Genomic DNA, 112,542 nt, shown 5'->3' with positions numbered 1-112,542 from the left:
AGGCCCCTGCCAACCATAGGCATCCAGCGTAACCTCGACCCGGTTTGGAGCGACCGTATCGCGCACCTCTTTGGTCAGGCCCAGAGCATCCAGCGCACCGGGGCGGTAGCCATGGACAAAGACATCCGCTTGCGCGAGCAGCTCTTGCAGCTTTTCCAGGCCAGCGGGTGGCTTGAGGTCCAGATATGCGCAGCGCTTGCCGAGCGAGATATCGGGGATCACGCCCGGCTCATCCCAACCCGGTGGGTCGATGCGCAGCACTTCGGCTCCGAACCCGGCCAGCGTGCGGGTGGAAACCGGGCCGGCCAGCACGCGCGTCATGTCGAGAACCCGAAGCCCGGCCAAAGGCCGATCCGCGCGCGCCTGAGGCCTGTCGCGCAGCGTGATCCGGCGTGGGCCGCGCCAGCCGATCAACGGATCCCGCGTCACGGCGCGGCCTTGAGGGTGGTCAAGCCACTCGGCCCGGCTGCGCATGGCGGCGGCAACACCACCCTGCGCCACGATATCCGTTTCAAGGTTCGAGACCGACCAGCTCTTGATGGCCTGCGTCACCGCCGCACGATCCCCCTCGGTCGCCATAACCTTGAGGGCCGCTTCCCTATGGTGGGGGAGGTTGGTGTGCAACCTGATCCAGCCATCGGCCCCCCGATAGTCGCCCGCGATCGGATCCCAGAGGCTTGGCATATCCCAGCCTTCGGGCTTGAACGAGTATCCGAACCACAGCGACGCAAGGCGGTGATCGACCATTGCCTTGGGTGGGAGCGAGACAAGATTGGTGGCCTGCATGAACCGTCCAAGCTCGTGGCCCACGGCAGCAAAGCTGGCTGTTGCCAGCTCGGATACGGCAAAGGCGCTGGGAAGCGCACCGGAACCGGCGACCCGATAGGCCTCGGACGGTGGAAGCGAAGCCAGCAGGCTCATTGCTGATAGGGGTCCAGACTGTCGCGCAGCCCGTCACCCAGGAAATTGAAGGCTAGCACCACCACGATGATCGGTAGCATCGGGATGGCCGTCCACGGATAGATCTCGATCGAGGCGAGGTTTTGCGCGTCGTTCAGCATCACGCCCCAGCTGACCGCCGGTGCCCGCAGGCCGAGGCCAAGGAAGCTGAGTGCCGTTTCCCCCAGAATCATGGCGGGGATCGACAGCGTGGCCGAGGCAATCAGGTGTGACATGAAGTTCGGCAACAGGTGCTTGCGGATCACCCGGCCGGAACTGGCACCCATCATCTCGGCGGCGCGCACATATTCTTCTTCGCGCAGCGACAGGAATTTGGCGCGCACGGATCGGGCCAGCCCTGGCCAGTCGAGGATGCCGAGGATGATCGAGATGATGAAGAACACCGCAACCGGCGACCAGTTCGACGGAACTGCGGCCGATAGTGCCAGCCACAGGGGGAGTTCGGGCAAAGACCGCAGGATTTCGATCACGCGGTTGATGACCCAGTCGATCCGCCCGCCGAAATAGCCGGCCAGCGACCCGAACAGGATGCCAAGGAAGAACGAGACCGAAATGCCGATCAGGCCCACGGTCAGCGACAGCTGCGCGCCATAGAGGATGCGGCTGAAGATATCGCGGCCCAGCCGGTCCGAACCCCAGAGGAACAGTGTCGTGCCTTCCGGGGCGCAGAACAGATGCGTGTTTGACCGGATGAGCCCGGCCAGCTTGTACTCGGATGCCTCGCAGAAGAACCGCACGGGTCGCGGATCCTCGGTGTCAGGGACGAATTTCCATTGGAACGTCTCGAGGTCGGCCTCGGCCACGATCGGGTAGACGAACGGCCCAATGAACTCGCCCTGGTGGAACCAGTTCACCGATTGGGGCGGTGCGTAGAGATGTTCGCCATTTCGTTCGTTCGGGCCATAAGGCGCGATGAACCCTGCAAACGGGAGCATCAGATAGCACAGCAGCAGAAAAATGCCCGATATCAGACCCAGCCGGTGTGTCTTGAACTTGCGCCAGACCAGAACCCAATTCGGGGCGTCCAGATCCCTGCGCTCCAATTGCTGCAAAGATGCTTCGGGATCAAACGGGGCGTCGTCGACAAAGCGACCGTCGGGAAGTTTGCTCATGCTTCGCGCCCCTCGTACCGGATACGCGGGTCAAGCATGACCAGCAGAATGTCGGAGATCATGGTGCCGATCAGCGTCAGCAGCGCCACGAACATCAGAATGAAGGCTGACAGGAACTGGTCCTGTGTCTTAAGCGCCGTCAGCAACGTGGGGCCGATGGTCTGCAAACCCAGCACCACCGAAACCAGAACCGATCCCGACACCATCGAGGGCAGCAGGTTGCCGATGTCGGCCACGAAGGGGTTGAAGGCGACGCGCAGCGGGTACTTGGTCAGCATCCGCGACGGCGACATGCCCTTGGCTATAGCGGTTTCAACATATGGCTTGCCCAATTCGTCCAGCATGTTGGCGCGCAGGCGCTGCATCATGGCCGAGGCGCCCGAGGTGCCGATCACGAATGTGGGCACGATCAGATGAACCAGGATGGACTTCATCTTGTCCCAGCTCATGGGTTGCCCCTCATACACAGGGTCCATCAGTCCGCCGATGGGCAAATCGAGGTAACGGTGCCCGTAGTAGAACAGGATGAGCGCCAGCAGAAAGTTGGGCGTCGCCAATCCCAGATAGCCCACGAAGGCGGTCGTATAGTCGACCCAAGTCCGCGACTTGGCCGCCGCCATAACGCCCAGAGGCAAGGCCACGGCATAGACGAACAGGATCGCGGCAAGGTTCACGACCACGGTCAGCCACAGCGTGTCCCCGACGATGTCGGCAACCGGACGATCGAATTCAAAGGACCAGCCGTAGTTGCCCTGCAGCAATCCCTCAAACCCATGAGGGCCGGGAAAGAAGCCGACCCAGATCAGGTATTGTTCCCACATCGGGCGGTCCAGAGCGTATTCCTTTCGCAGGAATTCCGCCTTGGCCACACCGGCCGACTGCCCCGAAGCCTGCAGCTCGGCAATCTGATTGCTGAGATAATCTCCTGGCGGCAGGTTGATGATCACGAAGATCAGCATCGATACCACCAACAGGGTCAGCAGCATCGTGAAAAAGCGATACACCGCGTAGCGGAGCATGATCATCTATCCGCTCCTGTCAGTCGGCGAAGAAGAATTCGTCTGGGCGGTGCACTCCGAAATGCGCGCCGGGTTCCCACGCCCACATGGCCTGTTCGGGAACATTGCGCAGACGGTTTGAAACCACGATCGGCTGGGGCGCGCCGTTCAGAATTCCGATGCCATAGATCTGGTCGGCGTGTATCTTCAACATTTCCTCCCAGACCGCCCGGCGTTCATCCTCGGTTTTTGCAAGTTCCCAGATGTGGTTCAACTCCAGCAAGCGCTGGGCTTCGGGCAGGTCGGGCGGCTCGCCGGCTTCGCCGCCGGTTTGATAGTGCTGCCCCCATTTTGGCCAGGCCAGAAACACCTGGTCGGTCGGGGCCAGGTAAACCGGTGACGTATGCAGCTGCGGGATGCCATCATCCCAGCCATACCAGACCGAAGCCATCGTATTGCCGGCAAAAACACGGTTGCGCAGGATGTCGCGGTCAAGCGGACGCATGACCAGTTTCACCCCGATTTCCCGCCACGTATCAGTCACGATCTGCAGCGCGTTCTCGACCTCTTGGCGTTCCCCGGCCGTCTCGATCACCAGCTCCATGGGGCGGCCGTCCGGCAACAGGCGTATGCCGTTCTTGTCGCGCTGCGTCAGCCCGACCTCGTCCAGCAGGGCGTTGGCCTGTGCGACGTCGTATTGCGCCCAAGCCTGCGCATTCTCTTCACTGTAGAAGGGCGAGGCAGGCAAAACGGACATGGCGGCCGGATGCGCCAGTTTGAAATACAGCGCCTGGTTGATGGTCTGACGGTCGATGGCCAGCGAAAGAGCGCGACGGACACGGACATCGCGCAGCACATTGCGCCAGACCTCGTCTTCGAAATTCAGGTTGGGGTAGATCGCGATCTGTGACGCAACACCGGTTTTCCAGAGTAGCGTCTTGTAATTTCCGTTGGCTTCGCCCTTTTTCAGGATCGAGGCATCCCGAAAATCAAGCCCACGACCCTGCAGGTCGGTCTCACCGGCATTGGCCTTGGCCGCCACTAGGCCGGGAGCCACGATCTCCATCTCGACCACGTCGATGTATGGCAGTTGCAAACCCTTCGAGTCGATGCGGTGGTAATAGGGGTTGCGGACGAAATTGTGCCGGATCTTCTTGCCCGAGCTCGCGTTCAGCCACGGCTGCAGAGTGGGCAGTTCGTGATTGTCGTACTTGTAGAGGTTGTCCAGCTTGTTGTGCAGGGCGGCCCAGCTCTTGACACGTGCGTCACTGACCTCGAAGTCCAGCTTTTCCTTGTCGGCATATTTCTCATGATAACGCTTCAGGAACGCAGCAGGGCGGTAGATGAATGGTGGTCGCGCCTGCGCCAGTGAGGCCAGAAAGTTCGGGTTCGGGTCGTCCCATTCGTAGATCACCGTCGTTTCGTCCGGGAACGTGACAGTGGGGAGTTTGCCCTCAACCCGCAGGAAATCTGGGGGGCCGGACGGGCTGAGGAGCTCGTTGTTGGCCACGTCTTCCCACCAGTATCGGAAGTCTTCCGAGGTGAAAGGTGTGCCGTCCGACCATTTGTGCCCCTTGCGCAGGTGCAGAGTGTACTTGCGGTTTTCTTCGTTGTCGTAAGACGCCAGCAGATCGGGGATCAGATTGTACTGGGCATCGAAGCCCACCAGTCGGGCGTAGCCATAGACCACCATCTGCCGGATATCCTTGGACCGGGTGACCATCGTGCGCAGGGTTCCGCCCTGTTTGCCGAATTCGCGCCCTTTCGAAGACAGGTCGACGATCAGCGGTTCCTGCGGGATGCGATCTTGCACCGGGGGCAGGTTTCCGATGTCCACCTCGGCTTTCCAGAACGTGCTTTCCTGCAGGTCGGGAAGGGTGTCGGCCCAGGCGGGCAGCGCCGCGCCCAGCGTCAGCGCGGCGGCCAGAAACTTGAATCGAGTGGTCTTAAACATGGCAACGTACCTTATGGCCGGGCTCCATTTCCACGAGTGAAGGTATCATGGTGTCAGAGAATCTAAAGGCGTCATCCCAACTGTCCGGAGACCCGGCGCCAAGGGCGACCAGCTTCAGATCGATGGGACGATTGATATCGGGTTCGGGTTGTGCGGCAATCAGAGCCTTGGTGTAGGGGTGGCGCGGGTTGTAGAACAACGTCTCGGGTGGAGCCTGTTCGACGACCAGCCCCTGGCGCATGACCGCGACCTCGTCCGCGATACGGGCGACCACGGCCAGATCGTGAGAAATGAAAAGATAGGACAGGTTCAGACTGTCCTGCAGTCTTTCCAGAAGGGTCAGGATTTGCTCTTGGACCGAAACGTCCAAAGCCGATGTCGGCTCGTCGCAGACGATCAGGGACGGATCCAGCATCATCGCACGGGCGATTGACAGGCGTTGGCGTTGACCGCCGGAGAAAGCGTGGGGGTAGCGCTTGAGCATCCCGGCGTTCAATCCCACGCGTTCGAGCATCTCAGCGGCCTTGTCGCGGCGCTCGGCCGTCGTACCGATATTGTGGATCTCCAGCGGTTCGGTCATCGCATCCTGAATGCGCATGCGCGGGCTCAGAGAACTGTAGGGATCCTGAAACACCATCTGAGCCTTGCGCTGAAACGCCGTGCGCTCCTCGCGGGTCATCTGGTGGACGCGTATCGGGTCCTCGCCCGGCGCGGCGCGAAAAAGCACTTCGCCGCCCGGGTCTGGCAACTCGGCCCCCAGCGCGATCCGGGCCGCGGTGGTCTTGCCCGATCCGCTTTCGCCGACTACGGCCAACGTCTTGCCGCGGGCCAGTTTCAGGTCGACGCCCCGGCAGGCATAAATCAGCTTGCCCGCTTTCCAACCGCGCGACGACCGCATCGTGTAGGTCTTGCACACATCCTTCATATCGAGGATCAGATCCTCGTCCGGCATCGGAATTCCCACGGCTTCCTTGTCCGGGATCTCGGGGGCCGCATCAAACAGCTGGCGGGTATAGGGATGGGCCGGAGCATTCAGGATCAGCTCGGCTGAACCCGCCTCCATCACCCGGCCTTTGTGCATGACGACGACCTGTTCGGCCATATTGGCGACCACGCCCAGGTCATGCGTCACCAAAACCAGCGCCATACCAGTTTCTTTCTGCAGATCCTTGATCAGTCCCAGCACCTGAGCCTGGGTCGTCACATCCAGCGCAGTTGTCGGTTCGTCGGCAATCAGCAATTCCGGTTTGGACACCATCGCCATCGCAATCATCGCGCGTTGACGCATCCCGCCCGAAAGTTCGAAGGGATACGAGTCATAGGCACGCGCCGGATCGGGAAAACCCACGCGTTCGAACTGCGACAGCACTTCCTTGCGGGCCTCAGACTCGGAGGCGCCCCGATGCAGCCACAGAACTTCGCTGACCTGGTTGCCGATCTTGTGCAACGGAGACAGCGACCGCATAGGTTCTTGGAAGATCATCGAAATTCGATTGCCGCGGATGCCACGCATCTCACGTTCGGAAATTTCGGACAGCGCGACGCTGCCCTTGGAGGTGTTCAGCTGCATCACGCCGCTGCGGATCTGGGCCGTTCTGGGCAGAATGCGCAGCACCGCCCGGCAAGAGATCGTCTTGCCCGACCCGGATTCCCCGACCAATGCCAGCGTTTGCCCGGCCTCGACATCGAAATTCACATCTCTGACGACGGGCTCCCCGGCGCCGAAACCGATGCTCAGGTCTCGGACAGACAGCAAGGCCGTCATGCGGGCTTTCCACCCGTGTGGCCACCACGTGACATTGGTTTTGAACTCCCTGGTTTTTTTGTCGCAGTTTCGCGCGCTTGGGGGCGACTAGTCAAATACCTTCTTGGGCTGAAATGTCGCGGAAACGTGACGAACAGTGCATTGTGCCTACACAAAGTCTTGAGTTTTTGTCATCAAAGCCGCGATTGGCCGCGATTGGTGGTCGTTAAGGTATCAGGGAGATATTTCGCAATGTCCGACGCGCAAAGCCGACTGGATCTGTTCATTGATCGCATGGTCTCGCAGCGGGCATGTCTGGATTTCGCGATTGCCGACACGGCCGATTTGGCCGGTCCGGTGTTCGAACTGGGTCTGGGAAACGGGCGCACTTATCATCACATGATGAACCGGGTCCGCAACCGACCCGTCTATGTGTTCGAACGTGCTGTGGCCTCGCACCCCGATTCCACCCCGCCCGAAGATCGTCTGATCCTGGGCGACGTGCGCGAGACGCTGCCCGCCGCGCTGGATCGGTTCGGCGCGACCGCCAGCCTGATCCATGCCGATCTGGGCGGCCACAACCGCGAAAAGAACGATGCCTTCGCCCGCTTTGTGTCACCCCTGATCGAACCGCTTCTGGCCGAGGGCGGGCTGATGGTCTCGAGCGACCGGATGTATTTCGAGACGCTTACGGAGCAGACCCTTCCCGCAGAAGCGGTTCCGGGTCGCTGCTTTATCTACCGGCGCTGAGCGGCGTTCCGCAGGGTCACTTTGCGCGGGGACTCGATCCCGGCACGGCGGGCGGTCTAACCTACGCGTGACGTTCACGCAAAGGACCGCCCATGCTGTTTTACGATTGCTCGACCGCCCCGAACCCGCGCCGTGCCCGGATGTTCATCGCCGAAAAGGGGCTGCAGATCGAAACCCGCGACATCTCGATCGCCAAGGGCGAGCAAATGAGCGAGGCGTTCCGAAAGGTGAACCCCCGCGCCACCATTCCGGTTCTGGTTACCGACGAGGGGACCGTTCTGACCGAGAACCTCGGCATCGCTGCCTATCTCGAGGCGCGCTTCCCTGAGCCTCCGTTGATGGGGCGGACACCGGACGAGAAAGGGCTGGTGCTGATGTGGAACGCGATCGTCGAGCAACAGGGCGGGGCGCCCATCGCAGACGCGCTGCGCAACACGCATCCGGCCTTCAAGGACCGCGCCATCCCCGGACCGCAGAACCACGCGCAGATCCCGGAACTGGCCGAACGCGGCCTCGCGCGCGTCGGAGCGTTCTTCGACCTGCTCGAAGAACGTCTGCAAGACAGCGCCTTCATCGCGGGCGAGGCGTTCTCGCTGGCCGATATCTCGACCTTCGTGTTCGTGGATTTCGCCCGTGTCATCAAGATGCGCATCCCCGAGGGCAACACGGCAACCCGGGCCTGGTTCGACAGCGTGCAGGCGCGACCCAGCGCCAGCGCCTGACAGCACTGTACAGAAATGTCTAGACAGAAGTGAACAGTACCCCTAGCGTCCTTTGGGAATCGTCCAGGGGAGGTCGGGATGAAATCGCAGTATCGCGTTGTAGTCATCGGGGGTGGCGTCGTCGGCGCCTCGGTTCTGTATCATCTGGCCAAGTTCGGCTGGCCGGATGTGGTTATGCTGGAACGCCGGCGGCTGGCTTCGGGGTCGTCATGGCACGCGGCGGGGGGCATCCACGCGCTGAACGCCGATCCGAACATGGCGGCGCTGCAGGCCTACACGATCGACTTGCTGAGCGAGATCGAGAAGGAATCGGGCCAGAATATCGGCCTGCACATGACCGGCGGCCTGACGCTGGCCGGAACCCCCGAACGGTGGGAGTGGTTGCAGGCGAACTACCGCATCTTTCAGTCCATTGGCATCGACGACTGCGAATTGCTGAGCCCGGAAGAGGCGCAGAAACGCTGCCCGATCATGTCCACCGACGGCATTCTGGGCGCGATGTGGGCCGACCGGGAGGGCTACATCGACACCACCGGCACCGTGCAGGCCTATGCCACCGCAGCCAAAAAACGCGGGGCGGAATACTACGAGGAAACCAAGGTTGAGGAACTGATCCAGACCGCCGATGGCTGGCAGGTGGTGACCGACAGGGGAACGATCACCTGCGAGCATGTGGTCAACGCCGCCGGCCTGTGGGCCAAGCAGGTGGGGCGCATGGCAGGGGTCGAACTGCCGGTGTCGCCACTGAAGCACCATTACCTGATCACCGACACGGTGCCCGAGGTCGCAGCGGCCGATTTCGAGATGCCGATGACCGTGGATCTCGAGGGCTTCACCTACATGCGGCAGGACCAGAAGGGTGTTCTGGTCGGCATCTACGAGGTCGATCACGAACACTGGGCTATGGACGGCGCGCCGTGGAATTATGGCGAGGAGCTGTTTCAGGAGCAGCTGGACCGCATCGAGAACGAACTGACGCTGGGCTTCGAACGCTATCCGGCGATCCAGAACGTGGGCATCAAGACATGGGTGAACGGTGCTTTCACCTTCTCGCCCGACGGCAACCCTCTGGTCGGTCCGGTGCCGGGCAAGCGGGGCTATTGGACCGCTTGCGCGGTGATGGCCGGGTTCCTTCAAGGCGGCGGCGTCGGCAAGACGCTGGCCGAATGGATGATCCATGGCGAGCCCGAGGCCGACGCCTGGCCGATGGACGTGGCGCGCTATGGCGACTTTGCCCAGAACAAGCGCTACATCCGCGAGACGACGGGCCAGTTCTATTCACGCCGTTTCGTGATGACCTATCCGAACGAGCAATTGCCCGCCGGACGCCTGTTGAAAATGTCGCCGGCCCATGACGCGATGACCGAAGCGGGTTGCAAATGGGGGGTCAGCTGGGATCTCGAGGTGCCGCTCTATTTCGCGCCCGAGGGGTTCGAGGAAACGCCAACCCTGAAACGCTCGAACGCCTTCGACATCGTGGCCGAGGAATGCCGCACCATCCGCGAAGGCGTGGGCCTGATGGACATCACCGGGTTCTCACGGTTCGAGGTTTCGGGGCCCAATGCGGAAATCTGGCTCAACAAGGTGATGGCCTCGAAACTGCCGGGACCGGGCCGCGCGAAACTGGCGCCGATGCTGGGCGAGAACGGGCGGCTCAAGGGCGACCTGACGGTGCTGAACTGGGGCGACGGCACCTGGTGGATCACGGGCAGCTATTACCTGCGGGCCTGGCACATGCGCTGGTTCGACGATCACAGGATCGACGGGGTCACCGTACGCGACCTGGGCGAGGAGGTCTGCGGCTTTGCCGTGGTCGGCCCGAAATCGCAGGCGGTGGTCGAGAAGCTGGCCGAGCAGGACATTTCAACCCTGAAATTCATGGGTTGCGGTGACTATGACATCGGCCTCGTGCGCGCCCGCGTGGCCCGCATATCGGTCACCGGCGAGAAAGGTTATGAGATCAACTGTCGCTATGGCGACCACATCGCCCTGCGCCGCGCACTGCTCGAGGCCGGGGCCAGCGAAGGTATCCGCGAATGCGGCTTCAACGCGATGCTGTCCACGCGGCTTGAGAAGAGCTTTGGCATCTGGTCGGCCGAGTTCACCCAGGCCTACACCCCCGGCATGACCGGCATGGACCGCTGGATCGACTGGGACAAGGATTTCGTCGGTAAGTACGCAGCTCTGGCCGAGCGTGAGGGCAACGGCCCGGCGCAGGTTCAGGTGACGCTCGAGGTGGACGCGCTGGATGCGGATGCCAGCGGGTACGAGCCGGTCTGGGCGGGCGACCAGCGCGTAGGCTTCGTGACCTCGGGCGGGTATGGCCATTATATCGGCAAGTCGCTGGCGATGGCGCTGGTGGACCGGGACAACGCGCAGCCGGGAACCGAACTGTCGGTGCACGTGGTCGGGGTGGAGCGGTCCGCGCGGGTGATCGCGCCGTCGCCCTATGATCCCGAGGGCAAGGCGATGCGGGGCTGATCGTGGCGGCGCGGGGTAGGGATCGCCGTCGGCGGGGCCGGGGCGCAGAGGCCGCACCCGCGACCCATCGGGATGTTAACTATCGCCAGTTGCGCAACCCGTTTCCGGTGATGGAGGTCTTTCCCGCCGACCAGATCGCCGACATGCACGAAACCGCTCTGCGCACGCTGGAGGAACTGGGCGTCAAGGTTCTGCTGCCCGAGGCGCGGCGCCTGTTTGCCGCTGCAGGCGCGCGGGTGGATGAAGACAGCGAAATGGTATTCATCGGCCGCGATCTGGTCGAGGCCGCGGTATCCTCGGCCCCGAAATCCATCGACTGCCGGGCCGGGGCGCGGCATCGTGACTTTACGCTGGAACTGGGCAGCCTGGTGTTTCAACCCGGCGCAGGCGCGCCCAATGCCACCGATCTGGAACGCGGCCGCCGCCCGGCCAGTGGACAGGATTACCTCGAATTCTTGAAACTCACCCATCATTTCGACGTGTTCCAGATGATCTCGCCGCAAGTCGAGCCGCAGGACGTGCCGACCCACCTGCGTCACTATTTCACCACGCAGGCGCAGATGGAGCTGACCGACAAGTTCCCGTTCTTCTTCTCGCGCGGGACGCCGCAGGTGATGGATTGTTTCCAGATGCTGGCCGTCGCGCGCGGTCTGTCCGATGACGAGTTCCGCGCCCACCCGCATTGCTACACGATCATCAACACCAACAGCCCGCGCACCCTGGACATTCCGATGGCGCAGGGGCTGATCGACTTTGCCCGCCACGGGCAGATGTCGATTATCACGCCGTTCACCTTGATGGGAGCGATGGCGCCGATCACGGTCGCGGGCGCGATCACCCTGTCCCATGCCGAGGCGCTGGCGGCGCTGACCCTGACCCAACTGGCAAATCCCGGCGCGCCGGTCTGCTATGGCACCTTCACCAGCAACGTGGACATGAAATCCGGCGCCCCGGCCTTTGGCACGCCCTCGCATTTTCAGGCCTCGCTGGCGGCGGGGCAGTTGGCGCGGCATCTGGGGCTGCCGTGGCGGTCGGCGGCCGGCTCGGCCTCGAACGCCAATGACGTGCAGGCCGCCAATGAAAACCAGTTTGGGCTGTGGGGTTGCCTGATGGCGGGGGCCACCGTGATCATCCATTCGGCCGGGTGGCTGGAAGGGGGGCTGACCGTGTCCTTCGAAAAGCTGGTCTGCGATGCCGAGGTGCTGAACATGGTAGCCGAGCTGTGCGCAGGGGCTCAGGCCGGTCAGGCTGAGATTGGCTTTGACACCGCCTTGCGAGAGGTCGAGCCCGGCAGCCATTTCTTCGCCGCCAGCCAGACGATGGAGCGCTACACTACCGAGTTCTACGAACCGCACCTGCATGACTATGCCAATTTCGGTACCTGGACCGAACGCGGATCGGTCGATGCGAACTACCGGGCAACTACGGTTTGGCGTGACATCCTGAACAATTTCGAACCACCCGCGCAGGACCAGCCGGGGCTGGACGCAATGCGTGATTTCATTGCCCGTCGAACCACCGAGGGCGGCGCGCCGCCGGAGAGTTGATATGAACAGCAAACCCATCCTGCATCGTGACGACCCCAAGGCCGAGCCTCTGGTCGGCAACGTCAAGGTCACGCGCGACGACTGGCTGAACGTGGCGATGGACGTGCTGATCTCGGACGGGGTCGAGCAGGTCAAGGTGCTGAACCTGGCCGAGCGCATGGCGGTGTCGCGGTCCTCGTTCTACTGGTACTTCAAATCCCGGCAGCACCTGCTGGACGCGCTGCTGGATCGCTGGCAGGCCACCAACACCGCCGCCCTGATCGCGCAGGCCGAAGCGCCGGCCGAGACCATCACCGCTGCCGTCTGCAACGTGCATCGCTGCGTGGTCAACACCGCCCTGTTCGACACGGCGCTGGACTTTGCCGTGCGCGACTGGGCGCGGCGGTCGGGCAAGGTGCGGCGGATGCTGGACCAGTCCGATGCCCGCCGCCTGGCCGCGCTGCGGGCCATGTTCGCCCGACATGGCTATGAGGCGGTCGAGGCCGAAACCCGTGCGCGCGTGCTGTACTACATGCAGATCGGCTATGATCTGGCGCAGTTGAACGAGCCGTTGGCCATGCGCCTGTCTCTGGTGCCGCACTACCTGTATGTCTTTACCGGGGTCGAACCGCGGCCCCAGGAAATCGAGGAATTCAGCGCCTATGCCAAGCGCTGTTGGGAGGGAGGATCAAGCCATGAGCCAGCCTGACGCAATCATCATCGGAACCGGCGTGATCGGCGCGGCCATCGCGTTCGAGATGGCCAAGGGCGGCTGGAAGACCCTGTCGCTGGACCGCAACGCGCAGGTGGGGCACGGCTCGACCGCCGGGTCCTGCGCGATCATCCGGATGCATTACTCCACCTTCGACGGCACAGCCTTTGCGTGGGAGGGCTACCATTACTGGCGCGACTGGGCCGACTATCTTGGCCTGCCCGATGGGGCCGATCTGGCGCAGTTCCGCGAGACGGGCTGCCTTGTCATGAAAACAGAGGCCAACGGCCACCTGTCAAGGCACATGAAATACAGTGCCGAGTTGGATTGCCCGTTTGAGGAATGGTCGGCCGAACAGATACTCGACCGCCTGCCGATCTATTCTCTGGACAGTTTTGCCCCGGCCAAACGGATGGACGATCCAGCCTTTGGTCAGCCCAATGGCAGCAGGATGCAGGGGGCGGTGTTCTGGCCCAAGGCCGGTTATGTCACAGACCCGGCCCTGTCCGCGCAGAACCTGATGCAAGCGGCCACGCAGCGCGGCGCGCAGGTGCGGACCGGGGCCGAGGTCGTCGAAATTCTGCAGGAAGGTGGCAGAGTCAAAGGCGTCCGGCTGGCCTCGGGCGAAGAGATTCACGCGCCGGTGGTGATCAACGTGGCAGGGCCGGGATCGTCGATCATCAACCGCATGGCCGGGGTGCTGGACGACATGACCATCGAAACCCGCCCGCTGCGGCAGGAGGTGGTGCATGTTCCGGCGCCCGAAGGATTTGATTTCGAGCGTCAGGGAACCATCGTGTCGGACAGCGATATCGCCTGCTACTGCCGGCCCGAACATGGCAACCACATCCTGATAGGATCCGAGGATCCGGAATGCGACCCGCATCAGTGGTGCGAGAACGATGTCCATTACAACCACGATTTCACCGACCAGTGGACGACGCAGGCCATGCGCTATGCGCAGCGCGTTCCCAGCTTGGGCATTCCGTCCAGAACGCGGGGAGTGGTCGATCTGTACGACGCCTCGACCGACTGGATCCCGATCTATGACAAATCCAGCTTGTCGGGCTTCTACATGGCCTGCGGCACCAGCGGGAACCAGTACAAGAACGCGCCGATCGCGGGCAAGATGATGGCGGCGCTGGTCGAGTATTGCGAGGGCGGTGGCGATCACGATACCCAGCCGCTGCAATTCCAATTGCCCTATATCCAACGCAGCATCGACGTCAGCTTCTACTCTCGCAGGCGCCCGATCAACGCCGAGAGCAGTTTTTCCGTCCTTGGCTAGCCATGCCGGACAAATGCGCTAGCTCTCGGGAAACACTGAGAAAGGGCGGGCGCGATGGCGAAGAATGACACCAGAGTTCTGATCTTGGGAAGTGCGCCTGCGGCGTTGGCGGCACGGGAATGGGCGCGTGGGTCGTTCACTCATATCGTGGCCATCAACAACGCCTGGCGCATCCGCGAAGATTGGGATTTCCTGATCCATCCCGAGGATTTTCCGGCCGAGAACCGCCCCGACTGTCCGACAGCGACGCAGCGCATCGTGACGGCGCAGGATTATGTTCCGATCCAGAACGCCTATGGCGGCTTCGTCTATGCCGGTGGCACCATGGCCTTTACCGCCGGGTACTGGGCGCTGGGTGCTCTCAAACCATCGGTGATGGCCTTCTTTGGCTGCGACATGGTCTATCCGCGCTCGGGCAACACACATTTCTACGGCCAGGGAACGGCCGATCCCTTGCGCGCCGACGTCACCCTGCGCTCGCTCGAGGCGAAATCGGCACGGCTGGCGCTGCTGGCGGCGCGTCAGGATTGCAATATGGTGCGGTTGTCCTCTGGCCCCAGCCGGCTGGTCTATCCGTCCGTCTCGCATACCGGAATGACCTCCGAGGCCCTGCCGAGCACCGAACACGTCGATGCCCTGCTTCAAGCCGAGTGTGAGGTAGGTTACGTGGTGCCATCCGGCCGGTATTGGGAGGTCGAAGAGCGGTTCGATCCAGCCGTTGTCGACCGGCTGGATGCGGCTTGGCTTGCGGCCTACAAGGCCTCGGCGCTGGATCAGGCGGCCTGAGCGCGCGGCACGCGCAACAAGTGATCGACCTTTCGTCTGGCGGTCTCGGCCGCTTGTATCCGAACCGGGCCGTAACCGCGGATCTCGTCAGCGCAGGCAAGGATGCTTTGCCACGTTTCGGCATCCCGATCGCCGTACTCGGCCGCAACAAGGTCCAATAGCCCTTGGTACCAATTTAGCAGATCGCGGTGCAGGCGCGCTTCGGCGTGATAGCCAAACGGATTGAGAGCTGTTCCGCGCAGCGCCCGCATCTTTGACAGGCCCCGCAGAACCGGCTGCATCCAAGGTCCGAACGCCTTTTTCAGCGGTCTGCCCCGGGCGTCTGTTTTGCGGCTCAGCAGGGGCGGGGCCATATGGAAGCGGACCGCAAAATCGCCCTCGAACTGGTTGGCCAGGTCCTGCGCGAAATGGTCCGAAGTCATCAGCCGCGCGACTTCGAACTCATCCTTGTAGGCCATGAAGCGGAACAGGTTGCGAGCGACGCTGCGCAGCAGGGTCTCGTCAGCCTGCGGCAGAGCCGAGCGGAAGGTGGCGATACGATCGGCATAGGCCTGCGCGTATTTCGCGCTTTGATACTCGGTCAGGTAGGCGGTACGGCGCGCAATCATCTGATCCAGTGTTTCTTCTGAACCAACGTCGTCGGAAGGCAGCGCCAGAACGTCCGGACGAACTGCCATGTTGCGCCCGATTGCAAAAGCCAGACGGTTCTTCTCGACAGCGACGCCGTTCAGCAGAATCGCCTGACCCAGCGCGACATTCGATACCGGCACAAGACCGTGCTGCCACGCAAAACCCAGCATGACCACATTGGCAAACACGGCATCACCCAGCAGGGTTTCCGCCACCGCATTGGCGTCGAAACCGAACAGGTTTTCCGTTCCGACCACGTTCTGAATGGCTTGTTCACGGGCTTTTACCTGCAACTGAGCGTCGCGGCGCAGAACAATATCGCCGGTCGGCATTTCCGCCCGGTTCAGGACCACGCGCGTACCCTTGCGGTAATGCGCCGAGGCTTTGGGGCCCGAACTGACGACGACGTCGCAACCAATCACCGCATCGGCCGCGCCCTGATCAATGCGGACCTGGTTCAGCGCGTTTGGAGTGTCTCCCAAACGGATATAGCTGAGAACGGTTCCGAATTTCTGAGCAAAGCCTGTGAAATCCAGGACCGAGGCGCCTTTGCCTTCGAGATGGGCCGCCATCGTGATCAGCGCCCCCACCGTTACCACACCCGTGCCGCCCACGCCGGTAACCAGCAACTCGAACGGTTTGTCCAGGCGGGGCAGGGTAGTGTCGGGGAGCCCGTCCTCGAGTGTTGCCAGATCCAGCTTTGTAATGCGTTTGCGGCGTTCGCCGCCTTCGATGGTCACGAAGCTGGGGCAGAATCCGTTGAGGCACGAGAAATCCTTGTTGCACGAGCTCAAATTGATCTTGCGCTTGCGGCCCAGCGGGGTTTCGCGCGGCTCGACGCTCAGGCAGTTCGACTCGACCGAGCAGTCGCCACAGCCCTCGCAGACCAGATCGTTGATCCAGACGAACCGCTTGGGGTCCTCCATCGTGCCGCGCTTGCGGCGGCGGCGCTTTTCGGTGGCGCAGGTCTGTTCATAGATCAGAACGGTCACGCCCGGGATCTCGCGCAGCTCGCGTTGCAAGGTGTCCAGTTCGGCCCGGTCGTGGAAGGTTGTCTGCGCCGGAAAATCCGCGTGGTGGAATTTCGAGATATCGTCAGACACGATGGCAATACGTTCCACGCCCTCGGCGCGGCAGGTCTGGGCGATGCCGGCCACGCTGACCGGGCCGTCCACCGGCTGGCCGCCGGTCATGGCCACGGCGTCGTTGTAGAGGATCTTGTAGGTGATGTTGGTCCCGGCCGCGACCGCCTGACGGATCGCCAGCGAGCCCGAGTGATACCAGGTGCCCTCGCCAAGATTCTGGAAGATGTGCTTGCCCCCGTTGAACTTGGACGCCACCACATGCGGCACGCCTTCGCCGCCCATCTGGGCATAGCCGACGGTGTGGCGATCCATCCACGAAGCCATGACGTGGCAGCCGATGCCGCTGGCGGCGATCGAGCCGTCGGGCACCTTGGTCGAGGTGTTGTGCGGACAGCCCGAGCAGAAATAGGGCGTGCGGGTCGCGCCCGGCACATTGATCAGTTTCGGCGGCTGGTCCGTCAGCGCCTTGGCTTTGGCGGGCAGGTCTTCCTCGGGGAAGAACCGGTGCAGGCGGTCGGCCACGATGGGTACCAGCATCAGCGGGCTGAGTTCACCCGTCCAGGGGATCAGCGGCTCGCCGTGGCTGTCGTATTTGCCCACCATCTTGTGCGGCTTGTCGCCGGGCCAGTCATAGAAATACTCCTTGAACTGGCTTTCGATGATGCCGCGCTTTTCTTCGACGACCAGCACCTCGGCCTTGCCCTTCACGAAGCGCAGCGCGTTGCGCCGCGCCAGTGGCCAGACCATGCCGACCTTGTAGATGTCGATGCCCAGACGGCGGCAGGCGGCCTCGTCCAGTCCCAGCAGGCGCAACGCCTCCATCAGGTCAAGATGGGCCTTTCCGGTGGTGACAAAGCCGAACTTGGCGTTGTCGATGTCATAGATGCGCCGGTCGATCGGATTGGCCTCGGCAAAGGCGCGGACCGCGCGCAGCTTGTGCTGGATGCGGGTCTCGATCTCGGGCGAGGGCAGGTCGGCGGCGCGCACGTGCAACCCGCCGGGGGGCAGGTCGATCTCGGGCAGGATGAACTGACGGTCGGGGTGCAGCTCGACCGAGCGGGCGCTTTCGACGGTTTCCGAGATCGCCTTGAACCCGACCCAGGTGCCGGAAAACCGCGACAGCGCAAAGCCGTATTCGCCGAATTCCAGATACTCCTCGACCGAAGCGGGGTTCAGCGTGGGCATGAACCATGCCATGAAGGCCACGTCGGACTGGTGCGGCATGGATGAACTGACGCAGCCGTGGTCGTCACCGGCCACGACCAGCACGCCGCCCTTGGGCGCCGAGCCATAGGCATTGCCGTGCTTCAGCGCATCGCCCGAGCGATCGACGCCCGGCCCCTTGCCGTACCACATCGAAAAGATGCCTTCGAACTCGCACTGCGGGTCCAGCGTCGCCTGCTGCGCGCCCAGAACGGCGGTTGCGCCCAGATCTTCGTTCACGGCCGGCATAAATCTGATGCGGTCGGATTTCAGCCGTTCGCGCGCGCGCCACAGCTCCAGGTCCAACCCGCCCAAGGGCGAGCCGCGATAGCCCGAGACGAACCCGCCCGTGTTCAGCCCTGCATCGCGGTCGCGCCGCGCCTGATCCATCAGGATGCGCGCCAGCGCCTGCGTGCCGGTCAGGAACACGCGACCCTCGGTCTGTTCGTACCGGTCTGTGAGTTGATGAGTGCGAAGAGTGCTGTCGTGGCGGCTCATGGCTTGGACCTGGATTGGCTTTGAGATTGAACAACTGTAGTTCGGTATTTGCGAAATGTTGTGCCAATGGGTCCGCAAGCTTGATATCATTTCGAAAAAATTTACCGATAAACGCTAAGAAGACGAAAAGGTTTACCAAATGATGCAGCTGGACGACAGAGATCGCCGGATTCTGACCCTGCTACAAAGGGACAGCCGCGTGTCGAATGCGGACCTAGCCGACGCGGTCGGTATGTCGACCTCGGCCCTTTGGAGACGGGTGCGCGCATTGGAAGAGGCCGGGATCATTGAACGCTACGGCGCAGTTGTGAACCCGGTCGCGCTGGGGTTGGGGTTCGAGGCGATCGTACATGTGCATCTGACGCGGCATGATCCCGACAAGATCGTGGAGTTCATCCGGGCAATCGAAACCTGCAAAGAAGTTCAGGAATGTTTCGCAACGACCGGTCAGGCAGACTATCACCTGCGAGTGCAGTGTCCCGATCTTGCCGCCTACAACGTCTTTTTGGAGAGGTTTCTGTTTCGTTTGCCGGCCGTCGCAAGTGCACAGACGAATGTGGTTCTGCGCGCGGTCAAACGCAATCGTTCGGTCGAGTTCTGACTACCGCGCGACGAATTCAACCCAGGCCCAGGCCATCGCGATGTAAGTGAGGTTGTGCAGGCATTGATCCAAACCGGCGGCCCGCCAAAAGGCGGCCTGATCAGGTTGCAATTGTTTCTTGTCGGAATAGCTGGCTTTGGCGAAATCGATATTGAAATGCACGATCCACTCGAGCGCACCGATGATCAGGATGAACGAAAGCGGCGCGCCGAATATCAGGAAAACCACGACTGAGCCCACAACATGCACCGCGGCATGCTGTGCGCGCCCGACATGCAGGTACTCCCCCCGCCCAGACAGCATCTTGGGCGTTTGGAGGTAGAAATCGGCAAACATGTGTTTGATCTGCAGTGCACACAGCAGAAGCAACACAGTGCCAAGTGTAGCAGGCAAAAACTACCCTCCCGATATCGTCCTGACCTTCAGACTAAGGGCTATGAGACAGGATCGCAAATGAACTAGTTCACACAAGTCGAAATAGTTTTCGCCTTGGAAACCATTTGCCTATCCAAGCGCGATTGCAGTACCGTCGTGCTGCTTTGATCGCGGCAGGATCGCTGCAAAACAGTTTCGGGTCACCAGTAGGGGCAGGGGCCATAGAACGTTCAATTTTTGGATTTATTTGGAAGTATTCCAAGCGTGATCAGCTTGTTCTGCTGGCCGTGACGGCAACTTTGTTCCCGCTGCTGTACCTGACGCTTGAATTGCCCAAACGCATCATCAACGACGCAATCGGCGCCTCCAGCGAGATCGTGGATGTCTGGGGATACAGTCTGTCGCAGACGACGTTTCTGGTAATTTTGTGCTTCGCCTTTTTGGCGGCGGTGTTGGCGCATGGTTTGATGAAGATGCGCATCAACACGATGAAAGGCGTTCTCAGCGAACGAATGCTGCGCCGGTTCAGATACCAGTTGATCAATCGCGCACTGTTGTTTCCTCAACCCTATTTCGAGCGCGTCAGTCAGGGCGAACTGGTCTCGATGATCACCGCCGAAAGCGAGCCGATGGGCGGGCTGATGGGCGATGCGATCAGCCAGCCTGTCCTTCAGGCGGGGCAGATGCTGACAATCCTGTCCTTTCTATTCCTGCAAAGCGTCTGGTTCGGATTGGCTGCTGTCGCGCTGATCCCATTGCAGGCCTGGCTGATCCCGCGATTGCAGCGCCAGATCAACCTGTTGAACAAGCGCCGGATCCAAGAGGTGCGCGTACTGGCGGCTCAGATCGGCGAGAATGCAGCAGGCGCGGCAACCCTGCGGCAGAACGGCGGCTGGCGCCACCGCCGAGCGCTGATTTCAGATCAACTGTCCCGGCTGTTCAGCATCCGGTTCGAGATCTACCAGAAAAAATTCTTCATGAAGTTCATCAACAACTTCATCTCTCAATTGACTCCGTTCCTATTCTACCTGGTCGGTGGTTTGCTGGTTCTGCAGGGGTCAGTTTCGCTCGGTGCTCTCGTGGCCGCGCTCGCTGCCTACAAGGACCTCAGCTCGCCCTGGAAGGAACTGCTGACCTATTACAACCAGACACAGGACATGTCTCTGCGCTGGGAGGTGGTCATCGAACGGTTCGCCCCGAGCGGCATGCTGGATGAAAGCCTGTTCGAAGGCGAGCCCGACAGCCGACCGCACCTGAATGGCCCGATCGAGTTGGAGCAGGTCTCGGTGCGTGATCTGGATGGCAATCAGGTTCTGGATGATCTGAACCTGACTTTCCCCGCCGGTAAGACCATAGGGGTCGCCGCCCCCAGCGAAGAGGACCGCCGGGCCTTGGCGGATCTATTGACCCGGGAGATCCTGCCAAGTTCGGGCCGGGTCGAAATCGGGGGTGTTAACCTGTCCTCGCTGCACCAGGCCGTCGTGGCGGCCCGGATCGGTCATGCCACATCGCGACCGGTGATGTTCCAGGGAACCGTTGGCGGCAACGTGATGATGCCGATGCAGCTCAGGCCTCTGACCGCTCCACCGGAGGACGCGGACCACCTTGAAACGCTGCGTGCGGGCAACAGCCCCGATCCCTTCCGGGCCACTTGGCTGGACCCTTCCCTGGCCGGGTTCGAAACGGCCGAGCAGCTGCGCGATTGGTGGCTGAAGCTGATCGACGGACTGGGCTCCGGGCCCACCTTGTTCCAACGCGGGGCCGAGTTGGGTTTCGATCCTGAAAAACACCCCGACCTTGCTGCCAAGCTGATCGAGCTGCGGCCCTTGGTGCAGGACGCCGTCAAAAAGGCCGGTCTGGAGTCGCAAGCCCTGATTTTCGACCGCATGACGTACAACGCTGCGCTGCCCGTTGCCGAAAACCTGCTGTTTGCTGTGCCACGCGTGCAGGTGACGCAAGAGTTGCTGGCCCGGCAGACCGTTTTCCTGGGGCAGTTGCGCGAGTTGGGTCTGGATGAAACACTGGTCGGCCTGACACGTGACGTGATCGAAATGCTGCGTCAGATCTTTGGTCTGGACGGGACGGATCACCCGTTGTTCCGCAAGCTGGGTCTCGAGGCCGCCACCTACGAAGCCGCTGTCGACCTGGTAGAGAGGACCCGGGAAACCGGCGCATCGGGGTTGGACGATGACCAGTTGGCCAGCCTGCTGGCCGTGCCTTTCGTGATCTCGGCCGAACAGATTGGGCCGGCCTTTTCCGAAGAGCTCAAGAACCGCATCCTCGAACTGCGGCACAGCCATTCCGACAAGTTGATGGAGCGCCTGAACGACGTGTTCGAGCCGCTGGACCCGGCCACCTTTGCGCCCGGATTGACGGTTATGGAGAATGCGCTGTTCGGCAAGGTCAGCCAGATCGGGGGCGCGCGGTCGGACGAGGTTCGGAAAGTGATCGCAGACGTGCTGACCGAAAACGGAGCCCGTCCGCTGGTGGTTGAGCTGATCTACGATGTACCGGTCGCGCTGGGCGGGCAGAACCTGCCGGCCGCGCTGGCCGAGCCTTTGGCCTTTACCCGCGCGACAATCAAGAAGCCGGATATCCTTATACTGGAAAACGCGCTGGCGAGTTATGGCATGGACACGCAGGTGGCTGTGTTCAGAAACCTGCGAGAGCTGCTTCCGGACGCCACGATCATCTACCTAAACGAACAGTTCAAGAACCCCGGCGCTTTCGACATGTTCGTCGAGATCCGACAGGGGCGCGTAGTGTCCGATCAGGTTCCGTCGGATGTCGAAGGTGACAGTGCAGCCTCGGCGGACCTCACGCGAAAGCTGCGTGCCTTGGAACAGACGCCGCTGTTTTCGGGGCTGGATCGTCGTCAGCTGCGGCTGCTGGCCTTTGGTGCGCGCTGGTACGAGGCAAAGGCCGGCGAAGTCGTGTTCCTCAAGGATGACCAGCCGACCGATGGTGCCTACATGATCATCGACGGCGAAGCGGGTCTGTACCTGCCGCAGCCGCCGGAGGAGGATCGGCTGGTGACCCGCGTCGGCAGCGGCACCCTGGTGGGCGAACTGGGCCTGATCCGCAAAGAGCCCCGTGCACTCAGCATGGTGGCCGAAACCGATCTGACCTGCCTGCGTATCGGCGAGGAAGAGTTCCTGGCCGTGGTGGAAAACGATGCTGCGACCGCGTTCAAGCTGTTGCAGGTGATCGCAGGCTATGTATCACGCTGACAGGTTCAGGCCTGCGGGCTACAGAACAGGGAATGCATCAACTCGATCACCTGCTTGGCTTTGCCGTCGCGCAGCGAATAGTAGATCGTCTTGCCCTCTCGGCGGGTTGAAACCAGGCCTTCGGTTCGCAGACGCGCCAGCATTTGGCTGACAGCGGCCTGGCGCAACTTGAGCAAGGCTTCAAGCTCGCCCACCGAGCGTTCTCCAGCCGCGAGATGGCACAGGATCATCAAGCGGCCCTGATGCGCCAGCGTCTTGAGGAAAGCTGCAGCTTGCGCGGCGCTTTCCTCCATTTCCGAGGGCAATTCGGATTGTGGGGTCGTCAATTCGGCGTCAGTGAAAGTCACGTGGTACCTTGGGGATGGAAATAAGGGGTGGACGCAGTATGCACCAACTTGTCTGAAATTGTCATCCCTCGGTTGCCGGGGCCCCGCCCTGAAAGGCATTGCCGTTGACATAGTCGCAGGGGTCTTCCTGCATCTGCAGGTGCAGACCGTCGCCGGAATAGGGGTGGGCGCGGGCCAGTTCCTCGTCGACCTCGATGCCCAGGCCGGGGGCCGAAGGCGGCTCGACAAAGCCGTTATCGACCCGGATCGAGCCCTTGATCAGCTGGTCATGAAACGGCGTTTCGATGGTCTCGAGCAGCAAAAGGTTCGGGATCGAGGCCGCGAGATGGATGTTCGCGGCCCATTCCACCGGCCCGGCATAGAGATGCGGCGCAATCTGCGCATTGAAGACCTCGGCCATGGCGGCGACCTTCTTCATCTCCCAGATCCCACCGGCCCGGCCCAAGGCGGGCTGCAGGATCTCGGCCGCGCCGGCGCGCAGAACCGCGCCGAATTCGGCCTTTGTCGTCATCCGCTCGCCCGTGGCTACGGGAATGCGGACATTGCGGGCGACGCGGGCCATGTCCTCGATCATGTCCGGGGGGGTGGGCTCTTCGAACCACAGCGGCGAATACGGCTCGATCGCCTGCCCAAGACGGATGGCGCCGGCAGTGTTGAACTGGCCATGGGTGCCGAACAGCAGGTCGGCCTTGTCGCCCACGGCCTGGCGGATCGCCTTGCAGAAGGCCACCGACATCGAGATGTCGGACATGGCTGGCATATGCCCGCCGCGCATTGTGTAGGGGCCGGCGGGGTCGAACTTGACCGCGGTGAAGCCGCGCCGGACCGCTTCGGTGGCGCTTTCCGCGGCCTGTTCGGGAGAGGTCCAGAAATCGGTCAGATTGTGCTGCGGCAGCGGGTACAGATAGGTGTAGGCCCGGATGCGGTCGTTCATCCGGCCGCCGATCAGAGCGTATACCGGGCGGCCCCGGTCCTTGCCCAGAATGTCCCAACACGCAATTTCCAGCCCCGAGAACGCGCCCATCACGGTCAGGTCGGGGCGCTGGGTGAAGCCGCTGGAATAGGCGCGACGGAACATCAGCTCGATATTCTCGGGGTTTTCGCCGGCCATGTGGCGGTCGAAGACGTCGTAAATGACGTGTTTCATCGCCTCGGGACCGACCGAGGAGGCATAACACTCGCCCCAGCCCGTGATGCCGGTATCGGTGGTGACCTTCACCAAAATCCAATAGCGCCCGCCCCAGCCCGGCGCGGGCGGAGCGGTCACGATGACGTCGAGTTCCTGCAGTTTCATCCTGTCTCCTCCCGCCGGTTGGCCGGGGCCGTCAGCCCCGGTCGAATACGATGACGTTGCGCTTGGCCGACCCGGTCTTGGTGTCTTCGATGGCTTCGTTGATCTGTTCCAGCGTCCAGCGACCCGAGATCAGCTCGTCCAGCTTCAGCCGCCCCTGTTCATACAGATCGATCATCCACGGAATGTCGCGCTGGATCACCACGTCGCCCATCTTCGACCCGACCATGCCCTGACCTAGGGCCGCCAGAATGACCGGCTCATAGCTGGATTGCGCGCCGGAATGCGGCATGCCGATCATCACCGCCTTGCCACCGCGACCCAGATAGCGGGGCGCCTGATCATAGGCGGGGATCGCGCCGACGGTGATCAGAACCGCATCAGCCCCGCGACCGCCCAGCGCCTTGTAGGCCGCCTTCCACGGTTCTTTCAGCGTGGCCAGAACCCCGTGCGTGGCGCCGAATTCCTTGGCGATTTCCAGCTTTTCCTCGGTCATGTCCACGGCCACGATCCGCCGGGCGCCGGCCAGCCGCGCGCCCTGGATGGCGTTCAGACCCACACCGCCAGCACCGATGACCACGACATCCTGACCCGGGCGCAACTGCGCGGCGTTGACCGCCGCCCCCACACCGGTGATCACCCCGCAGGACAGCAGGCTGGCCACGTCCTTGGGCATCGCGTCGGGTATCTTGACGATCTGGCGGTGGCTGACCACGACCTTTTCGGCAAAGGCGCCGCAGGCCATGGCCTGCTCCAGCGGCCCACCGTCAGCTGTGCGCAGCGGGCCCTTGACGGTGTCATAGGGTGTTTCGCAGATCACCGGCTTGCCGCTGGCGCAGGACGGGCAGGACCCGCAGGCGCGGATCAGGGTCACCACGACCGCATCGCCAACCTTGAACCCGCCGCTGGCTTCTCCGACGGCCGCGATCACACCGGCGGCCTCGTGCCCGTAGACGGCGGGCAGAAACCCGCCCCAAGCGCCGCTGGCATAGGTGATGTCGGAGTGGCAGATCGCCACTGCATCCAGCGTGACTTCGACCTCGCCCATGCCGGGCGGCGCGATCTGGATGTCTTCGATGACAAGCGGTTCGTTGAAGGCGCGGCATACGGCGGCTTTGATGGTCTGCATGGATCCCTCGTTTGGTTTGGGCCACGGTGACGCGGGAACCTGCGGTCCGCAAGGCTGAAACCGTCATTCCCGTGTCGTTGTTACGTTTCGCTGGGATGTGCGCGCAGAAACAGGACGAATCCGGCCAGCATCAGCAGCAATGCCAACAGGAACGGGGCCCCTGGAAGGTAGAATGCTGCATCAACGCGCGCGAATTGGGCGAAAACGGTGGTCATCACCAACGGGGAGATCACCATCGACAGCGCGTGGAGCGCGGCCAGAACCCCCTGAAGCTCTCCCTGCTGCGAATCCGGGGTTGCACGTGACATCTGTGCCTGAAGGGCCGGCGTCACGACGGCGCCCAGTGCGGTGATCGGAATCAGCATCAACGCAATTGTGCCGTTTGTGAGAAAACCCAGGGCCAGAAAGCTGACGATCTCGAAGATCATGCCCCAAACGATCGTGGTCCGCTCTCCCAAGTGGCGGGTAGCGGGGCGGATCAAGCCGCCCTGAACTGCCGCCATGCCCAATCCGTAGACCGCGAGTGACAACCCGATCATCTGCGGTGACCAACCGAAACGCTCGGTCGTGAAGTATGACCAGATGGCGGGATAGACGTAGATCGATACCGAGTACAAAAAGTATACCCATAGCAACGGTCGGATGCCGGGCAGGGCGGCGATGGCACGTAATGCGCTGTCAGGACGCGCGCGGTGCCAGCGGAATCCGCGGCGGTTCTTGTCGGTCACCGTCTCAGGCATGACCGCGAGGCCCAGCAGGAAATTCGCAAATGACAATCCGGCAGCCGCCCAGAACGGGGCGCGGGTTCCGTATTCGCTCAGCAATCCGCCCATCAAAGGGCCGAGGACGAAACCCACACCAAAAGCTGCTCCGATGAGACCGAAATTGGCGGCCTTTTCATGAGGTTTCGAAACGTCCGCCATAAAGGCCGCTGCGGTAGAGTGGGTGGCCGCGGTGATGCCACCCACGATGCGGCCGATCAGCAGCAGCCAGATACTGCCGGCCATGGCCATGACCACGTAGTCCAAGCTCATGACCAACAGGGAAACCAGCAAGACCGCGCGGCGTCCGTAAGCATCCGACAGGTTGCCCAGCACCGGACCGAACAGGAATTGCATCGCGGCAAAGGCCGTGCTGAGGATCCCGCCCCAGATGGCTGCCGATGCCAGAGAGCCGCCCTGAACCTCAACGATCAGCTGAGGCATGATCGGCATGACCAGTCCGATGCCCATGGCATCGATCATGACTGTGCCGAGAACGAACAGAAAAGGAAGACGCATGAAACCGCACGAATGACTTATTTTGCAAGACCTTAGTCGTCAGCCTGTCGCGTTGTAACCCGGTCTTTTGTGATCGAGGCGAAAATCTCGACTGACGGTACGTCAGCTTTGACCCGGCCGGATCTCAGACGCGGGTAGCGATTGCGTCCAATTGGCGGGCCAGATCCGCCGGATGCGAGAAGAATGGAGAATGGGAGCTGTCGATCGTCAGGCGCAATTCGGGCGGCGCGCAATGGCTCATCTCTTCCTGGTATTCAGTTGGAATCGTCCGGTCATCCATGGTGAGGATATAGGCCTTGGGAATTCCGTCAAAACGCTCGCTCAGAACCAACGGCGTGTCCTGCGGGCGGATCGCCTGCGGGCACAGGCGGGCCAGGGCATAGGTAACAACGTCGGCCGGACAGTCGTGGTAGAAGAGGGATTGCACCCGGTCCGGCAACACGCTGTAGGACAGTCCGTCTGCCGATTTCTCGACCGCATCGCCAATCAGCTGCCTTGGTGCACGCCGGCGCATTTCTATCATCGACAGCCCGGGGACCGGCACGTAGGCGCAGACATAGATCAGGGCCCGCATCCGGTCTGGGGCGAATTCGGCGGCCGCACTGATCGGGTAGCCGCCCCAGGAGTGGCCGACAAGGATCGTTTGCGGGGTCGTGGCATTCAAAACCGCATCTCGACATGTCTCGAGCGTGACCTCGGATACTGGGGTCGGGTCCGATCCATGGCTGGGCAGGTCGATCGCACGGACCGAATGCCCCAGATTCTCAAGTTCCGGTATCAGATCGCGCCAGCACCATGCGCCGTGGCAAGACCCGTGAACAAGAAGAAATTCCGCCACCGTGACCTCCTTCAGATATGTCCGGTTTCTCGCAGAAAAGCGTTCAGCAGCTCGGCGTAGACCTCGGGCCGCTCGACGCAGGGCAGGTGCCCGGCCTTGCGGATCAGCTCGAACCGGGAGCCGGGGATCAGGTCGACGGTTTCGCGCACCAGATCGGGAGGGGTCGAGCCATCTTCCGAGCCCGCAATTCCCAGCGTCGGCAGTCTGAGCCCGCTGGTTGGCGTATAGAAATCCGTGCCCGAGATGGCGGAGCAGCAGCCCAGATACCCCTGCACCGGTTGGCGTACCATCATATTGCGCCATAGCTCGACATCGGGGGTTTCCCGAAATGCTTTCGAAAACCAGCGCTCCATGGTTGCGTCGGCCAGCGCCTCGATCCCACCTGCACGAACGGCGGCCATCCGATCGGCCCACATGGCGGGCGTCCCGATTTTGGCGGCCGTGTTGGACAGGACCATCGCCCGGATCTGATCCATCCGCTTGACGGCCAGCCCCTGCGCGATCATTCCGCCGATCGACAGGCCGACGAAGACGCAATCCCGCACCTCGAGAAAGTCCAGGAGCCGCTCGGCATCGCGCACCAGACTTCCCATCGAATAGGGACCATCCGGTTGCGAGGACAGGCCGTGTCCCCGCTTGTCATAGCGGATGATGCGCAGACCTTTGGGGAGCAGAGGCAGCACGGGGTCCCACAAGCGCATGTCGGTGCCCAACGAATTGGCAAAGACCAGAGGTGGACCATCCGGGTCACCGTCCAAGCGATAGTGAATCTGAACATCTCCGAAATCAGCGATGTGCATCTGGTCAGCCTTTTTTGCTGCGATCATTCCGACAGTTTACGCCGCGATTTATTGCATCTGTCCTAACCCGTTGTCAGGTAAGGAATTCCAACGCGCGGGCAAAGACCTGTGGATCGACATTCCCGCCCGATGCCACGACGATAACGGCGTCGCCCTGGATCTCGTCCTTGCGGAACAACGCCGACGCCAACGAGACTGCCCCACCCGGTTCCAGAACGACCTTGAGGCGCAGGAACGCCAAGGCCATGGCGCGGAGAGCCTCGTCTTCGGATACCGCCAATCCCGGTCCGCAGAGGCGACGAAGGATCGGGAAGGTAATATCACCGGGCCGCGGTGTCAGGATCGCGTCGCAGATATTGCCTGCGGCTGCGTTGTTGGTCTGAACGGACCCCGAGGCCAGGGATCTTTTGACATCGTCGAATCCTTCGGGTTCGCAGGGGCGCGCCCTGAGACCCGGCGCATGTTTTTCCAGGGCAAGTGCCACGCCTGAGGTCAGTCCACCGCCACCACAGCATACCAGAACATCGGCGTCGGTCACACCGAGATCGCGCGCCTGCCGCGCCACCTCGAGGCCGACGGTGCCCTGACCGGCGATCACCTGCGGTTCGTCATACGGGCGGATCAACGTAAGACCGCGCTCCCGGGACAACGCCTCGCCGATCTCTTCGCGGCTTTCATTGGCGCGATCATATAGGATGACCTCGGCGCCCAACGCGCGAGTGTTTTTGATTTTCAGAGCCGGTGCGTCGGATGGCATGATGATGACGGACTGAACACCATGAAGCGTAGCGGCATGCGCCACGCCCTGCGCATGGTTGCCTGATGAATACGCGATCACCCCGCGTTTGCGAGCCTCGGAATCCAGGGCGGAAATCGCAGACCACGCGCCGCGAAACTTGAAGCTTCCGGTGTGTTGAAGACACTCGGGCTTGACCAGAACGCGCCGCCCGGCAAGGTCGTCCAGAAACGGCGATGTGAGGATCGGGGTTTCGCGCGCGTGCCCTTGCAGGAGCACGGCAGCGGCTTCGATCAGGTCAATTGTGCTCATATCAAATCCAGTACTTTGCGAATGACGGTAATGGACTGCGGTTCGTCCAGAAATGGAACATGGCCCCGGTCGGGCACTTCAGCCGAAATCAGCCCCGCGTGACGCCGGTGCATCTCTGTAAGGGTCTCGGCGCTCAGCAAGTCCGAGTTCGCTCCACGGATTACTCCGGTGGGAAGCGGGTTCAGGGCTTCGAACAATGGCCACAAATCAGCGGGCGGGCCCGCTGCAATCTGTTCTTTCAACGCGGTTCTCAATGCGGGGTCATAGCGCAACCGAAGGCCGGTGCCGGTTTCTTCGTATTGGAATGCGGCCTGCTTTCTCCAGGTTTCAATCGATACGCCCGGAAACTGCGGGTCCATTGCCTGTTTCAGCGCAAAAGCGGCCTGTTCCAGCGTTGTTGCGGCAGGAGCCTTGCCGACATAATCCATAATGCGCCCGATGGCCGACGGTTCGATTTCGGGGCCCACATCATTCAGAATGACGGCACTCAGACGTTCGGGGCGAATTGCGGCGAGGGTCATGGCAATCAACCCGCCACGCGAGGTGCCAAGGATGCTGACCCGATCTAGCTTGAGGTGATCCAGCAACTCGATCACGTCCTGTGCCTCGCGCGGAACGGAATAGTTGCAATAATCCGGATCAAAATCCGAGTCGCCGCGCCCCCGATAGTCCATCGTAATGACACGCAGTCCGTTGGCGTGCGGCGCGAAGAAGGAAAAATCCCGGCTGTTTCTGGTCAGGCCGGCAAGGCACAGCAGCGGCTTGCCGCTGCCTGTTTCTTCGTAGGTCAGGCGCAGACCGTCAGACGTCGTGAATTGCGGCATCAAACGCCCGCCAGTTCCGGGATCGAGGCCAGGTCGGACAGGACATGCGCCGGGGTCCACGGCAATCGGTCCATTGGTTCGCCGGCGCGGTTGACCCAGGCCGTAACGAACCCGTACCCGCTGGCTCCGGCGGCGTCCCAACCATTCGAGCTGACGAACAGAACATTCGATCGTTCGCACCCGAAACGGTCGCACACAAGATCATAGACCCGTGCATGCGGTTTGAAGACGCCGACGCTTTCGACTGACAGTATGTCGTCCAATACGCCGCCGATACCCGCAGATCTGACCGCGCCTTCCAGCATGGGCGGCGATCCGTTTGACAGGATCGCGGTCTGCATCCCGCCATCCTTGAGCGCCTTCAGTATGGCGGGAACCTCGGGATAGGCCTGCAGTTCCCAATACAGGTCCAGCAGTCTCTGCCGCAGCGCTGGGTTCCTCTGCAAGCCTGTCGCCTCGAGCGCCCAGTCCAGGCCATCCTGCGTTACGTCCCAGAAATCGGCATGTGCGTCCGCCACAGCACGCAGCCACGTGTATTGCAGCTGCTTCAACCGCCAGTGGTTGGCCAGTTCAGGCCACTTGTCACGCAGCGCATCCTGGCCCGGTTCGGCGGCCGCCTGACGTGCGGCTGCGGCCACGTCGAAAAGGGTTCCGTACGCATCGAAAACGCAGGTTGTGATCGCCATCTGCCTCTCCCCATCTTCCGGGGCAGGTTGGCACAGGCCATGCGCGGGTTAAAGCGTAAAAGGGTTTACATTGCCGGGTCAGTCTCTAGGTTGGACCGCTCATTCCAAACTCAGGTCGGAGACAGTCATGACCGCAATCAAACAAGGCGACACAGTTCGCATTCACTACACTGGAACTTTGCGGGACGGCAACGTTTTCGACAGCTCGGAAGGACGCGATCCGCTTGAGTTCGCCGTGGGGTCCGGCCAGATCATTCCCGGTCTGGACGCCGCTCTGCCGGGTATGGAAATCGGCGAGAAGAAGCGGGTCGAAGTGGATTGCCAGGACGCCTATGGGCCGATCAATCCCGCTATGCGCCAGGACGTCCCGCGCGAAGGCATCCCGGACGACATCCCGCTGGACCCCGGCACCCAGCTGCAGATGCAGACCCCCGATGGTCAGGCGCTGCCTGTGACGGTGGTGGACGCCAACGAAGAAACCGTGACCCTAGACGCAAACCACCCGCTGGCGGGCCAGGATCTGATCTTCGACATCGAGGTCGTTTCGATCAACTGATCAGCGCGCGTTCAGCCGCCCAACAATGACCCAACCGCCTCACGAAGCTGCGGTTGGGTATAGAAGATCCACAATACCAACAATGTCGTCAGGGTCAGCAGCAGCGTACGCGCGCGGCTGCTGAGCACTCCGGTCTTGCGACGAGAGTGAGATGCACGCGAATTGGTCGCGATTATCCGGTCTAGTTTGCTCATGTGATATCCCTGCCGCGGAAGTTTGGTAAAATCTTGGCAACGACAGGGAAAGATCGCGTCACATGAAGTCGGGCTGAGGCATTCCCAAGATGTGGAATCCGCCGTCTACGCGAATGATTTCACCGGTGGTGCAGGCCCCTGCGTCCGACGCAAGGTAAACGGCCGTGCCGCCAACCGCTTCGAGCGTAGCATTTGATCGCAGCGGGGCGTTTTGGTCGCAAAACTTGTAGGTCTTGCGAGCCCCCCCGATGGCCGCGCCGGCCAGGGTTTTCATAGGTCCGGGCGAGATGGCGTTGACCCGGATCCCGTCGGGGCCCAGATCGTTTGCAAGATAGCGCGTCGCCGATTCCAGTGCAGCCTTTGCGACACCCATGACATTGTAGTTCGGCACGACCTTGTTCGAACCCTGATAGGTCAGGGTGAGCAGCGTCCCGCCGTTTTCTTTCATCATCGGATAGGCGCGACGGGCCACTTCGATGAATGAATAGGCCGAGACATCCAGCGAGTGCTTGAAATTCGCCCGCGTGGTGTTGAGGAACCGCCCGGTCAGCTCGGTCTTATCCGAATAGGCGATGGCGTGGACGAGGAAATCAATCGTTGGCCAACGGGCTGCCAGTTCGTCGAAGGCCCGGTCCAGCGAAGCGTCATCGGTCACGTCCGCATCGACCATGAAGTCGCTGCCCAAGCTCTGTGCAAGCGGTTCCAGCCGTTTTCCGAAAGCCTCGCCCTGGTAGGTGAATGCCAGTTCGGCGCCTGCCTCGTGCATGGCCTTGGCAATGCCCCAGGCGATCGACCGATCATTGGCGACGCCCATGATCAGCCCGCGCTTACCCTTCATAGAATCCGACATCATAATCACCCGTTATACTTGGACAGAATCATGGAACCGTTGGTGCCACCAAAGCCGAAGCTGTTGGTCATGACACTGTCCAAACCTGCGTTTTCAACAACCTCAGTAGCAATTTCGCCGGGCTGGATGCCTTCGGCCAGCGTGTCGACATTGATCGACGGCGCAATGAAATCATGCTGCAGCATCAAGAGGCAGAAAATCGCCTCGAGCGCGCCGGCAGCACCCTGAGCGTGGCCGGTCATCGACTTGGTCGAGGAGATCGGCGGCACATTGCCCTCGCCGAAAATCCGGCGGACGGCTTCGACTTCGCCCACATCCCCGACCGGTGTCGAGGTCCCGTGCGCGTTGATGTAGCCGACCTTGCGGCCTTCGGGCAGGGTGGACAAAGCCAGGCGCATCGCGCGCTCTCCACCTTCTCCCGAGGGCGCGACCATGTCGTGCCCGTCGGAGGTTGCGGCATATCCCGTCACCTCGGCATAGATCTTCGCGCCCCGGGCCAGAGCATGTTCCAGCTCTTCCAGAACGACGATGCCGCCGCCGCCCGAGATCACGAATCCGTCGCGGTTCTGATCGAACGCGCGCGAGGCTTTTTCGGGTGTGTCGTTGTATTTCGAGGACATCGCGCCCATCGCATCGAACAGGCAGGACAGGGTCCAGTCCAGTTCTTCGCCGCCACCGGCGAACATCACGTCCTGTTTACCAAGCATGATCTGCTCGGCCGCATTTCCGATGCAATGCAGCGACGTCGAACAGGCAGAGGTGATCGAGTAGTTGATGCCCTTGATCTTGAACGCGGTCGCCAGGTTGGCCGAGATCGTCGAGCACATGCATTTCGGTACGGCAAACGGTCCGATGCGCTTGGTTGCGCCGGTTTTCAGAACGGTCTGGTGTGCGGTCAGCATGGCGCTGGTGGACGGTCCACCGGACCCGGCAACAAGACCGGTACGCGGGTTGACAACCTGATCTTCGCTCAGACCCGCGTCAGCGATTGCCTGGCTCATCGCGATATGGGCATACGCGGCGCCTGGTCCCATGAACCGCAAGGTGCGCTTGTCGACCTGTTCCGACACATCGATCTTGAGCGTCCCTGCAACCTGGCTGCGGAAGCCGTGCTCGACCATCTGCTCGCTGGCCTCGATGCCGGACTTACCCGCCTTGAGCGAGGCCAGAACCTCTTCGGCATTGTTCCCGATGGAAGAGACAACCCCCAAACCGGTGACGACGACGCGACGCATTTGCGTTCTCCTGTGTTCCGTTCCCTGTTGACTGTCAGTCAGCTGGGGTCAGCTTTCCGACAATGCAACCTTCATGTCCTTGACCTGATAGATGACTTCGCCATCCGCTTCGACCCGGCCATCCGCCACACCCATGGTCAGGCGGCGGGTCTGGACTGCCTTTGTGAAGTCCACGTAATAGGTCAGCATCTTGCGGTCGGGACGCACCATGCCTGTCAGTTTCACTTCGCCCACACCCAGCGCATAGCCGCGACCCTGCCAGCCACGCCAGCCGAGGTTGAAACCCGTCAGCTGCCACAGTCCGTCAAGACCCAGACAACCCGGCATGATCGGGTTTCCGGGAAAGTGGCAATCGAAGAACCAAAGGTCCGGTGTGATGTCGAATTCGGCCACGACATGCCCCTTGCCGTGCGCGCCGCCGTCGCCTGAAATGTCGGTGATGCGGTCCATCATCAGCATCGGGGGAGCCGGAAGCTGAGCATTTCCGGGGCCGAAGAGTTCGCCGCGGGCGCATTTCAGCAGGTCGTCCTTGTCAAAGCTGCTTGGGAATTGGGCCATTCTGCCGCGTCTCCTGCCAGGGGTCTGTTTATTCAATCTGGCCTCGTCTATCACCCGTTTGCAAGGTCCTGCAAGACCACCCGAACACATCCGGCCCGCCAGAGCCGTTGGTTGCGAATGAATTTCATTTGAAATTGGTGGTGGTCGGCACTTATATATTGAGGCAGGGGAAATTGGGTAATGGTTTCATGACAGCTCAAAGCCGGGACATCGCTACGAACTGGTTGGTTGACGCCGGGCTGCGCCCGACGCGCCAGCGTGTTGCCTTGGCCGAATTGCTGGTGGGCGATGGCCGCCACCGACATGTCACCGCCGAAAGCCTGTTCGAGTCGGCCAAGAACAAGGGCGACGCCGTTTCCCTTGCTACGGTCTACAATACTCTGCGAGCCTTCTGCGATGCCGGCGTTCTGCAGGAAATCACCGTGGACGGCTCAAAAAGCTATTTCGACACCAACACCCATGACCACCCGCATTTCTTCTGGGAGGACGAGGGCCGCCTGAGCGATGCGCCGTCCGACCAACTGGTTATCCAGCGTCTGCCCGAAGCACCGTCCGGGGTCGAGATCGCGTCGGTGGACGTTGTCATCCGACTGCGCAAAAAGCGCTGATTACAGTTTCCCTAGCGACCTAACCAGAGCCTGTTCAGCAGCGGCGACTGTCGTGTCCGCAGGGCCGATGCCGTGACGAGCCAGAATCACGGCCTCGGTTGCATCGGGGTCGCTGATCGGCAGGCTCAGCAGCGGCATCCGATCATAGCTGAGGCCGTTTTGCGGGCTGGCATAGCTGATGCCCACCCCTTCACCATGGGCCGCAAGACTGCGTTGGATCTCGAGCGATTCCGCGCGGTAGGACACGCTGGGGTGCAGCCCATGACGCCGGAACAAGCCCAGGACATGCTGCGCTGACAGACCTTCTTTGGACAGGATGAGCGGGTATTGCTCAAGCACGGCAAGTGAAACGCTGCCTTGCCCGGCCAAAGGGTGCGCGGGACTGACCAGCGCGTTTGGCGTACTGTCCAGCAGCTTGTGGCGTGAGAAACCGGCATCGAGGCCTAGGTCGTAGGTGAGCGCCAGATCGAAACGGCCGTCGGTCAATCCGCTGATCAAGCCTTCGAAAGTGTCAACACCGTGGGTCAGAACGATATCGGGAAGGGTGTCCCTGATCGTCTGCATTGCCCGCGCCAGGAGGAACGGTGCAAGATCTACAAAACAACCCAACTTCAAACGGCTTGTTCCTGCAACTAGGGCTTTCGCCTCTTCGATCCGGGCAGCGCTCGTCAGCAAGGCTTCGGCCCTGTCGATGAACTCGCGCCCCTGAGGCGTCAGCGACATTGCCGCGCCGCGTCGGCGCGAGAAGAGTGGATGGCCCAGGTGTTCTTCGACCCGGGTCAGCGCGTTTGAAAGCGCAGGTTGCGAAACGTTCAGGTGCTGTGCCGCGGCGGACAGGCTTCCGTGTCGCCCAATGGCGCAAACATATTCGTACTGGCGCAAGGTGATATATAACATGGAGTTAATGCTTATTTTGAAAGATATGATTTGAACAGGGGTGCCAGACATGTGCAAATCGGCCTCAGCAAATGACGGAGACCGAAATGCCACACCCTCTTGTTTCCCCGGAGATGATCGAAACCTATCGCAATGACGGGGTTGTTCTGGTCAAGGGCCTGTTCGCCGATCACGTCGATGCCTTGCGAGAAGGGGTGGCTCGCAACATGGCTGATCCCGGGCCATATGCGTCGGAAAACAAGAAAGAAGGCGAAACCGGCCGTTTCTTTGACGACTACTGCAACTGGTCTCGCATCCCCGAGTTTCGGCAGGTCATTCAAGCCTCTCCGGTTGCCGAGGTCGCTGCTGACCTGATGGAGTCCCGTTCGGTCCAGATTTTCCATGACCACGTTCTGGTAAAGGAGCCCGGCACCTCGATGGCCACGCCGTGGCATCAGGATGGGCCCTATTACTTTGTGGAAGGGCGTCAGACGATAAGCTTCTGGTCGCCGCTCGACCCGGTGACGCAGGCGACTCTGCGTTGCGTGGCGGGGTCTCACCTGTGGGAAAAGGAAGTGTTGCCGACGCGCTGGGTTTCGGAGGAGGGTTTCTTTCCTGACGAGGGCCAGTACATCGCGGTACCAGACCCCGTGGCCGAAGGGATGCGGATCGTTGAGTTCGACATGGAACCCGGCGATGCGGTCGCCTTCAACTTTCGAACCCTGCATGGTGCCCGAGGAAACCAGTCGAACAGCCGGCGCCGCGCCTTCTCGCTGCGGCTGGTCGGGGATGACGCCCGGTATGTCGAGCGTCCGGGCCGGACGTCGCCGCCGTTTCCGGGGCATGACATGCGGGCTGGACAACGATTGCGCGAGGACTGGTTCCCGGTTCTGCTCAATCGCTGAGCCGTTCCGGCCCGCTCAGAACCACTGGCCAGGTTCCATCAGGCCAAGGTCCAGCAACTGGTGCGAGTTCCATTGGAAAGGAACCGAGGACGGGCAGCGGAAACTGGGAATATCAAAGGTCGATCCCGCGTTGCTTTTTAGCGCCTTGGCGGCGCGGAAGGAACAGATGGCGGCCGTCAGGTTGTGATGCCAGGGACAGGCATAGGTGTTGTACTCGGGTTCGTTAAAGGTGTGATCGGGTTGGAGGGTCAGACCCTTGCAGCTTTTGAACAGCGCGATCCGGTCGATCCGGCGCCGTTCATACGGGATGTGATCCTCGAACCGCCAACGCAGGCCACCCGACATATCCAATTGACGCTCCAGCGGTTGTCCCGATCGGTCGTGCCGGGGATGAGCATAATATCCAGTGCTGTCCAGCATCGCATGATCCGGGGCCACGCCGTTGGGATAGGCGGACAGGTCGTCGGCGTAGATGTCGATCACGTGGCAGAGCATCGCGTCGCGCCGCTCCTCGGCGTGAAAGGCCAGCATCTCTGCGACCGTGCGCGTTTCGCAGAACGGAAAGAACAGGTATTCCGAGTTGTAGCAGTAGTACAGCCAGATGTTTGGCGCCGCCTGAATGACGCGATTTATGGTGTCGAACACCACGTTTCTGGGCGAGCAGCGCATCGTGACCCGGTGCACCCGGTCCAAGATTTCAGGCAGGATCGAAAACTGGGCCGGTGCAAATACGATCACGGATTTGAACCCCAAGTCCAAGTGATGGCGCAAGGTCCCATCAAGCTCGACATCGTCTTCGGCAAAAACCAATGCGACCGGCCCCTTGGTCAACGCTGCCCGGCCCGATTTCAGAAAGTGGTCGAGGGATTCGTATTTCATTGCCCGCTTGTAGCCTGCCTTGCTGGAAATACCCGTCAAATTCGGGTAATTGCGCCAGCATTGCAAGCGGCGTTCGATGCGTATAGACGACGCCGATCCAGCGAACGCAAAAGGTCCAGCCCATGTCCGAACCGAAAAAGCTGTATATCAAGACCTATGGCTGTCAGATGAACGTCTATGACAGCGAACGCATGTCCGAGGCGTTGGGCGGGCAGGGCTATGTGGAAACGCAGTCGCCCGAAGATGCGGACATGATCCTGCTGAACACCTGCCACATCCGCGAAAAGGCGGCCGAAAAGGTGTATTCCGAACTGGGCCGCTTCAAGGGGTTGAAGGCCGAAAAGCCCGATCTGAAGATCGGCGTGGCGGGCTGTGTGGCACAGGCCGAGGGCGAAGAGATCATGCGCCGGCAGCCGCTGGTCGATCTGGTTGTCGGCCCGCAAAGCTACCATCGCCTGCCCGAGCTTGAGGCAAAGACGCGCGCCGGCGAAAAGGCGCTGGATACCGATTTCCCCGAAGAGGACAAGTTCGAGAAGCTCAAGAACCGCCCCAAGGCCAAGCGCGGCCCGACGGCGTTTCTGACCGTGCAGGAGGGTTGTGACAAGTTCTGCGCCTTCTGCGTCGTGCCCTATACCCGCGGGGCCGAGGTCAGCCGCCCCGCCGACCGCATCCTGCGCGAGGCACAGGACCTGGTCGAGCGCGGCGTGCGCGAGATCACGCTCCTTGGCCAGAACGTCAACGCCTATCACGGTGCCGGACCCGATGGCGACATGACCCTGGCCGGGTTGATCTGGGAATTGAACAAGATCGATGGGCTGGAGCGCATCCGGTTCACAACCTCGCATCCCAACGACATGACCGACGACCTGATCGAGGCGCATGGCACCTGCGAAAAGCTGATGCCCTATCTGCACCTGCCGGTGCAGTCGGGGTCGGACAAGATCCTCAAGCGGATGAACCGCAGCCACACCGCCGAAAGCTATCTGCGTCTGATCGAGCGGATCCGCGAGGCGCGCCCCGACATCCTGATGTCGGGCGATTTCATCGTGGGCTTCCCCGAAGAAACCGAAGAGGATTTCCAGGCCACGTTGGATCTGGTCGAGCAGGTCCGTTATGGCTATGCGTATTCGTTCAAGTATTCGACCCGGCCGGGCACGCCTGCGGCCGAGCGTCCGCAGGTCGACCCGCAGGAAGCTGACGACCGTCTGCAACGCTTGCAGGCTCTGATCACCCGGCACCAGCGCGAGATCCAGGATGCCATGGTTGGTCGGACAGTCCGGGTTCTGTTTGAGAAACCCGGGCGTCTGGCCGGACAGATGGTTGGCAAGTCCGAGTATCTGCATGCCGTCCACGTTTCCGGAGCCGATATTTCGGCGGGAGATCTTCGCAACGTCCGGATCACGGCCTCCGGCGCCAATTCACTGGCCGGCGAGGTGCTGTGACAGGGCTGCGTTTCACCGCTCAGGCAACACTCGTGGCGTTTGTTTCCAAAATTTACCCTTGATTTATCGCTTGGAACTATGGTCGGAGAATAGCCAGAATTCTCGGGGCCGTGTTTCCATTGGCCTTCGGGGTTTTACATCGGTGGGGCTTCGGGTCGCCCGGGCACCGCAATGGAGGGTACGAGTGACACGTCAGGCAGGTATTCGACAAACAGGGGTGGGCCGTGTTCTGGCCGGCCTATTGCTGGCCGCCAGCGTAGGTATTCCCACTCATGCGGGGGATTTGGACGGCGCCGTTTCCGATCCGGTCGTGTTGGGGCCGGAGCGCTATTCCAAAGACGTCAGCGCCTTCTATTTGGGGTTCAGCGCCGGGTATGGATCAGGCGGAACAGACCAGTTCGGGCTCGCTACCAATGCGGGCACCTTTCCCATCGGCAAACTTGACCTGAGCGGTGCCTATGGCGGGATACGGGGCGGTTGGCGCGGTGTTCTACCTGCGCGTGGCGGGCGCGATTACGTCTACGGGTTCGAGATCGGGTACGATTTCGCTTCGCTGGATGACAGTGTCACCACGCAGATAGGCACCACGACCGTTCAGGGTGGTTCCGAGATATCGGATGTGCTGTCGCTGCGGTTCAAGAACGGGCTGACCAACCCCAGCGGTTCGGTTCTGTATTTCGTTACCGTCGGGTTCGTTCAGGGTGAAATCGAAACGACCAACAGCCTGTCCAGCGGCGGCACCACTCATTCTTTCGCAAGCGATGACCGACGCAACGGATTCGTGGCCAGCATCGGGGCCGAGCATCAGTTGAACGACAATTGGTCCGTCACTGGCGAACTCGAATATGTGCAGTTCCAGTCGAAGGTCGTCGACTTTGGCTCGGGCTTCTCGACCAAATCCACGCCCAGCTACCAGGGGATTCGCGTCGGATTGAACTACAAGTTCTGATCCCAAGGGCGGATTCCGGCCCGAGATTTCATCACGCCGGGCCATGAATTCCTTTCCGCCTGACCGATTTGCGATCAGTTGCTCAGATTTTTGAATCTGTGGCTTGCGCCGACCGACTCTTGTTGTCTACGCTTGGGGTGACAACGCCAAGACAGGAGAACGGATTGGCCATCGGTGCCCTTACCCCACCGCAAGATGAAATGCCCGCGAACGAGGCGTTTGTTGAATTCCCTGACAACCGATTGTTGATTGATCTTTGCGGCGAATACGACCGCAATCTGGCCGAGATCGAGCGGAAACTGTCCGTTCAGATCGTGCGCCGCGGCAACCAACTGGTCGTCATGGGCGAAGACGAGCTTCAGAAGCAGGCGATCGAGGTTTTGCAGGCCCTCTACACCCGACTGGAAGGCGGGCGCGACGTCGAAGCTGCCGACGTTGATCGCGAATTGCGGATGGGCAATTCCGAAGCCGGAACCGGCTCGCGTGATGGCGACCAGCTTGAAATGTTCAAGGGTGGAACAGTCGAAATCAAGACCCGCAAAAAGCTGGTCGAACCCCGTACTGACGCGCAAAAGGCTTATGTGCAGTCGCTGTTCAACAACGAACTCGCCTTTGGCATCGGCCCGGCGGGAACGGGCAAGACCTACCTTGCCGTGGCCGTGGGTGTGTCGATGTTCATCGGCGGACATGTGGATCGAATCATCCTCAGCCGCCCAGCCGTCGAAGCCGGCGAAAAGCTGGGTTACCTGCCCGGAGACATGAAAGACAAGGTCGATCCGTATATGCAGCCGCTGTACGACGCGTTGAATGACTTTCTGCCTGGCAAGCAACTGGCCAAGCTGATCGAGGAAAAGCGGATCGAAATCGCCCCGCTGGCGTTCATGCGCGGGCGGACACTGGCCAATGCCTTCGTTGTATTGGACGAGGCCCAGAACGCCACGACGATGCAGATGAAGATGTTCCTGACGCGCTTGGGCGAGGGTAGCCGGATGGTGATCACCGGCGACCGGTCGCAGGTGGATCTGCCGCGCGGCGTGGCTTCGGGGCTTGCGGATGCCGAGCGGCTGCTGAAGACGATCCCGAATATCAGCTTCAACTACTTCACATCCAAGGACGTGGTGCGCCATCCGCTTGTCGCCGCGATCATCGAGGCGTATGAGGCCGACTCGGGCCGGGAAACGGGTTGAACCGTCGGACCTGGGCAAATCGGCCTCGGAGCGTCACGAGATGAACTTGGAAATCACGATCGAAGACCCGCGTTGGCAGGGTATTGAGCCGTTGGCGCGCAAGGCCGTGGCCGCGACGCTGGCGCATTGCGGTGTGGATGCCGATTTGTGCGAAGTCAGCGTTCTGGGCTGCGACGACGCCCGGATTGCCGAGTTGAACGCTGAATTTCGTGAAAAGCCTGCGCCGACGAATGTGCTGAGCTGGCCCGCCGAGGACCTTGCTGCGGATCAGCCCGGCGGCACACCGCTTGTGCCCCAGCCGGATTTCACGGGTGACATCGCGCTTGGTGACATCGCGATCTCGTATGACACTTGCTGGCGCGAGGCTCAGGAGGCCGGGAAATCCATGGATGACCACGTGACCCATTTGCTGGTTCACGGAGTGTTGCATTTGCTGGGTTATGATCACATTCGTGACCTTGACGCCACTTTGATGGAACGTGCCGAGGTCGAGATACTTGGCAAAATGGGTATTGATGACCCATATAATGGGTAATGTGGGCCTTGGTGCCCGATCTATTGGAACAGGAAAATGGGCGATATTGACGGCAGTTCTGGAGCGGCGCAGAGCGCGCACTCGCAGAGCAGCGATGAAACCAAAGAGAAAAGCGGGCTTTTCTCTCGTATTCTTGATGCTTTTTCTTCCGCCGAGGATGACGCCGAAGTCGTCGTGAACGGGAATGAGGCCGTGACCCCTCAGCCACGCGGCATGATCAATCTGCGGCGCATGCGGGTCGAGGATGTGGCAATTCCTTCCGCCGACATCGTGTCAGTGCCTTCGACCATCACCAAGGAGGAACTGGCCCAGGTCTTCCGGGAAAGCGGTCTGTCGCGAATACCTGTCTACGAGGGGACGTTGGACACGCCGCTGGGCTTTGTCCACCTCAAGGATTTTGCGCTTACGCATGGGTTCAACGGTGGGTCGGCGGAATTCGATCTGATCTCGATGCTCCGTCCGCTGCTGTTTGTCCCGCCTTCGATGCCGATCGGTGTTCTGCTGACCAAGATGCAGACCGAGCGTCGCCACATGGCGTTGGTGATCGATGAATATGGTGGCGTCGACGGGCTTGTCACGATCGAAGATCTGATCGAACAGGTCGTCGGAGAAATCGCCGATGAGCATGATGCCGATGAAAATCAGCTGTGGGTGCAAGAAAAGCCCGGGTGCTATATCGTTCAGGCCAAGGCGCCGCTTGAGGATTTCGAGGCCGAAATTGGCCGGTCGCTGACCAGCCACGAGGATGTGGACGAGGAAGAGATCGAGACCCTGGGCGGGCTGGTCTTCATGCTGTCGGGGCGGGTTCCAGCCCGCGGTGAGGTGGTTTTGCACCCCGAAGGCCCCGAGTTCGAGGTTATCGACGCGGATCCGCGGCGCATCAAGCGCCTGCGGGTGATGCTGCCGGATATGGCTGCATGAATCCTGCCTTGCGGTGGCCGCATTGGCTGCGCGTGGTACTGGCCGCCATACTTGGCGCGTTGGCGGCATTTGGCTTGGCGCCGTATGGCTATTGGATAGTGACCTGCATTGCGCTTGCATCCGTCGCGCCGTTGTTTCTGGCCAGTGTCACGCGCGCTCGCGCGGCATGGGTGGGCTGGGCTTTCGCAACCGGTTACTTCGCCAATGCCCTGAGCTGGATCATCGAGCCCTTTCAGATCGACGCTGAGCGTTATGCCTGGATGGCCCCTTTTGCGCTTGTGTTCATGGCTGCTGGCTTGGCCTTGTTCTGGGCGTTTGCTTTTTGGCTCGCGCGCGGAACCCGAGAGGTGGGGCCGCGGAAGGTCATCGTTCTGGCCCTGACCCTGTCGCTGGTTGAAATGGCGCGCGGCTACGTTCTGACCGGGTTTCCTTGGGCGGGAATGGCACAGATTTGGGTGGATGCCCCGGCCGGGCAACTCCTGGCATGGGTTGGTCCATATGGCCTTGGAGCCGCGACCTTTTTGCTTGCCCTGCCGTTGGGCGCTGCCGTCGCCGGTCCTCGCAACGGCAAGGCGTTTCTTTGGCCCGTCGTGGCAGTTGTCATCTTTGCCGGTTTGGCGCTGGTTCAAGCCAGCAACCGCCCAGGGGTTGCAGAGACCGGTCATATTGTTCGTCTGGTCCAGCCCAACGCGCCGCAAGAGCAGAAATGGGATCCGTCTTTTACCCCGCTGTTTTTTGCTCGACAGATTGAATTCACTGCCGCCGAACCGCGTCCGGACCTGATCGTATGGCCCGAGACGTCGGTTCCGGCGTGGCTGGGCAGTGCGGGTCCCTATCTGGAAGCGATTGCCGAGGCCGCTCAGGGAACGCCCGTCATCCTCGGTATCCAACGCGGAGACGGGCCGCGCATCTACAACTCGATGATCTACCTCGACGAGCAGGGGCGTCAGACCGGCCTGTACGACAAGCATCATCTGGTGCCCTTTGGCGAGTATGTCCCCTTTGGCGATCTGATGGACAGGTTCGGAATACACGGTATGGCTGCGACCACCGGAAGTGGCTTCAGTGCCGGTCCCGGAGCGGCGATGCTGAACGCCGGCAAGCTGGGTCTGGCGCTGCCGCTGATCTGCTACGAGGCGATCTTTCCGCAGGATGTCTCGGCGGCACCGCAGCGTCCGGATTTCCTTCTGCAGATAACCAATGATGCCTGGTTCGGGACACGTACAGGACCATTCCAGCATCTGGCGCAGGCAAGGATGCGGGCCATCGAACAAGGTCTGCCGCTGGCGCGGTCGGCAAATACCGGTGTTTCGGCGATGGTCGATCCCTATGGCAACGTAATCGCGTCCCTGCCTTTGGGACAGGCGGGTTTCGTGGATGCTCATCTTCCGTCGCCATTGCCGCCAACACTGTATGCGCGAACAGGCGACGGGCTGACGCTTGGGCTATTGTTGATGCTTCTGCTGCTGTTTGGGCGCAACGTTCGGTTTGGCAGGGCATAATTACCGATTGACCCTCTGTTTCTTCGGGCGTATCCCGTCGAATGCCTGTCACAACGGCTTCCTGGCGTGACGGGGAAATCTTAATGGAGCGCTTTCATGTCCCGACAGAACTACATTTTCACTTCGGAATCCGTTTCCGAAGGGCATCCCGACAAGGTGTGCGACCGAATTTCAGATGCGGTCCTGGATGCCTTTCTGAATGAAGAGCCCGAAGCGCGCGTCGCGTGCGAAACCTTTGCCACCACTGATCGGGTGGTCATCGGAGGCGAGGTCGGTCTGTCGGATCAGGAAAAGCTGCACGACTACATGGGCAAGATCGAAGAGATCGCCCGCGCTTGCATCAAGGACATTGGATACGAGCAGGACAAGTTCCACCACGAAACGGTCGAGGTGACGAACCTGCTGCACGAACAGTCGGCGCACATCGCCCAAGGGGTCGATGCGTCTGCTGACAAGGATGAAGGCGCCGGTGACCAGGGCATCATGTTTGGATATGCCACCACCGAAACCCCGGCCCTGATGCCGGCTCCGATCCAATACGCGCACGCCATCCTGCGCCGTCTGGCGGAAGTGCGCAAGAACGGGTCTGAACCCGCTCTGGGTCCCGATGCCAAATCGCAGCTGTCGGTGATCTACCGTGACGGGCGGCCAGTCGGTGTCAGTTCGGTCGTGCTGTCCACCCAGCATCTGGATGAGGCGCTGACCTCGGACGATATTCGCCAGATCGTCGAGCCCTACATCCGCGAATCTCTGCCCGATGGCTGGCTGAGCGACCAGACGGAATGGCATGTGAACCCTACCGGCAAGTTCGTCATCGGCGGCCCTGACGGGGATGCTGGCCTGACCGGGCGCAAGATCATCGTTGACACATATGGCGGTGCGGCTCCGCATGGCGGCGGGGCGTTCTCGGGCAAGGACCCGACCAAGGTCGACCGGTCGGCGGCCTATGCTGCGCGGTATCTGGCGAAGAACGTCGTGGCCGCCGGCATGGCCGAGCGTTGCACGATCCAGCTGAGCTATGCGATCGGCGTTTCCAAGCCGCTTTCGATCTACGCTGACACCCACGGCACCGGACAGGTTGCCGACGCCGAGATCGAGAAGGCGGTCGGACAGGTGATGGACCTGACCCCGCGCGGCATCCGCGAACACCTGCAACTGAACAGGCCGATCTATCAGCGCACCGCGGCCTATGGGCATTTCGGGCGCGTGCCGGATGCGGACGGCGGCTTCAGCTGGGAGCGGACCGATCTGGTTGAGGCCTTGAAAAAGGCTGTCTGAGCCAGCACCGGGAAACCAAACACGGCAAGGCGCGTCCGATCTGGCGCGCCTTTTCCGTTCCGAAGGACGCACCCCCGGACGCGGCCCGCCCCTTGCAACGCAAACGCCGCCGCAGTAAGGGCACCGGCATGAGCACCCAGTCACCCGAACGCCCCCGCAGAAACTTCTATGGCCGCTTCAAAGGCAAGACCCTGAAGCCCAGCCAAAAGACCTATCTGTCCGAGGACCTGGCCGCCCTGTCGCCCGGCGCGGTGGATTGGGACAGCAACCCCGACCGTACCCCGATTGACCTGAACGCTCTGTTTGACGGCAAGCCGGTATGGCTTGAGGTCGGGTTCGGCGGCGGCGAGCATCTGGTGCATCAGGCGCAGCAGAACCCCGATATCGGCATCATAGGGGCCGAGCCGTTCATCAACGGCGTGGCCATGTTATTGGGCAAGATCCGCCGGGCCGAAGTGACCAACCTGGCAGTGCATCCCGGCGATGTGCGCGACCTGTTCGACGTGCTGCCCGATGCCAGCATTTCGCGCGCATTTCTGCTCTATCCCGATCCGTGGCCCAAAAAGCGGCACCACCGCCGCCGCTTCGTGACCCCCGAGCACTTGGAGCCGCTGGCCCGTGTGCTGAAACCCGGCGCGATTTTCCGCGTGGCGACCGACATCCCGGACTATGTCCGCCAGACACTCGAGGAGGTGCCCCGGGCCGGTTTCGAATGGCTGGCCGAGGGCCCCGAGGATTGGCGCAAGCCGTGGGACGACTGGATTTCCACCCGCTACGAGCAGAAGGCCCTGCGTGAAGGCCGCACGCCGCACTACCTGACCTTCCGCCGCAACGGGTGATTGCGGCTGGACGCTGCGGCGCCAATTCGCTAATCGGCAGGGGCACTGATAGCGCAAAAGGAGCCCTCATGTCCGGACACGGCACGCCCATCCCGATGACCTCGCATCCCTGCGGCCCGCTGACCGGCACGGCCGAAGTGCCGGGTGACAAGTCGATTTCGCACCGCTCTCTGATCCTTGGGGCGATGGCCGTGGGCGAGACCCGGATCTCGGGCCTGCTGGAAGGCGAAGACGTTCTGGACACCGCCAAGGCGATGCGCGCCTTCGGGGCCGAGGTGATCTCGCACGGGAATGGCAAATGGACGGTGCATGGCGTCGGCGTGGGCGGCTTTGCCGAGCCGGATCAGGTGATCGACTGCGGCAACTCGGGCACGGGCGTGCGCCTGATCATGGGCGCGATGGCGACCAGCCCGATCAGCGCGACCTTCACCGGCGACGCCAGCCTGAACAAACGCCCGATGGCGCGGGTGACCGATCCGTTGGCCCTGTTCGGGGCACAGGCCGTGGGCCGTTCGGGCGGGCGTCTGCCCATGACCATCGTCGGCGCGGCCGATCCGGTGCCGGTCTGGTACGAAGTGCCTGTGCCTTCGGCCCAGGTGAAATCTGCCGTTCTGCTGGCCGGCCTGAACGCGCCCGGCAAGACCGTGGTGATCGAGAAGGAAGCCACCCGAGACCATTCCGAACGGATGCTGGCAGGGTTCGGCGCCGAAATCACCGTCGAGGACACCGACGAAGGCCGGGTCATCACCCTGACCGGCCGGCCTGAGTTGAAACCGCAGGTGATCGCCGTGCCGCGCGACCCCTCCAGCGCGGCCTTCCCGGTCTGTGCGGCGCTGATCACGCCGGGCTCGGATGTTTTGGTGCCGGGCATCGGCCTGAACCCCACGCGCGCCGGCCTGTTCACCACGCTGCGTGAGATGGGCGCCGATCTGACCTACGAGAACATGCGCGAAGAAGGCGGCGAGCCGGTCGCCGACTTGCGCGCGCGCTACTCGCCCGACATGAAGGGGATCGACGTTCCGCCCGAGCGCGCGGCTTCGATGATCGACGAATATCCGGTGCTGTCGGTGGTTGCGGCCAACGCCACCGGCAAGACGATGATGGGCGGCGTTAAGGAACTGCGCGTCAAGGAAAGCGACCGCATCGACGCCATGGCGCGGGGCTTGCGGGCCAACGGCGTCACGGTTGAAGAGGGCGATGACTGGTGGTCGGTGGACGGGCTGGGCATCGGCGGGGTTCCCGGCGGCGGCACCTGCGAAAGTTTTCTGGACCATCGCATCGCCATGTCGTTCATGGTGATGGGCATGGGCGCGCAAGAGGCCGTCTCGGTCGATGACGGCAGCCCCATCGCGACCTCGTTCCCGATCTTCGAGCCGCTGATGAAGGGCCTTGGCGCCAAGGTCGAACGCACATGAGCTTTACCGTCGCCATCGACGGCCCGGCCGCTGCGGGCAAGGGCACGATCTCCAAGGCCGTGGCCGCGCATTTCGGGCTGGCGCATCTGGATACGGGGCTGCTTTATCGCGCGGTCGGCCGACGCACGTTGGACGGCACCGACCCGGTCGAGGCGGCGCGGTCCCTGACGGCCGAGGAATTGGAGCAGGGCGACCTGCGGACAGCCGAGATCGCGCAGGCGGCGTCGAAAGTGGCGGTGATCCCCGAAGTGCGCGCAGCTCTGGTCGATTTCCAGCGCAGCTTTGCCCGGCGGGCCGGCGGCGCGGTGCTGGACGGGCGCGATATCGGCACGGTGATCTGCCCCGAGGCCGAGGTGAAGCTGTTCGTCACCGCCAGCCCCGAAGTACGCGCCGAACGGCGCTATCTGGAGCTGGCAGACAAAGCTGCGGAAATAACCCGCGCGCAGGTTCTGGCCGATGTCCGCGAGCGCGACGCGCGAGACGCCGAGCGCAGCACGGCCCCGATGAAACCGGCCGACGATGCCGTAATTCTGGACACTTCGGACCTGAGCATCGAGGCCGCGCTGGAAAAGGCGATCGCGGTTATTAAAGGAAAGCTGCCCGCGGCAAGGTGAGACCGCGGACAGCGCTTGGCGACAGTCCGATTACAGTTCGCCGACCGCAACCGACTTGATATTCGCCCACTGGTCATCCGCGGTCTTGGCGGTGCCGGACACGTCTTCGAGGAACTTGGCGCGAGTTGCCGCGTTCAGAAACAGGTACAGCTTGCCGTCGGCCAGCAGGTACTGATCCGGATCGCCATCGAACTTCTTGCCCACGGAAACACCATACGAGCAGAAGCCGCCGTGCTGCGGCAGGTATGCTTCGGGGTTGGCCTCGAAAGCTTCGCGGTTCTCGGCCGAGGTGAAGTAGTATGACGCGCCGTCATAGGTGGCCGAATGCGTGGCGAACCCTTCGACCGGGTTGCCGTCGGTGACCAGCGCAACCAGATCGACCCCGTGAGCAGCCAGCGGCGCACCGCCGGCCGAGATCCCGTTCGAAACATTGATCTCATCCGCCGCAAAAGCCGGTGCGGCGATCATCGGCAGGACGGCGACAAGGGCGCTGAGTACAACAGATTTCATTGTGTGTTCCTTTCGTGTTCAGTTGTGGCCGGCACTCGCGCCGACCCGTGTTGAACAGATAAATGCGGGCGTGCGGACGCGTAATCGCAGGGCGAACGGAAAACCTTGCAGATCGTTCGCACTTGCCGAGAGTCTGCCAAACCGGCTCACCAAGCTGTGTTTGGCCAGTTGATCAGTCCCCGCTTAGGCTGAACGCGTCTATGGTGGAGAGAACGGATGATCCGATGTGCCTTGATTTGGGTTTTGTTGGCCGGCCATGCGTTGGCACAGGAAGCCGAGCCACCGATGACCTACGAGAGACTGGGCAAGATCATCTTTGCTCTCGACCCCGATGCCGAGCCGCAGGGTCCGGGCTTTACCATGACGATTTCCGATGTGCCGGTGCTGGTTGTTACTGATGTGCATGCAGACCGGATGCGGGCGATGGTTGCGATCAGCGGCACCTCAGAGCTTTCGGCCGAAGACTTGCAGCGCATGATGCAGGCCAATTTCGACAGCACGCTGGACGCGCGCTATGCGATCGCCAACGGTACCTTGTGGGCCGTGTTCATCCACCCGCTGTCACGGCTGAACAAGGATCAACTGATCTCGGGCCTGGCGCAGACCGTCAATATCGCCCTGACCTATGGCACTCTCTATTCCGGGGGTGCGGCCGAGTTCGGCGGTGGGGACAGCCATGATCTGCAACGCGAACTGATCGACGATCTTCTGAAGAAAGGCGAGGACATCTGAGGCTGCCTCGGAAGGCTCAACCGTCATCGCTGTCCGTTCAGTGCAAGGGAAGCAGGTCGTGACCATGCGTTGCTTTGGCAAAGGCGCCCGTTTGGGCCTACTTGATGCCGCCATTGGCCCTAGCTGGATGCCTGAAAGCTGCTATAGTTTCCCTCAGCGATAAGGGGAGGTCGCCACCGAGGCCCGGAAAAACGGGCAGGCGGCCGCATAATCCTCACAGCCAACAGGGACAGAACAACATGAATAATCGTTTGCAAAAAATCACCATCGTGGGTGGCGGTACGGCCGGCTGGATGACGGCGTTGCTACTCGAGATGGTGTTTTCGCGCACGTCTGCACCCAAGGACCGTCCGCGGATCTGCCTGATCGAAAGCCCGAATATCGCCACGGTCGGCGTTGGTGAAGCGACCGTGCCGCGTATGCCAGTCACGCTCCGGCAGGCTGGAATTTCCGAGCGAGACTTTTTCCGCGAAACCAATGCTTCGTTCAAGCTGGGCGTCAAATTCTGCAACTGGAACAAAGACGCAAAGGGAAAGCGCATCGACTATGTGAACCCATTTGCCCATGGCCAGATGCTGGAAGGACTCGAGGCCGCCGAATACTTCCTTCGGTTTGGCAACGGGGACCGGGATTTCACTCAGTCCATCTCGCCGCATGATGACCTGGCTCGGCTGTGCAAGGGCGCGCGGCTTCTGGGGCAACCCGAATTCGAGCAGCGGTTTGGCTATGCCTATCACCTGGACGCCGTAAAATTCGCAGGCATGTTGACAAGGGTCTGTACGCAGCGTGGCGTCGAACATATCCGCGACGAGGTGCAGTCGGTCGAGTTAAATGAACAGGGCAATGTCAGCCATCTGATGCTTGAGCGTGCAGGCCGCCACGATATTGAAATGGTCGTGGACTGCACCGGTTTCCGCGGCCTGATCATCAATCAGGCACTGGGCGAGCCGTTCATGGATTATTCGGACTATCTGCCGAACGACCGTGCCATGGCGTTGCAGATCGAGCACCCCAATCCGCGGAAGATCGAAAGCGTCACGCGGTCGACTGCACTTGGCGCTGGTTGGACATGGCGCGTGCCTCTCTACAACCGGGTGGGCACGGGATACGTGTATTCATCCGCGCACCGGACGGATGATCAAGCGGCAGACGAATATCTGGAGTGGCTGGGTGACAGCGGCAAAGGCGCGACGCCGCGGGTGATCCCCATGCGGATCGGGCGCGTTCGCAATGCGTGGGTCAAGAACTGCGTGGCGATCGGGCTGGCCGGTGGGTTCATCGAGCCGCTTGAAAGCACTGCGATCCATATGGTCGACCATGCTGTGCGCTGGTTCGCCGAGCATTTGCCGACCCGCGATATCGAACCCTCATTGAGGGACAGGTACAATCGTCAGATGAACAAGCTCTATGACGAGGTGCTGGATTTCATTTGCCTGCATTACAAGCTGAACAATCGTACCGATGATCAATACTGGATCGACGCGCGGACTGAGATGAAGGTGCCGGACAGGCTTGCTGAAAACCTCGAGCTTTGGAAGAACCGCCTTCCGATGCAGCACGATGTTGAGTTTGCAACGTTGTTTGACCATCGCGTCTATCAGACGGTACTGCTGGGCAAGCAGGTCTATGACACGGGGTATGGCACAGGAATTCGTGATCGCATTCGACCATTGCGGAAAGACATCTGGTTCCAATGGTGGAAGGGCGCGAAAGTGGACCTTGCGCAGATCCTGAAAGCGATGCCGGATCACAAAACCCTGCTGCGCGACATTCGCGGAGAGCTCAAGCAACCCACCTTTGCGATGGCCAAGGCGGCACAGCCGACCGTTCCGATGCCGGGTGCCGCGCCCGAACCGGTGGTCATCCAAAACATGCCGAACCTGGCCGAGATTCAAAGCGGCAAGAAAGACCTGCAACTGTTCTAGGTCTCCCGGCTTCGGCTAATATTGAGAGCTTCGGAATGGCTGAGGGCAGTGTTGCAGAACCCTGCCTTTTTTGACCTCAATCCGGGGTTGCGCAACAAAACTATGTTACGTAATAACATACCATATGAGTTGGGACGTTTCCCCAACCCATTCCGTCCGGTCCAATTCCCGCTGTGAAAATTCGCATTGGTACAGTCGATGCCCATGACCACTCAAAGACGCAATCTGCGCAGCCGCCTGAACCGCCGGAGACGGCAACGCCCCGCGATGCAGGCCTATGACACCCTTCCGCCTCAGTTGCGTCAGTGGCTTGCGAATGCCTGCTTGCCGTGGAGTCCGAACTCGGCCCTCAAGATTTGGAAGGCAGCCGGTGGGGCAAAGGCCCCGGCCGACGCACTGGCGCGTTTGAATGCGATCGAGCAGGCCATGCTGCTGAGGGATGCTCGGATTTGGGAGGAGTAGCTGGCCCGGAAAACGCAAGCGGAATTCTGCGTCGGCTTGCAATATGGGCCTTTCTGCTTGCGCTGCGCCTAGAATCCGCCTATACGCGCGCTGTCTGAACAAGGGCGGTCAACGCCCGGGCGACGTATCTGAGCAGGGCCGGGTTTCCTCGGCCCTTTGTGTTTGTTTAGCCAGATGCGCACCGGGTCACGCCAGAGGACATCATGAAACAAGACCGGCGGAGACAACCGCTCGGCCAGCAAAAACGTTATGTAAAGGAAAACAACGCCACATGGCTAACGCATCCATGGAGGAATTCGAAGCCCTCCTGAACGAAAGCTTCGAAATGGACACCCCCGAAGAGGGTTCGGTTGTCAAAGGCAAGGTCATCGCGATCGAAGCGGGCCAGGCCATCATCGACGTAGGCTACAAGATGGAAGGCCGTGTCGATCTGAAAGAATTCGCAAATCCCGGCGAAGCTCCTGAAATCGCTGTTGGCGACGAGGTTGAAGTCTACCTGCGCGCCGCAGAAAACGCCCGTGGCGAAGCCGTCATCTCGCGCGAGATGGCCCGCCGTGAAGAGGCATGGGACCGTCTGGAAAAAGCATATGCCGACGACCAGCGCGTCGAAGGTGCTATCTTTGGTCGCGTCAAAGGTGGCTTCACCGTGGATCTGGGTGGCGCAGTTGCGTTCTTGCCCGGCAGCCAGGTTGACGTTCGTCCCGTGCGCGACGCTGGCCCGCTGATGGGTCTGAAGCAGCCGTTCCAGATCCTGAAAATGGACCGCCGCCGTGGCAACATCGTTGTCTCGCGTCGTGCAATCCTGGAAGAATCGCGTGCCGAACAGCGTGCCGAAGTCATCGGCAACCTGTCCGAAGGTCAGACCGTCGAGGGTGTCGTCAAGAACATCACAGAATACGGTGCATTCGTTGACCTTGGCGGTGTTGACGGCCTGCTGCACGTCACCGACATGGCATGGCGCCGTGTGAACCACCCGTCCGAGATCCTGACGATCGGCGAAACCATCAAGGTTCAGGTCATCAAGATCAACAAGGAAACCCACCGCATCAGCCTGGGCATGAAGCAGCTGCAGGAAGATCCGTGGGATCTGGTTGGCGCCAAGTATCCGCTGGGTTCGGTGCACAAGGGTCGCGTAACCAACATCACCGACTACGGCGCGTTCGTCGAGCTGGAGCCCGGTGTCGAAGGTCTGGTGCACGTGTCCGAGATGTCCTGGACCAAGAAAAACGTCCACCCCGGCAAGATCGTTTCGACCAGCCAGGAAGTCGACGTTATGGTTCTGGAAATCGACGGCGCCAAGCGTCGCGTGTCCCTGGGCCTCAAGCAGACCCAGCGCAACCCGTGGGAAGTGTTTGCAGAAACGCACCCCGAGGGCACGCAGGTCGAAGGCGAAGTCAAGAACATCACCGAATTTGGTCTGTTCATCGGCCTGGAAGGCGACATCGACGGCATGGTTCACCTGTCGGACCTGTCGTGGGACGAGCGTGGCGAAGATGCCATCCAGAACTACCGCAAGGGCGACGTCGTTCAGGCGGTCGTCTCGGAAGTTGATGTCGAGAAAGAGCGTATCTCGCTGTCGATCAAAGCTCTGGGCGGTGACAAGTTCGCCGAAGCCGTGGGCGGCGTGAAGCGTGGCTCGGTTATCACCGTCGAAGTGACCGCGATCGAAGATGGCGGCATCGAGGTGGAGTACGAAGGCATGAAGTCCTTCATCCGCCGTTCGGACCTGAGCCGCGACCGTGCCGAACAGCGCCCCGAGCGTTTCTCGGTCGGTGACAAGGTCGATGTCCGCGTGACCAACGTCGACAGCAAGACTCGCCGTCTGGGCCTGTCGATCAAGGCGCGCGAAATCGCCGAAGAGAAAGAGGCCGTTCAACAGTACGGTTCGTCGGACTCGGGCGCATCGCTGGGCGACATCCTGGGTGCCGCGCTGAAGTCGGGCGACTAAGCCAGACTTGCAGTTTTGAACACTCAAACGGCCCCGCTCATCCAGAGCGGGGCCGTTTCTTTTGCGAATCAATGTGTTCCGGTTTTGCGAGTTATTCGGCGATAGGTGCAGGCATGAACCGTCGGATTCGCGTCCGTACACGCGAATTTCCGGTGCTTTCTTGGAAAATGCACCCCGGACACACAGAGTTTACATTCCACCCGGCACCGTTTTTTCCTATACTGGCCAAACCAGTAGACGAGATGACACGGTGACCTGGGAGGGTAGCACGCATGATCCGTTCAGAACTGATTCAGAAAATCGCCGACGAAAATCCACATCTGTACCAACGTGATGTCGAGCGGATCGTGAATACCGTATTCGAGGAAGTCACAGACGCGATGGCGCGCGGTGACCGTGTCGAACTGCGGGGCTTCGGAGCTTTTTCGGTCAAGAAACGGGATGCGCGCGTCGGCCGGAACCCTCGCACTGGCGAGACGGTTCAGGTCGAAGAAAAGTGCGTGCCGTTTTTCAAGACCGGCAAGTTGCTAAGGGATCGTTTGAACGGTAAAGCGTGATCTCATGATGCGCTACATTCGATACGGTTTTCTTGCGGTCCTGGGGATCGTCCTTGTCTCGGTCTCGCTGGCCAATCGCCAGATGGTGCAGTTGCAGTTGATGCCGGACGCTTTGTCTGACCTGCTTGGCTTCAATCTGACCACCTCGCTGCCGCTGTTTCTTGTGGTTCTTGGCGGGATCGTGGCTGGCCTTGTCATCGGCTTTCTGTGGGAGTGGCTGCGCGAGCACAAGCACCGCAAGGACGCCACCGTCAAAAAGACCGAGGTCAAGAAGCTCGAGCGCGAGGTCAAGAAGCTCAAGAAGAAGCAGAACGAAGGTCAGGACGATGTGCTTGCCCTTCTGGACGAGGCCAGCTGAGAGCCGATGTCTGCCGAGATCAGCGTAAAAATCTGCGGCTTGACCGCACCCGAGCATGTGCGCGCAGCCGTTGAAGCAGGTGCGCGTTACATTGGGTTCAATTTCTTTCCCAAGTCTCCACGCTATGCACCGATTGCCCAGGCAGCGGCGCTGGCCAGTGATGTGCCGGTCGGCGTGGCCAAAGTGGCCCTGGCGGTAAACTTCACCGACGCGCAGTTGGATGAGATCGTGGCGGGGGTTCCACTGGACATGTTGCAGCTGCATGGCGCCGAAAGCCCCGAGCGCGTGGCCGAGGTCAAATCACGCTACGGCTTGCCGGTGATCAAGGCGATTGGAGTGGCGGAAGCCGAGGATTTGGCCGCAATAGACCTCTACTCGGACGTGGCCGATCAGTTGTTGGTTGACGCCAAGCCGCCGAAAAACTCTGAGCTGCCCGGCGGCAACGGTTTGCCTTTTGACTGGCGACTGCTCGCCGGTCGCAAATACTGGCGGACGCCGTGGATGCTGTCGGGGGGGCTCAACCCGGACAACGTAGCCGAGGCGATCCGTATGACCGGTGCAAAGCAGGTGGACGTGGCATCGGGCGTGGAAAGCGCTCCGGGCGTCAAGGATCCGGGCCTGATCCGCTCATTTGTTGAAGCGGCACGGTGATCTGACCAGAACGCGCTTGCGTATTCTTCTCAAAGGGGAGGATGCGGGATGCTGGCTGCAATTGGCGCGGTTTCACTGAAGCGATGGTACCATGGGCCCGAGTTCTTCTGGCGCGCGGGCAAGGCCTTGCGCCAGGCCAAGGGCGATCCCTTGTGCCTCCATGCCGAAGTGTTTTCGCATGAGGGCGCGTATTTCTCGCTCAGCGTTTGGCATGACGTCGAAGCCATGCTGACCTTTGCCCAGTCGAACCCGCACCGAGGGGTGATGCAAGCTGCCCCACGTTTGACCAATACCTACCACTTCCGTCACTTTGCCTGCATCGCCATTCCGACCCGGGAACAGGCGCTGACTATCTGGATGAACGGCAGTACCGCGGCGGAATAGTGCGATTTGCGATGGCAAATCCCGCCGGCACCTCCTAATAACAACAGGCACGACGATGGAGACCACCATGGCCAATGATCTGTTCAATTCCTTCATGTCCGGCCCGGATGAAAACGGCCGCTTCGGCATTTTCGGCGGACGCTTCGTCAGCGAGACTCTGATGCCGTTGATCCTGTCGCTGGAGGAGGAATACGAGAAGGCCAAGACCGACCCGAGTTTCTGGGCCGAGATGGACGATCTGTGGGCCAACTACGTGGGCCGTCCGTCGCCCCTGTATCACGCCGAGCGCCTGACCGAGCATCTGGGCGGCGCCAAGATCTATATGAAGCGCGACGAGTTGAACCACACCGGCGCGCACAAGATCAACAACGTGCTGGGACAGATCATCCTGGCGCGCCGCATGGGAAAGACCCGGATCATCGCCGAGACCGGGGCCGGGCAGCACGGTGTCGCCACCGCGACGGTCTGCGCCAAGTTCGGTCTGAAATGCGTGGTCTACATGGGCGCACATGATGTCCAGCGGCAGGCGCCCAACGTGTTCCGCATGCGCTTGCTGGGGGCAGAGGTGATTCCGGTGACCTCGGGCCGCGGCACCCTGAAGGACGCGATGAACGACGCGCTGCGCGATTGGGTGACCAACGTGCGCGACACTTTCTATTGCATCGGTACGGTGGCCGGACCACATCCGTACCCGGCGATGGTGCGCGACTTTCAGTCTATCATCGGCAAGGAAGCCAAGGAACAGATGATGAAGGCCGAGGGTCGCCTGCCGGACACGATCATCGCGGCGATCGGTGGCGGCTCGAACGCCATGGGGCTGTTCTATCCGTTTCTTGACGACAAATCGGTCAACATCATCGGCGTCGAAGCGGGCGGCAAGGGCGTCAACGAAAAGATGGAGCATTGCGCCTCTCTCACCGGCGGCCGGCCGGGTGTTCTGCACGGCAACCGTACCTATCTGCTGCAGGACGACGACGGCCAGATCCTCGAAGGGTACTCGATTTCGGCCGGGCTCGACTATCCGGGCATCGGCCCTGAACATTCCTGGCTGCACGATATCGGGCGCGCGCAGTATGTCTCGGTCACCGACAAAGAGGCGCTCGAGGCGTTCCAGCTGTGCTGCGCGACCGAGGGCATCATCCCTGCGCTCGAACCCAGCCACGCGCTGGCGCATGTCATGAAGATCGCGCCGGAGCTGCCAAAGGATCACATCATCTGCATGAACATGTGCGGACGTGGTGACAAGGATGTGCAAACAGTCGCCAAGTATCTGAACTTCGACATGTCTGATACCGAGGGTCGCGACGCAACCTAAGGGCAGCCCAAAGAACCGAACCCGGCACGCTTCAACCGTGCCGGGTTTTTCATTCCCGGTTCACTGTCCGGAGTCTGCGCGGTGACTGGTCAGAACGTGCAGCGGCACGATTTCCAATGCGCGCTGGTGAGTTGCCTCAAGATGGACCTTTGGCGCACAGCCCTCGTCATGGGCCTGCATGAACCGCGCGGCACACAGGCACCAGCTGTCGCCAGGCTTCAGGCCCGGGAAATCGAATTCGGGCCGGGGCGTGCTCAGGTCGTTGCCGACATATTTCGAATAGGCCAGAAACTCGGCCGTCATAACGGCGCAGACCGTGTGGCTGCCGCGATCCTCAGGGCAGGTGTTGCAGGCCCCGTCGCGGAAAAAACCGGTCAGGGGCTTTCGTGAACACGGAGCCAGCACGCCGCCCAGAACATTTATGCTGTCCTGCTTTTGCATGCAGCCACCTTACAGGCTTTGCGCGATCTTGCGGAACATTTCGATGTTCTGCTCATTGACCCCGGGCTCGCGGAACTTCCGATCAGCGCCCGTGGCTACGATCAGCACGCCGCGCGACTGGTCGAAATACATGTACTGGCCATAAACACCGCGTGCCAGAAACTCACCGTCATGGGCGCCAACGGGGATCCACCACTGATATCCGTAGCCGATCTTTCCGGGTTCGGTCGGCGCGCTTGGCAAGGTGGATTCCTTGATCCAGCCGGCCGGAACGATCTGGCGCCCATCGCGCACGCCGTTCTGCAGGATCATTTGGCCAAAGCGGGCGTAATCCCGCGTCGTGAAATTCAAGCCACCCAGAACAAAGGCTACACCGGCGCCGTCGGTGATATAGTATCCGTCCCGCTCAAGACCGAGGTGCTGCAGGATCTTTTCGTCCAGCAACGCGGCGACGCTTTGACCCGTCGCCCCTCGGATCACCATTCCAATGACATGGGTATCGATGGAAACATACTGCCAGGTCTCGCCAGGTGCCGCGAAACTGTCCTTCAACGAGGCCGCAAAGTCATCCAACTCGCCCCCCAGGGCGACGACCCGACCCATACGGTTGATGTCGGATTTCGGGTCCAGATAGTCTTCGTCAAAGGTCACACCGCTGGCCATGTTCAGCACGTTGCGGATCGTAGCTGTTTCATAGGCGCTGCCCTGCAGCTTGGGGGCATATTTGATGACCGGATCATCCAGCGAGGCTATGGCGCCCTCCTCAAGAAGGATGCCGAACAGAGCGGACAAATAGCTTTTGGCCATCGACCACGAGATCCGGCGGTCCTCCGGCGATGTGCTCAGAAAATACTCCTCGAACCGGATCTGCCCGTCCTGCATCACCAGCAGGGATGTGACGGCGCGCTCTTCGATCCAGTCTTGCGTCTCGGCGGGCAGGTCGAATTCAGCGCCATAGGGCAGGTCCCAGGTGGGACCATTCCCGCGAGGGAGGTCGACGGTCAGAAACGCCGCGTCCATGTGAGAGAAATTCTGAACGATCTTTTCTTCGGAAAACAGAGAGTTCACCGCCAGAAGGCGCTGGATTTCCTCGCGCTTCCAGAAACCGAAAACTGCAGCGGCCAAGACCAGCGTCAGGACGATTCGCAGCAGCCACTTCAGACCTGTTTTCATGATTTTCCTCCCGTTTGGCGGCATTGGATCGTGATGACGGAAATTCTGCAATTGCTACGTTGCGGAAGGTCTTTGCCGCTATCGGAACTTGTCCAACAGCTTCTGCATCGCAGTGCGGTCATCGGGCGTTGGCGTCTCGGCTTGCGGGGCAGGAGAGGTCTTGGTTTCGGATTTGGGCGTCGTGGTGGAACTGCGCGGTGGCGCTGTTCGCAGCGCCACGGCGTTCATGAACTTGGCCGCATCGCCCGCAGCCAGATGGACCGCCCCGTCTGCAACACCTTGCAGAACATCGTCCAGCCAGTCGGCGTCGGCCTTGGCGAAATCGCCCAGAACATAGGGCGAAACCAGCTCTTTGCGTCCGGGATGGCCGATCCCCAGCCGGACACGGTCATACGCGGCACCGATATGGTCGTGGATCGACCGCAGGCCGTTATGCCCGGCATGGCCGCCACCGGCCTTGGCGCGAACCTTCCCGGGTGCAAGGTCCAGTTCGTCATGGAAAACGGTCACATCGGTTGAGTCGAGCTTGAAGAACCGCATGGCCTCGCCGACCGATTGGCCCGAGCGGTTCATGAAGGTCATGGGTTTCAGCAGCAGGACCTTCTCTCGGCCCAGCATTCCTTCGGATATTTCACCCTGAAATTTCGAACGCCATGGCCCAAAGCCATGATCCCTGGCGATGGCATCCACCGCCATGAAACCGATATTGTGCCGGTTGCGGGCATACTTTGCGCCCGGATTGCCCAATCCGACAAACAGCTTCATCGCGAATTCCTTGTGCGTTTCGGTCCGGCGCAGAATTGCACGAGATGCCTTTCCAGTGCCAGCCGGTCGTTCAAAGAAAAACGGGGCCCTGGACGAGGCCCCGCTTCAAATTCCAATCCGAAGGATCCGGATTTATTCTTCGTCTTTGCCTACGACTTCAACTTCGTCGGCTGCGACTTCCTCTGCACCTTCGCCTTCTTCATCGTCGCTGGACGCCAGGCCGGTCGGTGCCGAGATGTTCGCAATCACGAAATCACGGTCGATGGTCGGTTTGGTGCCGTTGGGCAGGTCAACCGACGAGATGGTGACAACGTCGTTGATTTCCAGGCCGGTCAGATCGACGGTGATCTTTTCGGGGATGTCGCCGGCGGTGCAGACCAGCTCGACCTCAGGACGGACAACGGTCAGAACGCCGCCCTTCTTGATGCCGGGGGCCTCTTCCTCGTTGATGAATTCGACGGGGATGTACAGGGCGATCTTGGTCGTGCGACGCAGACGCATCAGGTCCAGGTGGGTCGGCAGGTCCTTGACGACATCACGCTGAACGTCGCGGCAGATGACGCGGACGTCTTCGTGGCCTTCGACCTTCAGGTTCCACAGGGTCGACTTGAAGCGGCCTGCCTTCAGGCGCTTGAACAGTTCGTTGAACGGAATCTGGATCGGCAGCGGGTCTTTCTCGCCACCAAATACGATGCCCGGAACCATGCCGTCGCGGCGTGCCTGACGAGCGGCGCCCTTGCCTGTCCCCGTCCGTTCCAGAGCTACGAGATCAGGAATCTCACCAGCCATGATAAATCTCCAATGTTAGGGCAGGGTGCCTCCAAGGCTGTCACCCCGCGTGAAGCGGCGTACTTAGACCGAATCCGGCCGTTTGGAAAGGGGTAAAAACGATTTCCGCGTCATTCCTGCCAGCGGCCGCGGAAGTCCTGCGGGACAAGCAGGTTGTGCGGCCCCAGATCGGCCACGTTGCGTTCGCCGCACAGGGCCATGGTGGTGTCCAGTTCCTTCTGGATCACCTCCAGCGCGGTGGTCACGCCCTTTTGGCCCATCGCGCCCAGCCCGTAGACGAATGCGCGCCCGATATAGGTGCCCTTGGCCCCCAGCGCCAGCGCCTTGAGCACGTCCTGCCCCGAGCGGATGCCGCTGTCGAGATGCACTTCGACGTCGCCGCCCACCGCATCCATGATCCGTGGCAGCATCCGGATCGAGCTGAGCGCGCCATCCAACTGCCGCCCGCCGTGGTTCGACACCACGATGGCGTCGGCGCCCAACTTGGCCGCCATCTTGGCGTCTTCGGGGTCCAGGATGCCCTTCAGGATCACCTTGCCGCCCCATTGCTCCATCAGTTTCTCGATCTTCTTCCAGTCGAGGCTGGGATCGAACTGCTCGGCGGTCCACGCGCCCAGCGATGAGGCGTCCGAGATGCCCTCGACATGGCCCACGATATTGCCGAACTCGCGCCGTTTCGCGCCCAGCATCTCGATGCCCCAGGCCCATTTTGTCATCAGGTTGGCGATGGTTTTGGCCGTCAGTTTCGGCGGGGCCGACAGGCCGTTCTTCAGGTCCTTGTGCCGTTGGCCGAGGATCTGCAGATCCAGGGTGATGACCAGGGCCGAGCATTTGGCATCCTTGGCGCGCTGGATCAGGCGGCGGACGTAATCTTCGTCCTTCATGGTGTACAGCTGGAACCAGAACGGCGCGCCGGTATGCTCGGCCACATCCTCGATCGAGTTGATCGACATGGTCGACAGCGTGAAGGGCACGCCGAAATCCAGCGCGGCCTTGGCGGCCTTCATTTCACCATCCGCATGCTGCATCCCGGTCAGGCCCACGGGTGCAAGGGCCACCGGCATGGCAACGTCCTGTCCAATCATCTGCGACGCGGTCGAGCGGCCGGACATGTCCACCGCAACCTTCTGGCGCAGGCGGATGTCGTGGAAGTCCGAGCTGTTGTCGCGGAAGGTCTGCTCGGTCCAGCTGCCGCTTTCGGCATAGTCATAGAACATCCGGGGCACCCGGCGTTCATAGATGCGTTTCAGGTCGTCGATATTGGTAATGACAGGCATGGCCGCACCCTTCTGTAGATTGGTTAGGTTTCTTTACCAATTCTTCCGCCGCGGCGCAACGGCCAGTTGCGCATGTGGTCAGGTGGGTCAAAGGCGCAAAGAAAAACCGCCGCAGGCGTGCGGCCTGCAGCGGTTGCAATCCGTTTGGGATTTGGCCTCAGGCGCTGTGGGCGCCGTCTGCCAGCGATTTCACGAAGTCCAGAACCTCGGCCACGGGTTTGCCGGCGGCGATCTGACTGACGATGGCCGAGCCGACCACCGCTCCGTCAGCAACGCTGGCGATGGCACGTGATTTCTCGGGCGTATTGATGCCGAACCCCACGATCACCGGAAGATCGGTCGCCGCCTTGATGCGCGCGACCTCGGGGCCGACATCGGTTGCCTCGGCTTCGGCCGCGCCGGTGATGCCGGTGATCGAGACGTAATAGACGAAGCCCGAGGTGTTCTGCAGCACCCGCGGCAGGCGCTTGTCATCCGTGGTTGGCGTGGCCAGCCGGATGAAGTTCAGACCGGCCGCCTGCGCGGGCAGGCACAGTTCTTCATCTTCTTCGGGTGGCAGGTCGACGACGATCAGGCCGTCGATGCCGGCCTCTTTGGCGTCGGCAAGGAACTTGTCCACGCCGCGGCTGTAGATCGGGTTGTAATAGCCCATCAGTACGATCGGGGTGGTGTCATCGGTTTCCCGGAATGCCTTGGCCAGATCCAGCGTGCGCTGCAGCGTCATGCCACCGTCCAGCGCCCTTTGACCAGCCGCCTGAATGGTGGGGCCGTCCGCCATCGGATCGGTGAAGGGCAGGCCCAGTTCGATCACGTCCACGCCGGCCGCCGGCAGGCCCCGAACAATCTCAAGCGAGGTGTCATAGTCGGGATCCCCGGCCATGATATAGGCGACAAAGGCCTTCTTCCCCTCGGCTTTAAGGGCGGCGAACTTGGCGTCGATACGGGTCATGGACGATCCTTGCATACAGGTTTGGACCTGATGTGCAGAAACTTTGGCCGAAAATCAATCCCGTCCTGAGCGGTGGGGTCAGAAGTTCAGGTGATACCGCAGCAAGAGCGCGTTCACGCCGGGGTTTTCCTCTTGCGTGCTGGCATTCGATTTGTGGGTCACGGCCAACGATATGTCATTGCCGTTGTTCAACGTATAGCCCAGCCCAAGAAGGCTTCGGATTTCGAAGCTCCCGCCCAGATCGTTCAATTCGTTGGCTTCGCTGTAGAATCCCGGCATCACGCTACCTTCCACAAACCATCTGTCGGCAAAGGAATAGACCCCGATCACCCCGGCGCCGATATGTGTGTTTCCATCCTCGTCCACCGACAGCGCGGCCCCGAGCGCGGCGCTGAAGCGGGTGGCCTCGTGAAATGGCCGGTGCTGGTATTCGAGGGAAAAGATCGCCTGGTCAATCGAGCTGCTGTCGGAATAGTCGGCGTAGCCGGCGCCGAAAATCACCGACTGCGCCTGCGCGGCTGTTGAAAAAGCCAGAAAAGCGGCGCTTGAAAGGAGGTTTTTCATGGGGATGTTCGCTGTTGATATTCGTAAAATGTTAAAGTTTGACACTATTCTTTCGTGTTCAATGTCAACAAGCACACGTTTTCCCTACATTTTCGTGATGTTGCAGATTGGACTCAGGGCCAGCAGCCGCAGATGCCTTGCGCATTGCACCGGACCCGCATAGAAGCAGCCCGCGAATGGCATCAGGAGGCCGTCATGGGCTTTAAAATGGGTATCGTGGGTCTGCCGAATGTCGGCAAGTCGACCCTGTTCAACGCGCTGACCAAGACCGCGGCCGCGCAGGCGGCGAATTTCCCGTTCTGCACAATCGAACCCAATGTGGGTGACGTGGCCGTTCCCGATGCGCGTCTGGACAAGTTGGCTGCGATCGCCAAGTCGAAGCAGATCATCCCGACCCGGATGACCTTCGTAGATATTGCAGGCCTGGTCAAAGGCGCTTCAAAAGGTGAGGGGCTGGGGAACCAGTTTCTGGCCAACATTCGCGAAACCGATGCCATCGCTCATGTGCTGCGCTGTTTCGAGGATGGCGACGTGACCCATGTCGAAGGCAAGGTCGATCCGGTGGCCGATGCCGAGACCATCGAGACCGAACTGATGCTGGCCGATCTGGAAAGCATCGAAAAGCGTCGCGCCAACCTCGTGCGCAAGCTCAAGGGCAACGACAAGGAGGCGCAGCAGCAGGATCGGTTGCTGGCCACCGCGCAAGAGATGCTGGAAAGCGGCAAACCCGCCCGTTTGGTCGAGGTGTCTGACGAGGATGCAAAAGCCTGGAAGATGCTGCAGTTGCTGACCACCAAGCCGGTCCTGTATGTCTGCAATGTCTCGGAAGAAGACGCTGCCGAAGGCAATGAATACTCCGCGCGTGTGGCCGAGATGGCCGCGGCGCAGGGCAATGCCCATGTCATCATCAGCGCCAAGATCGAAGAAGAGATCAGTCTGCTGGAGCCTGAAGAGGCGCAGATGTTCCTCGAAGAGATGGGGCTCGAAGAACCGGGCCTCGATCGGCTGATCCGTGCGGGGTACGACCTGCTCAAACTGGAAACCTATTTCACGGTCGGCCCGAAAGAGGCGCGCGCCTGGACCATTCGCAGGGGCACTGCAGCGCCTCAGGCAGCCGGTGTCATCCACGGCGACTTTGAAAAGGGTTTCATCCGCGCCGAGACCATTGCCTATGATGATTTCGTGGCGTGCAATGGCGAACAGGGTGCCAAAGAGGCCGGCAAGATGCGTGCAGAAGGCAAAAGCTATGTCGTCAAGGATGGCGACGTGATGCACTTCCTGTTCAACACCTGATCACGAAACAGCTTTTCTGGGCGGGCATTGGCGGTATCTTACGGTATCGCTCCAGTTCGCCCGAGGCCCGCACGTGTTCGAAATCCGCGATCTGCAATTGCTCAGCGCCTTGGCGCGCCACCGCCATTTTGCCAAGGCGGCCGAGGAGTGCGGTATTTCGCAGCCCGCGTTCTCGATGCGCATCCGCAACCTCGAGGATCGGCTTGGCGTGTCCATCGTCCGACGTGCGAACCGCTTTCAGGGCCTGACCGAAGAGGGCGAGATGATCGTTCGCCGCGCTCGCCGCATACTGGATGACGCCAAAGCGCTCGAGCAGGAGGTGCAGGCGATCAAGGGCGAGATCACCGGTACACTGATCCTGGGCGTGATCCCGACCGCCATCGCGTTTACTGGCCGCTTGGTCAAGCGGCTGCAGCAGGCGCATCCGCGTATCCTGTCGCGGATCGAGACGATGTCGGCCACGGCAATCCAGCACCGTCTGGACGAAGGCAGCCTGGATGCCGGGATCACCTATGGCGACAGCATCGGCACTGATCTGCGCCATGTGCAGCCTTTGTACGAGGAAACCTATGTTTTGCTCGTGCCCGAGCATATGACGCAGGAGACCGGCCCGATCCCTTGGGCGCAGGTCGCCGAGTTTCCGCTCAGCTTGTTGGAGCCCCAGATGCAGAACAGGCGCATTCTCGACAGGATTTTCGCCGAACAGGGGTTGCATCCGCGTGTGGTGGCTGAAACCAGCGGGTTTACTGCCTCGATGGTCATGGCGCGCGAAGGGCTGGCGGCGACGGTAGTGCCACGGGTTCTGGTACGGGCGCTCGGCGATTTGCAAGGCACGGGTGTCCTGCCTCTGGTCGACCCGGTGGTCAGCAAGCCGATCTGTCTGGCGACGCTGGCGCGGGATCCGGAATTGCCCACCGTTGGCGCATTGCGGCAGGTCGTGACGTCTTTGCGGTGATAAACTGTCGTTATCGTGCCATTGGTTTTTGCGATTTGACGATATGCTACTCTGATGAGAGACGAGGCTCGATCGGAGGGCATCATGGCACCATTGGATACCAAGCCATCAGGCGCGCCAAAGGGCGTCTGGAAGTCAGGTAAAGGCAAGGGGCGGCACACGCCCAAGGGCCGTCAGTTCACAGACGAAGCGCAGGCCGAGATTCAGCGCCTGCTGGGCGACCGCCCGCGCCGCCGCGATCTGCTGATCGAGTTTCTGCACCTGATCCAGGATGCGCACGGCCATATCAGTTCCGACCACATCGCGGCGCTGGCGGTCGAGATGCGGATCGGTCAGGCCGAGATCTACGAGACCGCGACTTTCTATGCCCATTTCGACGTGGTGAAAGAAGGTGAAACTCCTCCGCCGGCCCTGACGATCCGCGTCTGCGACTCACTGTCCTGCGAAATGGCAGGCGCGCAGCAGCTGAAGAAGGCGCTGGAGGACGGGCTGGACCCGTCCGAAGTCCGCGTTCTGCGTGCGCCCTGCATGGGTCGCTGCGACACCGCACCAGTGCTGGAAATCGGGCACAATCACATCGACCACGCAACCCCCGAAAAGGTGCAGGCCGCCATCGCGGCCGGAGACACCCACGCCCAACAGCCCGACTATGAGACCTTTGCGACCTATGTCGAGAACGGCGGTTACGCCAAACTGAAAGAACTGCGCGAAGGCGGCGACTGGGAAGCGGTTCAGGAACAGGTTCTGGCCTCGGGCCTGCGGGGCCTCGGCGGCGCCGGTTTCCCGTCGGGCAAGAAATGGGGCTTTGTCCGCATGAATGACGGCCCGCGCTATCTGGCCGTGAACGGGGATGAGGGCGAGCCCGGTACCTTCAAGGACCGCTACTATCTTGAACGCACGCCGCATGTTTTCCTCGAAGGGATGCTGATCGCCGCATGGGCAGTCGAGGCTGAGACCTGCTTCATCTACATGCGCGACGAATACCCGGCGGTGCTGGAAATCCTACGGCGCGAGATAGCGGCGCTGGAACAGGCCGGGATCGTCGAGAAAGGCTATATCGACCTGCGCCGGGGTGCTGGTGCCTATATCTGCGGTGAAGAATCCGCGATGATTGAGTCGATTGAGGGCAAAAAGGGCCTGCCGCGTCACCGTCCGCCTTTCGTGGCGCAGGTCGGCGTATTCGGCCGCCCGACGTTGGTGCACAATGTCGAGACGCTCTACTGGGTCTCGAAGATCTGCCGGGAAGGCCCGGAAATCCTCAGCTCAGTCGAAAAGAATGGCCGCAAGGGCCTGCGCAGCTATTCGGTTTCGGGCCGGGTGGCCAAGCCGGGCGTCTACCTGCTGCCGGCAGGCTCGACCATTTTGGACGTGATTGATGCCGCCGGGGGCATGGCCGAGGGCCATGTCTTCAAGGCGTATCAACCGGGCGGGCCGTCGTCGGGTCTGCTGCCCGCGTCGATGGACGACATCCCGTTGGACTTCGACACTCTGCAACCGCACGGCACCTTCATCGGGTCCGCCGCAGTGGTTGTCCTGTCCGATCAGGACACGGCCCGCGATGCGGCGCTGAACATGCTGCGCTTCTTCGAGGACGAAAGCTGTGGCCAGTGCACGCCCTGCCGGGCCGGCTGCGAAAAGGCGGTCAAGCTGATGCAGGCTGACAAGTGGGACACCGACCTGCTGGAAGACCTGTGCCAGGTGATGGGCGATGCCTCGATCTGCGGTCTGGGGCAGGCGGCCCCGAACCCGATACGCCTGGTCATGAAACATTTCGCCAATGAGATCTGAGGGAGACAGCCATGCTTGACGCAAGCGAAACCAAGACCGTCACCTTCAACCTGAACGGCGAAGACGTGACCGTGCCCGAGGGCACCACGATCTGGGAAGCGGCCAACGGCAAGGGCCTGGTCATCCCGCACCTGTGCCATAAACCTGCGCCGGGCTATCGCCCCGACGGCAACTGCCGCGCCTGCATGGTCGAGGTCGAGGGCGAGCGGACGCTGGTCGCCTCGTGCATCCGTCCGGCGGCTGAAGGAATGGTCGTGAAAACCGACACCGACCGCGCCGAGAAATCGCGCGCGCTGGTGATGGAACTGCTGGTGGCCGACCAGCCCGAACAGCCGCATGATGCCTCGAGCCATTTTTGGGACATGGCCAAGCTGAACGATGTCAGCGACAGCCGCTTTCCGGCGAAAGAGCCCGAGAAGATCCCTCTTCTGGATGACAGCCATGTGGCGATGCGGGTCAATCTGGATGCCTGCATCAACTGCAACCTCTGCGTCCGTGCCTGCCGCGACGTGCAGGTGAATGACGTGATCGGCATGGCCGGCCGCGGGCATACCGCCCAGGTGGTGTTCGACCAGAACGACCCGATGGGTGACTCAACCTGCGTGGCTTGCGGCGAATGCGTTCAGGCTTGCCCCACCGGCGCGCTGATGCCCGCCACCGTGCTGGACGACCAGCAGCGCGGCGACGGCAAGGATTACGATTTCGAGACCGAAAGCGTCTGCCCCTTCTGCGGGGTGGGCTGCAAGGTCAGCCTCAAGGTCAAGGACGGCAAGGTCAAATATGTCGAGGGCATCAACGGCCCCGCCAACGAGGGCCGACTGTGCGTCAAGGGCCGGTTCGGGTTCGACTACATCCACCATCCGCACCGCCTGACCAAGCCGCTGATCCGGCGCGAGGATGCGCCACCCAAGGGGTTGAACGTCGATCCCGCCGACTGGAGCACCCATTTCCGCGAGGCGACCTGGGACGAGGCGCTGGATCTGGCCGCCAAGGGGCTGATGGAGTTGCGGGATGAAGATCCGCGCAGCGTGGCGGGCTTTGGCTCGGCCAAATGCACCAACGAAGAGGCCTATCTGTTCCAGAAGTTCATCCGGCAGGGCTTTGGCCACAACAACGTGGACCACTGCACGCGGCTGTGCCACGCCTCGTCGGTGGCGGCGCTGATCGAGAACGTGGGCTCGGGCGCGGTGACCGCGACCTTCAACGAGATCGAGAACGCCGATGTGGCCATCATCATCGGCGCCAACCCGATCGAGAACCACCCCGTCGCAGCCACCTATTTCAAGCAGTTCGCTAAGCGCGGCGGCAAGCTGATCGTGATGGACCCGCGCGGCGTGGGCATGCGCAAATTCGCGACCGAGATGCTGCAGTTCCGGCCCGGTGCCGATGTCTCGATGCTGAACGCGATCATGAACGTGATCGTCGAGGAAGAGCTGTATGACAGCCAGTACATCCACCGCTGGACCGAGAACTGGGAGGCCGAGAAGGAGCACCTGCGCCAGTTCACCCCCGAGAAGATGGCACCGATCTGCGGGATCGAACCCGATCAGCTGCGCCGCGTGGCCCGGATTTTCGCCAATGCGAATGCGGGCCTAATCTTCTGGGGCATGGGCGTCAGCCAGCATATCCACGGCACCGATAATTCGCGCTGTCTGATCTCGCTGGCGCTGATGACGGGCAATGTGGGCAAGCCCGGCGCGGGTCTGCACCCGCTGCGGGGGCAGAACAACGTGCAGGGGGCCTCGGACGCAGGCCTGATCCCGATGTTCCTGCCCGACTACCAGTCGGTCACCGACGACGCCGTGCGGGCCAGGTTCAGCCAGGTCTGGAACTCGGGCGATTTCTCGAACGAGAAGGGCCTGACCGTGACCGAGATCATCGACCACGCCTATGCGGGCAAGATCAAGGGCATGTACATCCTGGGTGAAAACCCGGCCATGTCCGACCCCGACGTGCACCACGCCCGCGAGGCGCTGGCCAAGCTGGATCTGATGATCGTGCAGGACATCTTTTTGACCGAGACGGCGAATTATGCCGACATCATCCTGCCGGCCTCGGCGCTGTATGAAAAGAACGGCACGGTGTCGAACACCAACCGTCAGGTGCAGCGCGTGCGCCCCGCGGTGCCGCCGCCGGGCGAGGCGCGCGAGGATTGGGCGATCACCGTCGATCTGGCGCAGCGCATCGGGCTGAACTGGGACTACACGGATGTCTCGCAGGTGTTCAACGAGATGAAGCTGACCATGGCTTCGCTGGACAACATCACATGGGAGCGGCTCGAGACCGAGAGCATCACCTATCCGTCGCTGTCCGAGACCGATCCGGGCCAGTCGATCGTGTTCGGCGACGGCTTCCCGCGCCCGGATGGCCGTGCGAAATTCACCCCGGCCAGCATCATTCCCCCGGATGAGGCCCCGGACGAGGAATTCCCAATGATTGCCACCACAGGGCGGCAGCTGGAACACTGGCACACCGGGTCCATGACCCGTCGTGCCAAGGTTCTGGACGCGGTCGAGCCCGAGGCGAACTGTTCGATGAATCCGCGCACGCTCAAGCTGATGGGGATCGAACCCGGCGAGATGGTGCGTCTGACCACCCGGCGCGGCTCGATCGAGATCATGGTGCGTGCCGACCGGGCGATTGCCGAGGACATGGTGTTCATCCCCTTCGCCTATGTCGAGGCGGCGGCGAACATCCTGACCAACTCGGCCATCGACCCCTATGGCAAGATCCCCGAGTTCAAGTTCTCGGCCATCCGTGTCGAAAAGATCGAGGACGCCATCGCGGCCGAGTAACGACTGCCACCACACACCAAAAGTCTGAAAAGGCGGGCCAGCGTGCCCGCCTTTTTCTTGGCTTGACAGATGCTTGCAGCCAGCCAACCCTTGGGCCGCGCAACCCCGGAGGAGTTCATGGCCCGCCGTTTCGTCGATCTGTCCGTCCCGCTGGAAACCGGCATCGTGTCGGACCCGCCAATCATGCTGCCGCAGATCGAATACAAGAGCCACGACCAGACGGCCGAGCAGGTAATGGCCTTTTTCCCTGGTCTGAAGAAAGAGGACCTGCCTGGCGGCGAGGGCTGGGCCATCGAACGTTTGCAGATCGCCACCCATAATGGCACCCACCTGGACGCGCCGTACCATCACCACTCGACCATGAACCGGGGCGAGCGGGCGATCACCATCGACGAGGTGCCGCTGGAGTGGTGCATGAACCCGGGCGTGAAGCTGGATTTCCGGCATTTCGAGGATGGCTACGTCGTCACCGCCGCCGATGTCGCGGCCGAGCTGAAGCGGATCGGGCATGACCTGCGACCGCTGGATATCGTCGTGGTCAACACCTCGGCCGGCACCTGTTATGGCCAGCCGGATTACCTGATGAAAGGCTGCGGAATGGGGCGCGAGGCCACGCTGTACCTGACCGAGCGCGGCGTGCGCGTGACCGGCACCGACGCCTGGAGCTGGGACGCGCCCTTTCCGCTGACCGCGCAGGAATACGCGGAAACACATGACCCCTCGATCATCTGGGAGGGGCATCGCGCGTCGATGGAGATCGGCTATTGCCACATGGAGAAGCTGACCAATCTGGAAAGCCTGCCGCCCACGGGGTTCGAGATCTCGTGCTTTCCGTTCAAGATCAAGGGCGCCTCGGCCGGGTTCATCCGCGCGGTGGCGATCTTCGAGGAGGACGACGGCGAATGACCCCGCAATCCAAACCCTTGGGCGGCCATGACGGCCCGTACCCCGCGCCGGTCGAAATCACCGGTTTTTCGGTCCGGCCCGACTGGATCGATTACAACGGCCACATGAATGTGGGGTATTACGGCGTGGTGTTCGATCTGGCCTTTGAACGGCTGCTGGTCGATCATCTGGGCTTGGGCGAACCGCAGGTCGCGGCGCTGGGGCAGGGACCGTACATCCTGCAGTCGCACCTGCATTTCCTGCGCGAGGTTCGCGAGGGCGAGGCGCTGGTTTTCCGGTTTCGGATGCTGGATGCCGATCACAAGCGTGGTCACTATTTTGCGCAGATGGTGTCGGCCGAGGATGGCGTGGTCTGTGCCACCCAAGAGGCCCTGGTCATGAATGTCAGCCACACAACAGGCCGGTCGGTACCCTATCCGGACTGGGCCGCGGCGCGGCTGGCGCGAATGGTGTCCGACCATGCCACATTGCCCCCCGAGCCGCAGATCGGCAGACCAATCGGCATTCGGCGCAAATAGCCTGGGGATGGCCTTAGTTGCCAGAATTCCAGGAGCGGGCTACGCTGACCATCCGGTTCGGGCTTGGTCACGGGAGGGCAACCAAATGTGGATCTTGAGGAAATGCGCGCAGGCGCCAGCCTGTATATTGGCGGCATCGCTGATCGTCTTGCCTGCGTCAGCTGCTTTGGCGGACAAGAAAAAGGAAGAAGATGCGCTGAAGGGCGCCCTGATTGGCGCCGGCGTCGGAGCGTTGATCGGAGATGGCAAAGGCGCGGCCGCAGGTGCGGTTGTCGGTGCCATCATTGGGGCAAACCGCAAGTGACGGGGGTGTCCAAGATTGACCGCCTTCAGAAAGGAGCCCTGATGCGACTGCTTGATTTCAAACCTGTTCTGGCTGGCTTGATCCTTCTCCCGTCCATTGGCATGGCGGACGAGGCCGCCGACCAGATGGCGCAAGACGCACTTCCGCTAATGTACCATACCTGCGCGTCGGTCATCGAAGAGGCTGATGGGAATGATGAATACGTTTTCGACGTCGTCAGAAAGATGACCGCTCTTTCACTCTACAACCGTCAGGTTAATATCGAAGATTTTGCATCCTCGGACGAAGAAAAGGCCAAGCTGCGCGAGGCTTTTCTTTCAGCGTTGACCGAAGGTTGCGCAGGCGATGAGGATGCCCTGTTGGGTGGTGTCGTCGACGATGCCGTTAGATCAACGCTTGGGCTGTAGGGGCTGGGCTCAATAGTGCGGTGGGCGCTCGTCGCCCAGAATGACTCCGCCGGATCCTTCCTGCGCACGTTCGGCTTCGCGCTGCATCAACATCGCCACGCGGCGGGTCAGGCGGTCGATTTCGTCCTGCTGCTTGGCGACCACCATGCTAAGGTCATCCACGGTGCGGGTCAGATGGGCAATTTTTTCTTCCAGATGCTGCATCGCTGGGGCTCCTGTGATCTGGTGCGGTCATACCGCTGTGGCGCGCGCAATGCCAGCGCTGGCTTGCCCCGACCCAGACCATGGGATAGACCGCGCGCGCAAGTGATGAAATCCCAAGGACGCCCCACATGGCCAAGCCCAAGAAACAGCCCCGCCCCAAGGCCGTCACGCCGAAAGGGTTCCGCGACTATTTCGGCCAGGAAGTCACGCAGCGCACCGAGATGCTGCGGACGATTGCGGACGTCTATCATCGCTATGGGTTTGACGCGCTGGAAAGCAGCGCCGTGGAAACGGTCGAGGCGCTGGGCAAATTTCTGCCCGACGTCGATCGCCCGAACGAAGGCGTGTTCGCCTGGCAGGAGTTTGACGAGGGCGGCAACGGCGACTGGATGGCGTTGCGCTATGATCTGACAGCACCTTTGGCCCGGGTCTATGCCCAGCACCGCAACGACCTGCCCACGCCCTATCGCCGCTATGCGATGGGGCCGGTCTGGCGCAACGAAAAGCCGGGGCCGGGACGGTATCGCCAGTTCTATCAGTGTGATGCGGATACTGTGGGTACGGCCAGTATGGCCGCCGATGCCGAAATCTGCGCCATGCTTTCCGACACGCTGGAGACCGTGGGCATCCCGCGCGGCGACTATGTGGTGCGGGTCAACAACCGCAAGGTCCTGAACGGCGTGCTCGAGGCCATGGGCCTCAGCACGGACGCGGCGGCGCGCGACGACGTTCTGCGCACCATCGACAAGTTCGACAAAGTGGGCGAGCAGGGCGTGCGCGAGTTGCTGACCAAGGGCCGGCTGGACGCTTCGGGCGCGTTCATCGATGGCGTGGGTCTGTCCGACGATCAGGCCGAGCCGGTGATCGCCTTCCTGACGTCCAAGGCTGATGACACCGCCGGAACGCTGGCCAACCTGCGCGCGGCAGTGGGCGACAGCAAGATCGGCGCCGAAGGCATCTCCGAGCTGGAACAGATCGGCGAGTTGCTGGCCGCGGGCGGCTATGGTGCCGATCGCATCCAGATCGACCCCTCGGTCGTGCGAGGGCTGGGATACTACACCGGTCCGGTCTACGAGGCCGAACTGACCTTTGAGATCTTCGACGAAAAGGGCCGCAAGCGGCAGTTCGGGTCGGTCTCGGGCGGCGGGCGCTATGATGATCTGGTGAAGCGTTTCACCGGACAGGAAGTGCCCGCGACCGGTGTCTCGATCGGGGTCGACCGGTTGCTGGCCGCGCTGCGCGAAAAAGGGCGGATCAAGTCGCATGACACCGGGCCGGTCGTCGTGACCGTGATGGACCGGGACCGCATGGCCGATTATCAGGCGATGGTGGCCGAGCTGCGCAATGGCGGCATCCGCGCCGAGGTTTATCTGGGTAACCCCAAGAATTTCGGCAATCAGCTGAAATATGCGGACAAGCGCAACTCGCCCGTCGCGGTGATCGAGGGCGGGGACGAGAAGGACCGCGGCGTGGTTCAGATCAAGGACCTGATCCTGGGTGCGAAGATCGCCGAAAGCGCCACGCTTGAGGAATGGAAGGAACGCCCCAGCCAGTTCGAGGTACCGCGCGGTGATCTGGTCGCCAAGGTGCGCGAGATTCTGGACAGTCAGGACTGAGCCATGCCCAACCGATCCCAGATCCAGGCCCGGGCCGCGATGATGCGCGTGCGTTTCGAGGCCGCCGGGGCGCAGGTCGTCGACCCGCCGCTGCTGCAATCGGCCGAGACGCTGCTGGACCTTTACGGCGAGGATATCCGCGCGCGCGCCTATGTCACCTCGGACGCGCTGCGCGGCGAACAGATGCTGCGCCCGGATTTCACTCTGCCGGTGGTGCAGATGCACATGCGCGACGGGGCCGAACCGGCGCGCTATACCTATTCGGGCGAGGTGTTCCGCCGTCAGGAACATGACCCCGACCGCGCCAATGAATACATCCAGGTAGGCTACGAGGTCTTTGACCGCGACGATCCGGCAGGGGCCGATGCCGAGGTGTTCTCGCTATTTGCCCTGCAATTGCGCGGCCTGCCGCTGCGCGCGGCGACCGGCGACATCGGCATTCTGACCGCGGCCGTACAGGGCCTGCGCACCTCCGACCAACGCAAGGCCGCGCTGATGCGCCACCTGTGGCGGCCGCGCCGATTCCGGGCTCTGCTGGACCGGTTCGCGGGCCGCAAGCCCGAGCCGGACCACCGCGCCGCGTTGCTTTCGGTGGCTGACCCGATGGCCTTCGACGCGCCGGTGATCGGCAAGCGCCGACCGGCCGAGATCGCCTCTCGTATCGACGCCCTGCGCGCCGACCGCGACACGCCGCCGATTTCCGACACGGAAATGGCCGGGCTGGACTCGCTGCTGGGCGTGCGCGAGACCATGCCCTATGCGCTGGAGCACCTGCGCGATATCGCCGTCGATCTACCTCAGATCATCCCCGCGCTGGACCGGCTTGAAGCGCGGATCGCCGCCCTGCAGGCGCGTGGCGTTGACGTCGGCAAGCTGGATTTCGAAGCCTCGTATGGGCGCACCTCGATGGAATATTACGACGGGTTCGTTTTCGGATTCTACGCCGAGCGCCGCCCCGACCTGCCGCCCATCGCCACCGGCGGGCGCTATGATGCGCTGACGCGGCGGCTGGGCAACGGGGCCGAGATCCCGGCGGTGGGTGGCGTGCTGCGCCCCGACCTGATGCTGGAAATCGAGGAGGCGGGCCAATGACCCTGAAGCTGGGCGTGCCGTCCAAGGGGCGGCTGATGGAGAAAACCTTTGCCTGGTTCGCCCGCCACGGGATCGAGCTTTCGCGGGCCGGGTCCGGCCGGGAATATGCGGGCAAGGTGGACGGGATCGAGGATGTCTCGCTGATCCTGCTGTCGGCCGGAGAGATCCCGCGTGAGCTGGCTGCCGGCCGTATTCATCTGGGCGTGACCGGCACCGATCTGGTGCACGAGAAATTGCCACGCTGGGAACAGCAGGTTGAAGAAATCGCGCCGCTGGGCTTCGGCCAGGCCGATCTGGTGATCGCGGTTCCGGTCTGCTGGGTCGATGTCGAGACGCTGGATGACCTGGACGCCGCCGCCGCCGCCTTTCGGGCCACGCACGGGCACCGCCTGCGGATCGCCACCAAGTACCACCGTCTGGTGCGTGAGTTCCTGACCGATTCCGGGGTTGCCGACTACACGCTGGTCGACAGCCAGGGGGCGACCGAGGGCACGGTGATGAATGAAACCGCCGAGGCGATAGCTGACATCACCTCGACCGGTGAGACCCTACGCGCCAACCACCTCAAGATCCTCTCGGACGGGTTGATCCTGCAATCGCAGGCCACTCTGTGGCGCAGCCGGGTTGCGGAGTACGGGGCCACGGAAAAGGCTGCTCTGACAGAAGTGATGCGCCGTCTGGGCTGAGGTCAGAGCACGCCGATCTCGGCCAGCGCGCGGTTCAGATCCTCGGGCAGAGCGTCGTCCTGCGCGCGGCTTTCGGGCAGGTCTGCGGGGCTGTCCTCGGGTTTCAGATAGCGCCAGCCTTGAAAGGGCCGTTTCTGCGCGCCCTGGGTGCGGTGGACCTGCGGGTCCAGCACGATGGAGCAGCGGCGGATGCCATCCTCACCCGTCACCTCGTCCAACCGCAAAACCCGCTGGCGGCACTGGATGACACCCTTGATGACCCAGAAGATCGATCCGCCGTTCAGAATCTCGGCCTCGCGCTTGGGCCACATGCGGGTGATGTGGCGGGGCAGGCCGTCCGGAAACCGCTGGCGATAGCTGTCCTGCCAGGCGATCAGGCTGTCCACGCTCTCGGACCCGACGGAGAGTTTCACGAGGTTGATGTAATTATCCACAGCTTTCCCACAGAGTCGTCCCACGGACTATCTTTATATTGTAGCTTACCGTTGCGCGCTATCAAGCTGTTGTGGTTTGCGGGGGGCGGCGTCTATTCTGGGTGCCTCTTTCAATGCACGGAATCAGTGTCAATGCGGCAATCAAGTGAACAGGGGGAACCACAAACAGACCGATAGGCTGAAGATGCTGGCACCCCGAATAAACGGGGCGCCAATCAGTTGGGGGTGGTATGGAACGGGGTGCGGCTTGTCATCCATTGCCCCGAGGGTTCGAGCCCCTCCACCTCCACCACCTATCCTGTCCCCGAAAGGCACAGGATAGAATCTACCGGACTCTGCCAATCAAATGGCAAATGGTCAATCGGCAAAGCCGCTACTATTTTTGCTGGAACGGCATGTTCAATGTCATATATAGTGAGGCTCCACTAGCCCAGCACAACGTATAGGAACTCTTATGAGCCGCTTTGCCGCCCCCATCGCCGAGCAGATATGGGACATGAAATACCGCTTCAAGCAGGCGGATGGCACGCCGATCGACAAGTCGGTCGAGGATTCGTGGCGGCGGATCGCGCGTGATCTGGCACGGGTGGAAAAGGACCCCGCGCATTGGGAGCAGAAGTTCTACGAGGCGCTTGAGGACTTCAAATACCTGCCCGCCGGGCGCATCACGGCCGGAGCAGGCACCGCGCGGCAGGTGACCCTGTTCAACTGTTTCGTGATGGGCACGATCCCCGACAGCATGGGCGGCATTTTCGACATGCTGAAAGAGGCCGCGCTGACCATGCAGCAGGGCGGGGGGATCGGCTATGATTTCTCGACCATCCGGCCGCGCGGCGCGGATGTGCACGGGGTGGCCGCCGATGCCTCGGGGCCGCTGTCGTTCATGGATGTGTGGGACGCCATGTGCCGCACCATCATGTCGGCGGGCTCGCGCCGGGGCGCGATGATGGCGACGATGCGTTGCGACCATCCGGATATCGAACAGTTCATCACCGCCAAGTCCGACCCGGCCCGGCTGCGCATGTTCAACATGTCGGTGCTGGTGACCGATGCCTTCATGGAGGCGGTCAAGGCCGATGCTTCGTGGGATCTGGTCTTTGACGGCAAGGTCTATCACACGGTGCAGGCCCGCGATCTGTGGAACAAGATCATGCAGGCCACCTATGACTATGCCGAGCCGGGCGTGATCTTCATCGACCGGATCAACCAGGCCAACAACCTGAGCTATGCCGAGACCATCGCCGCCACCAACCCGTGCGGCGAGCAGCCCCTGCCGCCCTATGGCGCCTGCCTGTTGGGTTCGATCAACCTGGCCCGGCTGGTGTCGGCACCGTTCGAAGACGCGGCCCAACTGGACGAGGCCGCGTTGCAGGAGCTTGTCGCCACGGCCGTTCGCATGATGGACAACGTGGTGGATGCCTCGAAATTTCCGCTGCCGCAGCAGGCCGCCGAGGCGCAGGCCAAGCGCCGTATCGGTCTGGGCGTGACCGGGCTGGCGGATGCTCTGTTGATGCTGGGCCTGCGCTATGGCTCGGACGAGGCGGCGCGTCAGACCGAGCGCTGGTTGCACGCGATCGCCCGCGCCGCGTATCTGGCTTCGGTGGACTTGGCCAAGGAAAAAGGGGCCTTTCCCCTGTTTGATGCCGAGAAATATCTGGCCAGCGGCACCATGCAACAGATGGATGACGATGTGCGCGAGGCCATCCGCGAGCATGGGATCCGCAATGCTCTGCTGACTTCGATTGCGCCTACGGGGACGATCTCGCTGTATGCGGGGAACGTGTCGTCGGGGATCGAGCCGGTCTTTGCCTATGCCTACACCCGCAAGGTGCTGCAGAAGGACGGGTCGCGCACCGAGGAAGAGGTGGTGGACTATGCCGTGCAGATGTGGCGCGACAAGTTCGGCGACGTCGAACTGCCCGACTATTTCGTGAACGCCCAGACGCTGACCCCGGCCGAGCATGTCAAGATGCAGGCGGCCGCGCAGAAATGGATCGACAGCTCGATCTCGAAGACGATCAACTGCCCCGAGGACATCTCGTTCGATGCTTTCAAGGACGTGTACATGCAGGCCTGGGATATGGGCTGCAAGGGCTGCACCACCTATCGCCCGAATGATGTGACGGGTTCGGTGCTGACCGTATCGGAAAGCGACGACAAGGTGCCGGGTGAAAGCGCCGACGCGCCACACGAGGTGGACGGCGGCGACGTGATCTACATGTCCGAACCGCTGGACCGCCCGCAGTCGCTTGAGGGTTCGACCTACAAGCTGAAATGGCCCGACAGCGAGCACGCGATCTATCTGACCATCAATGACATCGTCATCGGTGGCCGGCGGCGTCCGTTCGAGGTGTTCATCAACTCGAAGAACATGGAGCATTACGCTTGGACGCTGGCTCTGACCCGGATGATCTCGGCCGTGTTCCGACGCGGTGGCGACGTGTCCTTTGTGGTCGAGGAACTTAAGGCCGTGTTCGACCCGCGCGGCGGGGCCTGGGTGCAGGGCAAGTACATCCCCTCGATCCTGGCGGCCATCGGCGGCGTGATCGAGCAGCACATGATCGCGATCGGGTTTCTCGAAGGCGAAGGGATGGGGCTGAAATCCGACCCGCAAGCGCAGGTGGTCAACATGGATGCCCCACGCGGCAAGGCCTGCCCGTCCTGCGGCCAGTATGACATGGTGATGATCGAGGGCTGCATGACCTGCCGCAGCTGCGGACACTCGAAATGCGGTTGACGAATGCCACATAACTGTCGTTAAAGTTGTATTGTGTTTCGCCGGAGTCTCAATTTGATTTGACTCTCCGGCAACATTCTCGTGAAAGCTGCAATTCCGTCTCTTTTCCGCCGGATTCATCGTTGATACACCGCTAATGTACGGGGTGATGAGTTTGAAAGGTCGGGCGGGCAGATGACAGCCGGGTATAACGGTCGCGTAGCAGTATTTTGGTCCCAGACGGAAATTGACGGGCTTGAAGCAGCGCCTGTGGCAGATTTGGCCATTGGAGCGTCTTGGTCGTGGCATGGGTGCATGACACGCTTGCCGGATTGTGACGCGGAATATTCCGTGAAGACTGGACATGACCAGGCGTTGATGGCGTTGGCCGGGCATGGCCCCGAAGCCGCAACGCTGAAGCCGATCGCCACGCTTGCAGTTATCTCATTGACGAATGGTGCGCAGACCTACGAGGCCGAGTTGACGTTGGTCGAAGGTCAGAAGGACGCGGTTCTTATGTTCGAAAATGGCTTCCCCGCGCGGGGTCAGGACTTCTGGGTGTGCGCCGTCGAAGAATATGCCGACGCAAGCCAATCGGGTGCGGGCAACGTTGTTTCCTTCCCCACGCATCGCAGGTCAACGGAGCAAACGTTGGTTCTTGCGCCGCATATGGCAGCGACCGCCGCTGAATAGACGGCCCATTCCTTAGGAACTATTTTTTCGTCCGCGCATCGCCGCGTGTTGACTCTGGTCTGTTCGCAGATATAAACGCGGCTTCATTGGTGTTGGTGGCCCCCGCAAGGGGATGCCTGTCATGGGGGAAACCTCAAGAGGACAACGCCCTTCATAGTGGCCCCGCGGGGCCTCGACCTAACGAAGGAGATCAGCCGTGACCAAACGCACGTCTGCCAAGTACAAAATCGACCGCCGGATGGGCGAAAACATCTGGGGTCGTCCGAAATCCCCGGTCAACCGTCGTGAATACGGCCCCGGCCAGCACGGCCAGCGCCGCAAGGGCAAGCTGTCGGACTTTGGCCTTCAGCTGCGCGCCAAGCAGAAGCTGAAAGGCTACTACGGCGACCTGACCGAGAAGCAGTTCCGCCGCATCTACGCCGAAGCCGAGCGTGTGAAGGGCGACACCGGTGAAAATCTGATCGGCCTGCTGGAGCGCCGTCTGGACGCTGTCGTCTACCGCGCCAAGTTCGTGCCGACCGTGTTCGCCGCACGTCAGTTCGTGAACCACGGCCACGTCAAAGTGAACGGCAAGCGGGTCAACATCCCCAGCTACCGCGTCAAGGAAGGCGACGTGATCGAGGTCCGCGACAAGTCCAAGCAACTGGCCGTCGTCCTGGAAGCCGTTGGCCTGGCCGAGCGTGATGTTCCGGATTACCTGGAAGTCGACCACTCGAAGATGACCGCGACCTTCGTGCGCACCCCGTCGCTGGGCGACGTGCCGTACCCGGTCATGATGGAACCGAACCTGGTCGTCGAATTCTACGCGAAGAACTGATCTTCGCAGACAGTTTTAGAAAACGGGCCGTACCTGCGAAGGTGCGGCCCTTTTTCATGGCAAGCACTCAGATCGGCAAAGGGCGGTCTTCTGCGATCGCCTCCATCGCGAAATACGAGGTCACGCTGTCCAGTTCGACCTTCTCGATCAGGCGCTGATAGACTTTGTCATAGGTCGCCATATCCTGTGTCACGACCCGCAACTGATAGTCGTAGTCGCCGCCGATCCGGTGGAAATCCACGACTTCCGGAATGGTCAGGACATGGCTGCGAAAGGCCTGCAGCCATTCGGCCGAGTGGTGACGCGTGCGCAGCATCACGAAGACCACCAGATTCAGCCCCAGTTTTTCGCGCGCGATCCGGGCTGTCGACCCTGTCAGGACGCCTGCGTCGTTCAGCGCCTTCAACCGCCGCCAGCAGGCGTTTTGCGAAAGGCCGACTCGCTCGGCCAGTTCGCGCTGGGACAGGGTCGCGTCTTTTTGCAGTTCGCGCAGAAGGCGATTGTCAATTTGATCTATATTTTCACTCATTACAGATCATATGACCCAAATTATTAATAATTCAAGCAAAGATAGGTGAAGTTTACTCGGCTCAAGTAGATCATATTGGAAGTGCAATATGGAGCCAATGACATGACCCTGTCCCATTTTCGTGCAGAAATCCAAGCCGCCACTCACAATTCGACCCTGCGCGACGGGCTGATCGGAGAGAACGTTCTGATCCCGGGTCTGCATGGGGACGTGCCGCTTGTGTACGCGGACTACGTTGCCTCGGGTCGCGCATTGCGGCAGGTCGAGGATTTTGTGGCCCAGCATGTGTTGCCTTTCTATGCGAACAGCCACACCGAGGCCTCCTATTGCGGTTCCTACATGACGCGACTGCGCCGCGAAGCGCGCGCGGAAATAGCCCGCATCGTTGGCGCGAGGGGAGATGACGCGGTGATCTTCACCGGGTCCGGTGCCACTGCGGGGCTCAACCGGCTGGTCAGTTTGATGGGAGTGCAAGAGGCTGACCAGCCGGTTGTCTTGATCGGCCCGTACGAGCACCATTCGAACATCCTGCCCTGGCGCGAGAGCAAGGCGCAGGTCATCGAGATCCCCGAAGGCCCTGAGGGCGGGCCGGACATGGCGGTGCTGGAGAAGGCGCTGATCGATCATTCGGATTCGGATCTGGTGATCGGGTCATTCTCGGCGGCGTCGAACGTCACGGGTGTCATCACCGACCCCGATCCGGTGACGCGGCTGCTGAAACGGTACGGTGCGCGCGCGGTCTGGGATTATGCCGGGGGCGGGCCCTACCTGCCGATGGATATGGGGCCGGACGATGCGCGCAAGGATGCCATCGTCGTGTCTCCGCACAAGTTTCCGGGCGGGCCGGGGGCTTCGGGCGTTCTGATCGTGAACCGGGGCGCCGTGCGCCGCACCTGTCCTAGTTGGCCGGGCGGGGGCACGGTCAGCTTCGTTTCGCCCTGGCGCCACGACTACAGCACCGATCTGGCCACCCGCGAAGAGGCCGGAACCCCGAACGTGATCGGAGATATCCGCGCGGCGCTGGCCTTTATCGTCAAGGATGCCGTGGGTACCGACGAGATCGCCCGGCGCGAGGCGCTGTACAACCGCATGGCGCTGGATGGGTGGCGTGACAACCCGAACCTGACCCTGCTGGGGGTGGACCATCCTCACCGCCTGCCGATCTTTTCCTTCCTGGTGCGCGACAACACCGGGCAGCCGGTACACCAACAGCTGTTCACACGGATGCTCAGCGACATCTACGGCATTCAGGCGCGCGGCGGGTGTGCCTGCGCGGGCCCCTATGCGCATCGGCTGCTGGGCATCGACAAGGCGGCCTCAGAGGCGCTGCACGCGGCGTTGTCGGCCGGAGAAGAGATGAAGAAACCGGGTTGGGTGCGGCTGAACTTCTCGTACATGATGACCGAGGACACGGTTCAGTTCATCATCGACAGCGTCAACGACCTGTCGCGCCGTACGCAGGAATACGCCCCGTTCTACGCCGCCGATCCGGCAACCGCCCGCTTCAAGGCGGCGTGACGGAATTGCCGCTTTTCCCAAGGTCTTGAGACCTGTATGAGGGGCGCAACCAACGGAGCCCCTCATGAACAAGATCACCCCGCAACCCGGCATCATGGATATCGCGCTGTATCAGGGCGGCCAGTCGCATGTCGAAGGCGTGGAAAACGTCATCAAGCTGAGTTCCAACGAAAACCCTTTTGGCCCCAGCCCCAAGGCGATCGAAGCCGTGCGCGACAGCGCCACGATGCTGCATCGCTATCCGGTGACCGATCACTACAACCTGCGCGCGGCGATCGGCGAGCGGCACGGGCTGGACCCCGACCGGATCATTTGTGGCGTGGGGAGTGACGAGGTGCTGCAATTCGTGGCCCAGGCCTATGCCGGGCCGGGCGACGAGGTGATCCATACCGAGCATGGATTCTCGATGTATCCGATCATCGCCCGCATGGCCGGCGCGACTCCGGTCGAGGTGCCCGAGCGCGAGCGCAAGATCGATGTCGATGCGATCCTGGCCGCGGTGACCGACCGCACCCGGATCGTGTTCGTGACCAACCCGGGCAATCCGACCTCGACCATGATCTCGGACGCCGAGCTGACGCGCCTGGCCGAGGGCCTGCCGCAGACCTGCCTGATGGTTCTGGACGGCGCCTATGCGGAATTCGTGCCGGGATTTGACGGCGGCGCCGGTCTGGTGGACCGGTTCGACAACGTGATCATGACCCGGACCTTCTCGAAGATTTACGGGCTGGGCGGTATGCGGGTCGGCTGGGGCTATGCGCATCGCGAAATCATCGACGTGCTGAACCGCGTGCGCCAGCCCTTCAATCTGTCGCTGACGGCCATCGCGGCGGCCGAGGCCGCCGTGGCCGATGTGGAATATGTCGAGTTCTGCCGGGCCGAAAACGCCCGCCTGCGCGAATGGCTGTCGGCCGAGCTGGCCAAGATCGGCGTTCCGTCCGATCCGTCCTGCACCAATTTCATCCTTGCGCGTTTCGCGGATCAGGCCGAGGCCGAGGCCTGCGACGCCTATCTGCAATCGAAAGGTTTGATCGTGCGCCGGGTTGCGGGCTACAAGCTGCCCAACGCGCTGCGGATCACCGTGGGCGACGAAAAGGCCTGTCGCCGCGTGGTTGCGGCCATCACCGCGTTCAAAGGGGGCGCCGCATGAGCCAGATCTATGACCGCGTGGCGCTGATCGGGTTGGGTCTGATCGCCTCGTCGATGTACTGGGCGATCAAGCGCGCCGGGCTGGCGGGCGAGGTGACCGGCTATGCCCGGTCCGAGGCCACCCGGGACACCGCGCGGCGCATCGGTCTGTGCGACCGGGTCTGCGACACCGCGCAAGAGGCGGTCGAGGGTGCCGATCTGGTCGTGCTCTGCGTGCCGGTGGGCGCAATGGGCGCCGTCGCCAAGGACATCGCGCCGGTGCTCAAGCCCGGCGCAACCGTGTCGGATGTCGGTTCGGTCAAGCGGCACGTCATTGAGGAGGTCGGCCCGCATATTCCCGAAGGCGTGCATTTCGTGCCCGCCCACCCGCTGGCCGGGACCGAGCATTCCGGCCCCGAATCCGGTTTTGCCGAGCTGTTCGACAACCGCTGGTGCCTGCTGGTTCCGGTTGAAGGGTCTGATCCCGAGGCCATCGCCCGCTTGCGCGCCTTGTGGGAAGGGATGGGATCCAATGTCGACGAGATGGATGCCGATCACCATGATCTGGTTCTGGCCGTCACCAGCCACGCGCCGCACCTGATCGCCTATACGATGGTGGGCGTCGCCGACGACCTGCGGCGGGTCACCGACTCCGAGGTCATCAAGTACTCGGCCGCCGGTTTCCGTGATTTCACCCGGATCGCGGCCTCGGATCCGACCATGTGGCGCGACGTGTTCCTGACCAACAAGGACGCGACGTTGGAAATCCTCGGCCGTTTCACCGAAGAGCTGTTTGCCCTGCAGCGCGCGATCCGCACGGGCGACGGTCAGCACCTGTTCGACTATTTTACCCACACCCGCGCAATCCGGCGCGGCATCATCGACGCGGGTCAGGACACCGACGCTCCTGATTTCGGGCGCGTAAAGGCCAAGTCATGAAACTGATCAAAGGCAAAGCTCTGACGGTTATAGCGATGGTATGGGCCGGCGCAGCCACTGCATCGGCCCCCGACACATCACCGGTTCCGGTTGCGCGGCCATCCCCGGTGTCAGAGCTGGTGCAGGCCGCATATGTCCCGGCAAGTCCGGCGGCGCCGATCGCTGTACCAGCGAAGATGCGACCCGTGGTGCGGCCCGTATCCCCTCAGGTGCTGGCCGTGGCAGCGCGCCCGGCCGACCTTCCGCTGCTTGGACCGGATACCTCGCTCAAACCCTATCTGCGGCCCGAGGCGTTGGAACAGCAAGTCCTGTTCAAAAAGCGAAAACTGCGCAAAGGATCGGTGTGCGGTGACATCGCCATTCAGGGCAAGGCCGTGGGCTCGGTTCCCGGCAAGATCAAAGCCTGCGGGATCAAGGATGCCGTCCAGATCACATCGGTGTCAGGCGTGGTTCTCAGCCGCCCATCGACGATGGATTGCGGCACGGCGATCGCATTGAACAAATGGGTCGACAAGACCGTCAAACCGACGTTCAAACGGCGCGGTCCAGTTGTCGAATTGCAGGTTGCTGCGCACTACGCTTGCCGTACCCGGAACAACCGGAAAGGTGCCAGGATCTCGGAGCATGGCAAGGGTCGGGCCATTGATATCTCGGGGTTCAAAATGGCCGATGGCGAGGTGGTGACGGTTCTGGACGGTTGGCGCAAGAACCCCTCGAAGAAACAGCTGACCAAAATCTGGCGCGGAGCGTGCGGGCCCTTCGGCACGGTGCTGGGCCCGAATTCAGACCGCTATCATCAGAACCATTTCCACCTCGATACCGCCCGTTACCGCAGCGGACCCTACTGCCGATAAGGTTCGGTGGTCAGTACTAGCAATGCCCAAAAAATGACTATGTTCTCAAATAATTGCTTTGTTCTGTATTGTCTGTGTGGATCGCCAGCAAATCGGTGGCGGATGAAATTTTTCCGAACGTTTCAGGTGTCAGCGATTCGTTCAAATTGCGGAAATCGAATACCGCTTCGAAATTTTTGAACAGTATATCTCCCAACCTTGCGTTGCGAAACTGATCCGTATGCGGGGTATATTCCATAAACACAGTTGGTTTCTGAGTTTGGATCGTCTCTTGGGCGCCCTCCAGAACTTGTAGTTCATGGCCTTCCACATCGATCCAGATCAACTTGAGGTCTTGCAGTTTCTTTTGGTTTGTCTTGAAAATCTCGTCCACGGTTGTGACATCGACATTTATCGCAGATTCCGATGAATCTCCGAAGTGTGAGCCGCCGCGGTTGAGCGAGTTTTTGTTGAATGGCAACTGGCCATGTTTGTTGGACGCACCAAGCTTTATTAGCGACACGTAATCCTCCAACCCGTTCAACTTGATATTTTGGCTCAGGATTTCATAGTTCTCTGGATCCGGCTCGACCGCAACGACATGTCGTGCCTTTATGTCCTTAAGAAAGTATATCGTGTGAGTCCCTATATTGGCACCGATTTCCAGCACCGAGCCATCGGTTATCGGATGATCGGATCGCTTGAGAAAGTCTCGAAGCTTCCTGACCGAGGTCCGGCTGAATTCACCGCGTGCCGAAATGCTTTCCCCGATTACGTCATGAGGATAGTAGATCAAGAAATGATCGGCTAGCTTGCGGCACAGAAGGACATCATTCTCGTAGAGGTTTCGAAGTATCTCTCGCCTTGTCTTTTTGTTTTGCAGCAACAGCTTTGAGATTGCTCTAGCAAGCGAGGTCCTTAGTCCCATTGTATCCCCCAGCGATTCTTGAATTGTTTCAACAATATGGAAAGGTAGATCACCGCTTCAACGTAGAAAAAGCCGTGGCGCGTGTCCTAGTGGCAACGGTCCCAAAGCCACGAATCCGTCGCGGAAATTCAGCTGCAGGTCCAGCGCGTTGGGGTTGCCCCCCAGACCTGCCAGCAGGTTCAACGCCCGCGTGACCGGATCAACGGCCTGATCGGGCAGGGCACCTGCAGCATTGGCCATGGCAATCATGTCACGCCAGTTCTCGGCTTTGACCGCAATCTCTCCGACCGGAATGCCCTGTTCATCGACCTCCAGTTCGCCGGTTGCAAACAGACGCAATTCGCCCCATTGCACCTCGGCAAGATGCAGGTCGATCAAACGAGGTTGAGGGCGACGTTCTTCCAGCGCGGAACGGTCCCAGGTTTTGTCGAAGGTGACATTCATATCCAGTTCGAGTGTATTGAAGGCTTGGGGCAGCGAAGCAGCCGTTCGCATCAGCGCGCGCAGGTCTTCACCGGGCGTGAAGGCATCCGAACTGACCCCGATCGCATAGCTCTCGGGCTGGGTGCCTTGTTCCATGACCAGGGCAAGTGACTGGCCGGCAGCCATGTCGGTTCCGTCCTGGGTCACCGACCAGTTGCCCGATGTCAGGGCCAGCTTCTCCAGCTCCAGCGCGACGCCCGGACGCAGATTCAGTTCTGCCTGAAGGCTGTCGGCCAGGATGATTGCGGTCTGGTCGAAATAGGATAGCCGCTGCGGCGTATCCGCAAAGCGCAAGATCTGTCGTCCGGGCCAGATGGCGGGGCTTTCGAATTCGATCCAATCCGCGCTCCAGGCTGTGCCATTCACCGGATCGGCCAGCGCTACACTGTTCAGGCGGGTCACGTGGTGCAGCGGAAATCCGGCGATTTCCACGTCGGAATAGTCGGCCTGCCATCCAAGATCCTGCTGATGCGCGAACCAACCGGTGATGGCGCTGCGCAGCCCATACCCGGCTATGGCCCAATACCCGCCCCAGAGGATGGCCAGAAATATGAACACTCGTACCAGTCGGCGCATCGCAAATGGCCCTTTTTCCTGCCTTGGAATTGATGTTTATAGGCCTAAACGGGCAAGGACCAGAACTATGACGATGTGGGTATTCGGATACGGGTCGCTGTTGTGGAATCCGGGCTTTCCGGTGGCCCGGCGAGAGCAGGCGACACTTCACGGCTATGCGCGGTCATTTTGCATGCGGTCGATCCATCACCGCGGAACCGAGGAAAACCCCGGACTTGTCCTGGCCTTGGACGAACACCCGGACGCCCATTGCAAGGGTCTGGCGCTGGCGGTCGATCCAGGCCATGAGGAACGCACCCTTGAGGAATTGCGCGAGCGCGAACTGATCTCGTCCGCCTATGTGGAGAAGATGCTGGATGTGCATCTGGACAGTGGCCAGACGGTGTCGGCAGTGACCTATGTGATCGATCCCGACCACGTGCAGTATTGCGGGGGCCTGCCGCTGGAGGAGCAGGCGCAAATCATCGCGCGGGCCGTGGGCGGCCGTGGCCCCAACCCCGAGTATCTGTACAATACCGCTGAACACCTGTCCGAGATCGGGTTGCACGACCCGGATCTTGAGTGGTTGGCGCAACGGGTGCGCAGCCTGACCGCATAAACCTTTGGCTTTGCCACCAGATTTTCGATAGATTCGCCTCAGAGCAGGCAAAACCGGGAAAGACGCGCATGGCGCATGTACAGCAGGGCGCGAGACCGCATTTCTCGCAACCGATCCGTCAAATCGTGATGATGCTGATCGCCATCGGGCTGTCGGGTCTGGGCGTGTTCATGGCTCTGCCCTACGTGCTGCCGGTTTTTTATGCCAACCCCTATCTGAACGGATTCATCCTGCTGGTCTTTGTCATCGGCGTGGTGGCCTGTTTCTATCAGGTGACCCAGTTGATCGGTTCGGTTCGCTGGATCGAAGCGTTCGTGGGCGGCGTCGTGCGCGAAGATGCTCGTACACCGCAGCTGTTGGCCCCTTTGGCGTCGCTGCTTCGCGCGCGCGGGGCGAAATCGCAGATCAGCTCGACATCGACCCGATCGATCCTGGATTCGGTCGCGGAACGGGTCGAGGAAGAGCGGGAATTCACCCGCTACATCACCAACGTACTGATCTATCTGGGTCTTCTGGGTACGTTCTTCGGCTTGGCAACAACGGTTCCTGCAATTGTCGACACCATTCGCAGCCTGAACCCGCAAGAGGGCGAAGAAGGCCTGGCCGTATTCAATCGTCTGATGAGTGGCCTCGAATCCCAGCTGCAAGGCATGGGCGTGGCGTTCGGGTCCTCCCTGTTGGGGCTTGCCGGATCGCTGATCGTGGGTTTGCTCGAACTATTCGCCGGCCACGGGCAGAACCGGTTCTACCGTGAGCTTGAGGAATGGCTGTCGTCGATCACGCGCGTCGGATTTGCCGCCGGAGATGAAGGCGGTGCGGAACTTGCGGTGCTGACCCCGGTCCTTGATTCCATGTCCGAGCAGATGGACGCGCTGCAGGACCTGTTCGCGGCCCAGGAGGCGGATCGCGCCGAGGTATCGGCCAAGCTGGGTGCATTGGTCGATGTCATCGCGGACATGAACCAACGACAGGCGGAAACCGAAGGGGTCACCGCCGCGCTCGAGCGGATCGCGTTGGGGCAGGACGCGCTGCTGGATCACATGCGTGAACATGGTGCGGGCGAGGGGATCGACGCCGAAAGCCGAATGCGGCTGCGGTCGATGGACGTGCAGCTTCTGCGCATTCTCGAAGAAATCTCGGCCGGTCGCCAGGACAGCATGAACGAACTGCGCAAGGATTTCGAGCTGCTGGTCAAAGCGCTGACGCTTCCGCGCGGGGCGGCGCGCCACACACCGGGCGGAGAATAACACATGGCCCTGTCTCGTCGAACCGGTCAGCGTTTCCAAGGCTCGGTCTGGCCCGGCTTCGTTGATGCGATCACGGGACTTCTGATGGTCATGACCTTTGTGCTGACCATTTTCATGGTCGTGCAGTTCGTGCTGCGTGAAACCATCTCCGGACAGGAAGACGAGCTGACTGCCCTGTCGGACGAAGTGGCCGCCCTTGCGGATGCCTTGGGCCTGGAAGAGCGCGAGAACAGCCGCCTGCAGGCCCGGTTGGGGGCACTGAACACGACGCTGTCGCAGGCCGAAGAGGATCTGAGCCAGGCGCAAGCCTTGATCTCGTCACTCACCTCGGAGCGTGACCAGCGCGCGGCCGAGTTGGAAGAGGCGCAGACTCGTATCACAGGGTTCGAAGCGCAAGTTGCCGCGCTTTTGGCTGATCAGGCGCGCGCGCAGGGCGATATTGCCGAATTGGAATCCCAGCGCGAGCAACTGCTTTCCGAGCAGGAGGCATTGAACCTTGCCTTGGCCCAAAGCCGTGCGGAGGTGGATGCCCAGGCCGAGGCAGCACGGCTGGCGGCTGCACGCCGCGAAGCGCTGGAGGCCTTGGTAGCCGACCTTGAGCAAGCGGACAGCGCGCGCGCGGCCCAGATCGCGGAACTGCAAAGCCAACTGTCCGAAGAGGAAGCCGCCCGCGTCGCCGAAGCTGCTGCCGCTGAGGCACTGCGCAACAGATTGCAGAATGCGGATGCCGAATTGACGGCCATGACCCTGGCACTGGAAGAGCAGCGCAAGAAGGCCGAGGAAACACTGACACTGTTGGCCGCCGCGCAGTCGGCCAAGGCTGAGCTTGAGCGGCAATTCGGTGAGTTGAATGACGAGGAGCTCAAGGCTCAGCTTGAAGCAGCCCTTGCGGCGCGAACCGAAGCCGAGGCCGAGGCCGAAAGCCAGCGGACGCTGGCCGAGCAGCGCGACGCCTTGCTTGCCGTTGCCCGGGAAACGATCGCCACCGAAAAGGCTCTTTCCGCCAAGGCGCAACGCCAGACGGCCTTGTTGAACCAGCAGATCGCCGCATTGCGCGGCCAATTGGGGTCGTTGCAGGCGCTGCTGGATGACTACAAGGACAGGAATGCCGAGGCCGAGGTGCAAATTCAGACCCTTGGCCAGGACCTGAACGCGGCCCTTGCCCGGGCCGCGTCCGAAGAACGGCGCCGCCGCTTGTTGGAAGAGGCCGAACGCGTCCGCCTGGAGGCCGAGGCCGAGAAACTGGCCGGCCAGAATCAGGAACTTACGGCACAGGCCGAAGACCTGCAGCGGTACCGCTCCGAGTTCTTTGGTCGCCTGCGCGACGTGTTGGGCAACCAGGAAGGCGTTCGGATCGAGGGCGACCGCTTCGTATTCTCGTCCGAGGTGCTGTTCCCACCCGGTTCGGCGGTTCTGTCCGAGGATGGCCGGCGCGAGGTCGCGAAAGTGGCGGGCATTCTGAGTGGGATTGCGGCGGACATTCCGCCCGAATTGAACTGGGTCATCCGGGTCGACGGTCACACGGACAATATCCCGCTGAACGGAACAGGACGGTATCGAGACAATTGGGAGCTCAGCCAAGGGCGGGCGCTGTCGGTCGTGCGCTACATGGTCGAACAGTTGGGCATTCCGCCGGAACGTCTGTCAGCAAACGGATTTGGAGAGTTTCAACCTGTCGATACGGCGGACACTCCGGAAGCGCGGGCAAAGAACCGTCGCATCGAATTGAAGCTGACCGAACGCTAAGCCAGTGTCAGCGCGGCCCGAAGCGGAAGCTGGGATCGGGTGTGCCCGCAAAACAGCGTGGAACAACCGGGTAGTCATCGGTCAGAAAATACGCGTAGGTGCCCGAAGGAAACTCGGTCGAAACGGTCATGGCGCCATTGCATTCATCGAGCGTTCCAAGCCCCGCCACGAACTCGTAGTCTTCGTTGAACGTTCCATCATGTCGTCCGTCAGGAGCGGCGCCGCCCGGGCGCTGTCCGGCCTTCAGCCGGTAGGAAGAGGTCATTTGCGTGACCTTGCCGCCCACCAAACCGGTTCGGGCGTAAATCGGAAACCCGTCCGCTGCATACCCGATCAACGGAGAGTGTTCTTTCGGTGACCAGCCCTGCATTTCGATCAGGCCGGTCGGCACCCCGTGATAGTGATATTTTCCGTTTGGTTGGACATGTGCGAAATTGGCATCGAGCCCAAGGGCGATCGCGCCGCCCAGGGCATTGTAGGACCAGCCTGACCAGGGATCGCCGTGCCAGAATTCAGCGGCCAGTGGGTCAAAGACGACCCCAGTCAGGGACACGCCAAAATTCCACCCCATGCGCAGAGGCGTCGGGGTTGCATTCGCCCTCGGAACAGCCGGCACGTTCAACTTGACCGACTGCTCGGCGATTTGATGGGGGTTGCCTTTGTTCGGAAAGCGACCGACCAGATGATTGGGGATGCCATTGCCGGTAATCGACAAGTTGCGGCCTTGTTCGGAGATATCTGACCTGTTGACGCCTGGGTTGACGGTCGCCGGTTCCAGGTTCAACGGTTCCGCACGGGTTTTGTCATGAAAGCGAAACCGATGCTGGGCAGAGGCGATTACGCCGACGACCGAGGCCGCGAAGGCGATGCTCCATATGACGGCGATTTTTCTGGACACTGCGCTGCTCCACTCCAAAGGCTTTGGTCTGAAACGTGGCGCGCAGCGGTTTCCGTCGCTGGGAACTTTCTTTTTGGCGAATACTTGCGGGAGAGGGGTGGCCTCTAAAGAAATCGCCCGGCAGAACTGACTGCCGGGCGACGAGACTTTTTCGATTGAACCGAGGTCTAGTCCGCGGTCAGCAGCGGCGGCTTGTCGCCCGAGATCCGCGGATTGTCGGGGCCGATAATCTCGAGATCCAGATCGCCTTTCTTGACCGAAACCCGCACAACACCGCCCTTGGCCAGCTTTCCGAACAGCAGTTCTTCGGCCAACGGTTTCTTGATGTGCTCCTGGATGACCCGGCCCAGAGGCCGTGCGCCCATCTTGTCGTCATACCCCTTGTCGGCCAGCCACTCGGCAGCCTTCGGGGTCAGGTCGATTGTGACGCCACGATCCAGCAGTTGCGCCTCAAGCTGCAGGACGAATTTCTCGACCACTTGCAGGATGACCTCTTTGGGCAGCGGCGCGAACGAGATTACCGCGTCCAGACGGTTGCGGAATTCAGGGGTGAACATCCGTTCGATTGCAGCGGTATCTTCACCCTCACGCCGGTCGCGGGCAAAGCCGATTGCGGCCTTGGCCTGTTCCTGCGCGCCCGCGTTCGAGGTCATGATCAACACCACATTGCGGAAGTTCACCGTCCGGCCGTTGTGATCGGTCAGCTCGCCGTGGTCCATCACCTGAAGCAGGATGTTGAACACGTCTGGGTGGGCCTTCTCGATCTCGTCCAGCAGCAGCACGCAATGCGGGTGCTGGTCAACGCCATCGGTCAGCAAACCGCCCTGATCAAATCCGACATAGCCCGGAGGCGCACCGATCAGACGGCTGACTGCGTGTTTCTCCATGTATTCCGACATGTCGAAGCGCAGCAGTTCCACGCCGAGTGTATCGGCCAGTTGCTTGGCAACCTCGGTTTTGCCCACACCGGTCGGGCCGGCGAACAGGTAGTTGCCGATCGGTTTTTCCGGCTCGCGCAGACCGGCCCGTGCCAGCTTGATTGCGCTGGACAGAGCCTCGATTGCCTGGTCCTGCCCGAACACCACCCGTTTCAACGAGTTCTCAAGGTCCTTCAGTACCTCGGCATCGTCCTTGGTGACGTTCTTCGGCGGAATGCGCGCGATCTTGGCCACCACGGCCTCGATCTCCTTGACGCCGATGGTCTTACGCCGCTTGCTTTCGGCCACAAGATGCTGGGCCGCACCGGCCTCGTCGATCACGTCGATCGCCTTGTCAGGCAGTTTGCGGTCGTTGATGTAACGCGCAGACAGCTCGACCGCGGTCTTGATCGCGTCGGCCGTGTATTTGATGTCGTGATGCTCTTCGAAATAGGGCTTGAGACCGCGCAGGATCTTTACGCTGTCCTCGACCGAAGGCTCGTTCACGTCGATCTTCTGGAACCGGCGCGACAACGCGCGGTCTTTCTCGAAGTGCTGGCGGAACTCCTTGTAGGTGGTCGAGCCCATGGTGCGCAGCTTGCCGCCCTGCAACGCAGGCTTCAGCAGGTTCGAGGCATCCATGGCGCCGCCCGAAGTTGCACCCGCACCGATCACGGTGTGAATCTCATCAATGAACAGCACGGCGTCTGGGTGATCCTCAAGCTCGGTCACCACGGCCTTGAGCCGCTCTTCGAAGTCGCCGCGATAGCGCGTGCCGGCCAGCAATGCGCCCATGTCCAGCGAATAGATGGTGGTGTTGGCCAGAACGTCTGGCGCGTCGCCTTGGACGATCTTATAGGCCAAGCCTTCGGCAATCGCCGTCTTGCCCACGCCCGGATCACCCACCAGCAGCGGGTTGTTCTTACGGCGGCGGCACAGAACCTGGATGCAGCGCTCGACCTCGTCGGCGCGACCGATCAGCGGATCGACGTCGCCGGCGCGGGATTTGGCGTTCAGGTCCACGCAATACTTGCCCAACGCGCTTTCCTTCTGGTCGGCGTCACCGGAGGCGTTCTGCGCTTCCTCTTCACCCTGATCGGCGCCGGTCACCGGACGATTTTCACCAAACGCCGGGTCTTTGGCGACGCCGTGGGCGATGAAATTCACCGCGTCATACCGCGTCATGTCCTGCTCTTGCAGGAAATATGCAGCGTTGCTTTCCCGTTCGGCAAAGATGGCCACCAGAACATTTGCCCCGGTCACCTCGGTCCGGCCCGAGCTTTGCACATGGATCGCAGCGCGCTGGATAACACGCTGGAACGCAGCTGTCGGTACGGCTTCGGACCCGTCGATGTCTGTCACCAGATTGGACAGATCCTCGTCGATGAACTCGACCAGAGAGCTGCGCAATTCGTCCAGATCCACGCTGCACGCCTTCATGACGCGCACCGCATCGGGTTCTTCCAGCAGCGCCAGCAGCAGATGCTCCAGCGTTGCGAATTCATGACGCCGTTCGTTTGCAGCCGCCAGGGCCGCGTGAATGGCTTGTTCCAGTGTGCTCGAGAATGAAGGCACGCGGGTGCTCCTCTGTATTGGGCCGGAAGGGGTTCGAGTATTGGCCGGATCCCCATCCCAACCATGACCTCATACTATTAGAGTTTGGTTGATCATGGCGCGGCTTCAAGGGTTTTCTTTCACTTGACAGTCACATTTAACGTGACCGTGGCCGTGAAGAAGTCCAATTAGGCATCAGAAGCGGTCTTTTCTACCCCGGATCTCGGCAAAAACGGCGACCGGGTCAGCCCCCACCATTCCAAGCTGTGCCTGAATCTTGGGATCAGTCGCGCGCAGGAACGGATTGGTCGCCTTTTCCACGCCCAGATTTGACGGCACGGTCGCGCGACCCTTTGCCCGTGCCTGATCGATCTCATGCACCCGTTGCTGCAGCGCTGTGTTGTAAGGATCGATGGTTACCGCAAATCGTGCGTTTGACTGGGTGTATTCGTGACCCGAGCAGACCGACGTCTCGTCGGGCAAAGCAGCGATTTTCGAAAGCGAGGTCCACATTTGCGCTGCGTCTCCTTCGAACAAGCGGCCGCATCCCAGCGCCATCAGGCTGTCGGCCGTGAACACCACCGCGCTTTTGGGCAAGTAATACGCCACATGTCCCACCGTGTGCCCCGAGACATCCAGAACCTCGACGGGTTCGCCCCCAATCTCGAACCGGTCACCGTCAGCCACCTGTTTGTCGAGGGGAGGAAGCCGGTGAACGTCGGCCGCCGCACCAATCACCTGTGCTGGGTGCTGCTCGAGGATGCCCGGCAAGCCGTCGACGTGATCCCAGTGGTGATGGGTCAGAAGGACATGGCTCAGGCGCCAGCCGCGTGCGGTCAATTCGGCCAGAATGGGTCCGGCCTCCGGAGCGTCGACCAGGGCTGTCTGTCCGCTTGCATGGTCATGTGCCAGAAAAGCATAGTTGTCGCTGAGACAGGGGATGGTGACGATCTCAAGAGGCATGGCCTTTTGCCCTTTCGTTGCTAGACTGCACTCAGCTAAGCCGATCGATCGGGTATCTGCAATGCATCTTGATGTGCAGGATCTTAGGAACTTCTACTACCGCAGCACGCTGGGGCGTGCGGCGCAGGCTGCCATTCGTGGCCGGCTGATCGAACTGTGGCCCGAGGCCAAGGGCCAGACGGTGGCCGGATTCGGCTTTGCGGTGCCTCTGTTGCGCCCTTATCTTGCGGACGCGCGGCGTGTCATCGGCCTGATGCCCGGACCGCAAGGGGTGATGCCTTGGCCCGCCGGTATGCAGAACGTGTCGGTGCTGACCGAGGAAACCCGGTGGCCGATCGAAACCGGTCATGTGGACAAGCTGGTGGTCATGCACGGGCTCGAGACCTCGGAACGACCCAGTCAACTGCTTGAAGAATGCTGGCGTGTTCTGGGGCCGGGAGGTCGGGCGGTGTTCGTCGTTCCCAATCGGGCCGGGCTTTGGTCCCGAACCGACCGAACGCCCTTTGGTTACGGACATCCGTATTCGGCAACCCAGTTGGAGAACCAGTTGCGCGCACATCATTTCGTGCCCGAGATGCACTGTTCCGCGCTTTACCTGCCGCCCTCGTTCCGGCGGTTCTGGCTGCGCTCGGGTGGGTTGATCGAAAAGACAGGGCAACGGATCCCGACCATCATGGCCGGTGGTGTTCTGATGGTCGAAGCCAGCAAGCTCGTGCGGCCACCAAGCGGCAGCGTGACCAAGGATGCTGAAAAACGCCCCATCAAAGCGTTGGACGGATTGCTGAAGCCGGCGTGAACTGGCGCGCATCCACAAGCGCGGGATTCCCGGAAACATGAGGGAAAAAGGCCACAGGAATCGCTAAAACAGGCAACTTGGTAACATTTTTCACGCCGGCGAATGGGTTCAAACCGTCGCAGTTTCCGTAACCAATTGAAAAGAAAGATTTTGTGGATAAAGCTGAGCCCGGCATAACATATTGCTAGGTGGCTTAGGCTCTGCTACATCCCCGGTGATTTTGATCCCCGCCCTTTCAGGACGGGGTTTCCTCACGCCCCCGGTTCAGCTGCCACACGCGAAATCGGGGCCTAAAATATCGGAAGGGTGGACGTGTCCGAACCAGCTTCGATTTCCACGGGCATAGCCAAACGCTATGCAACGGCGATCTTCGAGATCGCAAAAGAGAACAAGGACCTTGCAGGTCTGGAAACCGGCATCAATGACCTTTCGGCTGCATTGAGTGAAAGCGCGGACCTGCGCGAGGTGATCTCTTCGCCGCTGATCTCTCGGGCCGACCAGCAGGCGGCCATCACCGCCGTGGCCGACAAGATGGGGCTGCACCCGATCCTGCGCAACACGCTGGCTCTGATGGCGCAGAAGCGCCGTCTGTTCGTGCTGCCGCAGCTGATCAAGGTTCTGCGCGAAATGCTGGCTGACGAGCGCGGCGAAGTGACTGCCGAAGTTGCCTCGGCCAAGGCGCTGACCAAGACCCAGCTGGAGAAACTGTCCAAGACACTGTCCGAGCGCGTAGGCAAGGACGTGACCATCAATGCGACCGTCGATGAAAGCCTCATCGGTGGTCTTGTCGTCAAAGTGGGCTCGCAGATGATCGACAGTTCGATCCGCTCCAAGCTCAACTCCCTACAGAATGCAATGAAAGAGGTCGGATAAATGGGTATCCAAGCCGCAGAGATTTCTGCAATCCTGAAAGACCAGATCAAGAATTTTGGTCAAGAAGCAGAGGTGGCCGAAATCGGCCGCGTGCTGAGCGTCGGTGACGGTATTGCCCGTGTTTACGGCCTGGACAATGTGCAGGCGGGTGAGATGGTCGAGTTCCCCGGCGGCATCATGGGCATGGCGCTGAACCTCGAAGCCGACAACGTCGGTGTCGTGATCTTCGGCTCGGACCGTGACATCAAGGAAGGTGACACTGTCAAGCGCACCAACTCGATCGTGGACGTTCCGGTTGGTGACGAACTGTTGGGCCGCGTTGTTGACGGTCTGGGCAACCCGCTGGACGGCAAAGGCCCGATCAATGCCAAGCAGCGCGGCGTCGCAGACGTCAAGGCGCCGGGCATCATCCCGCGTAAGTCGGTGCATGAGCCGATGGCGACCGGCCTGAAGTCGGTTGACGCGATGATCCCGATCGGCCGTGGCCAGCGTGAGCTGATCATCGGCGACCGTCAGACCGGCAAGACCGCTGTGGCTCTGGACACCATCCTGAACCAGAAGGTCTACAACGAAGCCGCTGGCGACGATGAATCGAAGAAGCTGTACTGCGTCTACGTGGCCATCGGCCAGAAGCGTTCGACCGTTGCTCAGCTGGTGAAGAAACTGGAAGAATCCGGCGCCATCGAATACTCGATCGTCGTGGCCGCAACCGCGTCCGACCCGGCGCCGATGCAGTTCCTGGCACCTTATGCCGCAACCGCGATGGCTGAATACTTCCGTGACAACGGCCGCCACGCTCTGATCATCTATGATGACCTGTCCAAGCAGGCCGTCGCCTATCGTCAGATGTCGCTGCTGCTGCGCCGTCCGCCGGGCCGCGAAGCCTATCCGGGTGACGTTTTCTACCTGCACTCGCGCCTGCTGGAGCGTTCGGCCAAGCTGAACGAAGACTTCGGCGCCGGTTCGCTGACCGCTCTGCCGGTCATTGAAACCCAGGGCGGCGACGTGTCGGCCTTTATTCCGACCAACGTGATCTCGATCACCGACGGCCAGATCTTCCTGGAAACCGAGCTGTTCTATCAGGGCATCCGCCCCGCCGTGAACACCGGTCTGTCGGTTTCGCGCGTGGGTTCGTCGGCTCAGACCAACGCGATGAAGTCGGTTGCTGGTCCGGTGAAACTGGAACTGGCCCAGTACCGCGAAATGGCTGCATTTGCGCAGTTCGGTTCGGACCTCGACGCCGCAACCCAGCAGTTGCTGAACCGCGGTGCGCGTCTGACCGAGCTGATGAAGCAGCCGCAGTACTCGCCGCTGACCAATGCGGAAATCGTCTGCGTGATCTTCGCCGGTACCAACGGCTATCTCGACAAGATCGACGTTTCGGACGTTGGCCGCTACGAAGCGGGTCTGCTGGCGCATCTGCGCGGCAAGCATGCCGATCTGCTGCAGTGGATCACCGACGAAGATCCGAAGATCAAGGGCGAGGCTGCCGACAAGATCAAGGCTGCGCTGGACGAATACGCCGCAACCTTCGCTTAAGGAGACGCGGCGATGCCAAGTCTAAAGGACCTTAAAAACAGGATCGAGTCGGTCAAATCGACCCGCAAGATCACCAAGGCCATGCAGATGGTTGCGGCAGCAAAACTGCGCCGCGCCCAGGAATCTGCCGAAGCCTCGCGCCCCTATGCCGAACGGTTCAATGCCGTGATGGCGGGGCTGGCGGCGTCGGTCGGGGGCAGCGACAGCGCCCCCAAGCTGCTGCGCGGCACCGGCAGCGACGATGTCCACCTTCTGGTCGTCATGACGGCCGAGCGTGGGCTCTGCGGCGGCTTCAACTCGAACATTTCCAAGTTGGCTCGCGCCAAGGCGGATGAGCTGCGCGGCAAGGGCAAGACGGTCAAGATCCTGACCGTCGGCAAGAAAGGCCGCGACGCTCTCAAGCGTGAATATGGCGATATGTTCGTCGGTCACATCGACCTGAGCGAGGTCAAGCGCATCGGCTATGCCAACGCGCAGGACATCGCAAAGGACATCCTGTCGCGTTTCGACGCGGGCGAGTTCGACGTTGCAACGATCTTCTACGCGAAGTTCCAGAACGTCGTGACCCAGATCCCGACGGCCCAGCAGATCATCCCTGCCTCGTTCGAGGAGACCGAAGGGGACGACAGCGGCGCCGTGTTCGATTACGAGCCCAGCGAAGAGGCCATCCTGGCCGAATTGCTGCCCAAGGGGGTCGCCACGGCGATCTTCTCGGCTCTGCTTGAAAACGGGGCCTCGGAACAGGGTGCACGGATGTCCGCGATGGACAACGCGACGCGCAACGCGGGCGAGATGATCGACAAGCTGACGATCCAGTTCAACCGCTCACGTCAGGCCGTGATCACCAACGAGCTGATTGAAATCATTTCCGGCGCCGAAGCGCTGTAGAGACAAACCGGAGACGAAACATGGCGAATGCAAAAGGCAAAGTCACACAGATCATCGGGGCCGTCGTCGACGTGCACTTCGAAGATCAGTTGCCTGAAATTCTGAACGCACTTGAAACTGAAAACAACGGCAAGCGCCTGGTGCTGGAAGTTGCCCAGCACCTGGGTGAGAACACCGTCCGGACCATCGCGATGGACGCGACCGAAGGTCTGGTCCGTGGCGCGGACGTTGTCGACACCGGCGCACCGATCTCGGTTCCGGTTGGCAACGCCACCCTGGGCCGCATCCTGAACGTTGTCGGCGAGCCGATCGACGAAAAAGGCCCGGTCGAAGCGACGGAAACCCGTGCCATCCACCAGCCCGCGCCCGAGTTCGACGAACAGTCGACCGAGTCGGAAATTCTGGTCACCGGCATCAAGGTTGTCGACCTGCTGGCCCCCTACGCCAAAGGCGGTAAGATCGGCCTGTTCGGCGGTGCCGGCGTGGGCAAGACCGTTCTGATCATGGAACTGATCAACAACATCGCAAAAGTGCACTCGGGTTTCTCGGTGTTCGCGGGTGTTGGTGAACGGACCCGTGAAGGGAACGACCTGTACCACGAGATGATCGAATCGAACGTCATCAAGCCCGACAACCTGTCGGAAAGCCAGGTGGCCCTGGTCTACGGTCAGATGAACGAACCTCCGGGGGCGCGTGCCCGTGTTGCTCTGACCGGCCTGACCCTGGCCGAGCAGTTCCGCGACCAGTCCGGTACCGACGTTCTGTTCTTCGTCGACAACATCTTCCGCTTCACGCAGGCGGGCTCCGAGGTGTCGGCTCTGCTGGGTCGTATTCCTTCGGCGGTGGGCTACCAGCCGACGCTGGCCACCGACATGGGCGCCCTGCAGGAACGCATCACTTCGACCAAGAAGGGCTCGATCACCTCGGTGCAGGCGATCTACGTGCCTGCGGACGACCTGACCGACCCCGCGCCGGCAACCTCGTTCGCCCACCTGGACGCAACCACCGTTCTGAACCGTGCGATTTCGGAGAAGGGTATCTACCCGGCCGTGGACCCGCTCGACTCGACCTCGCGCCTGCTTGACCCCGCCATCGTCGGCGAGCGTCACTACAAGGTTGCGACCGACGTTCAGCAAATCCTCCAGCGCTACAAGTCGCTGCAGGACATCATTGCCATCCTCGGCATGGACGAACTGTCGGAAGAGGACAAGTTGACTGTGGCCCGCGCCCGCAAGATCGAGCGCTTCCTGTCGCAGCCGTTCGACGTGGCCGAAGTCTTCACCGGTTCGCCGGGTGTGCAGGTTCCGCTGGAAGTCACCATCGACTCGTTCGAGCGTGTCGTGGCCGGCGAATTCGACCACCTGCCCGAAGCGGCCTTCCTGATGGTTGGCGGCATCGACGAAGTGATCGCCAAAGCCGAGAAGATGGCCGCAGCAGCTGCCTAAGGAGTATCCCCGATGGCAAACACGATGCAATTCGACCTCGTCAGCCCGGAGCGGAGCCTTGCTTCGCTTCAGGCCAGCGCGGTCCAGATTCCCGGCGCGGACGGGGACATGACGGCGATGCCCGATCATGCCCCCACCATTACCACGCTGCGTCCGGGCATCCTGAAGGTCGAAGCGCCCGAAGGGTCCAGCGAATACCTGGTCACCGGCGGGTTTGCCCAGATCAACGGAGATGCCCTGTCGGTGCTGGCCGAAAAGGCCATCCCGGTTGACGAAGTGACCCGCACGCATCTGGACGAGCTGATTGCCGAGGCGCGCGCCTCGCACGAGGCCGCGAAGGAAAACGGCGAACAGACCATTGTCGACGAGGCAGCCAAGCTGCTGGCCGACATGGAAGCGCTGGGAACCCACATGAGCCTGTAACGGCTGATGCACTGTCAGAATTGGGAACGGCCCTGCTGCTGCGGGGCCGTTTTTTTGTCGTGATTTCGCCGAAAGGTCAGGATAAGTTGCGGAAATTCATAGGAATTGATGCGCAATGAAGAAATTCTTGACCCACCCGATCGGAATTGACCGAGGTGAAGAGGTTCTGTTCTCGGAATTCGCAGATGGCGGAGACATGTGGACGGGCGAGGGGCCGCGGGAACGACGCCGGCCCGTCACCTTCAGCCAACCCTTCCGGACCCCGCCCGTCGTGCAGATTGGAGTGTCCTTGTGGGATGTCGATACCTCATCGGCCTTGCGCGCCGAGCTGCTGTCCGAAAATGTTACAACCACGGGCTTTGATGCGGTGTTCCGGACGTGGTCGGACACCCGTATCGCCCGGATCCGTGTGGCATGGACCGCGATAGGGGAAGTTGCCCACGAGGACGACTGGGATATCTCCTGACCCGCCGTTCCCAGCGGGCGCTCCGTAATGATTTAGGGATCGATCATCGCCACGCGTTTCGCGTGCCGGCCGCCTTCGAATTCGGTGCTCAGAAAGGCATCGACAATATCCAGCGCCAATCCAGTGCCAACAACACGCGCGCCGATCGACAGCATGTTGGCGTCATTGTGCTGGCGGATCATGCGAGCAGAGAACGTATCCGAACAGACGCCGCAGCGGATGCCGGGAACCTTGTTTGCAGCCATCATGATACCTTGCCCCGTGCCGCACAGGACAATGCCCAATTGGCACTCGCCCGAGACGACGGCCTCGGCGGCGGCTTTGCCGTGCTTGGGGTAATCGGTGCTTTCGGGGCTGTCAGGGCCGAGATCCAGAACGTCCCAGCCTTGTGCCGCTGCAAAAGCGGCAACTTCCTTGCGCAGGTCGATGGCAGCGTGATCGCTGGAAAGAACCAGACGTTTGTTGGCGGTCATGGGAATGGCTTTCCGGTTTCTTCAGTCTGTGTGGTACAGGGATTCGTAGATCGGGATCAGGGTCTTGTCTTCGAACAGCGACGACACTGATGTGCCCTGCCAGATGTTCAGAATGGCCTGTGTGAAGATCGGGGCCGTCGGCACCGTGCGGATATTCTTGGCCTTCTTGATGTCTTCGGTCGGCATGATCGTGTCGGTCAAAACAAGCGATTTCATCACCGAGTTCGAGACGCGTTCAACAGCCGGGCCGCTCATGACGCCATGGGTGATGTACGAGTGAACCTCGCGTGCGCCGTTGTCTATCAGCACCTGCGCCGCCTTGCACAGCGTACCGGCCGTGTCGCATATGTCGTCGACGATCAGGCAGATCTTGTCCTTCACGTCGCCGATCACGGTCATCTCGGCCACTTCCCCGGCTTTTTCACGCCGTTTGTCGACGATCGACAGAGGAGCGCTGATCCGCTTGGCCAGCTCGCGGGCACGAGCCACACCGCCGACGTCCGGCGAAACCACCATCAGATCGTCCATCTGGTCGCGGAACTGGTCCTTGACGTCCAGCGCAAAGATCGGAGAGGCATACAGGTTGTCGACCGGCATGTCGAAAAACCCTTGGATCTGTGCCGCATGCAGGTCCATCGTCAGGATGCGTTCGATCCCGGCACCGGTCAGCATGTTGGCCACAAGCTTGGCGCTGATCGGGGTGCGCGCCTTGGTGCGGCGATCCTGGCGGGCATATCCGAAATAGGGGATAACCGCGGTGATCCGCGCCGCCGACGATCGGCGCAGCGCATCGGCGATGATCAGTAGCTCCATCAGGTTGTCATTGGCCGGGTTCGAGGTGGGCTGGATGATGAACATGTCCTCGCCCCGGACGTTCTCGAAAACCTCGACAAAGATCTCGCCATCGTTGAACCGTTCGACCCGCGCATCTACCAGACGCTGGTTGACGCCGCGGTGCAGGCTCATGCGGCGCGCGATGGTTTCGGCAAGCGGAAGGTTTGCGTTCCCAGCAATAAGCTTGGGTTCGTGATGTGTCGGCATCGGCTGAGGTCCCCGGGCAGCAGTGGCAATGTGACAGATTCGTGATGTTGACACCGCTTAGCATGGCCTTACGGTTCCGCAAAGGTAACTGGGTGGAGAAAGTGCACATGGCCGACATTGACTACTTTTTTGCGACACTGTCGCCCTATTCCTACCTCGCCGGGCTACGGCTGGAGGAGATCGCGGCCAAGCACGGCGCCACCATCGCCTACAAGCCGGTCGACATCATTGCGCTGTTCGGGCGCACCGGCGGCGTGCCCCCCAAGGACCGCCATCCGTCGCGCATCGAATACCGGGCGCAGGAACTGGTGCGTCAGGCCAAGAAGACGGGCCTGCCGTTCAACCTGCAACCTGCACATTGGCCGACCAACGCAGCGCCGTCCTCATACGCCATCATCGCGGCCATTCAGGATGGGTCGGGCGACGTGGGCAAACTGTGCCATTCTTTTCTGCGCGCCTGCTGGGCCGAGGACAAGGACATCGCGCAGGACGACGTGATCCGCGACTGTCTGGCCGGGGCGGGCTTTGATCCGGCGCTGGCCGACAGCGGACTGCTGGTCGGGGCCGAGACCTATGCGGCCAACCTCGAAGAGGCGGTGGACCGCGGCGTGTTCGGCGCGCCTTTCTACATCACGCAAGACGACCAAAGGTTCTGGGGGCAGGACCGGCTTGAGGATCTGGACGAGCATCTGGCCACGCTCAAAGCATGACCGTGGCCAAGGCCGTGCTGCCGCCCGTCCACGTTCGCACTCTTGGGGCGGGTGCCCGAAAGGTTCTAGCGCTGCATTGCACGATCGCGCATTCCGGTGCGTGGTCCGGTCTGGCCGTTGCCTTGGGCGATCAGGCAACGCTGATCGCACCCGACATGCTGTCGCACGGACGCAGTCCGGATTGGGGCGGGCAGGGGGATTTCTTCGACCTCACCACAGCCCTGTCGCGGGCGCAGCTGAGCGAACCGATGGACGTGATCGGGCATAGTTTCGGTGCGATGGTCGCCCTGCGGCTGGCCATCGAATACCCGGACCTTGTGCGCAGCGCCGTTCTAATCGAGCCGGTGTTCTTTGCGGTCGCCCACCAGGACGCGCCAGCGCTTGCGGCGCAGCACGCGGCCGAGTCCCAGCCCTACAAGGCTGCCCTCGCCGAAGGTGACGCGCCTCGGGCTGCCCGTCTGTTCAACCGCATGTGGGGCACGACCGACCGCAGCCCGCGCTGGCCGGACCTGCCGGAGCGGACCCGAAATGCGATGATCCGGGGCGTCGGCGTGGTCGGCGCGGTCGAGGGGCCGCTGTTCCGCGACACCACCGGCCTGTTGGCCCCGGCGGCCATGGGGCGGGCCGAAATGCCGATCCTGCTGCTGCATGGATCGGCCTCGCACCGGATCATGGCCGTGGTCAATGCCGGGCTGTGCACCCGCTTGCCCGATGCGCGGCAGGGCGTTGTCGAGGGGGCAGGGCACATGCTGCCCATCTCGCACCCGGACGAGACGGCCGCGCAGATCGACGCATTCTGGAGCGCCTAGAGCAGCGCCAGAAACCGGTCGATTTCCTCGGTCGGTGTCGACCAGTCGCAGACGAACCGGCAGGCCAGCATCTCGTCCTCGTCCGGGCCGTCCAGCGGGTCGCCCCACAGGTGATAGACGGCACCGGCCGCGTGCAGGCGCCTATGCAGGCTGCGGGGAAAGCTGGCAAAGATGATGTTGGCTTGGGGTTCATGCAGGAACTGCGCACCCGCAGCCCGCAGCCCATCGGCCAGACGCGCGCAATTGGCGTTGGCCTTACGGGCCGAGCGCAGCCACAGATCATCGCGCAGATAGGCCGCCATCTGGGCCGACAGATACCGGTGCTTGGAAAACAGATGCGCCCCGCGCTTGCGGCGCAACTCGAACTCCCAGGCCTTGCTTTCGTCGAAGAAGATCACCGCTTCGACCCCCATCAGCCCGTTCTTGGTGCCGCCAAAGCTGACCGCATCCACGCCCGCCTTCCACGTCATCTCGGCCGGGGAGCAGTTCAGCGCGACCAGCGCATTGGTGAACCGCGCGCCATCCATGTGGACGGGCAGGCCGAACGCCTTGGCGACCCCGCACAGGGCCTGCAGCTCGGCCAGCGAATAGACCGAGCCGCGCTCGGTCACCTGCGTGATCGACACTGGCCCGCGTTGTGGCCCATGCACGCCGCGTGTCTCTTCGGCGGCGATGGTGCGGCGCAGTGCATCCGGCTGCATCTTGTCGCCGCCCGGAACAAGCGTCAGCTTGGCACCGGTGTAGAATTCGGGCGCGTTGCACTCGTCCTCATGAATATGCGCGACGGGCGAGCAGAATACGGTCTCCCACGGCTGCGACAGGGTCGCCAGAGCCAGCGAGTTTGCCGCCGTTCCGGTCGCCACCAGATAGACCGCCGCCCCGGGCGCCTCAAAGATGGCGCGGATCCGGTCGCGCACCTCGTTCATCAGATCGTCGGCGCCATAGGCCATCTGATAGCCCTGATTGGCCTCGGCCAGCGCGGTCAGGACCTCGGGGTGGACGGGCCCGGAATTGTCAGAGGCGAAATGCATCAGGTTGGCTCCTCGATAATGTAGTCTTCCCACTCCTCCTCGGGGGTTTCGAATTCGGAAACGGTAAGTCCCTGAACCGAAACGCCTGCGGCGTGGACGCTGTCGGGCGACCCTGACAGCAACGGGTGCCAATCGTACAGGGGCTTGCCCTCCCACAACAGGCGGTAGGCGCAGGTCTGCGGCAACCAGTAGGCGTGTTCGTGTATGTTGTCCGGGCGCATGACGATGCATTCCGGTACGAACTGGTGGCGGATGTCATACTGGGTGCAGCGGCAGGTCGCGTCATCCAGCAGCCGGCAGGCGACACGGGTCAGGGCAACCTCGCCACTGTCCTCATCTTCAAGCTTGTTCAGGCAGCATTTGCCGCAGCCGTCGCACAGGGCTTCCCATTCGCGCGGGTTCATTTTTTGCAAGGGCTTGCGCTCCCAGAAACGCGGGGCTAGCCCGGCGCGGTCGATGGGATCCGTGCTCATGTCGCGGCCAGGAACTTGCGCGCGCGATCGCAGTCTTCGGTCATCTGGGCGATCAGAGCATCGAGGCCGTCAAAGGTCATCTCGGGGCGCAGAAATTCGACCAGGCCAACCGAGAGGGTCGCACCATAGAGATCGCCGGAGAAGTCGAACAGGAAGGTTTCGATATTCGGCACCTCGCCATGGAACATCGGCCGCACCCCGACCGAGGCCGCACCGTGATAGCTGCCGGCATGTGGGCCATCCAGCACGTCGACCAGAACCGCGTAGACGCCGAATTTTGGGGGGTGGATTCCTTCGATCGACATATTGGCCGTGGGAAAGCCCAATTCGCGGCCGCGCTGTTCGCCTCCGATCACCTCGCCTTCGATCCGGTGCCAGTGGCCCAGCATGGCCGCCGCGTCCCGCGGGCGGCCGTCGCTCAGGGCTTGCCGGATCGCGGTGGACGAGACCACGTGATCAGATTGCTGCATCAATGGGGCGATGGTGACACCGAACCCCATCTGCTGGCCGAACTGCACCATGTCCTGCGCGGTGCCGCTGCGACCTTTGCCGAAACAGAAATCTGCGCCGATCACCACATGGGCCAGACCCAAACCTTCGCAGATCACGTTGCGGGCGAACTCTTCGGGCGTCAGCCCGGCAAGCGCGGCGTTGAACGGCAGCTCGTAGAGTTTTTGCACACCCAGCTTCTCCAGCCGGTGCGCACGCGCATTGCCGCGCATCAGACGAAAGGGCGGGGCATCGGGGGTAAAATATTCGCGCGGGTGTGGCTCGAAGGTCAGAACGCCCAAGGGCGCATCGGGGCATGCCTTCCGGGCCAGATCGATCACCGACTGGTGGCCAATATGAACGCCATCGAAATTCCCGATCGCGGCGCTGGCGCCGCGGTCCTCTGGATCGACATACTTGTAGTCCCGGATGATCTGCATGTGGCTTGCCTAGCGGGACTATCCGCCGGGTTCAAGCGGCAGTTCCAGACCAGCGTCCAGCAGGGCGTCAAAAACTGCCGTCAGTCGAATTTCCGTGATGGAGCCAAAACCATCGCCTCGCCAACCAGAACCTTCTTGCCGTCTACTGCGCAATGGCAATCCAGCTTGACCCGGCGCTTGGCAAAGTCGATGTCGATGACCTTGACCTCGGCATAGACCATGTCACCGGGGCGGACCGGTGCAAGGAATTTGAGCGACTGGCCCATGTAGACGGTCCCATGGCCCGGAAGCTGCTCGCCGATCACGGCCGAGATCAGACCAGCTGTCAGCATCCCGTGGGCGATGCGCCCTTCGAAAATCGTATCGCGGGCATAGTCGTCATCCAGATGCACCGGATTCCGGTCGGTCGAGACCTGGGCAAACATCTCGATGTCTTCGTCCGTCACCACTTTGCGCAGGTAGCGGGTCATGCCCATTTCGATGTCTTCGATACAGATCGTTCCGCGTGGAAGATTGTCCAACATGTTGCCCTCACTATGCATCGGCCCGGCAACAAAAAATCACCAACGACCCAAGGTTGGCAACTTTATTACTTCGCAACTGCAGAAAATCAAGCGTTTTCTGCTTAGCGCAGGCGGCCGATCGTATAGGTTGGATTGATGTTTTCCTTGGAAATATAATCGCTTAAAGCGTCCGAATCCGGCTGGTGCGACGTTTTTGTTTCCGATGCGGCCAGACCGCCGCTGATGAACAGGGAATCAATTCCCTCTCCCATGCCGCCGGCTATGTCGGTATGCGGACCGTCGCCGATGGCCAGAATCTCGTCATCCGGCACGTCCGTTCCCAGCGCATGCAGGCGACGCCGGGCCAGATCATAAATGGGCGGGTGTGGTTTGCCGAAATACAGGCTCTCGCCGCCCATTTCGGAATAAAGCTTGGCCAGCGCACCGGCGCACCATTCCCGAACTTCGCCCCGATCGACCACGATATCGGGATTGGCGCACAACAGCTTCAGGCCTTTCTGCTTGGCATACAGGAAGTCCGGGCGGTTCACGGCCGGGTCGGCCATCGGGTCGAACGGGCCACAGCAGACGATCCCCTCGGCCTGGTCCAGCGGCACGCGTTCGATGTGGATCGGATGTTCCAGGATTTTCAGCGGCTCGAAGAAGCCGGCGTCGCGCTCCCACTCACCCATGAAATAGACTTTCTCGCCCACGGCCCCGCGGAACATGGCGGACCGGGCCGAGTCACCACTGGTCGCGATGGTGTCGTAGCAGTCCGCGGGGACGTTGAACTGTTTTAACTGCTCTGCAACCCCGGCACGCGGCTTCGGAGAGTTCGTCACCAACACCACTTTGCCGCCCCGGTCGCGATAGGCCTTCAACGCGGCAACAGCTTCGGGGTAGGCGGTGATGCCGTTGTGGACGCAGCCCCAAAGATCCACGAACAGCGCCTTGTAACGGTCGGAAATCTGGTCAAGCGCGGAGATGATCTGGGTCATGCGGGCCTCGGGCTGTTGAAACGGCGTTGCGCCACCTATGGCAAAGCTGGCCCCGCTTGACCAGAGGCAGCCGGGTGCTGGCCGTCATTCCTCGTCGCTCAACTTTTCGACATCCGGGGCCTGTTGCACGGTTTCGGTGCCAAGAATGACCTGCGCGCCGATGCGGGTCTGGTACCGGATGACGGCGAGATAGCCGGGGCCAAGTTCTTCCTGCAGAACGTCCACCAGTGACGTTTCCCGTAGGCTCTCGGGCAACAGCCCGGCAACGGACGAGACCTTGAATTGCGCCTCGGGCGGCAGATCTACGATCACCCAGACCTCGGCCCGTTTGCGCTTGGCATTCACGTCGATGCGGATGATCTCGACCGATACCGGGTCCGCCCAGTCGCGGATCGCTTGCGCAACCTCGGCCTCGGTACGGGTTTCCAGGTAACGGTTGTAGGTCGATTTTCCCAACTGGACCACGACGAGGGCCAGGAACGCCATGGTTATGACCACACCGGCAGTAAAGTTGAGCTTGCGCCGGCCCTTGCCGAATGCAACCGACCTTGCGGCATAGACGATATAGACCGCGCAGGCCGACAGAACGATCGCGCCAAGGTTGGTCGCGAACAAAAGACCCGCCTCGTAGGCGTCGGCGGGTTCCCCGAAATACAGCAGGATCCCGGACGCGGATAATGGCGGAACCAGAGACACGCCGATGGCGGCGCCGGGCAGCAGGCTCAGTTCGGCCTTGTTGATCTGAACGTATGCGCCGGCCACGCCGGCCGCGAGCGCCACGATCAGATCTTCGGTGCCCGGGTCGGTGCGGGCCAAGACCTGATCGGGGATCAGGATGCCGCGCGGGACATCGGCAAGATAAACCAGGATCCAGGCCATCATAACGCACAGAACCGCCGCAATGCAGACCGTCAGGGTCAGAACGAAAGCGCGTTTCAGCCAGCCCATGACCATCGCGGCCGCAATGCCCAGAATGGGTGTCATCAGCGGCGCGACCAGCATCGCGGCAATGACCACGGCGCCAGAGTTGCGCAGCAGTCCCATGGTTGCGATCATCACCGAAAGGGTCAGCAGCATGGCAAAGCGCCGCCAATAGGCAAGCCTGTCGCCGCCTTCGAACAGCAGAATGCTGCGTGTCGTGCTGTATTTCCGTGTGACCACCGTGTCCTGATCCACCCTGTCCCTGCGTCTAGCCTAGCAACGATTTGCCATCCGGCAAACCTTTCGACGCGCAAACAAAAAAGGCGCCCGGTGAGGGCGCCTTTCGCTGAACTGTGAGCGGGATCAGACCTTGAGGTTCGGAATGATCTGCTTCTTGCGGCTCATGATGCCCGGCAGAACAACCGTGTCGCCGGCCACCGAAGCGCCAAAGCTTTTCTCGGCAACCGATTTGACCAGGTCGTTCGGCACCAACAGGGTGGCCTCTTCGTTTAGGATGTCGACGACGAACAGCAGCACCTGGTCCACACTGTCTTCCTTGGCCACCTCGACCATCGACTGGGCCAAGCTATCCTTGCGGTCAAGCACCACGCCCGGCGCGGTGGTTTCCAGAACGGACACGCGGAACTTGGTACCGTCGACCTCGTATTCCTTGCTGTCCATGCGGATCAGTTCGGCGTCCGAGAAAGACGATACGTCCGATTTCGCGGCGAACATGTCGGCAGCATAGGCCGAAACATCCAGCCCCAGATCGGCGGCCAGCTTCTCGGCTACTTCGCGGTCATGCGCGGTGGTCGTGGGCGAGCGGAACTCCAGCGTGTCCGACAGGATGCAGGTCAGGGCCGCGCCCTTGACAGCCTCGGGCATCTTGGCGGCGTCGTCGCCCATCAGGTCGATCATGATGGTCGCCGTGCAGGCCAGCGGGCGCACGGTGATGTCGATCGGGCCTTTGGTCTCCAGCCCGCCGACCAGCTTGTGGTGGTCGATGATGGCGCGGATGTCGGCGTTGTTGATATTGGCCGGCAATTCGGCCGGGTTGTTTGTGTCAACGATGACGACGGGCGCATCGGTCTCGACATCCTCGATGATGCGCGGCTTGGGCAGGTCCCAGCGCTGCAGCATGAAGGCAGCTTCGGTGTTGGGTTCGCCCAGCAGGACGGCCTCGGCCTTTTCGCCTTTGACTTCGTTCAGATACCAGGCCCACAGGATCGGCGATCCGGTCGAGTCGGTGTCGGGAGATTTGTGGCCAAATACTTGGGTGGTCATGTCTGTTTCCTGCACATAAGGAGTTTGCGCGCCTTATAGGGTGGTCCATTGGCGTTGTCACCCGGCAGAAACAAGGCTGCGACGGTTGGTCTGACAGAAGCGCTGACCGCTCAGAACTGTGCGCGGCTCAGTTGATATCCGGCGCGTTCCAGCTGTTGCAGAAGTCCATGGTCTCCACCCAGATGACCGGCACCAACCGCGATCACCGCCGCCTGGTTTTCGATGGTCAGGATCGTTTCCATCCAGTTGTCGTTGCGTTGAACCAGAAGCTGGTCCTCGAATGCGGCCCATTCCTGTGCAAACACGTCAGGCGCCAGGCCCGAAGCCTCGCGCCCATATATCTTTGCGAATTGCAGGATTTCTGCGTGCTTCTCCTCGAAATATGCGGTGGCCATCGTCACCATGTGGTCATCGCCGGCGTCAAAGGCATCGACCATGCGCACCAAAGACTGCACCTGCTCTTCAAGCGTGTGGCTGTCGAAGATCGCGATCAGGTCGTCGATCTGTTCCAGAGAGTATTGCGGTTTGCCTTCAGCTTCGGCCAGTTCGGTCAGGCGCGCATCCATTCCCCGGTCTGCGTCTGGCACCTGGAGCATGCAGGGTGGCATACCCAGCATCATCGACAGGAACCAAGGGCGCAGTTTTGCGGCCATCCAACCGGGAATGCCGCGTGCCGAAAGCGCCTTGGAAATCACGGCCCAGTCCTCTTCGCTCATCAGATCGATCAGAGTTGGTCCCGAGTTGATCAGAACCGGGCTGAAATCCTTGGCCAGGTCTTGTTCGAAAGCGGACATGTCGGATTGGGTGATCTCGAAATAAAACGCGTCGGCCTCGCTCAACATCGGCGCCAACCGCTCGACCACCGGGCCCATTCGCGGATCGTTGACGTGCAATGTGCCAATCAGATGCAAAACGGTGTTGTCCTTCTGTGCAATCCAGTGATTGCCTTCGGGATATGCCATCTGACTGGTGGCCGCGTTCAATTCGGCCCGGGCCTCAGGCGTCATGTCTTGCCGCAAATCGCGCCCGTCACAGGCGGCATGGGCCACCATTGGATGCAGAGCAGCAAGCAGGGCAAAAAGAAACACGCGCATTGAGACCATTCCGATTGTGGCTGAAAGAACTTGGGAACAGATAGCCACGCCCGCCTACCGCGCGCAAGGCGTGTATCCGTATGGCGTTTTTCGGAAAAAACCATAGCATGGCGTCATGAACCGCGAACAGGATCTCTATCCTCCGATCAAGGCGCTATTGCAGCGGCAAGGGTACTCCGTGAAAGGAGAGGTGGGCGCCGCCGACATCGTGGCCGTCAAGCCCGGTTGTGATCCAGTGATCGTTGAATTGAAGCTGAGATTTTCGCTGGCCTTGTTCCACCAGGCCGTGACCCGGTTGAAGGTATCGGATCAGGTTTATGTGGCCGTCTGCAAGCCCACCGGCCGGTCGGCGCGCAGGGCGCTGCGGGACAACCTGTCCCTGTGTCGTCGGTTGGGGTTGGGTTTGATCACCGTTCGTGCGGATGGACAGGTCGAAGTCCATTGTGATCCCGGACCCTATGCGCCGCGAAAGAACAAGGCCAAAGCTGTTCGACTGTTGCGCGAGTTCGAGCGGTTGGAGGGGGATCCGAACTCGGGTGGGGCAACTCGGCACGGAATCGTCACTGCCTATCGGCAGGATGCCCTGAAATGTGCCGCGCATCTGGCCGAAAACGGGGCGACCAAAGGCGCCGAGGTCGCCAGTGCCACGGGCGTTGCGGCCGCGACGCGCCTCATGCGCGAAAACCATTATGGCTGGTTTGAAAAGGTGGCGAAGGGCGTCTAT

The 112,542-nt window shown here is 61.5% G+C and carries 110 protein-coding genes and 1 riboswitch (2 of these 111 cut by a window edge); of the genes, 62 read left to right on the top strand and 48 right to left on the bottom strand.

Going from position 1 to position 112,542, the window contains the following annotated elements; all coding sequences use genetic code 11:
• The 5 genes in view from ACR0BA_RS08070 to ACR0BA_RS08050 are tightly spaced (at most 13 nt apart) and all read right to left on the bottom strand, a layout consistent with a single transcriptional unit that may run on beyond the window.
• On the bottom strand, positions 1-921 hold the 5' portion of the coding sequence (locus tag ACR0BA_RS08070) for a CoA transferase (RefSeq protein WP_480727250.1). It extends 429 nt beyond the left edge of the window; 921 of the gene's 1,350 nt are visible here — the first part of the coding sequence; its start codon is at positions 919-921; the stop codon falls past the left edge of the window.
• On the bottom strand, positions 918-2,072 hold the full coding sequence (locus ACR0BA_RS08065; protein WP_170357056.1) for an ABC transporter permease: 1,155 nt from the start codon (positions 2,070-2,072) through the stop codon (positions 918-920). The genes ACR0BA_RS08070 and ACR0BA_RS08065 overlap by 4 nt, the downstream gene beginning before the upstream one ends.
• Positions 2,069-3,097 (bottom strand): ABC transporter permease, encoded by a 1,029-nt coding sequence (locus tag ACR0BA_RS08060; RefSeq protein ID WP_170364965.1) that lies wholly within the window; start codon positions 3,095-3,097, stop codon positions 2,069-2,071. Before ACR0BA_RS08060 ends, ACR0BA_RS08065 begins: the two co-directional genes overlap by 4 nt.
• Before the next feature lie 13 nt (positions 3,098-3,110).
• Positions 3,111-5,024, bottom strand: coding sequence for an ABC transporter substrate-binding protein (locus ACR0BA_RS08055; protein WP_480727248.1), 1,914 nt, complete (start codon positions 5,022-5,024; stop codon positions 3,111-3,113).
• Positions 5,017-6,789 carry an ABC transporter ATP-binding protein gene (locus tag ACR0BA_RS08050; protein ID WP_170340386.1) on the bottom strand — a complete coding sequence of 591 codons (1,773 nt, stop codon included), beginning with the start codon at positions 6,787-6,789 and terminating at the stop codon, positions 5,017-5,019. The genes ACR0BA_RS08055 and ACR0BA_RS08050 overlap by 8 nt, the downstream gene beginning before the upstream one ends.
• A 231-nt stretch (positions 6,790-7,020) precedes the next feature.
• Between ACR0BA_RS08050 and ACR0BA_RS08045 the strand changes: the two genes are divergently transcribed.
• The 7 genes from ACR0BA_RS08045 to ACR0BA_RS08015 all read left to right on the top strand — a co-directional run bounded on the left by ACR0BA_RS08045 (position 7,021) and on the right by ACR0BA_RS08015 (position 15,033).
• Positions 7,021-7,518, top strand: coding sequence for a class I SAM-dependent methyltransferase (locus ACR0BA_RS08045; protein WP_170390841.1), 498 nt, complete (start codon positions 7,021-7,023; stop codon positions 7,516-7,518).
• A gap of 92 nt (positions 7,519-7,610) precedes the next feature.
• The gene (locus ACR0BA_RS08040; RefSeq protein ID WP_170357059.1) at positions 7,611-8,240 is read left to right on the top strand and encodes a glutathione S-transferase family protein; all 630 of its coding nucleotides are present in this window, start codon (positions 7,611-7,613) and stop codon (positions 8,238-8,240) included.
• A 78-nt stretch (positions 8,241-8,318) separates the two neighbouring features.
• Positions 8,319-10,721, top strand: a complete 2,403-nt coding sequence (locus tag ACR0BA_RS08035) for a GcvT family protein (protein WP_480727246.1) — start codon at positions 8,319-8,321, stop codon at positions 10,719-10,721.
• A gap of 2 nt (positions 10,722-10,723) precedes the next feature.
• Positions 10,724-12,268 carry a trimethylamine methyltransferase family protein gene (locus ACR0BA_RS08030; protein ID WP_480727244.1) on the top strand — a complete coding sequence of 515 codons (1,545 nt, stop codon included), beginning with the start codon at positions 10,724-10,726 and terminating at the stop codon, positions 12,266-12,268.
• A 1-nt stretch (position 12,269) separates the two neighbouring features.
• On the top strand, positions 12,270-12,956 hold the full coding sequence (locus ACR0BA_RS08025; protein ID WP_480727242.1) for a TetR/AcrR family transcriptional regulator: 687 nt from the start codon (positions 12,270-12,272) through the stop codon (positions 12,954-12,956).
• The gene (locus ACR0BA_RS08020) at positions 12,943-14,247 is read left to right on the top strand and encodes an NAD(P)/FAD-dependent oxidoreductase (RefSeq protein WP_480727240.1); all 1,305 of its coding nucleotides are present in this window, start codon (positions 12,943-12,945) and stop codon (positions 14,245-14,247) included. Before ACR0BA_RS08025 ends, ACR0BA_RS08020 begins: the two co-directional genes overlap by 14 nt.
• Positions 14,248-14,301: 54 nt before the next feature.
• The gene (locus ACR0BA_RS08015; protein WP_480727238.1) at positions 14,302-15,033 is read left to right on the top strand and encodes a hypothetical protein; all 732 of its coding nucleotides are present in this window, start codon (positions 14,302-14,304) and stop codon (positions 15,031-15,033) included.
• Here the strand turns inward: ACR0BA_RS08015 and ACR0BA_RS08010 are convergent.
• The gene (locus ACR0BA_RS08010; protein WP_480727237.1) at positions 15,021-18,449 is read right to left on the bottom strand and encodes an indolepyruvate ferredoxin oxidoreductase family protein; all 3,429 of its coding nucleotides are present in this window, start codon (positions 18,447-18,449) and stop codon (positions 15,021-15,023) included. The genes ACR0BA_RS08015 and ACR0BA_RS08010 overlap by 13 nt on opposite strands.
• Positions 18,450-18,588: 139 nt before the next feature.
• Between ACR0BA_RS08010 and ACR0BA_RS08005 the strand changes: the two genes are divergently transcribed.
• On the top strand, positions 18,589-19,050 hold the full coding sequence (locus ACR0BA_RS08005; RefSeq protein WP_244952314.1) for an Lrp/AsnC family transcriptional regulator: 462 nt from the start codon (positions 18,589-18,591) through the stop codon (positions 19,048-19,050).
• Here ACR0BA_RS08005 and ACR0BA_RS08000 read toward each other — a convergent pair whose 3' ends face one another.
• Complete coding sequence (locus tag ACR0BA_RS08000; protein WP_093964572.1) at positions 19,051-19,443, bottom strand: DUF3307 domain-containing protein; 393 nt, start codon at positions 19,441-19,443, stop codon at positions 19,051-19,053.
• Between the two features lie 215 nt (positions 19,444-19,658).
• Here ACR0BA_RS08000 and ACR0BA_RS07995 point away from each other — a divergent pair, with 215 nt between their 5' ends.
• Positions 19,659-22,655, top strand: coding sequence for a cyclic nucleotide-binding domain-containing protein (locus tag ACR0BA_RS07995; protein ID WP_480727479.1), 2,997 nt, complete (start codon positions 19,659-19,661; stop codon positions 22,653-22,655).
• 5 nt (positions 22,656-22,660) lie between these two features.
• Here ACR0BA_RS07995 and ACR0BA_RS07990 read toward each other — a convergent pair whose 3' ends face one another.
• From ACR0BA_RS07990 to ACR0BA_RS07950, 9 genes are all read right to left on the bottom strand, one after another.
• On the bottom strand, positions 22,661-22,948 hold the full coding sequence (locus ACR0BA_RS07990; RefSeq protein WP_170340532.1) for an ArsR/SmtB family transcription factor: 288 nt from the start codon (positions 22,946-22,948) through the stop codon (positions 22,661-22,663).
• A 115-nt stretch (positions 22,949-23,063) separates the two neighbouring features.
• Positions 23,064-24,296: a mandelate racemase/muconate lactonizing enzyme family protein gene (locus ACR0BA_RS07985; protein WP_480727235.1), complete on the bottom strand. Its 1,233-nt coding sequence runs from the start codon at positions 24,294-24,296 to the stop codon at positions 23,064-23,066.
• A 31-nt stretch (positions 24,297-24,327) separates the two neighbouring features.
• The gene (locus ACR0BA_RS07980; RefSeq protein WP_480727234.1) at positions 24,328-25,422 is read right to left on the bottom strand and encodes a Zn-dependent alcohol dehydrogenase; all 1,095 of its coding nucleotides are present in this window, start codon (positions 25,420-25,422) and stop codon (positions 24,328-24,330) included.
• An 80-nt stretch (positions 25,423-25,502) separates the two neighbouring features.
• On the bottom strand, positions 25,503-26,702 hold the full coding sequence (locus ACR0BA_RS07975; protein WP_480727233.1) for a TCR/Tet family MFS transporter: 1,200 nt from the start codon (positions 26,700-26,702) through the stop codon (positions 25,503-25,505).
• 124 nt (positions 26,703-26,826) lie between these two features.
• The gene (locus tag ACR0BA_RS07970) at positions 26,827-27,540 is read right to left on the bottom strand and encodes an alpha/beta fold hydrolase (RefSeq protein WP_170357068.1); all 714 of its coding nucleotides are present in this window, start codon (positions 27,538-27,540) and stop codon (positions 26,827-26,829) included.
• A gap of 11 nt (positions 27,541-27,551) precedes the next feature.
• Positions 27,552-28,340: a 3-oxoadipate enol-lactonase gene (gene pcaD, locus ACR0BA_RS07965; protein WP_170365203.1), complete on the bottom strand. Its 789-nt coding sequence runs from the start codon at positions 28,338-28,340 to the stop codon at positions 27,552-27,554.
• Positions 28,341-28,413: 73 nt separating this feature from the next.
• Positions 28,414-29,388: a threonine ammonia-lyase gene (locus ACR0BA_RS07960; protein ID WP_480727231.1), complete on the bottom strand. Its 975-nt coding sequence runs from the start codon at positions 29,386-29,388 to the stop codon at positions 28,414-28,416.
• On the bottom strand, positions 29,385-30,212 hold the full coding sequence (locus ACR0BA_RS07955; RefSeq protein ID WP_480727230.1) for an alpha/beta fold hydrolase: 828 nt from the start codon (positions 30,210-30,212) through the stop codon (positions 29,385-29,387). The genes ACR0BA_RS07960 and ACR0BA_RS07955 overlap by 4 nt, the downstream gene beginning before the upstream one ends.
• Positions 30,212-30,898, bottom strand: a complete 687-nt coding sequence (locus ACR0BA_RS07950) for a haloacid dehalogenase type II (protein WP_480727228.1) — start codon at positions 30,896-30,898, stop codon at positions 30,212-30,214. Before ACR0BA_RS07950 ends, ACR0BA_RS07955 begins: the two co-directional genes overlap by 1 nt.
• 127 nt (positions 30,899-31,025) lie before the next feature.
• On the opposite strand from ACR0BA_RS07950, the gene ACR0BA_RS07945 reads away from it, so the two are divergent.
• Entirely contained in the window at positions 31,026-31,454 is a 429-nt protein-coding gene (locus ACR0BA_RS07945) for an FKBP-type peptidyl-prolyl cis-trans isomerase (protein WP_170339858.1), read from the top strand.
• Between the two features lie 11 nt (positions 31,455-31,465).
• Here the strand turns inward: ACR0BA_RS07945 and ACR0BA_RS07940 are convergent, their stop codons facing one another.
• The 4 genes from ACR0BA_RS07940 to fabA are packed head-to-tail and all read right to left on the bottom strand — an operon-like array spanning position 31,466 to position 34,291.
• On the bottom strand, positions 31,466-31,648 hold the full coding sequence (locus ACR0BA_RS07940) for a hypothetical protein (protein ID WP_170357073.1): 183 nt from the start codon (positions 31,646-31,648) through the stop codon (positions 31,466-31,468).
• A gap of 58 nt (positions 31,649-31,706) precedes the next feature.
• A complete protein-coding gene (locus ACR0BA_RS07935) occupies positions 31,707-32,498 on the bottom strand; it encodes an enoyl-ACP reductase FabI (RefSeq protein ID WP_093965010.1) in 792 nt (263 codons plus the stop codon).
• A gap of 5 nt (positions 32,499-32,503) precedes the next feature.
• Positions 32,504-33,733 (bottom strand): beta-ketoacyl-ACP synthase I, encoded by a 1,230-nt coding sequence (fabB, locus tag ACR0BA_RS07930; protein ID WP_170339862.1) that lies wholly within the window; start codon positions 33,731-33,733, stop codon positions 32,504-32,506.
• Positions 33,734-33,781: 48 nt separating this feature from the next.
• Positions 33,782-34,291, bottom strand: coding sequence for a bifunctional 3-hydroxydecanoyl-ACP dehydratase/trans-2-decenoyl-ACP isomerase (fabA, locus tag ACR0BA_RS07925; protein WP_093964585.1), 510 nt, complete (start codon positions 34,289-34,291; stop codon positions 33,782-33,784).
• A 188-nt stretch (positions 34,292-34,479) separates the two neighbouring features.
• Here fabA and irrA point away from each other — a divergent pair, with 188 nt between their 5' ends.
• Positions 34,480-34,899, top strand: coding sequence for an iron response transcriptional regulator IrrA (irrA, locus tag ACR0BA_RS07920; protein WP_480727226.1), 420 nt, complete (start codon positions 34,480-34,482; stop codon positions 34,897-34,899).
• Here irrA and ACR0BA_RS07915 read toward each other — a convergent pair whose 3' ends face one another.
• The gene (locus ACR0BA_RS07915; protein WP_480727225.1) at positions 34,900-35,796 is read right to left on the bottom strand and encodes a LysR family transcriptional regulator; all 897 of its coding nucleotides are present in this window, start codon (positions 35,794-35,796) and stop codon (positions 34,900-34,902) included.
• Between the two features lie 86 nt (positions 35,797-35,882).
• On the opposite strand from ACR0BA_RS07915, the gene ACR0BA_RS07910 reads away from it, so the two are divergent.
• Positions 35,883-36,680 (top strand): phytanoyl-CoA dioxygenase family protein, encoded by a 798-nt coding sequence (locus ACR0BA_RS07910; RefSeq protein ID WP_170357075.1) that lies wholly within the window; start codon positions 35,883-35,885, stop codon positions 36,678-36,680.
• 15 nt (positions 36,681-36,695) lie between these two features.
• Here the strand turns inward: ACR0BA_RS07910 and ACR0BA_RS07905 are convergent, their stop codons facing one another.
• Positions 36,696-37,559 (bottom strand): glycosyltransferase family 2 protein, encoded by an 864-nt coding sequence (locus tag ACR0BA_RS07905; protein ID WP_480727224.1) that lies wholly within the window; start codon positions 37,557-37,559, stop codon positions 36,696-36,698.
• 122 nt (positions 37,560-37,681) lie between these two features.
• Between ACR0BA_RS07905 and miaB the strand changes: the two genes are divergently transcribed.
• The 10 genes from miaB to ACR0BA_RS07855 all read left to right on the top strand — a co-directional run bounded on the left by miaB (position 37,682) and on the right by ACR0BA_RS07855 (position 48,241).
• Complete coding sequence (gene miaB, locus ACR0BA_RS07900) at positions 37,682-39,001, top strand: tRNA (N6-isopentenyl adenosine(37)-C2)-methylthiotransferase MiaB (RefSeq protein ID WP_480727223.1); 1,320 nt, start codon at positions 37,682-37,684, stop codon at positions 38,999-39,001.
• A gap of 184 nt (positions 39,002-39,185) precedes the next feature.
• Positions 39,186-39,950 (top strand): outer membrane protein, encoded by a 765-nt coding sequence (locus ACR0BA_RS07895; RefSeq protein ID WP_480727221.1) that lies wholly within the window; start codon positions 39,186-39,188, stop codon positions 39,948-39,950.
• Positions 39,951-40,114: 164 nt separating this feature from the next.
• Positions 40,115-41,137 (top strand): PhoH family protein, encoded by a 1,023-nt coding sequence (locus ACR0BA_RS07890; RefSeq protein WP_093964591.1) that lies wholly within the window; start codon positions 40,115-40,117, stop codon positions 41,135-41,137.
• A gap of 40 nt (positions 41,138-41,177) precedes the next feature.
• Complete coding sequence (gene ybeY / locus ACR0BA_RS07885) at positions 41,178-41,672, top strand: rRNA maturation RNase YbeY (RefSeq protein ID WP_480727219.1); 495 nt, start codon at positions 41,178-41,180, stop codon at positions 41,670-41,672.
• A gap of 36 nt (positions 41,673-41,708) precedes the next feature.
• The gene (locus tag ACR0BA_RS07880; RefSeq protein WP_480727218.1) at positions 41,709-42,593 is read left to right on the top strand and encodes a hemolysin family protein; all 885 of its coding nucleotides are present in this window, start codon (positions 41,709-41,711) and stop codon (positions 42,591-42,593) included.
• Positions 42,590-44,095 (top strand): apolipoprotein N-acyltransferase, encoded by a 1,506-nt coding sequence (lnt, locus tag ACR0BA_RS07875; protein ID WP_480727216.1) that lies wholly within the window; start codon positions 42,590-42,592, stop codon positions 44,093-44,095. The genes ACR0BA_RS07880 and lnt overlap by 4 nt, the downstream gene beginning before the upstream one ends.
• 42 nt (positions 44,096-44,137) lie before the next feature.
• A riboswitch (SAM-SAH riboswitch) is annotated at positions 44,138-44,186 on the top strand.
• A gap of 5 nt (positions 44,187-44,191) precedes the next feature.
• Positions 44,192-45,373: a methionine adenosyltransferase gene (metK, locus tag ACR0BA_RS07870; RefSeq protein WP_170365345.1), complete on the top strand. Its 1,182-nt coding sequence runs from the start codon at positions 44,192-44,194 to the stop codon at positions 45,371-45,373.
• A gap of 128 nt (positions 45,374-45,501) precedes the next feature.
• The gene (gene trmB, locus ACR0BA_RS07865) at positions 45,502-46,212 is read left to right on the top strand and encodes a tRNA (guanosine(46)-N7)-methyltransferase TrmB (protein ID WP_170598857.1); all 711 of its coding nucleotides are present in this window, start codon (positions 45,502-45,504) and stop codon (positions 46,210-46,212) included.
• A 68-nt stretch (positions 46,213-46,280) separates the two neighbouring features.
• Complete coding sequence (aroA, locus tag ACR0BA_RS07860) at positions 46,281-47,627, top strand: 3-phosphoshikimate 1-carboxyvinyltransferase (protein ID WP_480727215.1); 1,347 nt, start codon at positions 46,281-46,283, stop codon at positions 47,625-47,627.
• Complete coding sequence (locus tag ACR0BA_RS07855) at positions 47,624-48,241, top strand: (d)CMP kinase (RefSeq protein ID WP_170598854.1); 618 nt, start codon at positions 47,624-47,626, stop codon at positions 48,239-48,241. Before aroA ends, ACR0BA_RS07855 begins: the two co-directional genes overlap by 4 nt.
• Before the next feature lie 30 nt (positions 48,242-48,271).
• Here ACR0BA_RS07855 and ACR0BA_RS07850 read toward each other — a convergent pair whose 3' ends face one another.
• Positions 48,272-48,751, bottom strand: a complete 480-nt coding sequence (locus ACR0BA_RS07850) for a YHS domain-containing (seleno)protein (RefSeq protein ID WP_170598852.1) — start codon at positions 48,749-48,751, stop codon at positions 48,272-48,274.
• Positions 48,752-48,967: 216 nt separating this feature from the next.
• On the opposite strand from ACR0BA_RS07850, the gene ACR0BA_RS07845 reads away from it, so the two are divergent.
• The 9 genes from ACR0BA_RS07845 (at position 48,968) to trpB (ending at position 57,083) form a co-directional block, all read left to right on the top strand.
• Positions 48,968-49,483: a hypothetical protein gene (locus tag ACR0BA_RS07845; protein ID WP_480727213.1), complete on the top strand. Its 516-nt coding sequence runs from the start codon at positions 48,968-48,970 to the stop codon at positions 49,481-49,483.
• 239 nt (positions 49,484-49,722) lie between these two features.
• Entirely contained in the window at positions 49,723-51,408 is a 1,686-nt protein-coding gene (locus ACR0BA_RS07840; protein ID WP_170339897.1) for a tryptophan halogenase family protein, read from the top strand.
• A 204-nt stretch (positions 51,409-51,612) separates the two neighbouring features.
• Positions 51,613-51,870 carry a DUF6525 family protein gene (locus tag ACR0BA_RS07835; RefSeq protein WP_254429324.1) on the top strand — a complete coding sequence of 86 codons (258 nt, stop codon included), beginning with the start codon at positions 51,613-51,615 and terminating at the stop codon, positions 51,868-51,870.
• Positions 51,871-52,141: 271 nt separating this feature from the next.
• The gene (rpsA, locus tag ACR0BA_RS07830; protein ID WP_093964601.1) at positions 52,142-53,818 is read left to right on the top strand and encodes a 30S ribosomal protein S1; all 1,677 of its coding nucleotides are present in this window, start codon (positions 52,142-52,144) and stop codon (positions 53,816-53,818) included.
• 272 nt (positions 53,819-54,090) lie between these two features.
• The gene (gene ihfB, locus ACR0BA_RS07825) at positions 54,091-54,375 is read left to right on the top strand and encodes an integration host factor subunit beta (RefSeq protein WP_050603110.1); all 285 of its coding nucleotides are present in this window, start codon (positions 54,091-54,093) and stop codon (positions 54,373-54,375) included.
• A gap of 7 nt (positions 54,376-54,382) precedes the next feature.
• Positions 54,383-54,733 carry a lipopolysaccharide assembly protein LapA domain-containing protein gene (locus ACR0BA_RS07820; RefSeq protein ID WP_480727477.1) on the top strand — a complete coding sequence of 117 codons (351 nt, stop codon included), beginning with the start codon at positions 54,383-54,385 and terminating at the stop codon, positions 54,731-54,733.
• A gap of 6 nt (positions 54,734-54,739) precedes the next feature.
• A complete protein-coding gene (locus ACR0BA_RS07815) occupies positions 54,740-55,384 on the top strand; it encodes a phosphoribosylanthranilate isomerase (protein WP_480727211.1) in 645 nt (214 codons plus the stop codon).
• A 48-nt stretch (positions 55,385-55,432) separates the two neighbouring features.
• Positions 55,433-55,768, top strand: a complete 336-nt coding sequence (locus ACR0BA_RS07810; RefSeq protein ID WP_170357088.1) for a hypothetical protein — start codon at positions 55,433-55,435, stop codon at positions 55,766-55,768.
• Positions 55,769-55,835: 67 nt separating this feature from the next.
• Entirely contained in the window at positions 55,836-57,083 is a 1,248-nt protein-coding gene (gene trpB, locus ACR0BA_RS07805) for a tryptophan synthase subunit beta (protein WP_170339902.1), read from the top strand.
• 60 nt (positions 57,084-57,143) lie between these two features.
• Here trpB and ACR0BA_RS07800 read toward each other — a convergent pair whose 3' ends face one another.
• From ACR0BA_RS07800 to ACR0BA_RS07770, 7 genes are all read right to left on the bottom strand, one after another.
• A complete protein-coding gene (locus ACR0BA_RS07800) occupies positions 57,144-57,524 on the bottom strand; it encodes a DUF2237 family protein (protein WP_093964605.1) in 381 nt (126 codons plus the stop codon).
• Between the two features lie 9 nt (positions 57,525-57,533).
• Positions 57,534-58,697: a serine hydrolase domain-containing protein gene (locus tag ACR0BA_RS07795; RefSeq protein WP_480727209.1), complete on the bottom strand. Its 1,164-nt coding sequence runs from the start codon at positions 58,695-58,697 to the stop codon at positions 57,534-57,536.
• Between the two features lie 78 nt (positions 58,698-58,775).
• The gene (pth, locus tag ACR0BA_RS07790; RefSeq protein WP_170369721.1) at positions 58,776-59,462 is read right to left on the bottom strand and encodes an aminoacyl-tRNA hydrolase; all 687 of its coding nucleotides are present in this window, start codon (positions 59,460-59,462) and stop codon (positions 58,776-58,778) included.
• A gap of 132 nt (positions 59,463-59,594) precedes the next feature.
• Positions 59,595-60,251, bottom strand: a complete 657-nt coding sequence (locus tag ACR0BA_RS07785; protein ID WP_170369719.1) for a 50S ribosomal protein L25/general stress protein Ctc — start codon at positions 60,249-60,251, stop codon at positions 59,595-59,597.
• 110 nt (positions 60,252-60,361) lie between these two features.
• Positions 60,362-61,528 (bottom strand): alpha-hydroxy acid oxidase, encoded by a 1,167-nt coding sequence (locus ACR0BA_RS07780; RefSeq protein WP_480727207.1) that lies wholly within the window; start codon positions 61,526-61,528, stop codon positions 60,362-60,364.
• A gap of 157 nt (positions 61,529-61,685) precedes the next feature.
• On the bottom strand, positions 61,686-62,477 hold the full coding sequence (trpA, locus tag ACR0BA_RS07775; protein WP_170357093.1) for a tryptophan synthase subunit alpha: 792 nt from the start codon (positions 62,475-62,477) through the stop codon (positions 61,686-61,688).
• A gap of 78 nt (positions 62,478-62,555) precedes the next feature.
• Complete coding sequence (locus ACR0BA_RS07770) at positions 62,556-63,041, bottom strand: acyloxyacyl hydrolase (protein ID WP_170364892.1); 486 nt, start codon at positions 63,039-63,041, stop codon at positions 62,556-62,558.
• 195 nt (positions 63,042-63,236) lie between these two features.
• Between ACR0BA_RS07770 and ychF the strand changes: the two genes are divergently transcribed.
• The 8 genes from ychF to ACR0BA_RS07730 all read left to right on the top strand — a co-directional run bounded on the left by ychF (position 63,237) and on the right by ACR0BA_RS07730 (position 72,007).
• Positions 63,237-64,334, top strand: a complete 1,098-nt coding sequence (gene ychF / locus ACR0BA_RS07765; protein ID WP_170357094.1) for a redox-regulated ATPase YchF — start codon at positions 63,237-63,239, stop codon at positions 64,332-64,334.
• Between the two features lie 73 nt (positions 64,335-64,407).
• Positions 64,408-65,289, top strand: a complete 882-nt coding sequence (locus ACR0BA_RS07760) for a LysR family transcriptional regulator (RefSeq protein WP_480727205.1) — start codon at positions 64,408-64,410, stop codon at positions 65,287-65,289.
• A gap of 84 nt (positions 65,290-65,373) precedes the next feature.
• Positions 65,374-67,077: an NAD(P)H-dependent oxidoreductase subunit E gene (locus ACR0BA_RS07755; RefSeq protein WP_480727204.1), complete on the top strand. Its 1,704-nt coding sequence runs from the start codon at positions 65,374-65,376 to the stop codon at positions 67,075-67,077.
• Positions 67,078-67,088: 11 nt separating this feature from the next.
• Entirely contained in the window at positions 67,089-69,872 is a 2,784-nt protein-coding gene (gene fdhF / locus ACR0BA_RS07750) for a formate dehydrogenase subunit alpha (RefSeq protein WP_480727202.1), read from the top strand.
• A 117-nt stretch (positions 69,873-69,989) separates the two neighbouring features.
• Positions 69,990-70,778: a cyclase family protein gene (locus tag ACR0BA_RS07745; RefSeq protein WP_480727201.1), complete on the top strand. Its 789-nt coding sequence runs from the start codon at positions 69,990-69,992 to the stop codon at positions 70,776-70,778.
• Positions 70,775-71,296: a thioesterase family protein gene (locus ACR0BA_RS07740; RefSeq protein ID WP_480727199.1), complete on the top strand. Its 522-nt coding sequence runs from the start codon at positions 70,775-70,777 to the stop codon at positions 71,294-71,296. Before ACR0BA_RS07745 ends, ACR0BA_RS07740 begins: the two co-directional genes overlap by 4 nt.
• A gap of 85 nt (positions 71,297-71,381) precedes the next feature.
• Positions 71,382-71,600, top strand: coding sequence for a YMGG-like glycine zipper-containing protein (locus ACR0BA_RS07735; protein WP_244952316.1), 219 nt, complete (start codon positions 71,382-71,384; stop codon positions 71,598-71,600).
• Positions 71,601-71,641: 41 nt separating this feature from the next.
• On the top strand, positions 71,642-72,007 hold the full coding sequence (locus tag ACR0BA_RS07730) for a hypothetical protein (RefSeq protein ID WP_170357100.1): 366 nt from the start codon (positions 71,642-71,644) through the stop codon (positions 72,005-72,007).
• A gap of 9 nt (positions 72,008-72,016) precedes the next feature.
• Here ACR0BA_RS07730 and ACR0BA_RS07725 read toward each other — a convergent pair whose 3' ends face one another.
• Complete coding sequence (locus ACR0BA_RS07725; protein WP_170357101.1) at positions 72,017-72,211, bottom strand: SlyX family protein; 195 nt, start codon at positions 72,209-72,211, stop codon at positions 72,017-72,019.
• A 128-nt stretch (positions 72,212-72,339) separates the two neighbouring features.
• Here ACR0BA_RS07725 and hisS point away from each other — a divergent pair, with 128 nt between their 5' ends.
• The 3 genes from hisS to hisG are packed head-to-tail and all read left to right on the top strand — an operon-like array spanning position 72,340 to position 75,605.
• Positions 72,340-73,827 (top strand): histidine--tRNA ligase, encoded by a 1,488-nt coding sequence (hisS, locus tag ACR0BA_RS07720; protein ID WP_480727197.1) that lies wholly within the window; start codon positions 72,340-72,342, stop codon positions 73,825-73,827.
• A 3-nt stretch (positions 73,828-73,830) separates the two neighbouring features.
• Complete coding sequence (locus ACR0BA_RS07715; protein ID WP_480727196.1) at positions 73,831-74,919, top strand: ATP phosphoribosyltransferase regulatory subunit; 1,089 nt, start codon at positions 73,831-73,833, stop codon at positions 74,917-74,919.
• Positions 74,916-75,605, top strand: coding sequence for an ATP phosphoribosyltransferase (hisG, locus tag ACR0BA_RS07710; RefSeq protein WP_480727195.1), 690 nt, complete (start codon positions 74,916-74,918; stop codon positions 75,603-75,605). The genes ACR0BA_RS07715 and hisG overlap by 4 nt, the downstream gene beginning before the upstream one ends.
• 2 nt (positions 75,606-75,607) lie before the next feature.
• On the opposite strand, the gene ACR0BA_RS07705 is transcribed toward hisG, so the two are convergent.
• Positions 75,608-76,039, bottom strand: a complete 432-nt coding sequence (locus tag ACR0BA_RS07705) for a DUF1489 family protein (RefSeq protein ID WP_480727193.1) — start codon at positions 76,037-76,039, stop codon at positions 75,608-75,610.
• 454 nt (positions 76,040-76,493) lie between these two features.
• On the opposite strand from ACR0BA_RS07705, the gene ACR0BA_RS07700 reads away from it, so the two are divergent.
• From ACR0BA_RS07700 to rpsD, 3 genes are all read left to right on the top strand, one after another.
• The gene (locus ACR0BA_RS07700) at positions 76,494-78,776 is read left to right on the top strand and encodes an adenosylcobalamin-dependent ribonucleoside-diphosphate reductase (protein WP_480727191.1); all 2,283 of its coding nucleotides are present in this window, start codon (positions 76,494-76,496) and stop codon (positions 78,774-78,776) included.
• A gap of 330 nt (positions 78,777-79,106) precedes the next feature.
• Positions 79,107-79,448 (top strand): hypothetical protein, encoded by a 342-nt coding sequence (locus ACR0BA_RS07695; RefSeq protein WP_141138517.1) that lies wholly within the window; start codon positions 79,107-79,109, stop codon positions 79,446-79,448.
• A 196-nt stretch (positions 79,449-79,644) separates the two neighbouring features.
• Positions 79,645-80,265 carry a 30S ribosomal protein S4 gene (rpsD, locus tag ACR0BA_RS07690; RefSeq protein WP_170357108.1) on the top strand — a complete coding sequence of 207 codons (621 nt, stop codon included), beginning with the start codon at positions 79,645-79,647 and terminating at the stop codon, positions 80,263-80,265.
• 67 nt (positions 80,266-80,332) lie between these two features.
• On the opposite strand, the gene ACR0BA_RS07685 is transcribed toward rpsD, so the two are convergent.
• A complete protein-coding gene (locus ACR0BA_RS07685) occupies positions 80,333-80,794 on the bottom strand; it encodes an Lrp/AsnC family transcriptional regulator (RefSeq protein WP_480727189.1) in 462 nt (153 codons plus the stop codon).
• A gap of 102 nt (positions 80,795-80,896) precedes the next feature.
• Between ACR0BA_RS07685 and ACR0BA_RS07680 the strand changes: the two genes are divergently transcribed.
• The 4 genes from ACR0BA_RS07680 (at position 80,897) to ACR0BA_RS07665 (ending at position 85,233) form a co-directional block, all read left to right on the top strand.
• A complete protein-coding gene (locus ACR0BA_RS07680) occupies positions 80,897-82,312 on the top strand; it encodes an aminotransferase class V-fold PLP-dependent enzyme (protein ID WP_480727187.1) in 1,416 nt (471 codons plus the stop codon).
• 64 nt (positions 82,313-82,376) lie between these two features.
• The gene (gene hisC, locus ACR0BA_RS07675) at positions 82,377-83,462 is read left to right on the top strand and encodes a histidinol-phosphate transaminase (RefSeq protein ID WP_170441604.1); all 1,086 of its coding nucleotides are present in this window, start codon (positions 82,377-82,379) and stop codon (positions 83,460-83,462) included.
• Entirely contained in the window at positions 83,459-84,379 is a 921-nt protein-coding gene (locus ACR0BA_RS07670) for a prephenate/arogenate dehydrogenase family protein (RefSeq protein ID WP_170357112.1), read from the top strand. Before hisC ends, ACR0BA_RS07670 begins: the two co-directional genes overlap by 4 nt.
• Positions 84,376-85,233: an extensin-like domain-containing protein gene (locus ACR0BA_RS07665; RefSeq protein WP_480727185.1), complete on the top strand. Its 858-nt coding sequence runs from the start codon at positions 84,376-84,378 to the stop codon at positions 85,231-85,233. Before ACR0BA_RS07670 ends, ACR0BA_RS07665 begins: the two co-directional genes overlap by 4 nt.
• 37 nt (positions 85,234-85,270) lie before the next feature.
• Here ACR0BA_RS07665 and ACR0BA_RS07660 read toward each other — a convergent pair whose 3' ends face one another.
• Together ACR0BA_RS07660 and ACR0BA_RS07655 are read right to left on the bottom strand one after the other, a co-directional pair.
• Positions 85,271-86,140, bottom strand: a complete 870-nt coding sequence (locus ACR0BA_RS07660; RefSeq protein ID WP_480727183.1) for an FkbM family methyltransferase — start codon at positions 86,138-86,140, stop codon at positions 85,271-85,273.
• Between the two features lie 57 nt (positions 86,141-86,197).
• The gene (locus tag ACR0BA_RS07655; protein WP_480727181.1) at positions 86,198-87,199 is read right to left on the bottom strand and encodes a DUF2125 domain-containing protein; all 1,002 of its coding nucleotides are present in this window, start codon (positions 87,197-87,199) and stop codon (positions 86,198-86,200) included.
• 67 nt (positions 87,200-87,266) lie between these two features.
• Here ACR0BA_RS07655 and ACR0BA_RS07650 point away from each other — a divergent pair, with 67 nt between their 5' ends.
• From ACR0BA_RS07650 to ACR0BA_RS07640, 3 genes are all read left to right on the top strand, one after another.
• The gene (locus tag ACR0BA_RS07650; RefSeq protein WP_480727179.1) at positions 87,267-87,797 is read left to right on the top strand and encodes a gamma-glutamylcyclotransferase; all 531 of its coding nucleotides are present in this window, start codon (positions 87,267-87,269) and stop codon (positions 87,795-87,797) included.
• Positions 87,798-87,865: 68 nt separating this feature from the next.
• Positions 87,866-89,044, top strand: a complete 1,179-nt coding sequence (locus ACR0BA_RS07645; RefSeq protein WP_170340518.1) for a biopolymer transporter ExbB — start codon at positions 87,866-87,868, stop codon at positions 89,042-89,044.
• Positions 89,045-89,047: 3 nt separating this feature from the next.
• The gene (locus ACR0BA_RS07640) at positions 89,048-90,790 is read left to right on the top strand and encodes a peptidoglycan -binding protein (protein ID WP_480727178.1); all 1,743 of its coding nucleotides are present in this window, start codon (positions 89,048-89,050) and stop codon (positions 90,788-90,790) included.
• A gap of 7 nt (positions 90,791-90,797) precedes the next feature.
• On the opposite strand, the gene ACR0BA_RS07635 is transcribed toward ACR0BA_RS07640, so the two are convergent.
• The 3 genes from ACR0BA_RS07635 to gloB all read right to left on the bottom strand — a co-directional run bounded on the left by ACR0BA_RS07635 (position 90,798) and on the right by gloB (position 95,122).
• Entirely contained in the window at positions 90,798-91,688 is an 891-nt protein-coding gene (locus ACR0BA_RS07635) for a YHYH protein (protein WP_480727177.1), read from the bottom strand.
• A 167-nt stretch (positions 91,689-91,855) separates the two neighbouring features.
• The gene (gene clpA / locus ACR0BA_RS07630) at positions 91,856-94,180 is read right to left on the bottom strand and encodes an ATP-dependent Clp protease ATP-binding subunit ClpA (protein ID WP_170364848.1); all 2,325 of its coding nucleotides are present in this window, start codon (positions 94,178-94,180) and stop codon (positions 91,856-91,858) included.
• Positions 94,181-94,354: 174 nt separating this feature from the next.
• Positions 94,355-95,122: a hydroxyacylglutathione hydrolase gene (gene gloB / locus ACR0BA_RS07625; protein ID WP_170357120.1), complete on the bottom strand. Its 768-nt coding sequence runs from the start codon at positions 95,120-95,122 to the stop codon at positions 94,355-94,357.
• Between the two features lie 61 nt (positions 95,123-95,183).
• Here gloB and ACR0BA_RS07620 point away from each other — a divergent pair, with 61 nt between their 5' ends.
• The 7 genes from ACR0BA_RS07620 to ACR0BA_RS07590 all read left to right on the top strand — a co-directional run bounded on the left by ACR0BA_RS07620 (position 95,184) and on the right by ACR0BA_RS07590 (position 101,552).
• The gene (locus ACR0BA_RS07620; RefSeq protein WP_170339950.1) at positions 95,184-95,918 is read left to right on the top strand and encodes a class I SAM-dependent methyltransferase; all 735 of its coding nucleotides are present in this window, start codon (positions 95,184-95,186) and stop codon (positions 95,916-95,918) included.
• A 312-nt stretch (positions 95,919-96,230) separates the two neighbouring features.
• A complete protein-coding gene (locus ACR0BA_RS07615; protein ID WP_170357121.1) occupies positions 96,231-96,791 on the top strand; it encodes a F0F1 ATP synthase subunit delta in 561 nt (186 codons plus the stop codon).
• A complete protein-coding gene (gene atpA, locus ACR0BA_RS07610) occupies positions 96,792-98,330 on the top strand; it encodes a F0F1 ATP synthase subunit alpha (RefSeq protein WP_170339951.1) in 1,539 nt (512 codons plus the stop codon). It abuts the gene before it with no gap.
• A gap of 12 nt (positions 98,331-98,342) precedes the next feature.
• A complete protein-coding gene (locus ACR0BA_RS07605) occupies positions 98,343-99,218 on the top strand; it encodes a F0F1 ATP synthase subunit gamma (RefSeq protein WP_480727174.1) in 876 nt (291 codons plus the stop codon).
• A gap of 20 nt (positions 99,219-99,238) precedes the next feature.
• A complete protein-coding gene (gene atpD / locus ACR0BA_RS07600) occupies positions 99,239-100,663 on the top strand; it encodes a F0F1 ATP synthase subunit beta (RefSeq protein WP_093964636.1) in 1,425 nt (474 codons plus the stop codon).
• A gap of 12 nt (positions 100,664-100,675) precedes the next feature.
• The gene (locus ACR0BA_RS07595; protein ID WP_149776434.1) at positions 100,676-101,086 is read left to right on the top strand and encodes a F0F1 ATP synthase subunit epsilon; all 411 of its coding nucleotides are present in this window, start codon (positions 100,676-100,678) and stop codon (positions 101,084-101,086) included.
• Between the two features lie 115 nt (positions 101,087-101,201).
• Positions 101,202-101,552, top strand: coding sequence for an H-type lectin domain-containing protein (locus ACR0BA_RS07590; protein ID WP_093964638.1), 351 nt, complete (start codon positions 101,202-101,204; stop codon positions 101,550-101,552).
• A gap of 32 nt (positions 101,553-101,584) precedes the next feature.
• Here the strand turns inward: ACR0BA_RS07590 and rpiB are convergent, their stop codons facing one another.
• Both rpiB and ACR0BA_RS07580 read right to left on the bottom strand, forming a co-directional pair.
• Complete coding sequence (rpiB, locus tag ACR0BA_RS07585) at positions 101,585-102,025, bottom strand: ribose 5-phosphate isomerase B (RefSeq protein ID WP_480727172.1); 441 nt, start codon at positions 102,023-102,025, stop codon at positions 101,585-101,587.
• A 21-nt stretch (positions 102,026-102,046) separates the two neighbouring features.
• On the bottom strand, positions 102,047-103,066 hold the full coding sequence (locus ACR0BA_RS07580) for a ribose-phosphate pyrophosphokinase (protein WP_093964640.1): 1,020 nt from the start codon (positions 103,064-103,066) through the stop codon (positions 102,047-102,049).
• A 107-nt stretch (positions 103,067-103,173) separates the two neighbouring features.
• On the opposite strand from ACR0BA_RS07580, the gene ACR0BA_RS07575 reads away from it, so the two are divergent.
• Together ACR0BA_RS07575 and ACR0BA_RS07570 are read left to right on the top strand one after the other, a co-directional pair.
• Entirely contained in the window at positions 103,174-103,776 is a 603-nt protein-coding gene (locus ACR0BA_RS07575) for a 2-hydroxychromene-2-carboxylate isomerase (RefSeq protein WP_170365425.1), read from the top strand.
• Positions 103,773-104,585, top strand: a complete 813-nt coding sequence (locus ACR0BA_RS07570; protein WP_480727171.1) for an alpha/beta fold hydrolase — start codon at positions 103,773-103,775, stop codon at positions 104,583-104,585. The genes ACR0BA_RS07575 and ACR0BA_RS07570 overlap by 4 nt, the downstream gene beginning before the upstream one ends.
• Here ACR0BA_RS07570 and ACR0BA_RS07565 read toward each other — a convergent pair.
• The 8 genes from ACR0BA_RS07565 to ACR0BA_RS07530 all read right to left on the bottom strand — a co-directional run bounded on the left by ACR0BA_RS07565 (position 104,582) and on the right by ACR0BA_RS07530 (position 111,818).
• Positions 104,582-105,616 (bottom strand): threonine aldolase family protein, encoded by a 1,035-nt coding sequence (locus tag ACR0BA_RS07565; protein ID WP_480727169.1) that lies wholly within the window; start codon positions 105,614-105,616, stop codon positions 104,582-104,584. The two genes, ACR0BA_RS07570 and ACR0BA_RS07565, sit on opposite strands and share 4 nt — an antisense overlap.
• Positions 105,616-106,089, bottom strand: a complete 474-nt coding sequence (locus ACR0BA_RS07560) for a YcgN family cysteine cluster protein (protein WP_480721843.1) — start codon at positions 106,087-106,089, stop codon at positions 105,616-105,618. The genes ACR0BA_RS07565 and ACR0BA_RS07560 overlap by 1 nt, the downstream gene beginning before the upstream one ends.
• Positions 106,086-107,018 (bottom strand): bifunctional riboflavin kinase/FAD synthetase, encoded by a 933-nt coding sequence (locus ACR0BA_RS07555; protein ID WP_480727168.1) that lies wholly within the window; start codon positions 107,016-107,018, stop codon positions 106,086-106,088. The genes ACR0BA_RS07560 and ACR0BA_RS07555 overlap by 4 nt, the downstream gene beginning before the upstream one ends.
• Positions 107,019-107,098: 80 nt before the next feature.
• A complete protein-coding gene (locus tag ACR0BA_RS07550) occupies positions 107,099-107,542 on the bottom strand; it encodes a MaoC family dehydratase (protein WP_093964645.1) in 444 nt (147 codons plus the stop codon).
• Positions 107,543-107,643: 101 nt separating this feature from the next.
• On the bottom strand, positions 107,644-108,519 hold the full coding sequence (locus tag ACR0BA_RS07545; RefSeq protein ID WP_480727167.1) for a TIGR01459 family HAD-type hydrolase: 876 nt from the start codon (positions 108,517-108,519) through the stop codon (positions 107,644-107,646).
• Positions 108,520-108,603: 84 nt separating this feature from the next.
• Positions 108,604-109,695 carry a DUF389 domain-containing protein gene (locus tag ACR0BA_RS07540; RefSeq protein ID WP_480727165.1) on the bottom strand — a complete coding sequence of 364 codons (1,092 nt, stop codon included), beginning with the start codon at positions 109,693-109,695 and terminating at the stop codon, positions 108,604-108,606.
• A 108-nt stretch (positions 109,696-109,803) separates the two neighbouring features.
• On the bottom strand, positions 109,804-110,724 hold the full coding sequence (locus ACR0BA_RS07535) for a manganese-dependent inorganic pyrophosphatase (protein ID WP_480727164.1): 921 nt from the start codon (positions 110,722-110,724) through the stop codon (positions 109,804-109,806).
• A 110-nt stretch (positions 110,725-110,834) separates the two neighbouring features.
• A complete protein-coding gene (locus ACR0BA_RS07530; RefSeq protein WP_480727163.1) occupies positions 110,835-111,818 on the bottom strand; it encodes a TraB/GumN family protein in 984 nt (327 codons plus the stop codon).
• Between the two features lie 115 nt (positions 111,819-111,933).
• Here ACR0BA_RS07530 and ACR0BA_RS07525 point away from each other — a divergent pair, with 115 nt between their 5' ends.
• Positions 111,934-112,542, top strand: the 5' portion of a protein-coding gene (locus ACR0BA_RS07525) for a DUF2161 domain-containing phosphodiesterase (RefSeq protein WP_480727161.1). Its footprint extends 66 nt past the window's final position; the window shows 609 of its 675 coding nt (coding positions 1-609); the start codon lies at positions 111,934-111,936; the stop codon falls past the right edge of the window.

The organism is Ruegeria sp. CI5, assembly GCF_056536885.1.
This window is presented reverse-complemented; position numbering and strand designations above follow the sequence as displayed.

Excerpts from the sequence above, each read along its gene's own strand:
- ACR0BA_RS08065 (WP_170357056.1), bottom strand. The coding sequence starts at position 2,072 with ATGAGCAAACTTCCCGACGGTCGCTTTGTCGACGACGCCCCGTTTGAT.
- ACR0BA_RS08060 (WP_170364965.1), bottom strand. The coding sequence starts at position 3,097 with ATGATCATGCTCCGCTACGCGGTGTATCGCTTTTTCACGATGCTGCTG.
- ACR0BA_RS08055 (WP_480727248.1), bottom strand. The coding sequence starts at position 5,024 with ATGTTTAAGACCACTCGATTCAAGTTTCTGGCCGCCGCGCTGACGCTG.
- ACR0BA_RS08050 (WP_170340386.1), bottom strand. The coding sequence starts at position 6,789 with ATGACGGCCTTGCTGTCTGTCCGAGACCTGAGCATCGGTTTCGGCGCC.
- ACR0BA_RS08045 (WP_170390841.1), top strand. The coding sequence starts at position 7,021 with ATGTCCGACGCGCAAAGCCGACTGGATCTGTTCATTGATCGCATGGTC.
- ACR0BA_RS08040 (WP_170357059.1), top strand. The coding sequence starts at position 7,611 with ATGCTGTTTTACGATTGCTCGACCGCCCCGAACCCGCGCCGTGCCCGG.
- ACR0BA_RS08035 (WP_480727246.1), top strand. The coding sequence starts at position 8,319 with ATGAAATCGCAGTATCGCGTTGTAGTCATCGGGGGTGGCGTCGTCGGC.
- ACR0BA_RS08025 (WP_480727242.1), top strand. The coding sequence starts at position 12,270 with ATGAACAGCAAACCCATCCTGCATCGTGACGACCCCAAGGCCGAGCCT.
- ACR0BA_RS08020 (WP_480727240.1), top strand. The coding sequence starts at position 12,943 with ATGAGCCAGCCTGACGCAATCATCATCGGAACCGGCGTGATCGGCGCG.
- ACR0BA_RS08015 (WP_480727238.1), top strand. The coding sequence starts at position 14,302 with ATGGCGAAGAATGACACCAGAGTTCTGATCTTGGGAAGTGCGCCTGCG.
- ACR0BA_RS08010 (WP_480727237.1), bottom strand. The coding sequence starts at position 18,449 with ATGAGCCGCCACGACAGCACTCTTCGCACTCATCAACTCACAGACCGG.
- ACR0BA_RS08005 (WP_244952314.1), top strand. The coding sequence starts at position 18,589 with ATGATGCAGCTGGACGACAGAGATCGCCGGATTCTGACCCTGCTACAA.
- ACR0BA_RS07990 (WP_170340532.1), bottom strand. The coding sequence starts at position 22,948 with ATGGAGGAAAGCGCCGCGCAAGCTGCAGCTTTCCTCAAGACGCTGGCG.
- ACR0BA_RS07985 (WP_480727235.1), bottom strand. The coding sequence starts at position 24,296 with ATGAAACTGCAGGAACTCGACGTCATCGTGACCGCTCCGCCCGCGCCG.
- ACR0BA_RS07980 (WP_480727234.1), bottom strand. The coding sequence starts at position 25,422 with ATGCAGACCATCAAAGCCGCCGTATGCCGCGCCTTCAACGAACCGCTT.
- ACR0BA_RS07975 (WP_480727233.1), bottom strand. The coding sequence starts at position 26,702 with ATGCGTCTTCCTTTTCTGTTCGTTCTCGGCACAGTCATGATCGATGCC.
- pcaD (WP_170365203.1), bottom strand. The coding sequence starts at position 28,340 with ATGCACATCGCTGATTTCGGAGATGTTCAGATTCACTATCGCTTGGAC.
- ACR0BA_RS07960 (WP_480727231.1), bottom strand. The coding sequence starts at position 29,388 with ATGAGCACAATTGACCTGATCGAAGCCGCTGCCGTGCTCCTGCAAGGG.
- ACR0BA_RS07955 (WP_480727230.1), bottom strand. The coding sequence starts at position 30,212 with ATGCCGCAATTCACGACGTCTGACGGTCTGCGCCTGACCTACGAAGAA.
- ACR0BA_RS07950 (WP_480727228.1), bottom strand. The coding sequence starts at position 30,898 with ATGGCGATCACAACCTGCGTTTTCGATGCGTACGGAACCCTTTTCGAC.
- ACR0BA_RS07945 (WP_170339858.1), top strand. The coding sequence starts at position 31,026 with ATGACCGCAATCAAACAAGGCGACACAGTTCGCATTCACTACACTGGA.
- ACR0BA_RS07940 (WP_170357073.1), bottom strand. The coding sequence starts at position 31,648 with ATGAGCAAACTAGACCGGATAATCGCGACCAATTCGCGTGCATCTCAC.
- ACR0BA_RS07935 (WP_093965010.1), bottom strand. The coding sequence starts at position 32,498 with ATGTCGGATTCTATGAAGGGTAAGCGCGGGCTGATCATGGGCGTCGCC.
- fabB (WP_170339862.1), bottom strand. The coding sequence starts at position 33,733 with ATGCGTCGCGTCGTCGTCACCGGTTTGGGGGTTGTCTCTTCCATCGGG.
- fabA (WP_093964585.1), bottom strand. The coding sequence starts at position 34,291 with ATGGCCCAATTCCCAAGCAGCTTTGACAAGGACGACCTGCTGAAATGC.
- irrA (WP_480727226.1), top strand. The coding sequence starts at position 34,480 with ATGACAGCTCAAAGCCGGGACATCGCTACGAACTGGTTGGTTGACGCC.
- ACR0BA_RS07915 (WP_480727225.1), bottom strand. The coding sequence starts at position 35,796 with ATGTTATATATCACCTTGCGCCAGTACGAATATGTTTGCGCCATTGGG.
- ACR0BA_RS07910 (WP_170357075.1), top strand. The coding sequence starts at position 35,883 with ATGCCACACCCTCTTGTTTCCCCGGAGATGATCGAAACCTATCGCAAT.
- ACR0BA_RS07905 (WP_480727224.1), bottom strand. The coding sequence starts at position 37,559 with ATGAAATACGAATCCCTCGACCACTTTCTGAAATCGGGCCGGGCAGCG.
- miaB (WP_480727223.1), top strand. The coding sequence starts at position 37,682 with ATGTCCGAACCGAAAAAGCTGTATATCAAGACCTATGGCTGTCAGATG.
- ybeY (WP_480727219.1), top strand. The coding sequence starts at position 41,178 with ATGAACTTGGAAATCACGATCGAAGACCCGCGTTGGCAGGGTATTGAG.
- ACR0BA_RS07880 (WP_480727218.1), top strand. The coding sequence starts at position 41,709 with ATGGGCGATATTGACGGCAGTTCTGGAGCGGCGCAGAGCGCGCACTCG.
- lnt (WP_480727216.1), top strand. The coding sequence starts at position 42,590 with ATGAATCCTGCCTTGCGGTGGCCGCATTGGCTGCGCGTGGTACTGGCC.
- metK (WP_170365345.1), top strand. The coding sequence starts at position 44,192 with ATGTCCCGACAGAACTACATTTTCACTTCGGAATCCGTTTCCGAAGGG.
- trmB (WP_170598857.1), top strand. The coding sequence starts at position 45,502 with ATGAGCACCCAGTCACCCGAACGCCCCCGCAGAAACTTCTATGGCCGC.
- aroA (WP_480727215.1), top strand. The coding sequence starts at position 46,281 with ATGTCCGGACACGGCACGCCCATCCCGATGACCTCGCATCCCTGCGGC.
- ACR0BA_RS07855 (WP_170598854.1), top strand. The coding sequence starts at position 47,624 with ATGAGCTTTACCGTCGCCATCGACGGCCCGGCCGCTGCGGGCAAGGGC.
- ACR0BA_RS07850 (WP_170598852.1), bottom strand. The coding sequence starts at position 48,751 with ATGAAATCTGTTGTACTCAGCGCCCTTGTCGCCGTCCTGCCGATGATC.
- ACR0BA_RS07845 (WP_480727213.1), top strand. The coding sequence starts at position 48,968 with ATGATCCGATGTGCCTTGATTTGGGTTTTGTTGGCCGGCCATGCGTTG.
- ACR0BA_RS07840 (WP_170339897.1), top strand. The coding sequence starts at position 49,723 with ATGAATAATCGTTTGCAAAAAATCACCATCGTGGGTGGCGGTACGGCC.
- ACR0BA_RS07835 (WP_254429324.1), top strand. The coding sequence starts at position 51,613 with ATGACCACTCAAAGACGCAATCTGCGCAGCCGCCTGAACCGCCGGAGA.
- rpsA (WP_093964601.1), top strand. The coding sequence starts at position 52,142 with ATGGCTAACGCATCCATGGAGGAATTCGAAGCCCTCCTGAACGAAAGC.
- ihfB (WP_050603110.1), top strand. The coding sequence starts at position 54,091 with ATGATCCGTTCAGAACTGATTCAGAAAATCGCCGACGAAAATCCACAT.
- ACR0BA_RS07820 (WP_480727477.1), top strand. The coding sequence starts at position 54,383 with ATGCGCTACATTCGATACGGTTTTCTTGCGGTCCTGGGGATCGTCCTT.
- ACR0BA_RS07815 (WP_480727211.1), top strand. The coding sequence starts at position 54,740 with ATGTCTGCCGAGATCAGCGTAAAAATCTGCGGCTTGACCGCACCCGAG.
- ACR0BA_RS07810 (WP_170357088.1), top strand. The coding sequence starts at position 55,433 with ATGCTGGCTGCAATTGGCGCGGTTTCACTGAAGCGATGGTACCATGGG.
- trpB (WP_170339902.1), top strand. The coding sequence starts at position 55,836 with ATGGCCAATGATCTGTTCAATTCCTTCATGTCCGGCCCGGATGAAAAC.
- ACR0BA_RS07800 (WP_093964605.1), bottom strand. The coding sequence starts at position 57,524 with ATGCAAAAGCAGGACAGCATAAATGTTCTGGGCGGCGTGCTGGCTCCG.
- ACR0BA_RS07795 (WP_480727209.1), bottom strand. The coding sequence starts at position 58,697 with ATGAAAACAGGTCTGAAGTGGCTGCTGCGAATCGTCCTGACGCTGGTC.
- pth (WP_170369721.1), bottom strand. The coding sequence starts at position 59,462 with ATGAAGCTGTTTGTCGGATTGGGCAATCCGGGCGCAAAGTATGCCCGC.
- ACR0BA_RS07785 (WP_170369719.1), bottom strand. The coding sequence starts at position 60,251 with ATGGCTGGTGAGATTCCTGATCTCGTAGCTCTGGAACGGACGGGGACA.
- ACR0BA_RS07780 (WP_480727207.1), bottom strand. The coding sequence starts at position 61,528 with ATGCCTGTCATTACCAATATCGACGACCTGAAACGCATCTATGAACGC.
- trpA (WP_170357093.1), bottom strand. The coding sequence starts at position 62,477 with ATGACCCGTATCGACGCCAAGTTCGCCGCCCTTAAAGCCGAGGGGAAG.
- ACR0BA_RS07770 (WP_170364892.1), bottom strand. The coding sequence starts at position 63,041 with ATGAAAAACCTCCTTTCAAGCGCCGCTTTTCTGGCTTTTTCAACAGCC.
- ychF (WP_170357094.1), top strand. The coding sequence starts at position 63,237 with ATGGGCTTTAAAATGGGTATCGTGGGTCTGCCGAATGTCGGCAAGTCG.
- ACR0BA_RS07755 (WP_480727204.1), top strand. The coding sequence starts at position 65,374 with ATGGCACCATTGGATACCAAGCCATCAGGCGCGCCAAAGGGCGTCTGG.
- fdhF (WP_480727202.1), top strand. The coding sequence starts at position 67,089 with ATGCTTGACGCAAGCGAAACCAAGACCGTCACCTTCAACCTGAACGGC.
- ACR0BA_RS07745 (WP_480727201.1), top strand. The coding sequence starts at position 69,990 with ATGGCCCGCCGTTTCGTCGATCTGTCCGTCCCGCTGGAAACCGGCATC.
- ACR0BA_RS07740 (WP_480727199.1), top strand. The coding sequence starts at position 70,775 with ATGACCCCGCAATCCAAACCCTTGGGCGGCCATGACGGCCCGTACCCC.
- ACR0BA_RS07735 (WP_244952316.1), top strand. The coding sequence starts at position 71,382 with ATGTGGATCTTGAGGAAATGCGCGCAGGCGCCAGCCTGTATATTGGCG.
- ACR0BA_RS07730 (WP_170357100.1), top strand. The coding sequence starts at position 71,642 with ATGCGACTGCTTGATTTCAAACCTGTTCTGGCTGGCTTGATCCTTCTC.
- ACR0BA_RS07725 (WP_170357101.1), bottom strand. The coding sequence starts at position 72,211 with ATGCAGCATCTGGAAGAAAAAATTGCCCATCTGACCCGCACCGTGGAT.
- hisS (WP_480727197.1), top strand. The coding sequence starts at position 72,340 with ATGGCCAAGCCCAAGAAACAGCCCCGCCCCAAGGCCGTCACGCCGAAA.
- ACR0BA_RS07715 (WP_480727196.1), top strand. The coding sequence starts at position 73,831 with ATGCCCAACCGATCCCAGATCCAGGCCCGGGCCGCGATGATGCGCGTG.
- hisG (WP_480727195.1), top strand. The coding sequence starts at position 74,916 with ATGACCCTGAAGCTGGGCGTGCCGTCCAAGGGGCGGCTGATGGAGAAA.
- ACR0BA_RS07700 (WP_480727191.1), top strand. The coding sequence starts at position 76,494 with ATGAGCCGCTTTGCCGCCCCCATCGCCGAGCAGATATGGGACATGAAA.
- ACR0BA_RS07685 (WP_480727189.1), bottom strand. The coding sequence starts at position 80,794 with ATGAGTGAAAATATAGATCAAATTGACAATCGCCTTCTGCGCGAACTG.
- ACR0BA_RS07680 (WP_480727187.1), top strand. The coding sequence starts at position 80,897 with ATGACCCTGTCCCATTTTCGTGCAGAAATCCAAGCCGCCACTCACAAT.
- hisC (WP_170441604.1), top strand. The coding sequence starts at position 82,377 with ATGAACAAGATCACCCCGCAACCCGGCATCATGGATATCGCGCTGTAT.
- ACR0BA_RS07670 (WP_170357112.1), top strand. The coding sequence starts at position 83,459 with ATGAGCCAGATCTATGACCGCGTGGCGCTGATCGGGTTGGGTCTGATC.
- ACR0BA_RS07665 (WP_480727185.1), top strand. The coding sequence starts at position 84,376 with ATGAAACTGATCAAAGGCAAAGCTCTGACGGTTATAGCGATGGTATGG.
- ACR0BA_RS07660 (WP_480727183.1), bottom strand. The coding sequence starts at position 86,140 with ATGGGACTAAGGACCTCGCTTGCTAGAGCAATCTCAAAGCTGTTGCTG.
- ACR0BA_RS07655 (WP_480727181.1), bottom strand. The coding sequence starts at position 87,199 with ATGCGCCGACTGGTACGAGTGTTCATATTTCTGGCCATCCTCTGGGGC.
- ACR0BA_RS07650 (WP_480727179.1), top strand. The coding sequence starts at position 87,267 with ATGACGATGTGGGTATTCGGATACGGGTCGCTGTTGTGGAATCCGGGC.
- ACR0BA_RS07645 (WP_170340518.1), top strand. The coding sequence starts at position 87,866 with ATGGCGCATGTACAGCAGGGCGCGAGACCGCATTTCTCGCAACCGATC.
- ACR0BA_RS07640 (WP_480727178.1), top strand. The coding sequence starts at position 89,048 with ATGGCCCTGTCTCGTCGAACCGGTCAGCGTTTCCAAGGCTCGGTCTGG.
- gloB (WP_170357120.1), bottom strand. The coding sequence starts at position 95,122 with ATGCCTCTTGAGATCGTCACCATCCCCTGTCTCAGCGACAACTATGCT.
- ACR0BA_RS07620 (WP_170339950.1), top strand. The coding sequence starts at position 95,184 with ATGCATCTTGATGTGCAGGATCTTAGGAACTTCTACTACCGCAGCACG.
- atpA (WP_170339951.1), top strand. The coding sequence starts at position 96,792 with ATGGGTATCCAAGCCGCAGAGATTTCTGCAATCCTGAAAGACCAGATC.
- ACR0BA_RS07605 (WP_480727174.1), top strand. The coding sequence starts at position 98,343 with ATGCCAAGTCTAAAGGACCTTAAAAACAGGATCGAGTCGGTCAAATCG.
- atpD (WP_093964636.1), top strand. The coding sequence starts at position 99,239 with ATGGCGAATGCAAAAGGCAAAGTCACACAGATCATCGGGGCCGTCGTC.
- ACR0BA_RS07595 (WP_149776434.1), top strand. The coding sequence starts at position 100,676 with ATGGCAAACACGATGCAATTCGACCTCGTCAGCCCGGAGCGGAGCCTT.
- ACR0BA_RS07590 (WP_093964638.1), top strand. The coding sequence starts at position 101,202 with ATGAAGAAATTCTTGACCCACCCGATCGGAATTGACCGAGGTGAAGAG.
- rpiB (WP_480727172.1), bottom strand. The coding sequence starts at position 102,025 with ATGACCGCCAACAAACGTCTGGTTCTTTCCAGCGATCACGCTGCCATC.
- ACR0BA_RS07580 (WP_093964640.1), bottom strand. The coding sequence starts at position 103,066 with ATGCCGACACATCACGAACCCAAGCTTATTGCTGGGAACGCAAACCTT.
- ACR0BA_RS07575 (WP_170365425.1), top strand. The coding sequence starts at position 103,174 with ATGGCCGACATTGACTACTTTTTTGCGACACTGTCGCCCTATTCCTAC.
- ACR0BA_RS07570 (WP_480727171.1), top strand. The coding sequence starts at position 103,773 with ATGACCGTGGCCAAGGCCGTGCTGCCGCCCGTCCACGTTCGCACTCTT.
- ACR0BA_RS07565 (WP_480727169.1), bottom strand. The coding sequence starts at position 105,616 with ATGCATTTCGCCTCTGACAATTCCGGGCCCGTCCACCCCGAGGTCCTG.
- ACR0BA_RS07560 (WP_480721843.1), bottom strand. The coding sequence starts at position 106,089 with ATGAGCACGGATCCCATCGACCGCGCCGGGCTAGCCCCGCGTTTCTGG.
- ACR0BA_RS07555 (WP_480727168.1), bottom strand. The coding sequence starts at position 107,018 with ATGCAGATCATCCGGGACTACAAGTATGTCGATCCAGAGGACCGCGGC.
- ACR0BA_RS07550 (WP_093964645.1), bottom strand. The coding sequence starts at position 107,542 with ATGTTGGACAATCTTCCACGCGGAACGATCTGTATCGAAGACATCGAA.
- ACR0BA_RS07545 (WP_480727167.1), bottom strand. The coding sequence starts at position 108,519 with ATGACCCAGATCATCTCCGCGCTTGACCAGATTTCCGACCGTTACAAG.
- ACR0BA_RS07535 (WP_480727164.1), bottom strand. The coding sequence starts at position 110,724 with ATGACCACCCAAGTATTTGGCCACAAATCTCCCGACACCGACTCGACC.
- ACR0BA_RS07530 (WP_480727163.1), bottom strand. The coding sequence starts at position 111,818 with ATGCGCGTGTTTCTTTTTGCCCTGCTTGCTGCTCTGCATCCAATGGTG.